Source organism: Pseudomonas sp. MM213, assembly GCF_020423045.1.
Classification (GTDB): Bacteria; Pseudomonadota; Gammaproteobacteria; order Pseudomonadales; family Pseudomonadaceae; genus Aquipseudomonas; species Aquipseudomonas migulae.
In genome coordinates this window covers 6,357,081-6,471,464 of the sequence record NZ_CP081943.1, presented here as the reverse complement: position 1 = coordinate 6,471,464, position 114,384 = coordinate 6,357,081, and the positions used below count along the sequence as shown (strand labels likewise).

The following is a 114,384-nucleotide window of genomic DNA, read 5'->3' as shown; positions in this document are numbered from 1 at the left end:
TCGACGCGCCGGTGTCCGGCGGTGAAGTCGGTGCCAAGGCTGCGACCCTGAGTATCATGGTCGGCGGCGATGCCGATGCCTTCGAACGCGCCTTGCCGCTGTTCCAGGCGATGGGCAAGAACATCACCCTGGTGGGCGGTAACGGCGACGGTCAAACCGCGAAAGTGGCGAACCAGATCATCGTCGCGCTGAACATTCAGGCCGTGGCCGAAGCCCTGCTGTTCGCTTCGAAAAACGGTGCCGATCCAGCCAAGGTACGTGAAGCGCTGATGGGCGGTTTCGCTTCGTCGAAAATCCTCGAAGTGCATGGCGAACGCATGATCAAGGGCACCTTCGACCCAGGCTTCCGCATCAGCCTGCACCAGAAGGACCTGAACCTGGCCCTGCAAGGCGCCAAAGAGCTGAACATCAACCTGCCAAACACCGCCAACACCCAGCAAGTGTTCAGCACCTGCGCGGCCATCGGTGGCAGCAACTGGGACCACTCGGCGCTGATCAAAGGCCTGGAGCACATGGCGAATTTCTCGATTCGCGATAAGAACTAAGTCTCTGTCTGACCCTGTGGGAGCTAGCCTGCTAGCGATGAAATCGACGCGGTGTGTCTGGTAGACCTCAGCGCCTGAATCGCTAGCAGGCTAGCTCCCACAAGGGGCCGAGTTGCCCTTCAAATAACAAGAAAATCCGGGAGCCCGCCATGTCGGTCGATCCGCAACAATTCCTGCGTGAGCTGTTTGCCACAGCCATTGACGCGGCCCATCCGCAGCAAGTCCTCGAAGCTCATTTGCCCACTGACCGCAGCGGTCGCGTGATCGTCATCGGCGCCGGCAAAGCCGCCGCCGCCATGGCCCAAGTGGTCGAGCGCTGCTGGCAGGGTGAAGTGTCCGGCCTGGTGGTGACGCGTTACGGTCACGGCGCCCCGTGCGAAAAAATCGAAGTCGTCGAAGCCGCTCACCCGGTGCCGGACGCCGCTGGCCTGGCCGTCGCCAAGCGTGTGCTGGATCTGGTCAGCAACCTGAGCGAAGTCGACCGCGTCATCTTTCTGCTCTCCGGTGGCGGTTCTGCGTTGCTCGCCCTTCCGGCACAAGGGATTACGCTCGCCGACAAGCAATCGATCAACAAAGCCCTGCTCAAATCCGGCGCGACCATCGGCGAGATGAACTGCGTGCGCAAGCACCTCTCGGCGATCAAGGGCGGCCGTCTCGGCAAAGCCTGCTGGCCCGCCACTGTTTATACCTATGCGATTTCCGATGTACCGGGCGACCTCGCCACGGTCATCGCTTCCGGCCCCACCGTGGCCGACCCGAGCACCTCCGCCGAAGCGCTGGCAATCCTCAAGCGCTACGACATTGAAGTCCCGGCGTCGGTGCGCAACTGGCTGCAGAGCCCGGAATCGGAGACGGTCAAACCCGGCGACCCGAGCCTGGCGCGCAGTCATTTCCAATTGATCGCCCGCCCGCAACAGTCGCTTGAAGCCGCTGCTGTGAAAGCCCGTCAGGCCGGTTTCAGTCCGCTGATCCTCGGCGACCTGGAAGGCGAATCCCGCGAAGTGGCCAAGGTTCACGCCGGCATCGCGCGGCAAGTGGTCCTGCATGGCCAGCCATTGGCGGCGCCGTGCGTGATCCTTTCGGGCGGTGAAACCACGGTCACCGTGCGCGGCAATGGTCGCGGCGGACGCAACGCCGAATTCCTCCTGAGCCTGACCGACAGCCTCAAAGGCTTGCCCGGCGTCTACGCGCTGGCCGGCGACACCGATGGCATCGACGGCTCCGAAGACAATGCCGGGGCGATCATGACCCCGGACAGCTACGCCCGCGCGGCCGCCCTCGGTTTGAGCGCCAGTGATGAACTCGACAACAACAATGGCTACGGCTATTTCGCGGCGCTCGACGCGTTGATCGTCACCGAGCCGACCCGCACCAACGTCAACGACTTCCGCGCCATCCTGATTCTCGAGAGCACAAAAAATGACGCCTGATAAAAAGGTCAAAATCCTCGCCACCCTCGGCCCGGCCACCGACGGGATCGAATCCATCCGCGAGTTGGTGCAGGCCGGGGTCAACATCTTCCGCCTGAACTTCAGCCACGGCGATCACGCCGACCACGCTCAACGCTATCAATGGATTCGTGAAGTCGAGCGCCAACTGAATTATCCGCTCGGGATCCTGATGGACCTGCAAGGCCCGAAACTGCGGGTCGGCAAGTTCGCCGAAGGCAAGGTGCAGTTGCATCGCGGCCAGGCCCTGCGCCTGGACCTGGACCCGACGCCGGGCGATCAACGCCGGGTCAACCTGCCGCACCCGGAAATCATCGCCGCGCTGGAGCCGGGCATGGACTTGCTGCTCGACGACGGCAAACTGCGACTGCGCGTGGTCACCAAATACGCTGATGCGATCGACACCACGGTGCTCAATGGCGGCGAACTCTCGGACCGCAAAGGCGTGAACGTGCCGCAAGCGGTGCTGGAGTTGAGCCCGCTGACGGCCAAGGATCGTCGCGATTTGAGTTTCGGTCTGGAGTTGGGCGTGGATTGGGTCGCGCTGTCGTTCGTGCAGCGCCCGGAAGACATTCGCGAGGCGCGTGAACTGATCGGCGACAAAGCGTTTTTGATGGCCAAGATCGAGAAGCCATCGGCGGTCACGCAACTGCGGGAAATCGCCGAATTGAGCGACGCGATCATGGTTGCCCGTGGCGACCTCGGCGTCGAAGTGCCCGCCGAAAGCGTGCCGCAGATTCAGAAGAACATCATCAGCATCTGCCGCCAACTCGGTAAACCAGTGGTGGTGGCGACGCAGATGCTGGAATCGATGCGCTTCTCCCCGGCCCCGACCCGCGCCGAAGTCACCGATGTGGCCAACGCCGTGGCCGAAGGTGCCGATGCGGTGATGCTGTCGGCAGAAACCGCGTCCGGCGAATACCCGATAGAAGCTGTGCAGATGATGAGCAAGATCATCCGCCAGGTGGAAAACGGTCCGGACTATCAGACGCAACTGGACGTCAGCCGGCCGAAAGCCGAGGCGACCGTTTCCGATGCGATCAGCTGTGCGATTCGTCGCATCAGTAACGTGTTGCCGGTGGCGGTGCTGGTGAACTACAGCGAGTCCGGCACGTCGAGTCTGCGAGCGGCGCGGGAACGGCCGACGGTGCCGATTCTGAACCTGACGCCGAACCTGCAGACCGCTCGCCGCTTGACGGTGGCGTGGGGGGTGCACTCGGTGGTCAATGATCGTCTGCGCCAGGTGGATGAGGTGTGTTCGACAGCGCTGGAGATTGCGCAGGCGCAGGGCATGGCGCAGCGCGGGGACACGTTATTGATCACGGCGGGTGTGCCGTTTGGGCAGCCTGGGTCGACTAACTCTTTGCGTATCGAGACGTTGATCTAGAGCGCCCATACCGGCCTCATCGCCAGCAGGCTGGCTCCCACATTGGTTTTGTGTCGATAACGAAATCAAGACTGAACGCAGATTCAGTGTGGGAGCCAGCCTGCTGGCGATGCTGGCGACTCGGTTTCACTGAAACACCCACAGACTTCATCATGCCTGCCAACCACTTCAACACCCACTGCCCCGATTGGGCGACTGCCCTGCTCAACGGCTTCAGCCAGATTTTCCTCCAGCGCCATCCGCTGTTTGGTCTGTTGTGCCTGCTCGCCATTCTATTCACCGCACCGGCCCTGCTCGGCGGTGCGTTGCTGGGCGGTGTCGCCGGTTTGCTCACCGCGCAACGTCGCCACTACGCCAAGGCCGATCGTCAGGCCGGGCTGTTCAGTTACAACGGTGTCCTGCTCGGTTTGCTGCTGAGCCTGTATTTCCCCTGGTCCGCGCTGTTGCCGCCGCTGATCATTGCTGCGGGTGGATTGAGCGCGATGCTCACTCAGCAGTGGCTCAAACGCATCCGGGTCAGCCAATACCTGCCGGCCTATACGGCGCCCTTCGTGGGATTGGGCTGGTTGCTGCTGTGCTTCGCCACCCCCTCGACCGAAGCCCATTTGATCGAAGTCAGTGCGTTGAACATGCTCCTCGCCCCCCTGAAAGGCCTCGGCCAGGTGATGTTCCTCGGTCATCCGCTGGCCGGTGCGATGATTGCCGTGGGTTTGCTGATCGCTGATCGCCGCGCATTCTGCTGGGCGATGCTGGCGTCTGCCGCGGGCATGGGCTGGAGCCTGCTGCATCAAGACTTCTATAGCGCATTGATCGGCCTCGGTGGCTATAACGCCGTACTCGCCGCCCTCGCCCTCAGCTCGCTGCGCCAGCAACCGTGGCTGCCGCTCATCGGCATCGCAGCGGCGCTGTTGCTGACGCCGGTGTTTGCCGCCATCGGCCTGCCAACGCTGACCGCGCCGTTTATCCTCGCCTGCTGGCTGATCCGCACGGTTATGCAAATGTTCGGCAAAACCACCGTCGCCGGTACGCCTTGCACTCTGGAGGAGAATCACCCTAGGCTGCGCTGATTCTCGATTCAGGCGTTATCCATGGACAGCAGCAAAAACTGGCGTGAAGACCTTTACGTCATGGTTTTCCAGAGCGACACCAAGGCCGGGCGGCGCTTCGACGGCATTCTGCTGTTGATCATCCTCGCCAGCATCGTCATCGTGATGCTCGACAGCATCGACACGATTCATCAGAACTACGCCAACGTGTTGGCGTACATCGAGTGGGGCTTCACGGTCATTTTCGCCATCGAATATGGCCTGCGCCTGTACTGTTCGCCCAAGCCGCTGCGTTATGCGTTCAGCTTCTACGGGCTGGTGGATTTGCTGGCGATCGTGCCCGGCATCCTCGCGCTGTATTACGCCGATGCGCAGTACCTGCTGATTATCCGGATCATCCGGATGCTGCGGATTTTCCGTGTGCTCAAGCTCAGTCCGTACCTCAAGCAAGCCAATTACCTGATGTTGGCGCTGCGTGGCAGCAAGCAGAAGATCGTGGTGTTTCTGGTCAGCGTCTGCACGCTCGTCACGGTGTTCGGCACGCTGATGTACGTGATCGAAGGCCCGGAGCATGGCTTCACCAGCATTCCAAAAGGCATCTACTGGGCTATCGTGACGCTGACCACCGTCGGTTTCGGCGACATCGTGCCGAAGACGCCCTTGGGCCAGGTGATTTCGTCGCTGGTGATGATCACCGGTTACTCGATCATCGCCGTGCCAACCGGGATTTTCACCGCCGAACTGGCCAACGCCATGCGTGGCGAACAGTTGCAACACGACTGCCCGGTGTGTAAGAAAAACAGCCACGAGCACGGCGCTGCATTTTGCTCGCGGTGCGGCAATGTGTTGTTCAAAAAACTGGAATAAGCAAAGTGCTTTTTAATCTTTAAAGGACTATACGAGCCCGGTTATAGTCGCTGGCAAATTGCCTCACATTTAAATTAGAACAAGGAATGCGCAGTGAAAAAACTCTTTGGCGCCTCACTTCTGGCCGCTGGCCTGGCATTGACCAGCGTTGCTCAAGCTGCACCAACCCTGCTCAACGTTTCCTACGACGTGATGCGCGATTTCTACAAGGACTACAACGCTGCCTTCCAGAAACACTGGCAAGCCGAGCACAACGAAAACATCACCCTGCAGATGTCTTTCGGCGGTTCGAGCAAACAGGCGCGTTCCGTGATCGACGGCCTGCCGGCTGACGTCATCACCATGAACATGGCCACCGACATCAACGCCCTGGCGGACAACGGCAAACTGGTGCCGGACAACTGGGTCACCCTGCTGCCGAACCACAGCGCGCCGTTCACCTCGGCCACGGTGTTCATCGTCCGCAAAGGCAACCCGAAAGCCCTGAAAGACTGGCCGGATCTGCTCAAGGACGGTGTGCAAGTGATCGTGCCGAACCCGAAAACCTCGGGCAACGGCCGCTACACCTACCTTTCGGCCTGGGGTTATGTGCTGAAGAACGGCGGTGACGAGAACAAGGCCAAGGCCTTCGTCGGCAAGCTGTTCAAGCAAGCACCGGTGCTGGATACCGGTGGTCGTGCAGCTACCACTACCTTCATGACCAACCAGCTCGGCGACGTGCTGGTGACCTTCGAAAACGAAGCGGAAATGATTGCCCGCGAGTTTGGCCGTGATCAGTTCGAAGTGATCTACCCAAGCGTCTCCGCTGAAGCCGAGCCGCCAGTGGCCGTGGTCGACAAAGTGGTCGAGAAGAAAGGCACCCGCGCGGCGGCCGAGGAATACCTGAAGTACCTGTGGTCGCCAGAAGGCCAGGAAATTGCTGCGGCAAACTACCTGCGTCCGCGTGATCCGGCGGTACTGGCCAAGTACACCGACCGCTTCCCGAAAGTGGATTTCCTGTCGGTAGAGAAGACCTTCGGTGACTGGCGCACCGTGCAGAAGACGCACTTCAATGATGGTGGGATCTTTGATCAGATTTACGCTCAGTAACCGCTGATAGCCCAATGAAAAAGGCGACCTTAGACGGTCGCCTTTTTTGTTTTTGTGTTCACTGAAGTTCCCTGTCATCACATCGGCGGTGTGACGCCGTCCTTGCCAGCCGAGATGGATTGAGCGGTCAGCGTTCCATCCGCACTCTGAGTTACAAACGTCACGACCTTCACTCCCACCTTCAGCAAGCTGCGATCCCCCGGCACCAGGTTCACGATCGGCACATCTTCCGGCACCAGGATCTTCTGCTGTCCGCCCTTGTAGTTGACGGTCAACACCCGACCATTACTGACCACCAGATCACCGACGCTGCCGTTGGTCATGCTGCTGCCCTTGACCAGGTCGAAGGGTCGATGGCCATCGCCACTGCCGGCCAACTCCGGCGGAAAGACGTGGACTTCCAGCGCTTTGAGGGAGCCATCTTCCTGCGCTATGGCCGCCGAGCCGATGTAACTGCCCGGTTTGATGTCTTCGATATTGGCCAGGGTGACGGCGCGAATCCTGGTGTCCTTGGTCAGGTTGATGACCACGTTTTCGCCGCTGTTGACGTGGACCTTCAACACGTCAGGGCTGACCTCGGTGATCTCGCCGCGTACGCCGATGCGCATGCCCGGTGCGTCCGCAGCCTGGGCGAGGTTTGCCATGAACAATCCGATCAAAGTGCCGCGAATCAGGTAACGGAACATCGCGTTCATGAAAGTGCCTTCCGGTGATGAGTCGTAAGAGAGAACATAAGCACGCTATCGAACAAGATGTAAGTGAATGTATCATCGGATCTTGAAATTCAGGCGCAGGTTCCAGCGCCACTCATTCCGCAAAGGAATGATTGCTATCACTCCAATCCCTCTTCCGCCGACTCGGCCTGCCACTTAGCCTTCACGCATTCCTTTCAGTTCAGCGAGACACGTTATGAACTCAGCGACTCAGGCGCCCCACGGCGCCGCGACAATGACCAAAGGCATGGTGCTGCTGTTTGCCTTCTGCTGCGGCGCCATCGTTGCCAACATTTACTACGCGCAACCGATCATCGGCCTGATCGCACCCGACATCGGCCTGACCAGCACCATGGCCAGCCTGATTGTTTCGCTGACCCAGATTGGCTACGCGCTGGGCCTGTTCTTCCTGGTACCGCTGGGCGACCTGCTGGAAAACCGCCGACTGATGATCATCACCACCGTGGTGGCAATTGCCAGTCTGTTGGGCGCCGCGTTCACCGATCAGCCGAATGTGTTTCTGCTGATCTCGTTGCTGGTGGGTTTCAGCTCTGTGTCGGTACAGATCCTGATTCCACTGGCCGCGCACCTGGCGCCGGAGGAATCTCGCGGTCGAGTGGTCGGCGGGATCATGGGCGGTTTGCTGCTGGGGATCCTGCTGGCGCGACCGGTGTCCAGCGTCGTGGCTGACCACTTCGGCTGGCGGGCGATGTTTGTGATTGCGGCGGTGTTGATGGCGGCCATCAGCATCGTGCTGGCCATGACCATTCCCAAGCGCCAGCCTGATCACAGCGCTTCCTACGGTCAGTTACTCGGTTCGCTGTGGACGCTGCTGCGCCAGCAACCGGTATTGCGCCAGCGCGCGTTTTATCAGGGCTGCATGTTCGCCACGTTCAGCCTGTTCTGGACCGCCGTGCCGCTGGAGTTGGCGCGTAATCATGGCTTGTCGCAAACCCAGATCGCGATTTTCGCCCTGGTCGGCGCCATCGGAGCCATCGCCGCGCCCATCGCCGGTCGACTCGCCGATGCTGGCCACACCCGCATCGCTTCGCTGCTGGCGCTGCTGTTCGCCAGCCTGAGCTTCCTGCCAGCATTCATCCATCCGGCCTACAGCGTCATCGGCCTCGCCGTCACCGGCGTGGTGCTCGACTTCTGTGTACAGATGAACATGGTCCTCGGCCAACGGGCGGTCTACGCCCTCGACGCCAAAAGCCGCAGTCGCCTGAATGCGTTGTACATGACCAGCATCTTCATCGGCGGCGCGTTTGGCTCCTCGGTAGCCAGTGCGGTGTACGAACACGGCGGCTGGTTGTGGATCGTGATTGTGGGTAGCGCGTTTCCACTGTTGGCGTTGTTGCGGTTTTTGAGTGTTTCAGAGAAGCGTTCGCTGGCTACCGCTTAAGATGCCAAAAGCTTCGCGGGCAAGCCTCGCTCCTACAGGGTTTGCGCTGGACAAGTAGGAGCGAGGCTTGCCCGCGAAAGCGGTATACCTGGTATCACTCAGTGCCGAACCAGCTTCTCCATCGCCGCATCGGCAAGGAAAGAAGAGCGGCTTTTGACATTGTGCTCGCGCACATACCGGTCAATACGCTGAATCACATAGCCGGGCAACGTCACATTGACCTTCTCGGTCTTGCCCATATACGGCGAGATGTCCAGCTCCAGCATTCCCCATCCCATGTCGGCGAAGTCCGGGTTGCCACGATGGGCGGCAGCCGAAGTCGGCATCGGGATCGACTCCCCGTCAGCCGCCAGCTCCTGAAGCATGATGTGGGCAATCTCGATGGCGGCGTTATAGGCGTCTTCAAACGTATCCCCGGCTGTTACGGCACCCGGAATATCGGGGATCTGAATACCGATGGCGGTGTTCTCGTCGCCCCACTCGATACAGATTGGATATTGCATTATGGATCTCCTGCGTGACTGGCTGGCGGGCAGTACAGCCCGGCTCGCCTCCTGATGCTTTTAACCGTCCCGGTCGGTAAATCCTTTTTCGGGTGAGGGACGGGAATCGTGTACGGGTTGTATCGGTGGGTGAAGAGATGATGGCTGCCGGTAATCCGGTCCAGCGTCCAGCCCGCCTCCTGCAGTTCCTTGATCAATAACCTGCTTTGCACCAACAGCCTCCTTGCTCCGGCCCAGACAAAAATAACTCTAGAGTTATCTTTACTCAAGCACAAAAACCCTGATCACGACGTTCGGTTGTTTTACGATTTGTGATTGCGGCCCCGCGCTTCCTTCCCGAGAATGAATGCTTTCGCTCTGCGTCAGCAGTCCCCCCGAGGTATTCCCGGTTTACACTCAGCGTCCGGAGCCTGAAGCGATGCGGGATGTGGTTCGCGGTTGACCGGTTCAAATGCCGCCTGACCTGCGGCATGTTTTGTTCAAGGAGTGTGCAATGACCCGACGTACTTTTCTCATCACCGGCGCCAGCAAAGGCATTGGCCGCGCGGTGGCCGAACACCTGGACCGCGCCGGACACCGGGTGGTCGGCATTGCCCGCACGCCTGACCTGAGTTTTCCCGGCATCCTGTTTCCGCTGGATTTGAGCGACAGGGCACTCACTCAGGAAGTGCTGGCGGACCTGGCCGGGACTTACGAGTTCGATGGGCTGGTCAACAACGTCGGCCTGGTACGCCCGCAAGTGTTGGGAGAAATCGACCTCGATACGTTCGATGACGTGATGCGGGTCAACCTGCACTCGGCGTTACAGGCCACCCAGGCGCTGCTGCCGAACATGCGCGCCAAGGGTTGGGGTCGGGTGGTGAACATTTCCAGCCTGACGGTGCTCGGGATTACCCAGCGCACGGCGTATGCCGCGGCAAAAGCGGCGTTGATCAGCTTCACGCGCTCCTGGGCGCTGGAACTGGCGCAAACCGGCGTGACGGTGAACGCCGTGGCACCGGGACCGACGGAAACGGAACTGTTTCGCGCCAACAACCCGCCGGGAAGCGAGGGCGAGGCGCGTTATCTGGCCGGTGTGCCGATGGGGCGTCTGGGACAACCGCAAGAAATTGCCGCCGCGATTGCATTTTTGCTGTCAGAACAGAGCGGGTTCATCACCGGCCAGACGCTGTTTGTAGACGGTGGTTCTTCAATAGGCAAAGCGGCGTTCTGACCCACAACACAGATCCCTGTAGGAGCGGTCCGGCTGCTTGAAGAACAAACCGTCACCGTCAGCGGCAGGATTCGTGTCAGCGCCGCGCAAGGTCTGCGTGAAGCGGCGCTGGCCCATCAAGGGCTGACCATGGCGTCGGCATGGATGTTTGCGCCGGAGCTGGCCAGCGGAGTGGTCAGGGAGGTGATGACGAAGTGGACGCTGCCGATTCAGGAACTCTGGGCGGTGTTTCCAACCGGGCGGATGGCCAGCGCCAAGGCTCGGGCGTTTGTAGAGTATGTGCAGGGGTTGTTGGTAAAAAGGGTCTGACAGCACCCGTTTCGTTTATTGCGATTTTCGATTATTTCGAATAGCCTGCCAGCTTCGCTTACTCAGAAGGCTGGAACCATCATGTCACCCACCCTCCATCCGACGATAAACCTCCCGCTGGAGCGCGAAGTGCAGGCTGCTATTGAGGGTCAGCGCGCATTGGCGGCCTACCTTGCCACTCAATTCGAAACACAGCGCATCCAGATTTTCGACGACCGGAATGAGGCTCACAGCGTCGAATTACCCACTTCGGCTCTTCGTTTGCTAGTCGATATCCTGGAAGCGCTCGCTGCGGGCAATGCTGTCAAAGTAGTCCCGGTTCACGCTGAACTGACGACGCAGGAAGCGGCTGATCTGCTTAACGTCTCACGCCCGCACCTGATCAAACTGCTCGAATCCGGCGACTTGTCCTACCACAAAACCGGCAAGCACCGACGTGTGCGCTTTGCCGATTTGATGGACTATAAAAACCGGCGCGATACCGCCAGCGAGCAAGCAATGATGCTGCTCGCCGAGCAGGCACAAGCGTTAAGGACAGGATACGAGTGAGGCACTCCTCTTTTACCGCTGTATATGACGCATGTGTGCTGTACCCCGCGCCCCTGAGAGATTTTTTGATGTGGCTTGCACTCTCCGGACGTTTTAGAGCGAAATGGACAATGGAGATACACAACGAATGGAAACGCAATTTGCTCAAAAACCGTCCGGATCTGACCACAGGACAACTGAACCGCACGTCCGAACTGATGGATCAGGCATTACCCGACGCTTGCGTGTCCGGTTACGAAGAGCTTATTGAAGGACTGACGCTACCCGACGTCGATGATCGACATGTCCTGGCTGTTGCCATTCACTGTAATGCCAGCGTCATCGTCACCTTCAACCAGAAAGATTTCCCCTGCACCGCCCTGAGCCCCTTCGGTATTGAGGCTCAACACCCTGACGAGTTCGTCGATAACCTTTTTGATCTCGATCCAGCGGCAGTGATCGAGGCGGCACAACGGCAGCGCAAGCAACTGAAGCTGCCGCCGATGGATGTCGATAGTTACCTTGAACTTCTGCTGCGTCAGGGCCTGGTTCAATCGAGCAAGGCATTGACCGAGTACCGCGCCATTCTCTGAACGTCCTTCACAGACTCCAGACAGCAAAACGGCGATCCGTAGATCGCCGTTTCCATTTACTGCCCGAATTGCCGTCCCAACCCACCGGGTACGCCATGGATGTCCGTGTCTTCCCATGGCCCGTTCGGGCTGATCGAGCGGCTCCAGCCGTTGTTCCAGCGGTAGTACGTGCGCTGGCGGTAGAAGGTGTTGGTCTGGTCATCGAGCACATATACGCCGAGCTTCTGATCCCAATGGCTGTTACCGCCCGGTGGCGGTGCGAAGCTGGCCGAGGTGCGTGGCATCGGTTTGGCGGGCTTGGCCGGAATACTTGGCTTGCCTGGCGTCGGTGTCGTTGACGGCGTCGGGCGGGGCTGCGACGGCGGGATCGGTGGCAGCGACGTCGGCTCTGGGCGCTGGACCGCACACGCGCTTAACCCCAAAACCAGACTGAGCAGGGTAATACGAGCAATGGCGGTCATGGCGGTGGTTCCTGTTATTTGTCTGGGCTGTCGATGGTCAGTTTTTGCGCCGCGGTGGTGCTGCTGGCCAGAGGCTGGCTGCGACCGATCCATTCGCCGGCAGTCGGTTGGCCGGCCCGTGAGATACGCGCAACCAGTTGGACTTCAGGAAAGTTCGACAGTTTCAACTGCGGCATCATTGCGTCGGCATCGCCCAGTTCGACGGTCGCCGGCAAGTCAGCCACGGTCAGGCGTTTGGCGGCCAATGGTGCGGGAGGCCCCGAGGTGGCGCGGGCGAAAATGAACACGCTGTCACCCGGCTGAACCTTGGCCTTGAGCTCTGGCGCCAGATCGACGCTGACCTTGAGCAGCGCTGCAACCTTGGGCGCAGGCGCCTGGGCAACCTTGCCGCCGCTGGCTTCGAGTTTCTCGGTAGCCCGGGCAATACCGCCTTGCAGCGCGGCGCGGGAGCCGTCTTCCGGTGGCAGTTGCACCAACAGGCGATTCCAGTAATCGATGGCGTCCTGATAATGCGCGCTTTCAAACGCGGCGATACCGAGCAGGCCAAGGCTGGTGACTTCCTTCGGATCGGCTTTCAGCGCTTCGTCGGTGAGGGCCTGAACCTTGTCCGACCACTTCTTGCCATCGGCGAAGTACTGGGCTTGCGCCCATTGGCCGAGCAGTTCCGGCTGACGACCGGCCAGGTTCACCGTGCGCTCGAAGATCTTCGCCGCGTCGGCGGGACGATCCTGCGCCATGTAAGTGCGACCCAGGAAGTACAGGCCTTCGGCCGAATCCGGTTGAGCGGCGACGGCGCGTTCCAGACGGCGGGTCATCTCTTCCATCGACTGCGGTGCCTGGGAGAATTCGCGGGTCAGTTCGACCTTGTCGCTGGCGCCGAAATGCAGGTAGAGCCCAAGCCCCAACACCGGCACCAGAATCGCCGCCAGCAATGGCAACGGTTTGCCCAGACGTGCCGCGCGCGGTGCATCGGCGCCTTCGGTGTCGGCGAGCAACTCACGAGCAGCTTCGGCGCGACCGGTTTCCAGTTGCGCAGCGTTGAGCACGCCCTCTTCCTGCTCGGTTTGCAACTCAGCCACGCGCTCTTGATACAGCGCGACGTTCAGGGCAGTACGATCCTCTTCCAGCTGGGCGCGGCGGCCACGCAGAACGGGAATCAGCAGAAAACTCAGGGCAACCAGAAGCAGCAGACCTGCAGCGAGCCAGAAATCAATCATTCTTGGTTTTATCCAACAGTTGATCGAGGCGCTCGCGCTCCTCGGCAGAAAGCTCATCCTTGGCATCAGCGCGTTGGACGCGACGACGGCGGACGATCACGGCGATGATCACAAAACCGCCCAACAGCAGGCCGGCGGGGCCGAACCAGAGCAAGGCAGTCTTGGCGTTGAGTGCGGGTTTGTAGCGGACGAAATCACCGTAGCGATCGACCATGAAATCGATGATCTGCTGATTGTCCTTGCCCTCGCCCAGCATGCGGAAAATCTCTTTGCGCAGGTCGGCGGCGATCGGTGCGTTGGAATCGGCGATGTCCTGATTCTGGCACTTGGGGCAACGAAGCTCTTTGGTCAGCTCGCGAAAACGCTCGCGATCAGCTTCTTTGGCGAACTCATAGGTGTCGATGGCCGCGTGCGCCACGCCGGCCATGCTCAGGCCCAATACAACGGCAGCTATCCAGCGCTTCATGGCTTGGCCTCATCCACCAGCGCCTGATACTTGGCCGCCAGTTTTTCGCGCCAGACCTGCTCGTCGATCACGCCGACGAATTTGTCGCGGATGATGCCCTTGGCGTCGATGAAGAAGGTTTCCGGAGCGCCGTATACGCCGAGGTTCAGGCCCAGCGTGCCTTCGTCGTCACGGATGTCCAGTTGATACGGGTTGTGGAACTCCACCAGCCACTTCAAGGCATCCGCATTGATGTCCTTGTAGTTGATGCCGTAGATCACCACGCCCTTCTCGGCCAGTTTGTTCAACACCGGGTGCTCGACCCGGCAGGAAATGCACCAGGTGCCCCACACGTTGACCAGCGCCGGTTTACCGAGAATATCTGCCTTGGTCAGGGTCTTGTCGCCCTGCACCGCGGGCAGGGAAAACTCCGGGAACGGCTTGCCGATCATTGCCGAAGGCAGCTCGGCCGGGTCCAGAAAGAGCCCGCGATAAAGGAAAACAGCCACCACCAGAAAAATCGCCAGCGGCAACAGCATCAACCAACGTCTCATGCAGTCGCTCCCGTCATGCCCAGTGCTTCACGCACGCGGCTTTTCACCTTGACCCGATAACGACGATCCAGCGCCGCCAGCAGCCCGCCCAAACCGGTCAGCAGACCGCCGAACCAGATCCAGCGCACGAACGGTTTGACGTGCACGCGCACGGCCCAGGCGCCATCACCCAGCGGTTCGCCGAGTGCGACATAGAGGTCGCGGGTGAACCCGGCGTCGATCCCGGCTTCAGTCATCACCGAGTTCTGCACGGTGTACAGGCGTTTTTCCGGGTGCAACACACTGATTTCCTTGCCGTCGCGGATCACCCGTACGGTGCCTTTGTCGGAGGTGAAGTTCGGGCCTTCGAAGTGCTTGGCGCCTTCGAACACGAACTGGTAACCGCCCAGGTCCATGGACTCGCCCGGTGCCAGGCGCAGGTCACGTTCGGCGCTGTTCTGGCTCGACAGCACGACACCGAGCGCGCACACGGCGATACCCAAATGCGCAAGCTGCATGCCCCAATAGCTGCGAGTCAGGGTCGGCAGGCCTTTGATCAGGCCTTTGTGGCGGGTCTTGTCGAAGATGTCGCGGATACCGGCCAGCAACACCCAGGCGGCCAGCATGAACGTCGCGATCACGGCCCAGTTGAAATCGCCATAAGCGACGCCAGCCACCACGGCCAGCGCGGCGCTGCCGAGCAATACCGGGGTCAGCATGCTCATCAGCCATTTGACCGGCGTGTCTTTCCAGCGCACCAGCATGCCAACCGCCATCACCACCATCAGCAACGCCATCAACGGAATGAACAGCGCGTTGAAATACGGCGGGCCGACCGACAGCTTGGCGCCGGTCATTGCATCGAGAATCAGCGGGTACAAGGTGCCCAGCAGGATCATCGACGCCGCTACCACCAGCACCAGGTTGTTGCCCAGCAGCAAGGTTTCGCGAGACCAGAGGTTGAAGCCGACATGGCTCTTCACCACCGGCGCGCGCAGGGCAAACAGCGTCAGCGAACCGCCCACCACGAACAGCAGGAAAATCAGGATGAACACGCCGCGCTCGGGATCGGAGGCAAAGGCGTGAACCGAGGTCAGCACGCCGGAACGCACCAGGAACGTACCCAGCAAGCTCAACGAGAACGCAGCGATGGCCAGCAACACGGTCCAGCTCTTGAACACGCCACGTTTTTCCGTGACCGCCAACGAGTGGATCAACGCAGTGCCCACCAGCCAAGGCATGAAGGAGGCGTTTTCCACCGGGTCCCAGAACCACCAGCCGCCCCAGCCGAGTTCGTAGTAAGCCCACCACGAACCGAGGGTGATGCCGATGCCGAGGAAGGCCCAGGCGACGATGGTCCATGGACGCGACCAACGTGCCCACGCCGCATCGAGTCGACCGCCGAGCAATGCCGCGATGGCGAACGCGAAGGCCACGGAGAAACCGACGTAGCCCATGTACAGCATCGGCGGGTGAACGATCAGGCCGATGTCTTGCAGCAGCGGGTTGAGGTCACGACCGTCCGCCGGAATCTGCGGCAGGATCCGTGCGAACGGGTTGGAGGTAAGGATCAGGAACATCAGGAAACCGGTGCTGATCATGCCCATCACCGCCAGCACCCGCGCCAGCATCACTTGCGGTAACTGCCGGGAGAACACCGACACGGCGAAGGTCCAACCACCGAGGATCAACGCCCACAACAGCAACGAACCTTCGTGCGCGCCCCACACTGCACTGAACTTGTAGTACCACGGCAAGGCGCTGTTGGAGTTGCTGGCGACGTAGGCGACGGAGAAGTCGTCGGCCATGAATGCGTAGGTCAGGCAACCGAAAGCGAACAGCAAAAACGCGAACTGCCCCCAGGCGGCCGGCTGGGCCAGGCTCATCCACAAACGATCACCGCGCCAGGCACCGAGCAACGGCACCACGGCCTGAACCAGCGCGAAACACAGCGCCAGAATCATGGCCAGATGGCCGAGTTCAGGAATAAAGATTCCAGATGTCATCGATCAACCCTCCTTCGCGGGCGTTGGAGCAGATTGACCACTGTCTTTCAAAGCCTTGGTCACTTCCGGCGGCATGTATTTCTCATCGTGCTTGGCCAGCACTTCGTCAGCCACCACCACGCCATCGGCGTTCAATTTGCCCAGCGCAACGATGCCCTGCCCTTCGCGGAACAGGTCCGGGAGGATGCCGCGGTAACTGATGGTCACGGACTTGTTGAAGTCGGTGACGATGAATTTCACGTCCAGCGAATCGCCGGAACGTTGCAGCGACCCCTTCTCGACCATGCCGCCCGCACGGATACGCGTGTCTTGCGGCGCTTCGCCGTTGGCGATTTGCGTCGGGGTGTAAAACAGATTGATGTTCTGCTGCAGGGCGCTCAGGGCCAGACCGACGGCAGCGCCGACACCGACCAGGATCGCGAGAATGATGATAAGACGCTTTTTGCGCAGCGGATTCACTTGCCGTTCTCCCGGCGCAGACGACGCGCCTCTTGTTGCAGATACCGCTTGCGGGCCAGGATCGGCGCCGCCACGTTGAGGGCCAGCACTGCCAGGCTGATGCCGTAGGCTGACCAGACATACAGGCCGTGATGGCCCATGGCGAGGAAGTCGCCGAATGAAGCAAAAGTCATCGAGCGGCCTCCAGGCTGTTCTGCACTTCGGCTTTCACCCAACTGGCGCGGGCCTCGCGCTTGAGCACTTCAAGGCGCATGCGCAGCAGCAAAACCGCGCCGAAGAAACAGTAGAAACCCAGCACCGTCAGCAGCAATGGCAGCCACATTTCGACCGGCATCGCCGGTTTTTCGGTGAGGGTGAAGGTCGCGCCCTGGTGCAGGGTGTTCCACCACTCCACCGAGTATTTGATGATCGGGATGTTGATCACGCCGACAATCGCCAGCACCGCGCAGGCCTTGGCCGCGCTGTCACGATTGCTGATAGCGTTGCCCAGCGCAATGAGACCGAAGTACAGAAACAGCAGAATCAACATGGACGTAAGTCGTGCATCCCAGACCCACCACGAACCCCAGGTCGGTTTGCCCCAGATCGCGCCGGTGACCAGCGCCACGGCGGTCATCCAGGCACCGATGGGCGCCGCGCATTGCAGGGCGACGTCGGCCAGTTTCATTTTCCACACCAGCCCGACGATGCCGCACACCGCCAGCATCACGTAGACCGACTGCGCCAGCATGGCGGCGGGAACGTGAATATAGATGATGCGAAAGCTGTTGCCTTGCTGGTAGTCCGGCGGCGCGAAGGCCAGGCCCCAAACGACACCAATGCTGATCAGCAGCAACGCTCCGATGCTCAGCCACGGCAGCAGTTTGCCGCTGATGCCATAAAACCATTTGGGTGAGCCGAGCTTATGAAACCAGGTCCAGTTCATTACTGTTTCCATCACGGTTGCTGCTCGCCATCACGAGCAGCCTAGGGTCTTTACTGGTTAAAATTTAACCAGACCTCATTATTCGCCGACGCTGATCTTCAGGCCAGCAGCTATTGCAAAAGGTGTCAGGGTTATCGCCAGGGCGGTCAGGCTACCAAGCCACAGGAGATAACCGATCGCCGGCATGCCCTGCAATGCCGCCTGCAAGGCGCCACTGCCGAGAATCAATACCGGGATGTACAACGGCAGAATCAGCAGGGCCAGCAACAAGCCGCCCCGCTTCAAGCCTACCGTCAGGGCCGCGCCCACCGCACCGAGCAGGCTCAGCACCGGTGTACCCAGCAACAGGGAAAGCAGCAACACGGGCAGACAGGCGGTGGGTAAACCGAGCATCAACGCCAGCAGTGGAGCGAGCAAAACCAGTGCCAGACCAGAGAAGGCCCAGTGTGCCAGTACCTTGGCCAAAACCAGAAGAGGCAGGGGGTGCGGCGAAAGGACCCACTGCTCAAGGGAACCGTCTTCGAAATCACTGCGGAAAAGCCCGTCCAGCGAGAGCAAAACCGATAAAAGGGCTGCCACCCAGACCAGTCCCGGAGACAAGGTTTGCAACAATTGAGACTCGGGACCGACCGCCAACGGGAACAGCGAAACCACGATCGCGAAGAACACCAACGGATTGGCCAACTCCGCCGGACGACGGAACAACAAGCGAGCCTCACGGGCGACCAACAGGCCGAAAACACTCATACGGCCCAATTCCCCAGATCAATGTCGCGATAGCCGGTCGGCATTCGACTCAGCGTGTGGTGCGTGGTCAGTACCACCATGCCGCCGCGCTCACAGTGCGCGGCCAGGTGTTCTTCGAGTTGCGCCACGCCTTGCTTGTCGAGCGCAGTGAACGGCTCGTCGAGGATCCACAGCGGCGGGCTGTCCAGATACAACCGCGCCAGGGCCACGCGGCGTTGCTGACCGGCGGACAGGGTGTGGCACGGAACATCTTCGAAACCGCGCAGTCCGACAGCAGCAAGCGCTGCCCAAATGGCTTCATGGGAGGCTGGTTGATGCAGCGCGCAGAGCCAGCTGAGGTTTTCTTCGGGGGTCAGCAGATCCTTGATGCCCGCGGCATGGCCGATCCACAGCAGATTGCGCGCCAGTTCGCTGCGTTGTTCGTTCAGCGGCTGGCCATTGAGCAGCACTTGACCGGCGGTCGGTTGCATCAGGCCCGAAAGCAAACGCAAAAGGCTGGTTTTGCCACTGCCGTTGGGGCCGCTGATTTGCAACATTTCGCCACTGGCCAGTCTCAATTCGAGATTTTCGAAGAGCAGTCGAAGGTCTCGCTCACAAGCAAGGGCAACGGTTTGCAGGACAGGACTGGTCAAGAGATCACGGGCCTTTACGGTTCAAGTCGGCGGCGGAACGGCCGCTAAAGAGATGCAGCATAGATGCATTGGCGGCCTGTTCTAGAGAGCTGCGTCAAACAAATGCAATGTTTTCGCCACTCTGTGAAAGACGGGCGGCATTATACATGCCATGCCCCACTCTAAAGAGGGCAATTTCCTCAGGTTGTGACCGCGTATGACAGGCGAAATGAACATCCTCCCGCTACCACCGACCACGCCCGCGACATCGCGACCGCAGGTGGTGAGTGGCGAACTGCTCAAGCTGCTGACGCCGATGGAGGGCCTGATTACCGTCGGGCAGACCGCCAAAGCCGAAGTGCTGTCGCTGAAGCAGGCGGATCAGTCCTTTCAACTGCTGCTCAAGGTCACCCTTGAAAGCGGCCGTCAGACCACGGTTCAGGCCACCAGCAGCCAACCGTTGCCACAGGGCACGAATCTGGCAATTACCCAGCCATCGGCCGGCAACCTCGCCGTGACGGTGCAACAAGCCATTGCCTCCAGCGTCGCCACCCTCACCCGCATCGACACCACACAACTGCCGGTGGGCACCCTGCTGCAAGGCAAAGTGCTGACCTCCCAGGTACTGCCGCAAGTGCCGGGCCAACCGACGGTGTTTCGTTCGATGGTGAGCCTGCTCAACACGGCACTGAGCGGCAGCACCCTGAACATCGACAGCCCGACGCCGCTGCGCATCGGCACTTTGCTGAGCGCGCTGGTGCAAGACACCCAGACCCTGAAATTCGTCCCGTTGAGCAGCCGCCAGGAACAACTGGCAGTCACTCAACAACTGGTCAGCCAACAGAGCCGCCAGGGCTCGCTGGACGGATTACTGAAACTGCTGCAAAACCTGCCAGCCTCGAATCAGACGTCCAACGACCTGCGGGCCGCCGTGGACAAGTTGCTCGCCGGCCTGCCGGACGTGCAACAACTCAGCACGCCAAAAGGCCTCGCCCAGGCGCTGGCCAATAGCGGGCTGTTCCTTGAAGCAAAACTGCTCGCCGGGACGAATCCGACGCTGGCACCGGATATGAAAGGTGATTTGCTGAAGTTGATCGCGCAACTGACACCGGGGTTGCCGGCCAACACCAATCTCAATGCGATCATCGCTGCCAACACGCTGGCCCAGACCATGCCTAACTTTGTGCGTAGCGCCCTGGGCATGCTCGGCCAGGTCAGCGCCAAACCACAGCCGACCAGCTTTCCTTTGCCGGAACGCTTCCTGCAGAGCGCGGACGGCGAAGGTGATCTGGAGCACTTGCTGCGTCTGGCGGCAGCGGCAGTTTCACGCCTGCAAAGCCATCAACTGTCGAGCCTGGAGCAAACCGGCGTCACGAACGACGGCCGGCTGATGAGCACCTGGCAGCTGGAAATCCCGATGCGCAACATGCAGGACATCGTGCCGTTGCAGGTCAAGTTCCAGCGCGAGGAAGCACCGGAGAAAGAACAAGCCAATGAACGCCGTGACGAACGCGAGCCCAAGCAACAACTGTGGCGCGTCGAGTTGGCGTTCGACATGGAGCCGTTGGGGCCGTTGCAGATTCAGGCGCAGTTGATCAACGGCAGTCTGTCCAGCCAGCTGTGGGCCGAGCGGCCGTACACCGCGAGTCTGATCGAGAGCAACCTTGTCGGGCTGCGCGAACGCTTGCTGGCATCTGGCCTGAATGTCGGCGATCTCGATTGCCACCTTGGCACACCGCCGCAAGGCCCTCAAACCCGTCTGGAACAACGCTGGGTCGACGAAACCGCATGAGAAATCCCGATACTCCACGCCAGGCCATCGCCCTCAAATACGACGGCACCCACGCCCCTACCCTCACGGCCAAGGGCGACGAAGAACTGGCGGAAGAAATCCTCAAGATTGCCCGCGATTATGAAGTACCGATCTACGAAAACGCCGAGCTGGTGAAATTGCTCGCGAGGATGGAGCTTGGGGACAGTATTCCGGAGGAGTTGTATCGCACGATCGCCGAGATCATTGCGTTTGCCTGGAATCTGAAAGGCAAGTTTCCGGCGGGGCATGACCCGAATGCGCCGATGATCGAGAAGGACATCACCGATCGCGGGGATGATTACTGAGGTTTCGAAGACGCCATCGCCAGCAAGCCGGCTCCTACAATTTTTTGTGGTGTAGCACGAACCTGTGAACACCACTGACCTGTAGGAGCCGGCTTGCTGGCGAGGCGGCCCTGAGGCTTGCACCGCCCTTTCGGACGCCATCGCTGGCAAGCCGGCTCCTACAGTTTTTTGTGGTGTAGCACGAACCTGTGAACACCACTGACCTGTAGGAGCCGGCTTGCCGGCGAGGCGGCCCTGAGGCTTGCAGCGCCCTTTCGGACGCCATCGCTGGCAAGCCAGCTCCTACAAGTGCGCCGTCGTGTGAAAAATCCGGGAACACACCAAACTCTGTAGGAGCCGGCTTGCCGGCGAAGCGGCCTTGAGTCTTGCAGCGCCCTTTCGGACGCTATCGCCAGCAAGCCGGCTCCTACAAAAGCTATGTCAGTTCTTGTGCAGCTTGCTCATCAACTCCGCCTCAGCCTGGGTCAAGCCGCAGGACTGAGTCAGTTCATCGACGCTCGCGCCCATTCCGACCAGGCGCGCTGCCTGGGCAAACGACAGGCTCGACGGGTCGCGCTGTTCAAGCTGAGCCAGCTTGTCCGGCAACGGCCCGACCACCGCGCGCAGCTCGTGCAGGTCTTCACCCATGCGCACGCTGCCGTTCTGGTAGTTGTCAACGCGTTTGCCCAGGTCCTTGATGCGCTGATCGCGCAGCGCATCGCCCTCGGCCTGTTGCGCAGCGATCCGCCGCTGAGCGCGAATGTACGCCAGAAACATTGCCAGCGTGCCTGCCCAGAAGAGGAACAGGACAATGACCGCAACCTCAAGAATCAATCAGATACTCTCCAGTTCCGACCATTCTTCTTCGCTCATCATCTTGTCCAGCTCGACCAGGATCAGCAATTCGTTGTTCTTGTTGCACACGCCTTGAATGAACTTGGCGGACTCTTCGTTACCCACGTTCGGCGCGGTTTCGATTTCCGACTGACGCAGGTAAACCACTTCAGCCACGCTGTCGACCATGATCCCGACCACTTGCTTGTCGGCTTCGATGATGACGATCCGGGTGTTGTCGCTGATCTCGGCATTCATCAGGCCGAAGCGCTGACGGGTGTCGATCACGGTCACCACATTGCCGCGCAGGTTGATGATGCCCAGCACGTAGCTCGGGGCACCCGGGACCGGGGCGATTTCGGTGTAGCGCAGGACTTCCTGAACGCGCATCACGTTGATGCCGTAGGTTTCATTGTCCAGCTTGAAGGTTACCCATTGCAGGATCGGATCTTCGGAACCTTTTGCAGACGACGCCTTATCATTCATACCCTGACCCCTCGAAAAACCGCCCTAGCGGTGTGTGTTCAGTGCGATGGCAAGTCACTTGCCCCGCGTGTTTTTTATGTCGGTTTGTGGGACGGCTTGCCGCCGCCCATGTGCTTCGCCCCACCGCTGGCGATCAGCTCGGCCAGTTCGGAAACGTCGAGCAACGCACACATGTGTTCAATCACCGTGCCCGCCAGCCATGGCCGTTGACCCCGGTGGGTGCGCCATTTGATTTCGTTCGGGTCCAGGCGCAACGAGCGGCTGACCTGATGCACGGCCAGCCCCCACTCGTAGCCCTGAACCGAAATAACGTATTGCAGGCCCTGACGGAAGTCATCGCGATAGCGGTCGGGCATGACCCAACGGGCGGTATCGAGCACTTTCAGGTTGCCGGCCTGGCTCGGCAGGATTCCGAGGAACCATTCCGGCTGACCGAACAGCGGTGTCAGTTCCTGACCGGCCAGGGAATAAATCGAGCCCAGGCACACCAGCGGCACCGCCAGGGTCAACCCGGCGACATCGAACAACAGGCATTCGAACGGCTCGGCGGCCCACGCAGGACGGCCGTTGGTTTCCACTGGCGGCGGCGTGTTGCTCGGCGGCAGATGGACTTCGACGATCGGCGGCACGAGCGCTTGCAGCTGCGGTGCGGTCGGCGGTACCAGCTCTTGCAGCAGCGGAGCGGTCGGCGGTACCAGCGCTTGCAGCAGCGGAGCGATGGTCGATACCGGCGCCAGAGCCGGCGCTTCCATCAGCGCCACCGGGGTTTTCACCACAGGTGCGGTGACCGGCGCGGCAACGGCTGGCGGTTTCTCGGCCGGCTTCTGCGCATCGCGCGCCTGCTCTTCAAGCACCGCGGCCTGGAATTCGTCCAGCGCCGCTTCAACCTCGACCACCTCGGGAATCGCTTCGATTTCCGGCGGCAACTCTTCGGTCGCGTCCATCAACAAGCTGTCCAGATAGGACTGGAGCGCAAGTTGCGGACGGGAAGTGATTTTTACCGGGCGATTCATCTCACGCCACCTGCGCAACGGATTGCTGCGTCAGCAAGTGCTTGAGCAGTGCGCGATAGGCCAGCACGCCGCGGCTCTTGCCGTCGAATTGCGAAGGCGTCACGCCGGCACGGCTGGCGTCGCGCAAACGCGTATCGACCGGGATGTAGCCTTGCCAGATTTCTTCCGGGTACTTGTCGCGCAACACCCGCAAGGTCCCGAGCGACGCCTGCGTGCGCCGGTCGAACAGGGTCGGCACGATGTTGAATGCCAATGGCTGCTTGCGCGAACGGTTGATCATCGCCAGCGTATTGACCATGCGCTCCAGGCCTTTGACTGCCAGGTGCTCGGTCTGCACCGGAATCACCAATTGCTGACTGGCCGCCAAGGCATTGACCATCAGCACGCCGAGCAACGGCGGGCTGTCGATCACCGCGTAATCGAAGTCCTGCCACAATTGCGCCAGGCTCTTGGCAATCACCAGGCCCAAACCACTCTGCCCCGGCGACTGGCGCTCAAGCGTCGCCAGCGCAGTGCTCGACGGCAACAGGGAAATACTCGCGTGACTGGTGGGCAACAGCAACTGACCGGGCAAGCCTTGCGGCACGCTGCCCCGGTGCAGGAACAGGTCGTAGCTGCTGTGTTCCAGGCTGTCGGGGTCGTAACCGAAGTAGCTGGTCATCGAGCCGTGGGGATCGAGATCGACCACGACCACGCGCTTGCCCGCCTCAGCCAGCAACCCGGCTAAAGCGATAGAGGAAGTGGTTTTACCAACACCACCCTTTTGATTGGCAACGGCCCAGACTCTCATTCGGATTGTTCCTCCCGGTCGATTCGACCGGGAAATAGCTCAACGTGTTAATGCGGGTGACGGAGAATTGACGGCGCTCTCTCGTCCCGGCGACTTGACTGGTGCAGGTGCAGTTTGTGTGCCAGCACGCTTCAACGCGGCATCCGGTTGCGCATGAGCGGTTCCGGTGCCTGTGAGGCTGCGACGGACATCAAGATTTCGCGACACCACCAACACCACACGACGGTTGCGCGCACGGCCTTCGGCGGTCGCGTTGTTGGCCACCGGCTGGAATTCGCCGTAACCCACCGATGCCAACCGACCAGGATTTACCCCCTGCATCGCCAGCATCCGCACGATGCTCGCCGAACGGGCCGAGGACAGCTCCCAGTTGGTCGGGTATTGCGCGGTGCGGATCGGTTGATCGTCGGTGAAACCTTCGACGTGAATCGGGTTGTCGAACGGCCTCAGGATCACTGCGACCTTATCGATGATGTTGAACGCCATGTCGCTGGGCATGGCATCGCCGCTGCCGAACAACAGGCTGGAATTGAGTTCGATCTCGACCCACAGCTCGTTGCCGCGAACGGTCATCTGGTTGGAGCTGATCAAGTCGCCGAACGCGGCGCTGATGTCATCGGCAATGCTTTTCAGCGGATCGCTGGCACCGGCGATGCCGGCGTCGACCTGTTCGCTGTCCTTGACCAGCGGCTTGGCCGGGGTCACGGTTTTCGGACGCTCTTCACCGATAGGGATCGGCTGGAGCGAACGATCCGAATCGGTGAACACGCCGATCAACGCTTGCGAGATGATCTTGTACTTGCCTTCGTTGATCGAAGAGATCGAGTACATCACCACGAAAAAGGCGAACAGCAACGTAATGAAGTCGGCATAGGAAACGAGCCAGCGTTCATGGTTTACATGTTCTTCAGGTTGTCGACGGCGTGCCATGGTCCATGTCTCCCATCAATCCATGAAGCCCTGAAGCTTCAACTCAATAGAGCGAGGGTTTTCACCTTCGGCGATCGACAGGATGCCTTCCAGCAACATTTCGCGATAACGCGACTGACGCATTGCAACGGATTTGAGTTTGGCGGCAATCGGCAACAGCACCAGGTTGGCACTGGCGACGCCGTAGATGGTGGCGACGAAGGCCACGGCGATGCCGCTGCCCAGTTGCGACGGATCGGCCAGGTTGCCCATGACGTGGATCAGGCCCATCACCGCACCGATGATGCCGATGGTCGGCGCGTAGCCGCCCATGCTTTCGAAGACTTTGGCCGCTTCGATGTCGCGGCTTTCCTGGGTGTAGAAATCCACTTCCAGAATGCTGCGAATCGCTTCCGGCTCAGCGCCGTCCACCAACAGTTGCAGGCCTTTGCGCGAGTAGGCGTCGGGTTCGGCGTCGGCGATACCTTCCAGACCGAGCAGACCTTCCTTGCGGGCGGTCAGGCTCCAGTTCACCACGCGGTCAACACCGCCGGCCAGGTCCACGCGCGGCGGGAACAGGATCCAGCCAACAATCTGCATGGCGCGCTTGAACGCGCTCATCGGCGATTGTAGCAGCGCCGCGCCGACGGTCCCGCCGAGCACGATCAACGCTGCCGGACCGTTGGCCAGCGCGCCGAGATGGCCGCCTTCAAGGAAGTTGCCACCGATGATGGCGACGAACGCCATGATGATCCCGATAAGGCTGAGTACGTCCATCAGATGCACGCCTCGACCAGGTGCTTGCCAATGTCGTCGAGACCGTACACCGCATCGGCGAGTTCGGCTTTGACGATGGCCATCGGCATGCCGTAGATCACGCAGCTGGCTTCATCCTGAGCCCAGATCGAGCTGCCGCCCTGCTTGAGCAGGCGCGCACCTTCACGACCGTCGGCGCCCATGCCGGTCAGTACCACCGCCAGAACTTTGTCACCGTAGGACTTGGCAGCCGAACCGAACGTGATGTCCACACACGGCTTGTAGTTCAGACGTTCGTCGCCCGGCAGGATTTTCACCGCGCCACGGCCGTCGATCATCATTTGCTTGCCACCCGGCGCCAGCAGCGCCAGGCCCGGACGCAGGATGTCGCCATCCTCGGCTTCCTTGACGCTGATGCGGCAGAGCTTGTCCAGACGCTCGGCGAACGCCTTGGTGAAGGCGGCCGGCATGTGCTGGATCAACACGATCGGGGCCGGGAAATTGGCCGGCAGCTGGGTCAGAACCCGTTGCAGGGCAACCGGGCCGCCCGTGGACGTACCGATGGCAACCAGTTTGTAGGCTTTGCGTTTCGGCGCTGGTGACGATGGGCTGGCCGCGAATGTGCGAGCCGGGATCGGTGCCGGTGCCGGACGAGCAGGTGCGCTGCTGCCATAACTGCCGACGCTGGAAGGCGCAGGTGTCGGCGCGGGTGCAGCGACCGGTGCCGGCGCGCTGTAGGCGCTGACACGACGGTTACTGCGCGAGATGCTGAGAATCTTCTCGCACAGCAGTTGCTTGACCTTCTCGGGATTGCGCGAGATGTCTTCGAAATTCTTCGGCAGGAAATCCACCGCGCCGGCATCCAGCGCGTCCAGGGTGACCCGGGCGCCTTCGTGCGTCAGCGAGGAGAACATCAACACCGGGGTCGGGCAGCGCTGCATGATGTGCCGCACTGCCGTGATGCCATCCATCATCGGCATCTCGTAGTCCATGGTGATCACGTCCGGCTTGAGGGCCAGGGCCTGATCGATCGCCTCTTTTCCGTTGGTCGCCGTACCGACGACCTGGATATTCGAATCCGCTGAAAGAATTTCCGAGACGCGGCGGCGGAAAAACCCCGAATCGTCCACCACCAGGACTTTGACTACCATAAACACTCCGTTAGGCGGGGGCGAGGCTTCGTCGCCCCGCTCCCCCAGAATCAAATACGCCGTGCGGCGCAACGCTTGAGCATGCTCGGAACATCGAGAATCAGCGCAATGCGACCGTCACCGGTGATGGTGGCGCCCGACATGCCCGGGGTTCCCTGGAGCATTTTGCCCAATGGCTTGATGACCACTTCTTCCTGGCCGACCAGTTGATCGACAACGAAGCCGATCCGCTGGGTGCCCACCGAAAGGATCACCACATGGCCTTCGCGCTGCTCTTCGTGAGCGGCGGAGCTGACCAGCCAGCGCTTGAGGTAGAACAGTGGCAGCGCCTTGTCCCGCACGATCACCACTTCCTGGCCGTCCACCACGTTGGTGGTCGACAGGTCGAGGTGGAAGATCTCGTTGACGTTCACCAGCGGGAACGCAAACGCCTGGTTGCCGAGCATGACCATCAGCGTCGGCATGATCGCCAGGGTCAACGGGACCTTGATGACGATCTTCGAGCCCTTGCCCTTGGTCGAGTAGATATTGATGGTGCCGTTGAGCTGGGCGATCTTGGTTTTCACCACGTCCATGCCCACGCCACGACCCGACACGTCGGAGATCTCGGTCTTGGTCGAGAAACCCGGTGCGAAGATCAGGTTGAAGCAGTCGGACTCGCTGAGGCGGTCCGCCGCATCCTTGTCCATCAAACCTTTCTTCACCGCGATGCCGCGCAACACGTCGGCGTCCATGCCCTTGCCGTCATCGGAGATGGACAGCAGGATGTGGTCGCCTTCCTGTTCAGCGGACAAAATCACTTTGCCGCTGCGCGGTTTGCCCATCGCTTCGCGATCGGCCGGCTCTTCGATACCGTGGTCGACCGAGTTGCGCACCAAGTGGACCAGCGGGTCGGCCAGGGCCTCGACAAGGTTTTTGTCGAGGTCGGTTTCTTCGCCGACCAGCTCCAGATTGATCTCTTTCTTGAGCTGGCGAGCCAGGTCGCGAACCAGACGCGGGAAGCGCCCGAAGACTTTCTTGATCGGTTGCATCCGGGTCTTCATGACCGCGGTCTGCAAGTCGGCCGTGACCACGTCGAGGTTCGACACGGCTTTGGACATGGCTTCATCGGCGCTGTTGGCACCCAGGCGAACCAGGCGGTTACGCACCAGTACCAACTCGCCGACCATGTTCATGATTTCGTCGAGACGCGCGGTGTCGACCCGCACGGTGGTCTCGGCTTCGCTGGCCGGTTTTTCCGCAGGCGGCGCGGCCGCTGCACGGGCAGGCGCCGGTGCAGCAGCGGCGGCAGGTTTTGGTGCAGCGGCGGCAGCAGGCTTCGCTGCTTCGGCTTTTGGCTCGGGCGCCTTGGCGACAGGTGCCGGGGCCTTGGCTACAGGCGTAGCTACCGAAGAGGCGGCCGAACCGGTGCCGACTTCAGTGAACTTGCCTTTGCCATGCAATTCGTCGAGCAGCGATTCGAACTCGTGATCCGAGATCAGATCGCCGCCAGCCGCTGCTGCGGTTGGCGCAGCCGGGGTCGGTACCGAGGCAATGGCCGATTCCAGCGCGTCGACGGCAAAGTTGCCCTTGCCGTGCAGCTGATCGAGCAGTGCTTCGAACTCATCGTCAGTAATGTCGGAACTGTCACCTGGCGCTTTCGGCGCAGCCGGTGCGGCAGGCGCAGCGGGTGTTGCCACCGCGTCGACGGCGAACTGGCCTTTGCCGTGCAACTGATCGAGCAACGACTCGAACTCGGCATCGGTGATTTCATCGCTGGTCGCGGCATCGCCGGCCGGCAGCGGAGCAGCGGCCGGGGCCTCAGCCTGAGCCTTGACGGCGTTCAGCGAGTCCAGCAGTTGTTCGAATTCGTTATCGGTGATGTCGCCTGATTCGGCTTCGGCAGCCGGCTCTTCCACCACTTCAGCCACAGGTGCGGCTTGATCGGCGGTTTGCGGCTCGGCCAGACGGGCCAGGGCTGCAAGCAATTCAGGCGTGGCAGCCGTTATCGGGCCACGCTCGCGGACTTCGCTGAACATGCCGTTCACCGCGTCCAGCGCTTCGAGAACCACGTCCATCAATTCCGAATCGACGCGACGTTCACCCTTGCGCAGGATGTCAAACACGTTCTCGGCGATGTGACAGCACTCCACCAGCTCGTTGAGCTGGAGGAAGCCGGCGCCCCCTTTTACAGTGTGAAAACCGCGAAAAATTGCATTGAGCAAGTCCGCATCATCCGGTCGGCTTTCAAGCTCGACCAGCTGTTCGGACAGTTGCTCTAGAATCTCGCCGGCCTCAACCAGGAAATCCTGAAGGATCTCTTCATCGGCGCCGAAGCTCATTAAGGGGGTGCTCCTAAAGGTCTAAAAACCTAAAAAACCTAAAATGCTAAAAAATCTAAAATCCTAGGCTGGATAACAAATCGTCCACATCGTCCTGACCGGACACAACGTCTTCTCTTTTATCGGCATGAATCTGCGGACCTTCACCCTGAGAGAGATGTTTTTGCGGATCTTTTTCTGCAAGCATCGCTTCACGGTCATGTTCGATGCCCGCAAAGCGGTCCACCTGACTGGCCATAAGCACGAGCTTGAGCAGGTTGCTTTCAACTTCGGTGACCAATTGGGTCACACGCTTGATCACCTGACCGGTGAGGTCCTGGTAATCCTGAGCGAGCAGAATGTCGTTGAGGTTGCTCGACACCGCGCGGTTGTCCGCGCTGCTGCGTGCCAGGAAACCATCGACACGCCGTGCCAGTTCACGAAATTCCTCAGCCCCGACTTCGCGACGCATGAACCGCCCCCAGTCCGTGCTCAGCGCCTGAGCTTCATCGCTCAGGCTGTTGACCAGCGGCGTGGAGTTTTCGACCAGATCCATGGTGCGGTTGGCTGCGGCCTCTGTCAGCTTGACAACGTAACCCAGACGCTCGGTGGCATCTGTGATCTGGGACACTTCCTCGGCTTGCGGCATGTGCGGGTCAATCTGAAAATTGACGATCGCACTGTGCAGCTCGCGGGTGAGCTTGCCCACTTCCTGATACAGGCCGCGGTCACGGGTCTGGTTGAGCTCATGGATCAGTTGCACAGCGTCGCCGAACTTGCCTTTTTCAAGGCTTTCGACCAGTTCGACCGCGTGTTTTTTCAGGGTCGATTCAAAATCGCCCTGTGAAGATTCGTTTTGGTCCATAGCTTCCCCGTGGCGCAGTTTCTCAACCGATGCGTTCGAAAATCTTCTCGATTTTTTCTTTCAACGCCTGGGCCGTGAAGGGTTTGACCACATAGCCGTTTACGCCGGCCTGGGCCGCTTCGATGATCTGCTCGCGCTTGGCTTCAGCGGTCACCATCAGCACTGGCAGGTGCTTGAGCTTTTCATCGGCGCGCACGTGGCGCAGCAGATCGATACCGGTCATGCCAGGCATGTTCCAGTCCGTTACCAGAAAGTCGATGCTTCCGCTGTTGAGAACCGGAATGGCAGTAATGCCATCGTCGGCCTCGACCGTGTTGGTGAACCCAAGGTCACGCAACAGGTTTTTTATGATCCGCCGCATCGTTGAGAAGTCATCAACGATGAGGATTTTCATGTTCTTGTCCAATTCGACCTCCAAGCAGTCTTAAACGCGCCCAGCACCTGGACGCGCCATTTCAATCAATCCGGCAAAGCACTCAATGACTGTCTGGAGCACAACAGATCGAGACCGGCGCAGTTCAACACCACACCAGCCAAGTTCGCAGTGTCCCCACACTGCCTTCAGCGCGCTCGCCACTCCCCCAAACGCCCCCGCAAACGGGCCGCGCACTGGCTGTGTAACTGGCTGACCCGAGATTCGCTGACCCCCAGGACCTCACCGATTTCCTTGAGATTCAACTCTTCGTCGTAGTACAGCGCCAACACCAGTCGCTCACGCTCCGGCAAATTGGCAATCGCGTCCGCCAGCGCTGCCTGGAAGCGTTCATCTTCCAGATCGCGCGACGGCTCGAGATGAGCACTCGCGCCATCCTCATGCAGCCCTTCGTGTTCGCCGTCCTGCAACAGGTCGTCGAAACTGAACAAGCGGCTGCCCAGGGTGTCGTTCAAAATCCCGTAGTAATCGTCGAGACTCAATTGGAGTTCGGCCGCAACTTCGTGATCTTTAGCGTCACGGCCGGTTTTAGCTTCAATCGAGCGAATTGCGTCGCTGACCATGCGGGTATTGCGGTGGACCGAACGTGGTGCCCAGTCCCCTTTGCGCACTTCATCAAGCATGGCGCCGCGGATCCGGATGCCCGCGTACGTCTCGAAACTCGCGCCTTTGCTGGCGTCATATTTGGTGGATACTTCAAGCAGGCCGATCATCCCGGCCTGGATCAGGTCTTCGACCTGGACACTGGCTGGCAGTCGCGCCAGCAGGTGGTAAGCAATGCGTTTGACCAGTGGCGCGTAACGCTCGATCAGCTCGTACTGCGCGTCACGCGCCGACTTCTTGTAGAGGTTGTAACCGCTGGCTGTCATAGCACGGGTCCTGCCGTTTGTTGCACGAGGCGCTCGACGAAAAACTCCAGGTGCCCGCGCGGGTTGGCAGGCAGCGGCCAGGTATCGACCTTTTGTGCGATGGCCTTGAAAGCCAGGGAGCACTTGGAACGAGGGAAGGCTTCATAGACCGCGCGCTGCTTCTGCACAGCCTTGCGCACGCTTTCGTCGTACGGCACCGCACCGACGTATTGTAAGGCGACGTCGAGGAAGCGGTCCGTGACCTTGGTCAACTTGGCGAACAGGTTGCGGCCTTCCTGCGGGCTCTGGGCCATGTTGGCCAGGACGCGGAAGCGGTTCATGCCGTAGTCGCGGTTGAGCAGTTTGATCAGGGCGTAGGCATCCGTGATCGAAGTCGGCTCGTCGCAGACCACCAGCAAGACTTCTTGCGCGGCGCGAACAAAACTGACTACCGAGTCACCAATACCCGCAGCGGTGTCGATCACGAGCACGTCGAGGTTGTCGCCGATATCGCTGAACGCCTGGATCAGGCCGGCATGCTGGGCCGGACTCAGATGAACCATGCTTTGAGTGCCGGACGCGGCCGGGACGATGCGGATGCCGCCTGGCCCCTGCAACAATACGTCGCGCAGCTCACAGCGGCCTTCGATGACGTCGGCCAGGGTACGTTTGGGTGTCAGTCCCAACAGGACGTCGACATTCGCCAGCCCCAGATCGGCGTCCAGCAGCATGACGCGCCGGCCGAGCTCAGCTAGAGCCAGGGACAAGTTCACTGACACATTAGTCTTCCCGACGCCACCTTTGCCGCCGGTCACCGCGATCACCTGTACGGGATGCATGCTGCCCATGTTATTTCTTTACCTTGTCTTGCATAGACGGAGGCCACATTACTGGCTGCGCGCTCATCAACTGAACAATGCATGGCAGACCATCGATGTAGGTACAAAAACTGTTCATTAATACCTCAGCCAACCTGCTTGGTCGGGCTGTGATAAATATCAGCGAACATGTCAGCCATGGCTTCTTCGCTGGGTTCTTCCTGCATTTGCACGCTAACGGCGCGACTGACCAACTGATGACGACGCGGCAGATGCAGATCATCCGGAATACGCGGCCCATCAGTCAGGTAAGCCACCGGCAATTCATGACTGATCGCCAGGCTCAACACCTCGCCCAAGCTTGCCGTCTCATCCAGTTTAGTCAGGATGCAGCCAGCCAGCCCGCAGCGCTTGTAACTGTGATAAGCGGCGGTTAGAACCTGTTTTTGGCTGGTGGTTGCCAGAACCAGATAATTTTTTGATTTGATGCCACGACCGGCCAGGCTTTCGAGCTGCATGCGCAATGCCGGATCGCTGGCCTGAAGGCCCGCGGTATCGATCAGCACCACGCGCTTGCGCAGCAAAGGATCCAGCGCCTGCACCAGGGACTGGCCCGGATCGACGTGCGTCACCGACACATTGAGGATCCGGCCGAGGGTCTTGAGTTGTTCCTGGGCACCGATGCGGTAGCTGTCCATGCTCACCAGCGCGATGTTCTGCGCACCGTACTTGAGCACGTAACGGGCCGCGAGCTTGGCCAGGGTGGTGGTCTTGCCCATGCCGGCGGGGCCGACCATGGCAATCACGCCGCCCTCTTCCAGTGGCTCGACTTCCGGTGTGGCGATCATCCGCGCCAGGTGCGCCAGCAACATGCGCCAGGCCTGACGAGGCTCATCAATGTCGGTAATCAGTTCCAGCAGATCGCGGGACAACGGACCGGACAAGCCGATGCGTTGCAGGCGGCGCCAAAGGTTGGCCTGGGCCGGGCGGCTGCCTTGCAACTGATTCCAGGCCAGCGAACCGAGTTGTACTTCCATCAGTTCGCGCAGGCTGTTGAGTTCGAAACGCATCGAGTCGAAGGCACGCGGATCAACACCGGTCGCGGCAGGCGCAGGGGCCGGTGCCGGGCGACGAGGTTCAGCGTAGGTCGGCTCGATCAGCGGCTCGGCGGCAGTCAGCGGCAGGCCGGCGAACAACTGGCGATTGGTGGACTTGTCGCTCTCGCCATCGCTGCGCAGGCTCAGTTCGGCCTGGGCGGTGACGATCCGCGACTGGGTCTTGCGCAGCTCATCCTCGAGTTCCATGTTCGGAACACGCGGGGCCAGCGCCGACAGTTTGTAATCCAGAGCGGCCGTCAGCTCGACACCACCGGCGATCCGGCGGTTGCCAATGATGGCGGCATCAGCGCCCAGCTCATCACGAACCAGCTTCATGGCCTGACGCATATCGGCGGCGAAAAAACGCTTAACTTGCATAAACCACTACCTCAGCCGTTGGGCCCTACTGTCGCAACGATGGTCACTTGCTTGTTGTCAGGGATTTCCTGGTAAGCCAACACATGCAAACCCGGGACTGCCAGTCGGCCGAATCGCGACAGCATCGCGCGAACCGGGCCGGCCACCAGCAGAATCACCGGCTGACCTTGCATTTCCTGACGCTGCGCCGCATCGATCAACGAGCGTTGCAGTTTTTCAGCCATGCTTGGCTCCAGCAGAACGCCCTCTTCCGAGCCTTGTCCTGCCTTCTGAAGACTATTGAGCAATATTTGTTCCAACCTTGGCTCCAAGGTGATAACTGGCAGCTCCGACTCAGTCCCCACAATGCTTTGGACGATTGCACGAGATACGCCGACGCGGACGGCGGCCACCAGCGCGGCAGTATCTTGACTCTTGGCGGCATTGTTCGCGATCGCCTCGGCGATGCTGCGAATGTCCCGCACGGGCACCTGTTCGGCCAGCAACGCCTGGAGCACCTTGAGCAACTGTGACAACGAAACCACGCCCGGCACCAGCTCTTCCGCCAGTTTTGGCGAGCTTTTGGCCAGCAATTGCATGAGTTGCTGCACTTCTTCGTGGCCAATCAGCTCACTGGAGTGCTTGTACAGAATCTGGTTCAAATGGGTTGCCACTACCGTACTGGCATCGACCACGGTGTAACCGAGGGATTGTGCCTGCGCGCGCTGACTGACTTCGATCCAGACCGCCTCCAGCCCGAAAGCCGGATCTTTGGCGGTAATACCGTTGAGCGAACCGTAGACCTGACCAGGGTTGATCGCCAGCTCGCGGTCCGGATAAATCTCCGCTTCGGCCAGGATCACCCCCATCAGAGTGAGGCGATAGGCGCTCGGTGCGAGGTCGAGGTTGTCACGGATATGCACAGTCGGCATCAGGAAGCCCAGATCCTGGGACAGCTTTTTACGCACACCCTTGATCCGCGCCAGCAGCTGACCACCCTGATTGCGGTCCACCAGCGGAATCAGACGATAGCCGACTTCCAGGCCAATCATGTCGATCGGCGTCACATCGTCCCAGCCAAGCTCCTTGGTTTCCTGAGCGCGAGCCGGCGATGGCAGCAATTCCTGCTGACGCTTGACCTCTTGCAGGGCCTGAACCTTGACGATGTTCTGCTTCTTCCAGAACAGGTACGCGCCACCGGCCGCCAGGGCCGCCATGGTCAGAAAGGAAAAGTGCGGCATGCCGGGCACCAGGCCCATCACTGCCATCAGGCCCGCCGCCACGGCCAGCGCCTTGGGCGAGGCGAACATCTGGCGATTGATCTGCTTGCCCATGTCTTCCGAACCGGAAGCACGGGTCACCATGATCGCTGCAGCTGTAGATAACAACAGTGATGGCAATTGCGCCACCAAACCGTCACCGATGGTCAGCAACGCGTAAACCCTGCCCGCATCACCGAAGGTCATGCCGTGCTGGAAGATACCGACCGCCATGCCGCCGATCAGGTTGATGAACAGAATCAGCAAACCGGCGATGGCGTCGCCGCGCACGAACTTGCTGGCACCGTCCATGGAACCGTAGAACTCGGCTTCCTGGGCCACTTCCATCCGGCGCATCTTGGCCTGGTTCTGATCGATCAGGCCGGCGTTCAAATCGGCGTCGATCGCCATTTGTTTGCCGGGCATCGCATCGAGGGTGAAACGTGCGCTCACCTCGGAAATCCGCCCGGCACCCTTGGTTACCACGACGAAGTTGATGATCATCAAAATCGCGAAGACCACGATACCGACCACGTAGTTGCCGCCGATCACCACCTCACCGAACGCCTGGATCACCTTACCGGCGGCGGCGTGGCCGTCCTGCCCGTGAAGCATCACCACCCGTGTGGAGGCCACGTTCAGCGCCAGTCGCAACAACGTTGCCACCAGCAGAATGGTCGGGAACACCGCGAAATCCAGCGGCCGCAACGCGTAGACGCAGACCAGCAGCACGACAATCGACAGCGCGATGTTGAACGTGAAGAACACGTCCAGCAGGAACGGCGGCACCGGCAGCATCATCATGGCCAGCATGACCAGCAGCAACAACGGCACGCCCAGATTGCCCCGACTTAAGTCGGCAACGTTTGTGCGGGCACTGTTGAGTAACTGAGAGCGATCCACCGGTTTTCCCCGTTCCTTTAAAGCAAACTTTTGACGCCTGAAGCAGACGCAGGGCGGCTACTGCAAGAAGCCTTCCAACTTTTGCCGAGAGCTTGGAACAGAGGGGTTTCTGGGGGGAGTTGTGTCGTCCGGGCTGACGCTTTCGCGGGCAAGCCACGCTCCTACAGGACGGATGGCACAGATGTTTTTGTGGTCGACGCAAACCCTGTAGGAGCGAGGCTTGCCCGCGAAGGCGTCGGCACGACTAGCGCAAACCTCAGGAATCGCGGCGCAGATCCGGTGGAATCGGCAAATCATCCTTGAGCGGATCCGGCCGCTTGCCCTTGCCCGCGCGGTGCTGTCGGATCTGGTAGACGTAGGCCAATACCTGAGCGACGGCCAGATAAAGCCCGCCAGGAATTTCCTGCTCCAGCTCCGTGGAGTAATAGATCGAACGCGCCAGGGCCGGAGACTCCAGCAGCAGCACTTCGTTGGCCACGGCGATTTCACGGATTTTCAGGGCCAGGAAATCACTGCCCTTGGCAATCAGCATCGGTGCCGAGCCCTTGTCCGGGTCGTATTTGAGCGCCACGGCATAGTGAGTCGGGTTGGTAATGACCACATCGGCCTCAGGGATGGCCGCCATCATCCGGCGCTGGGACATCTCGCGCTGCAACTGGCGAATGCGCTGCTTGACCTCCGGCCTACCCTCCTGATCCTTGTGCTCGTCGCGCACTTCCTGCTTGGTCATCAGCAGCTTCTTGTGGCTTTCCCAGAGCTGCACCGGCACGTCGACGGCAGCGATGATGATCAAGCCGCACGCCATCCACAGGGTGCTCCAGCCGACCACTTGCAGGCTGTGAATGATCGCCATTTCCAACGGCTCGTGCGCAATGCGCATCAGGTCGTCGATGTCGGAATTCAACACCGCCAGCGCGACGAACAGCACAATGAAGAACTTCGCCAGGGCCTTGAGCAGCTCCACCAGCGCCTTGGCCGAGAACATCCGCTTCAGCCCCGCGCCGGGGTTCATGCGACTGAATTTCGGCGCCATCGAGCCTGCCGCGAACAACCAGCCACCGAGGGAAATCGGGCCGAGAAATGCCGCCAGCAGCAAGGTGATCATCACCGGCTGAATCGCCAACAGGGCAATCTGCCCCGAGTGCAGGAGGAAGGTGCCCATGCTGCGCTGATCCAGAATCACTTCCCGCGACAGCGTGAAGTTCATGCGCATCAGCTCCATCATGTCCTGCGCCAAAGCCCCGCCGAAAATCAGCAGCGCACCGGCACCGGCAAGCATGATCGCCAGGGTATTGAGCTCTTTGGAGCGCGCAATTTCGCCCTTGTCCCTGGAGTCCTTTTTACGTTTCTCCGTGGGGTCTTCTGTTTTGTCCTGACCGCTTTCGCTCTCAGCCATGACTCAGCGCGCCCGTGCCAGTTCGCGCAACCACTGCAAGGCCTCGGTAGCCAGCGGTTGGTACTGATTGATGATGTCCGCCAGCCCGACCCAGACAATGAACAGCCCGAGCACCAGGGTCAGCGGGAAGCCGATGGAAAAGATGTTCAGTTGCGGCGCGGCGCGGGTCATCACGCCAAACGCGATGTTGACCACCAGTAGCGCGGTGATCGCCGGCAACACCAGCAACAATGCCGCACCCAGCACCCAACCGAGCTTGCCGGCCAGGTCCCAGAACTGTGAAACCATAAAGCCGCTACCGACCGGGAGCGTGGTGAAACTTTCAGTGAGAATTTCGAAGACCACCAAGTGGCCATTCATGGCCAGGAACAACAGCGTCACCAGCATGGTGAAGAACTGCCCGATCACCGCCACCGACACGCCGTTGGTGGGGTCGACCATCGACGCGAAGCCCATGCCCATCTGAATCGATACGATCTGCCCGGCGACCACAAAGGCCTGGAAGAACAGTTGCAAGGCGAACCCCATCACCGCGCCAATGAGGATCTGCTCGGCAATCAGCAGCAGCCCGCTCAAGTCCAGCGCATTGACCGGCGGCATTGGTGGCAACCCGGGCGCAATCACGACCGTGATCGCGAGGGCGAAATACAGACGCACCCGCTGGGGCACCAGGGTCGTACCAAAAACCGGCATGACCATCAGCAAGCCACCGATGCGAAACAGGGGCAACATGAACGTCGCCACCCAGGTGCTGATCTGGGTATCGGTCAGTTGCAGCAGTGACTGCATGGCTTAGCCGATGACCCGAGGAATATTGCCGTACAACTGCAGGATGTATTCCATGAACGTCTGCACCAGCCACGGACCGGCAACGATCAGCGTCACCAGCATGACCAGCAGGCGCGGCAAGAAGCTCAGGGTTTGTTCGTTGATCTGCGTAGCCGCCTGGAACATCGCGACCAGCAGACCCACCAGCAGACTCGGAATCACCAGCACGGCGACCATCATGGTGGTCAGCCAGAGCGCTTCACGAAAGATGTCTACCGCGACTTCCGGCGTCATGGCGAAACACCGCCGAAGCTACTCGCCAATGTCCCGATGATCAGCGCCCAGCCATCCACCAGCACGAACAGCATGATCTTGAACGGCAGGGAAATGATCAGCGGCGAGAGCATCATCATACCCATGGCCATCAGCACACTGGCGACGACCAGGTCGATGATCAGGAACGGAATGAAGATCATGAAGCCGATCTGGAACGCGGTTTTCAGCTCGGACGTGACGAAGGCCGGCACCAGAATGGTCAGCGGCTCCTGATCCGGCGTGGCGATGTCCGTGCGCTTGGACAGGCGCATGAACAATTCCAGATCACTGCTGCGTGTCTGCGCCAGCATGAAGTCCTTGATCGGCACCTGAGCCTTGGCCACGGCATCCTGCGCGGTGAGTTTTTCCGCCAGATACGGCTGCAAGGCATCCTGGTTCACCCGGTCAAACACCGGCGCCATGATGAACAGGGTCAGAAACAGCGCCATGCCCGTGAGGATCTGGTTCGACGGCGTCTGCTGCAGGCCCAGGGCCTGACGCAGGATCGAGAAGACGATGATGATCCGCGTGAAGCTGGTCATCAGCATGACGAACGCCGGAATGAAACTCAGCGCGGTCATGATCAGCAGGATTTGCAGGCTGACCGAATATTCCTGAGCGCCCTGTGCGTTGGTGCCCAGGGTGATCGCCGGGATCGACAACGGATCGGCGGCGAAGGCCAGCGGCGCGGCCAGCATCAGGGCCAGCGTCAAGATGATGCGTAGCGCACCCATTACTTCTTATCCTTCTGATCCTTGCCCATCAGTTCCATCAGGCGCTGGGCAAATTCCGGGGTCGCTTTCTCGGTGACCGGTACGTGCACCGGCTCCTTGAGCACATGCAGCGCGGTGATGGTGCCGGGGCTCAAACCGAGCAGAATCTGCTCGTTGCCGACCTGCACCAGCATCAATCGGTCACGCGGACCCAGCGCTCGGGAACCGATCAATTCGATCACCTGCGCCTTGCCCGCAGGCCCGGCCTGCTGGACCCGGCGCAACAGCCAGGCGAGGAAGAAGATCAACCCCAGCACCAGCAGCAGACCGAGCACCAATTGCGTCAACTGGCCCGCCACACCACTGCTGACAGCAGGTGCGACAGCCACGGCAGCATTAGCCGCCGGTTCGGCCGCCAACGCACTGAACGGCAAGGCCAGAAACAACCCCAAAAGCTTTTTCACTCAGCGCAGCTTCTTGATGCGTTCGCTTGGGCTGATCACGTCGGTCAGGCGGATGCCGAACTTCTCGTTGACCACCACCACTTCACCGTGAGCGATCAACGTACCGTTGACCAGCACGTCCAGCGGCTCACCGGCCAGGCGATCGAGCTCGATCACCGAACCCTGGTTGAGCTGCAGCAGGTTACGGATGTTGATGTCGGTGCTGCCGACTTCCATGGAAATCGACACCGGGATGTCGAGGATCACGTCCAGGTTCGGACCGTCCAGGGTTACCGGATCGTTGTTTTTCGGCACGCTGCCGAATTCTTCCATCGGCAGACGGTTCGACGACGAACCAGCAGCGTCAGCCGCCAGCAAGGCGTCAATGTCGTCCTGCCCGGCATCGCCGGTTTCTTCCAGGGCCGCAGCCCATTCGTCAGCCAGCGCCTGGTCGTCCTGAGTATTCATATCGTCAGCCATCATGTGTCCTCGGCGGGCAACCCATCAGAGGGCAGCCGTCAGTTAAAAGCGAATATGTAGAGGCGCCGGTCAACGGCGCTCGATCGGCTCGATCACTTGCAACGCGAGGTTGCCTTTGTGCGAGCCCATCTTGACCTTGAACGCAGGCACGCCATTGGCGCGCATGATCATTTCTTCCGGCATTTCGACCGGGATAATGTCCCCCGGCTGCATGTGCAGAATGTCGCGCAGGCGCAACTGGCGACGGGCAACCGTAGCGCCGATCGGCACGTCGACGTCGAGCACGTCCTGGCGCAGGGCATTGACCCAACGCTCGTCCTGATCGTCGAGGTCCGACTGGAAGCCGGCGTCGAGCATTTCGCGCACCGGCTCGATCATCGAGTACGGCATGGTCACGTGCAGGTCGCCGCCACCGCCATCGAGTTCGATGTGGAAGGTCGACACCACAATAGCTTCGCTCGGGCCGACGATGTTGGCCATGGCCGGGTTCACTTCCGAGTTGATGTACTCGAAGTTCACTTCCATGATCGCCTGCCAGGCTTCCTTCAGATCGACGAAGGCCTGCTCCAGCACCATGCGCACCACACGCAGTTCGGTCGGGGTGAATTCACGCCCTTCGATCTTCGCGTGACGGCCATCGCCGCCGAAGAAGTTGTCCACCAGTTTGAACACCAGTTTGGCGTCGAGGATGAACAGCGCCGTGCCGCGCAACGGTTTGATCTTGACCAGGTTGAGGCTGGTCGGCACGTACAGCGAGTGCACGTATTCGCCGAACTTCATCACCTGCACACCACCGACGGCAACGTCCGCCGAGCGGCGCAGCATGTTGAACATGCTGATGCGGGTGTAGCGGGCGAAACGCTCGTTGATCATTTCCAGGGTCGGCATGCGTCCACGGACGATGCGATCCTGGCTGGTCAGGTCGTAGCTTTTGACACTGCCGGGTTCGGCAGCGGTATCGGTCTGTACCAGACCATCGTCGACACCATGCAACAGCGCATCGATCTCATCCTGGGACAGCAGGTCCTGCACGGCCATGTCGTGTTCCTACTGCAGTACGAAATTAGTGAAAAGCAACTGTTCGATGACCACTTTGCCGAGCTCTTTCTGCGCCACTTCCTGGACGCTGGCCGTGGCTTTCTGGCGCAGCATTTCCTGACCGACCGGCGACGCCAGGGTCGCGAAATCCTGCCCGGAGAACAGCATGACAAGGTTGTTGCGGATGACCGGCATGTGGACTTTCAGGGCTTCCAGGTCGGCCTGATTGCGACCCTGCATGGTGATGCTCACCTGCATGAAGCGCTGGCGGCCGTTCTGGTTGTAGTTGGCCACGAAGGCCGGCGCCATTTGCTCGAAAACCGCTGGTTGCTTGCCGACCGGGGCAGCTTCAACCGCGGCGGCAGGCTTGCTCTGAGCGCTGTGCATGAAGAACCAGGTCGCTCCCACGGACAAGCCGATCGCCAGCAGCAGGGCCACCACGATCACAATGATCAGCTTGATTTTGCCTTTGGTTGCGGGGTCTTTTACTACTGCTTCGCTCTTCGCCATGCCAATAATCCGTCACTATTCGGGTTTTCACAGTCGCACGGCAAGGCAAGAGCAAGTGTTATGCCAGAAGTGTCGGGAGGTATTGGAGACAGCGAATGATCGGCGAATACCGCACTTGTAGGAGCGAGGCTTGCCCGCGAAGAACGATGACGCGGTTTGTCAGTTAAACCGCAACATCGTTCTTCGCGGGCAAGTCGGAACGCCGAACCGCTCGCTCCTACAAGGGATTGCGTTTGATCAGGCGTAGTAGTCGACGGCGCTGGAGCCGATGACACTGGTGGTGCTGGCCGCGACTTCGGCAACGGTCGGCGCGAGCTCTTCATCCACGCCATCGAGGCGACCACCGCTGGCGTTGCTGCGCCCGCCCTGCCCCTGCTGAGCCTGTTGTTCCTGACTCTGCCCCTGCCAGCCACGCGACTGGTCAGACACGTTGACATCGACCTGCCCCATGCCCTGCTGCGCGAACATGTCACGCAAGCGGTGCATCTGACCATCGAGCGCTTCGCGAACGCTTGGATGCGCGCTCATGAAGGTCACTTGGGTCTGCTGGTCCGGCACCATGTTCACCCGAATATCGAGACGCCCCAGTTCGGCCGGTTGCAACTGGATATCGGCCGCCTTGAGATTGGCGCTGGACAGGTACATGACCCGGTTCACGATCTCTTCGGTCCAGCCGCTTTGATTCATCGTGATCGGCTGATTCACCGGTACCGCGTTGGCGGTTTTCGGTGTAGCTGCCTGAGTCAGCGCCGCCAGACGGTTGGCGAAGTCGTCGACGCGGGTATCGCTGCTCGCCGACTTCAAATCCTTGAGGCCGTCATCGATCAACCCACTGAAGGTTTTCTCACCGCCCTGGCTGGTACTGTCCTTGTCCGCCTGCACATCGAGCATGCCCGCCATGCCGGCGGCAAAGTTCTGTGCCGAGGTGGGTTCGCCATCAGCCTGGGCCTGAGCAGCCGTCGGTGCTGCCTTGGGTTGCGCCTGACTGGCAGCGGAAATATGACCACCCTGCTCCATGGCCATACGCACGGCCGGCAGCGCATCCAGCGGATCGGCTTCAGGATCGAACGCGTCATCCGTCGGTGCGGCAACCTGTGCCGCCGCCACTGGCGCAGCAACAGGAGGCGCCTGCACTTGCGGCTGCTCAGTGACCACCACTGGCGGTGCTTGCGGAACCGGAGCTGCCACCACGGCTTGCAACGCCGGCAGCAATGACGGATCGAGAGCCGGATCAACCGGCGCCGTGTCGACGACTACCGGGGTTTCTGCGGTATCCGCGGCAGCTGCGGCATCATCGCTGGCAGCCTTGTCGTCGGCCGGCGCCGGTTTATCGGCGGGCAAGGTTTTGCCGCTATCGGCAACCGTCGGTTCCGGGGCGGCAGCATTGTCGTTGCCGACGCTCTTTTTATCGGGGCTGTCCGGGGCTTTATCGCGCACCGGCTTCGGCGTTCCATCGGTGGCCGCCGAGGGCTTGTTCTGGGCTTGATTGGCGTAGACCTGAGCGAAGCTGGAGGCTTTGTCCCCGGGCTCAGCGGACAGCGCCGGTGGATTGGCGGAGGCGGCTTGAGTCTTGGCCTGAGCGGCGGCCTGAAGAAGAATATTGGGGGTAACGGGCATGAAACGGTCTCCGCTGCACTGGGATCGTAGGTACAGTTGCGGAGATTGCTGCAAGGGTTGCGCCAGTTTTGTTCGAACGGCGCTAAAAACGCCGGACGGTCGCACTGTCAGCGAGAGAGCGCTGGCGCTCTGCTTCGTAGAGGGTGCGGATAATCGCGAATTCACTATCGATTTCGCTGATCAGTTTCTCGATGCCTTCCAGCGACTCCTGCTTGCTTCGCTGCTCGAGCTCATTGCACAACTGCGCGAGGCGAATGGCGCCCATGTTGCTGCAACTGCCCTTGAAACTGTGCGCGGTGGCACCGAGCGTCTCGGCATCGTCAGCCTTGTGCAGCTGACTCAAGCGCTCTGTGGAATCGGCAAGAAAAGTATCCAGCAACGTCGAATACTCATCCTCCATGACTTCTTGCAACGCGCTCAGCACGTCGCGATCCAGATGTGTGTCAGCCACTTGCTCACTCCTTGATCAAGAATGCGCGGATTATGCCAGAGCCTCCCAGAAAAATTCCACGCGGGCACTACGACCATCGTCGGACCAGTTGGCGTTACGGCTCAACTGGCGGATCAGACTGACCCCGCGTCCCGACAGACGGGCACCATCGAGGGGGCGCGCCATCACCCTGTCGACATCAAAACCCTTGCCACTGTCTTCGACACGAATCGTCAGGCAACCACCCTCGCCTTTGGGCGCAACCTGCAAATGCACCCGCACATAGCCGTCCTGCAGCTCGTCCAGACGTGCATTGCGCTGTTGATAATAGCGGGCAAAACCCGAGGCATCGCGTTTCAGGCTTGAGTCCAGCCCCAGCACGCCGTGCTCCAGTGCATTGGAGTACAACTCCGCGAGCACACTGTAAAGCGCACCGCTCTGGGCGCGCAAACCATGCACTTCCAGCAGCAACTGCAAAAGATACGGCAATGGATTGAAGCGCTTGAGGGTGGCCGCACGAAACTCGAAACTCACCGACCAGTCCAGCGGGCAGGACTGACCGCTGTCGGAATACACCAGGGCCGGCGGGCTCAGCTGCGCAGCCTCCAACAGGCTGACTTCGACCATGCTGACATCGTCGCGGGCCTCACCGCGAAAATCCCGCAGCGCCTGCTCGATCTCCTCGAACAGCTGATCGGGCCGACGATTGGCCGCAAACACCCGCTGCAATCGCTCGACGCCGAACAACTGCTCATTGGCATCGCACGTATCGATCACCCCGTCAGACAACAGGAACACCCGATCCCCGACCGCCATCGGAAACACTTCGGTGCGGTCATCGAACGTCTGCGGGCTCAGCACGCCAAGCGGCAAATGCCGAGCGGTCAGCTGTGTGCGCTCGCCGCTGGCAATACTGTGCAGGTAACCGTCCGGCATCCCGCCGTTCCAGACCTCCACCGAGCGCCGCTGAAAACTCAGGCACAGCAGCGTCGCACAGCAGAACATGTCCACCGGCAGGATGCGCTTGAGCTTGGCGTTCATCTCGCGCAGGGTTTCCGACAGGCCATAACCCTTGGCGGTCATGCCGTAGAAGACCTCGGCCAGCGGCATCGCCCCGACGGCGGCCGGCAAGCCATGGCCGGTAAAATCGCCGAGCAGCACGTGCATGTCGCCGGCCGGCGTGAACGCCGCGAGCAGCAAATCACCATTGAACAGCGCATAAGGCGATTGCAGGTAGCGGATGTTGGGGGCGCTCAGGCAGCCGGAATGGGCGACCTTGTCGAACACGGCCTTGGCCACACGCTGCTCGTTGAGCAGATAATCGTGGTGCCTGGCAATTTGGTCGCGCTGCTCCAGCACGGTGGCCTGCAACCGGCGCAAGCGGTCCATTGCCTTGATTTTGGCGGCGAGGATCACCTGGTTGTAGGGTTTTGCCAGAAAGTCGTCACCGCCAGCCTCCAGACAGCGCGCCAAGGCTTCGCTTTCGCTCAGCGACGTCAGGAAGATGATCGGCACCAGGGTTTCCCCGGCCAGCGCCTTGATCTGCCGTGCCGCCTCGAAACCGTCCATCACCGGCATCATGGCGTCCATCAAGACCAGTTGCGGTCGTTGTAAACGAAACGCTTCAACCGCTTCGGCACCGTTGGCCGCCGTCAGGACTTCATGGCCCTGGCGACGGACGATACTCGACAGCAGCATGCGGTCGGCCGCGCTGTCTTCGGCAATCAGGATCGTCAGCGGCTCGAGCGGCTGCACGTTGGTCAACTGATGTCGAACAGTTTGTCGAAGTTGGAGATGGCGAGAATCTTCTTCACGTCAGAACTGCTGTTGACGACGCGAATGTCGGAATCGTCGCCACCGGCGTGATCACGCAGCAGAAGCAGCATGCCCAGTGCAGAACTGTCGAGGTAGGTCGCTTCTTTCAAATCGACGACCACTGCAGAGAGCTCCTTGTTCTCGTAGGACTCGCGAAATTCCTGATGTTTGGCGAAGTCGAATCGTCCTCTGATCGATATCGTCAGTTTTTGCCCATCCGGAGAGACTTCTGTAACGACTGACATTGAACGGCATCCTTGTCATTGGTGAACATACTTGTACAAGGTTTAGCACTTGACGGAGATGGGGGCAAGGCTGGAAAGGGGCGGAGTTTTTGAGGACGCCTTCGCGGGCAAGCCTCGCTCCTGCGGGATTTGTGCCGTTCGCGAAATCATGGACGATGCGAAACCTGTAGGAGCGAGGCTTGCCCGCGAAAAACGATAACGCGGCCTGACTGATTCAGTACGGACTCTCACGCGGCAACCGCTGGGACAACTCGTCCATCAGCTTCTGTTCGCGCCTGTCTTCCAGCTGTCGCGCCTCGTCTGCGTAACGCTGAACCAGTTTGCGCAAGCCTTCGACCCGGGCAAATGCCTGCTGCCAGGTTTCCCGTGCCTTGTTCAGATTGTTCTGGTGCCACGCCAGGCTTTGCCGCTGCTGATCGATGGCGGTGCCCAGTTGCGCGAGGAAGCCCTGATAACCCAGCAGCCACTGGCCCGAGACGCCGCTGCTGCCGCGCACGATCCATTGCTCCTGATAGTCGAGTCGAAAGGCTTCAAGGTCGGCGAGCTTGCTTTCTGCCACGCGAACCTGGCCCTGAAAATGGCCTAACCGCTGAGCGGCGGTTTTCTCGGCCTTTTCGGCCATCTCGACCACCGGCGCCAGACGCCCTGCCCGACTCTGGGCCATGATCGATTAACCGCCAGCCGCAGGCGCGAAGATCGAGCCCAGATAGGATTCGCTTTCGCCCAGGCTGATGCTGTCGTTCAACCCTTGGCGCAGGTATTTGGCCAGCTGCGGCTGCAGGGAAATTGCCAGGTCGGTCTCGCGATCACCGCCAGCGACGTAGGCGCCGACACTGATAAGGTCGCGACTCTGCTGATAGCGCGACCACAACTGCTTGAAATACTGGGCGCGGGCCATGTGTTCCGGCGACACCACCGACGGCATGACCCGGCTGATCGACGCTTCGATGTCGATGGCCGGGTAATGCCCTTCCTCGGCCAGACGCCGGGACAGGACGATGTGCCCGTCAAGCACACCCCGCGCCGAGTCGGCGATCGGATCCTGCTGGTCATCGCCTTCGGACAACACGGTATAAAACGCGGTGATCGAACCGCCGCCCTTTTCAGCGTTACCGGCCCGTTCCACCAGTTTCGGCAACTTGGCGAACACCGATGGCGGATAACCCTTGGTCGCCGGCGGCTCGCCAATGGCCAGGGCGATTTCCCGCTGGGCCTGGGCGAAACGAGTCAGCGAGTCCATCAGCAACAGGACATTCTTGCCCTTGTCGCGGAAATACTCGGCGATCCGCGTGCAATACATCGCAGCGCGCAGACGCATCAGCGGTGCATCGTCCGCCGGGGACGCCACGACCACCGAGCGCTTGAGCCCTTCTTCACCGAGGATGTGCTCGATGAATTCCTTAACTTCTCGACCCCGTTCACCGATCAGCCCGACGACGATAATGTCGGCCTCGGTGAAGCGGGTCATCATGCCCAGCAGCACACTCTTGCCGACGCCGGTACCGGCGAACAGCCCGAGCCGCTGACCGCGACCGACCGTCAACAAACCGTTGATGGAGCGAATGCCCACGTCCAGCGGCTCGCTGATCGGGTGACGCTTGAGCGGGTTGATCGTCGGGCCGTCCATCGGCACCCAGTCTTCCGCCTTCATGCCGCCCTTGCCGTCCAGCGCACGACCGGCGCCATCGAGCACCCGTCCGAGCATGCTCATGCCCATCGGCAGACGGCCGGTATCGGCCAACGGCACCACTCGGGCGCCGGGCGCGATGCCGGCGACACTGCCAACCGGCATCAGAAAGACTTTGCTGCCGGAGAAGCCCATGACTTCGGCTTCGACCTGCACCGGATGGTAACTGTCGTCGTTGATGACCATGCAGCGGCTGCCCATGGCGGCGCGCAAGCCTTCAGCTTCGAGGGTCAGGCCGACCATGCGCAGCAAGCGGCCTTCGAGGATCGGTGCGCCGGCCAGCTCCGTGGCCTCGGCGTAACTGCCCAGGCGCTTGGCGAAGCTGGTGCGATCAAGGCGCATCGGGAACGTCCGGCTCGGCTTCGACGGCAGGTTTGGCGTCGATCGGCAGCTCCAGGCTCAGGTCCGGCGCGGCCGGGTGCAGGGCCTGCTCGTGCAATTGATCGAACAGCTTGTCCATGACTCGGGCGATGCGCGTTTCAACGGTGGCATCGATGCGACTGTGCTCCGTCTCGACCCGGCAACCACCAGGCAACAAGGCTTCGTCCTCGACGATGCGCCAGGTTTCTTCATGGCGTTCGCGCAGGGCTTTGACCTGTTCGAAATCCTGCGGATTGATGTACAGCCGCACATTGCCCACGCCCAGCGGCAACAGCTTGAGGGCGTCGCGCATGACGTGTTCGATCTGCGTCGAGTCGATGGCCAGTTCGCGCTGAATCACCTGTTTGGTGATGTGCTGCACGAGGTCGACCAGCGACTTTTCGATTTGGGTGTCTTGCTCGGCGATAGGCTCGAACAGGTTGGCCATCAATTGCTCAAGCGCGGCGACTTTCGGCGCCAGGACCGCCTCTGCTTCCTGACGGACCTTGAGCGTGGTGCTGTGAAAACCTTCTTTCTCGCCCGTGGCGAAGCCTTCGTTGTAGGCCTCCTGGCGAATGCTTTCGAGTTCTTCGAGGGTCAGTGGCTGGACTTCTTCCAGCGGCACTTCCTCCATTTCCGGCGGCTCGGGCTCTGGTTCCGGCTCGGGCTCCGGTGCAGGCGGGTCGAAACTGGGCAGCGACCAGGTGTCGAAACCCGCGACGTCCTTGGCGCGGATCAGGTCGGTCTGGGACTCATCATGTTTGGACGACATAGTGACCTTAGATCATCTCTTCGCCGCCCTTCCCGCCGAGAACGATTTCTCCGGCTTCGGCCATACGGCGAGCAATGGTGAGGATTTCTTTCTGTGCGGTTTCCACGTCGCTGACGCGCACCGGGCCTTTGGCCTCGAGGTCGTCGCGCAACAGTTCGGCCGCCCGTTTGGACATGTTCTTGAAGATCTTTTCCTTGACGCCTTCGTCCGAGCCTTTGAGGGCCAGTACCAGTACATCGGAGGAGACTTCACGCAGCAACGCCTGAATCCCGCGGTCGTCGACATCGGACAGGTTGTTGAACACGAACATGAGGTCTTCGATCTGACCGGACAGGTCTTCGTCGACTTCGCGGATCGAGTCCATCAGCTGACCTTCGATCGAGCTGTCGAGGAAGTTCATGATGTCGGCCGCACGCTTGATGCCACCCAGGGTGGTGCGCGAGGCATTCGAGTTGCCGGAGAACTGCTTCTCGAGAATCTGGTTGAGTTCTTTCAGGGCGGCTGGCTGCACGGTGTTCAGCGAGGAAACCCGCAGAATGATGTCCAGTCGCACCTTGTGGTCGAAGTTGCCCAGCACTTCGCCGGCCTGGTCCGGGTCGAGATACGCCACGACGATCGCCTGGATCTGCGGGTGCTCGTAACGGATCACGTCGGCGACGGCGCGCGGCTCCATCCACTTCAGGCTGTCGAGGCCACTGGTGTTGCCGCCCAGCAGGATCCGGTCGATCAGGCCGTTGGCCTTGTCCTCGCCCAGCGCCTGAGTCAGCATTTTGCGCACGTAGTCGTCGGAGCCGACGCCCAGGCTGGTCTGATCGCCGACGATGTCGACGAACTCGCTCATCACCTGCTCGACCTGCTCGCGGTGCACGTTACCCATCTGCGCCATGGCCACACCCACACGCTGGACCTCTTTGGGCCCCATGTGGCGCAGCACCTGGGCGGCATCGGTAGAACCGAGAGACAGCAGCAGGATTGCGGCTTTATCGACCCGGGACAGTTTGGCGACGGCGGCTCGGTTATCACTCATCTGCGTTAATCCACTCTTTCACGACCTGGGCCACGCGACCCGGATCTTCTGCCACCAGACTCTTGATTGCGTTCAATTGAGCGTCATAGCCTTCGCTCGGGCTCGGCAGCAGGATGCTGGTCGGGCCGCCGAGGCTGACGCGGTCGTTGGCCAGTTCGCCGTCCAGGCCGCCCATGCCACCGAGTTCCACGTCGCCGCCAAAGCCGGCCAGCTGCTTGCCTTTGCCGCCATTGGTGATGTTGTTGAGTACCGGACGCAGCACACCGAACACCAGTATCAGGATGAACAAGACACCCAGCACTTGCTTGACGATGTCCCAGAACCACGGCTGGGAGTAGAACGGAATATCGGCAATCACTTCACCGCGCTCGGCGGAGAACGGCATGTTGATCACGCTGACGCTGTCACCACGACTGGCGTCGAAACCGACGGCGTCCTGAACCAGACGAGTGAAGCGCGCCAATTCGTCGGCGCTCCACGGTGCACGGGTGGTTTCGCCGTTGGCTGCGTTGATCTTGACCTGATCGTCCACCACTACCGACACCGACAGGCGGTTCAAACGCCCTTGCTGTTGTTTGGTGTGGCTAATGGAACGGTCGAGTTCGAAGTTCTTGGTGGATTGTTGACGCTTGTCCGCCGGGTACGGTGCCAGCATCGGCTGACCGGTGGCCGGGTCCATGATTTGCTGACCGTTGGCATCCAGCAGTGGCTGGCCCGGCTGCACCATGCCGGCCGACGCGGTAGCACCACCGGTGGTTTGCGGCGCCGAGGCTGGCGATGGCGGCTGGTTGCTCAGGGCACCCGGTACGCCTTGCGGGCCATTGCTGGCGGTGCGTTGTTCGTTGACCGACTGCTCGCTGCGCAACGCCGGTTGATCCGGGTTGAACTGCTCGGAGGTCGACTCGACAGCACTGAAATCCACGTCCGCCGAGACTTCGGCTTTATAGCGGTCGTTGCCCAGCACCGGTTGCAGGATGTTGTGCACACGCTGAGTGAGCATGCTTTCCATGCGACGGCTGTAATCGAATTGCTTGCCGGCCATGGTCAGTTCGGAGTTCTCCGCCTGATCCGAGAGCAGGTTGCCCTTCTGGTCGACGACGGTGATCTGCGACTTGCTGAGTTCTGGAACGCTGGTCGCGACCAGGTTGATGATCGCCACCACCTGACCCGGCTCCAGCGAGCGACCGGAATACAGTTCTACCAGCACCGAAGCGCTCGGCTTGCGCTCGTCACGTACGAACACCGAGCTTTTCGGAATCGCCAGGTGCACGCGGGCACCCTTGACGTTGTTCAGGCTGGAGATGGTCCGGGCCAGTTCGCCTTCAAGGCCGCGACGATAACGGGTCGCTTCCATGAACTGGCTGGTGCCGAGTCCCTGGTCCTTGTCGAGGATCTCGAAACCGATGTTGCCGTCGCTGGGAGTGACACCAGCGCCCGCGAGTTTCAGTCGCGCACGGGACAGGTCATCGGCCTTGACCAGCAAGGCACCGGAGTTCGGTTCAACGGTATAGGGAATGTCTGCGGCAGCCAGGGTATCCATGACTTGCTTGGCGTCCATACCGGCAAGGCTGCCGTACAGAGGCCGGTAGTCCGGCTGTTGGGACCACAACACCACGGCGAAGCCAATCGCCACGCTCGCAGCCAGGCCGACCAACAGGCCCACCTGACGCAACATGGTCATCTCGGAGAGGTTTTCCAGGAAGGACAAGCCGAACAGCGGCGGTTTGCCGTCTATCGGTGTGGCCTTGGCCGGAACATTATCGGCGACTGCTTCTGCCATGACTCAATCTCGTCCTTAAACCGGCATCTGCATGATGTCTTGGTATGCCTGAACCAGCTTGTTACGCACTTGGGTCAACGCCTGGAAAGACACGCTGGCCTTCTGCGAAGAAATCATCACGTCCGTCAGGTCGACACCACTCTTGCCGATCTCGAAGGCACTGGCCAACTGACTGGAAGCCTGCTGGGTGTCGCTCACTTTATTGACGGCCTGACCGAGCATGTCGGAAAAGCTGCTGCCGCTCAATTCAGGGACGGCGGCAGTCGATTTCGGCGCAGACATGGCATCCATTTGCATGGAACGCATGTCCAGCATCAACCGATTGAATTCAATACCTTGGCTCATGGTCTACTCTCATTGACGACCCGCAATTTTTTGACACTCACTCGGCGGGTAGTGAGGTGTTAGCAACAAGGGTGCCATCTCCGTGGCCGCCCAGAACAAAAGCCCTTTATCAGCTCACAAACTTCTGCAGGAGCGAGCCTGCTCGCGATGGTCGTGAACGATAACGCGTCGCTCCTGACTCCATCGCGAGCAGGCTCGCTCCCACAAAGTAAAATCAGGTGGCGAACAGGTACGCTTCCACATCCATTCCGGCATCACGCATTTGCGCCAGTTTGTAGCGCAGGGTGCGAGGGCTGATGCCCAGACGCTCTGCCGCTTCCTTGCGACGACCCCGCTCAGAGCGCAAGGTATCGATGATCATCTGGAATTCGCGGCGACGCAGGTCGTCACCCAATGCACCGGCAGACTCGGACTCGACTTCCACGCCCCGCACCGGCACGGCGGCCAATGCCGGCAACGGCGCACAGGCAACCGGCCCGGCCAGGCAGAAATCCTGCGGCTGGATCACACCGCCCTGCTGCAGAATCAATGCACGCTGAATCGCGTTATCCAGCTCCCGCACATTGCCCGGCCACGGATAGCCGATCAGGCACGCCTGCGCCTCGGGCGACAGTCGCGCCGCCGCATGCTTCATTTTATTGACGTGCTTGGTCAGCAGCCGCTCGGCCAGCGGCAGGATGTCGGCGGTGCGTTCGCGCAACGGACGCCAGGCCAACGGAAATACGGACAGGCGATAGTAAAGGTCTTCACGGAAACGCCCTGCCGCCACTTCACCGGCAAGGTCACGGTTGGTGGTGGCGACGACCCGAATATCCAGCGTGATCGGTTTGCGCGCGCCGACCCGCTCAACTTCGCGCTCCTGCAACACGCGCAGCAACTTGGCTTGAAGACCCAGGGGCATTTCGGAAATTTCGTCGAGCAGAATGGTTCCGCCGTCGGCCTGTTCGAACTTGCCGGCCTGCGCCGCGATGGCACCAGTGAACGAACCCTTTTCGTGACCGAACAGCGTTGCCTCGAGCATGTTGTCGGGAATCGCCGCGCAATTGATCGCAATGAACGGCTGGCTGGCGCGATGAGAATGCTGATGGATGTAACGCGCCAGCACTTCTTTACCGGTCCCGGACTCACCGGAGATCAACACCGTCGAATCACTGCGCGCCACCCGTGCGGCCAATTCCAGCAACTGCGCACTGGCCGGCTCGAACGCTACAGGCCCCTCGCTGTCGGCAGCGCCGAGGCTGCCCAGCGCATGCCGCGCAACCAGATCCAGCAAAGCCTTGGGCTCGAACGGCTTGACCAGATAATCCGCCGCGCCCTGACGCATCGCATCGACCGCGCGCTCTACGGCGCCGTGCGCCGTCATCAGCAGCACCGGCAACTGCGGCTGGCGAGAGCGCAGCAATCCGAGCAGTTGATGGCCGTCCATGCCCGGCATGTTGACGTCACTGAGCACCAGGCTGAACGCCTCGGCTCCGACGGCGTCCAGCGCTTCTTCGGCCGACCCCACGGCTGTGTAGTCATGCCCTGCGAGCAACAACGTATCGGTCAGTGCTTCGCGTAATGCGCGGTCATCCTCGACCAGCAAAACCTTGATCCCCATGTCGTTCACTCCACTCCCTGAGCACTGCGCTTTTCATCAGAAAACAGCGGCAGAATCACCTGCGCGCAGGTGCCGCGACCCAACCGCGAGTGCAGCTGCAATTCTCCCTGATGGGCACGAGCCACGGCCTTGACCACGGTCAGGCCAAGGCCGGTCCCGGTGGTTTTAGTGGTAAAAAATGGCTCACCCAAACGCGCCAGCACTTTCGTATCGATGCCGCTGCCGCTGTCACTGACGCAGACACGCAGGTTGTTGTCGCGGGTGTAGAGATGGACTTTCAAGCGAACGTCGCCGGCACTGGCCTGGATCGCGTTCTCGATCAGATTGAGAATCGCCCCGACCAGCGTGTCACGATTGCACAGCAGCTCACCCGCATGACTGTCGCACTGCCAGCGAACCGGCAAATCCTGCACATGGGTCAGCGCCGCTGCCTGCAAGGATTGCATCAGCATTTTCGGCGTGACGCGATCGGTCAGTGGCAGCTCGCCACGAGCGAACACCAGCATGTCGCGCACTTGATGCTCCAGCTCATGCAAACGCTCTTTAAGGCGCCCGGCAAAACGCTGCTGCGTGGCAACCGGCAGTTCTTGCTCGGTCAAATGACTGGCGTAAAGCAATGCGGCGGACAGCGGCGTACGAATCTGGTGAGCCAGCGACGCGACCATTCGACCAAGGGAAGACAGGCGTTCGTGGCGAGCCAGTTGATCTTGCAGATGACGGGTTTCGGTCAGGTCGTTGAGCAATACCAACTGGCCAGGCTCGGCATCCAGCGAGCGGGTGGCGATCGACAGACGCCGACCGTCCTTGAGCGAGATTTCGTGACCGTCGTCTTCGCGCGGCGCGAAGCATCGGGCAATGACATGACGCCACAGCTCGCCTTCGAGAGGCAGGCCGAGCAATTCACAAGCAGCGGGGTTGGCTTCACGCACGATGCCCTGGGCGTCGATGACGATAACGCCGCCGGGCAATAGATCGAGGAGGTTTTGCAGGCGGTTGGCCAGGCGTTCTTTTTCCGCCAGCTCCTGCATGCGCTGAGCGCTGACCACCGCCAGCTCGCCCTTGAGCTCGGTGACCCGGGCTTCGAGCATGCTGTAGGAGTCGGTCAACTGGCTGGACATCTGGTTGAACAACGCGAAAGCCTGCTCAAGGCCAAGCCGGCTTGCCTGCTCTACGGACGACGTTTGTCCCGAAGCATCAGGGACAGGAGACATCTGGGCGGCTTGGGGCATCGGGCTCTCTCGCTTGGCTGACCGTCAGTTAAACGGAACGTTGCGAGGGATGTAGCAATACCCGTGCCTAAAAAAAACCGCCTACAAATGAACGACTTGAAAAACAGGCGTCAATCATCCGCCTGTTCATCACCATCGCGACGGCTCATGCCGTACTTGCGCATCTTCTCTACCAGCGTGGTACGACGGATCCGCAACCGCTCGGCAGCGCGCGCCACGATGCCATTGGCATCATCCAGCGCCTGCTGGATCAGGCCCTGTTCCAGACCACCGAGGTAGTCTTTCAGGTCCAGGCCTTCCGGCGGCAGCATGGCGTTGGCGGTGAAGTCCGGAGTGTGACCGTTGATGGCCACGCGCTCTTCAAGATCGCTGCGCAGGCTATCGACCAGTTGCTCGTCTTCGTCATCGACGTAACGGAATTTCTTCGGCAACTCGACCACACCGATCACCCCGTACGGGTGCATGATCGCCATGCGCTCCACCAGGTTGGCCAGTTCGCGAACGTTGCCCGGCCAGCCGTGACGGCACAGCGACATGATCGCTGCGGAGTTGAAACGGATCGAACCGCGCTTCTCGTGCTCCATGCGCGAGATCAACTCGTTCATCAGCAGCGGAATGTCTTCGACACGTTCGCGCAATGGTGCCATCTCGATCGGGAACACGTTCAGGCGGTAGTACAAGTCTTCGCGGAAAGTGCCGATCTCGATCATGCTTTCGAGATTCTTGTGAGTCGCCGCGATGATGCGCACATCGACGCTTTGGGTCTTGTTACTGCCCACGCGTTCGAAAGTGCGCTCCTGCAGCACGCGCAGCAGCTTGACCTGCATCGGCAGCGGCATGTCGCCGATTTCGTCGAGGAACAGCGTGCCGCCGTTGGCCAGCTCAAAACGCCCGGCGCGACTGGTGATCGCCCCGGTGAACGCGCCTTTCTCATGACCGAACAATTCGCTTTCCAGCAACTCGGCCGGGATCGCCCCGCAGTTGACCGGGACGAACGGCGCGTCACGACGCTTGGAATGGTAGTGCAGGTTGCGCGCGACCACTTCCTTGCCAGTCCCCGACTCGCCGAGGATCAGCACGCTGGCGTCGGTGTCGGCTACTTGCTGCATCATCTGACGGACGTGTTGAATCGCCCGGCTGGTGCCGACAAGACTGCGGAAAAGGTTGGGCTCGCGATGACGACCGCGCTCGCGGGCCTGGTCGTACATCTCGCGATAGACCTGGGCACGGTGCAGCGAATCGAGCAGTTTGCTGTAGCTGGGTGGCATTTCGAGGGTCGAAAGCACTCGGCGACGCTGGTCTTCTGGCAAGTCAACGGAAGAATTATCGCCCATTAACAAAACCGGAAGGAACTCATCCCAGGTAGAGAGTGTCTTTAACAAGCCCGGAAGTGCACCAGGAGCATTGACCGTCCCGATGAGGACACAGATCACTTCACGACTTGATGACAAAGAGCCGACAGCCTGCTGCCAGTCATGGCTACCGCAGGGTAAATTTTCTTCGCCAAGAAAATTTAAAATCACCGCCAGGTCGCGGCGGCGGACGCTATCGTCATCAATCAGCAGAATTTTGGTTTCACGCCACATGCAATAGCAACTTCCCTAGTCAACTCAATGCCCGAAATGATGGGGCAAGCTAGACGCTTGCAGACACGTTATGCCTGTAGACGCCTGAAATCTGGAACCAGCCACTAGTTAAGTCAAAAAACCGTGCACAGTCAAATTTATGGCGCACTATGTTTGGATTAACTGAGGATTAATTAACCAAACAGATGGTAAACCTTTGCAGCGTTCTGTGCTTGATGGATCTGCGACATCTCATCAACTATTGCTTGTCGCTCCCCTGTCGCCGCCTCCAGAAGCTGCTTATACACCCCCAGCAACTCTTCAAGATTGTCACGCAAGGCGGCCTCGTCTACCGAAGCTTCACTCAAGACGTCTTCCATGCAGGAACGACAAGCCAGATCCAACTCACCGATGGCTTCCCAATTGCGCTCGGCCAAGGCACCGACGAGGGCATCACGGGTGTGTTCGATACGCTGCAATACAAGACTCATGGTGATCTCCTTAAAACTGCGGACCCGGCGCGGCGATAGCATCCCAGCCTTCTTTGACTGTGCGAAGCAAATCGGCGACTTCGTCGAGAATCTTTGGATCGGTTTTGACGTTGGCTTCTGCCAGGCGCTTCATCATGTAGGTGTACAGCTTGTCCAGCTCACCCACAGACTCAATCGAATTTTCCAGGTCCAGGCCTTCACGCAAGCCACCGACGATCGCGATCGCCTTGCCGATGAAAATGCCTTTGTTGGGAATATCCTTGCGCTCCATGGCACCCTTGGCCTGAGCGATGCGATCCAGCCCACCTTCCATGAGCATTTGCACCAGGCGATGGGGGCTGGCTTCGGAAGTCTGGGCCTGAGCACCAATCTTCTGGTACTGCCGAAGGGCTAACATCGGGTTCATGCTGTACCTCATCAAAACTTTGTGATTCGTATAGCCAGTGTATCGACACCGCGTCAAAAATCTTTAGATCGAAACAAAAAAAGCCCGACAAGCGGAATTCGCTGCCGGGCTTTTGGCGCCTACGCGCTATCAGCCTTTTTTCTGTGCGTTCATCGCCTCAAACATCGAGGTAATGTTGCTCGCCGTTGCCTTGAGCTTGCCGACAAGAGTGTCCATGTCGTTGTACTTCTTGGTCAGCACGGTTGTCAGAGTCGCGACTCGACGATCCAGTGCCTCCTGCTGGCTGGCCAGGTTGGTTTTAACCTTCGCCAGGCTGGCCGAACGCGCATCGAGGATGCCTTCGTTGCCAGTAACGGTATAAGGCGTAATCGCCGAATTCATTCGCTCCAGCAGCCCCTTGGCCGCATCGCCAGTCGCCGCTGGATCACCCAGGAACAGCTTCTGAATTTCACCACCCAGTTTCTGCGTATCCATCGCCGCAGAGAACTTGGTGCTGTCAAAATCGAGCGCACCGGTTTTCTGGTTAGTGGTAATACCCAACTGCGAAAGCACGGTCAGTTTGTCGCCAGCACCGGTACTTGCCAACGGCTCACGGATCGACGCCAGAACACTGCGACCCAGCGAGTCACCGGTCAATGCCGCGGGAATGGTTGGCTTGCCATCTTTATCCAGGGAAGGCTTGCTCAGCGTACTGACAGTGCTGACCACCTGGTTGAAAGCGTCGACAAAAGCCTGGATCGATTTTTTCAAACCGTCACTGTTCGGCCCGACCGTCACAGTGGAAGTACCCGTCGTCACCAGATTCAGTGTCAGGCCGGAAATGGCGCCATCCACGGTGTTGGATTTGCTGGAGATAGCCAGCCCGTCAACCGTGAAGCTGGCATTCGCAGCGAGTTCGCCGATGGCACCCGCCGAATTCTCATCAGGCGTGGCACCCATTTTCTGGCCCGCGGTAATTTCCAGGCCAGGAATACCACTGAGCGTGATATCGGAACCCAAACCGGTCGCGGTAGACCCCAGGACCAGACGCGACCCGAAGGAGTCAGTGACAATGTTGGCACTGAAGCCATTGGCGCCTTGCTGGGTGTTGATCGCATCCCGCACCGTCTGCAACGTAGCACCAGGAGGAATGGTGACCGGTCGGGCAATGCCATTTTGAGTGATATTGAGCGTACCGTCCTGAATGGCACTGGTAGGGCCAAGGGGAAACGCAGCGGTCGCCACCTTGGATGAAGTCGCAAGGGAGTTGACCTTGATGACATACGTGCCGTTGACCGCCGAGTTGCTGGCGACAGAGGTCAGCACTTTGGGATCGGAACTCGTGGCGTTGTAACCCAGGAACTGAGGGGTCTTGGTATCACCAAGGTTTTTGATCGCGGCCTGGAAATTCGCCAACACACTCTTGAGGGTCCCGACACCGGAAATCTGCGATGTATTGGTGTTCGTCTGCCGGTTGATCTGGGTTTGCTTGGCCGATTTATCAGCATCAACCAAAGCTTTGACGATAGCCGTGGTGTCAAGGCCGGAGCCTAACCCCAGACCCGGTAGAATTGGACTTGCCATGTGGGACTCCCTTCAGTGTGTCGCCGGCCTTTTGACCATTACAACGCCCAAAAGAACATAGCAACAAAATTCGTGCCAGCTGTCAGACTTTAGCGCTGAACAACAGGCTGCTTGCATCATTCAAACTATTGGCCAGTTTGAGCACTTCTTCGTTGGGGATCTGGCGAACCACTTCACCCGACTCACTGGCGATCACTTTAACGATAACCTTGCCTGAAGGTTCATCGATCGAGAACTCCAGATTGCGCTTGATCGATTGAACGAACTTTTCGATTTCCTGAACGGCCATCTTCAGTTTGTCCTGCTCGCTTTGCGCGTCTTTTGATTCATCCTTGACCGTTGCCACGGTGGCAGCATCGGCTCGAGGCTTTTCCACCGATTGTTCAGCAACAGTCGTCGCCGGCTTCGCGGCAGGATAAGACAAGTTCAGCTTCACGCTCATATCCATGTCCATCACCTCTTAAATTGAAAAAGCGAGAGAGCGCGCGTGCGCACTCCCCCGCCAAAACTTACCCAGCTATTACTGAAGCAGTTTCAGTACAGCGGATGGCAGTTGGTTGGCCTGGGCCAGAACCGAAGTGGAAGCTTGTTGCAGGGTGTTTTGCTTGGTCAGCTGTGCAGTTTCAGCAGCGAAGTCGGTATCTTGTACGCGGCTCAGTGCAGCACTGGCGTTTTCGTTGATGTTCTGCAGGTTGGAGATCGTGGTGGAGAAACGGTTCTGAGCAGCACCGAGGTCAGCACGAGTGGAGTTGATTTTGTCCAGGGCAATGTTGATGGCCGAGATCGCGGACAATACAGAGTTGTGGTTACCCGAGTTGGAAGTACCGGAGATGGTAGTACCGGTCATGCCCAGGGCGCTGGCGTCGAAGCTGGTCGACAGGGTCAGAGTGATCTGGTTGTCGGAAGTAGTGTTCGAACCTACCTGGAATTCCATCGCGCCAGCAGTACCGTCGATCAGCGCTTTGCCGTTCAGGTTGGTGGACTGAGCAATACGGGTCAGTTCTGCAACCGACTGTTGGTATTCTTTGTCCAGAGCGGTACGGTCAGCAGTGCCGTTGGAGTCGTTTCGCGATTGCAGTGCAATTTCACGCATACGTTGCAGAATGTTGGTCGACTCTTGCAGAGCGCCTTCAGCGGTCTGAGCGATCGAAACACCGTCGTTGGCGTTTTTGATAGCCATGGTCTGACCACGGATCTGCGAGGTCATACGGTTAGCGATTTGCAGGCCGGCGGCGTCGTCTTTGGCGCTGTTGATTTTCAGGCCGGAAGACAGGCGAGTCATCGAAGTCGAAAGCGCGTCGGAAGCACGGTTCAGGTTCTTCTGAACGTTCAGCGACGTAGTGTTGGTGTTTACTGTCAAAGCCATGACGAATTCCTCGTTGGTTGGGTACTGCGGCTTCCGGCCCTGGCAACCGCCGGGTATGGCCTAGAGAACCTTCGTAATAGTTATCGTCGCGAATGCAGGTTGCTTTAGGCCATTTTGAAAAAAATTTGCCATCACACTGCCACCCCCCATAAAACAAGGGCTTGGCGGCAAGCCAATCCAAAAAAGTGACGTCAGGGAAATGCCGGTAACGGGACAGCGAGGACTCGCCTGTACCGGCACATTGTCAAAAGCCTTGACCGGCCGCGGCCGCTTCCAGCATTTGGGGCAACTCATAATCAAGATAATCGGCCAGCGCCAACCAATCCTGCGCCTCCTGACAGGCCTGCATGTGGGTGAGCAACGCCGTCCAGCGGGATTGGACCTCGACAGTCTCGTGCCCCATTGCGGATTGCACATCACTGCATATCTGGACCATGTGCAGCGCCGCTTCGACATCTCGCCCCAGACGGAACAAAACAGAACACTGACGCGCCTCGGCAATCAGGGAGGATTCAGTCATCGCGTGAGCTCCTGGTGAAACGTCGTGCCGACGATCATCGCCCCTGCCCGACTGCTGTTATAGAAAGCCATCTGAGGATGCCCGGCGATGTACCGTTCCAGCTCGCACAAGTAACTGCGGAAATTGAGCTGCGTCTTGACTCGCTGACCGTGGCCATCGAGCACCCAGTGCCGGGCAGCGCCCACCTGCGGCCCAAGATCACCGTCATTCCAGCCGGCGTGGGTCTTGTTGTTCGGAAAAGCAAAATCGGCGCCGAACAGCGTAATCTGGCTGGCCCCCATGTGTACCGCCAGATCCACCGCCGGGTGAATCACACTGCCACCGACAAACAGTTGGGCCTTGGGCAACTGCTCGCGCATGTCCCTATAGACAGGGCTGGCGGAATAGGCCACGTAACGCTTGCCCTGCCAGCCCCCCAAGACCTCCGGATCAACCATGGGCATGTAGACCAGCGTGATTTCGCTCGTGGCATCGGGCGGCAAATGTCGCGTCGAGATGCGCTGATCAATCGTGACCACCACATCCGGTTTGATCCCATGCTCGATAAGCGGTCGGTAGGCGGTATCGACGCAAATGAACAACGGCCGCTGCGCCTGTTCGCGTACCGCGCGCAGCGTGTCGAAGTGCTGTTCCAGGCTGGGTCCGGTGGCAATGACAAACACTTCCCTGCCGGAACAGGTGGCAAACAGCTCCGCAGCATCGGCATCGGCGCGAACACGCTCGACACTCGCCTGCAAACGCTCGGCAATCTCCGGATTGTCGGCATTGAATTCGCGATTGTTGAAGGTCAAATGGGTTTCGCTGATCAGCCGGTCGCGGATCTTGGCGTTGTAGTCGTCCGCCAGCACCAGCTCCGAAGGCAGCGCGAAGTACGGCAACTGGATTTCCGCCAGATCGCCGGCGTACAGCAGCACCACTCGTGAATCGGCGAGCCACGACTGTTGATCGAGCAGTTGCAGCACCAGGGAAAACACCGCGCCGTTCAGAATGTGCACGTACAACCGTTCAAGCCCGGTTCGCTCCAGCAATTGCAGCTGCAAATCCCCCAGCCCGGTGCCATAGACATGCACCACCGGACTGTCGACGGGCAGGCTGCCGGCCTGAAGCAACGCTTCGCGAGTGCGGTCATGGCGACTGGTCAACTGAATGCCATTGATGCTCAATGTCGAGCCCTGGCCATCCACCAGATCAGCGCGCAACTCGGCGCTGTTCTCCACCGACAGTCGATGCCAGACCTTGGGCCAACGCCGCTGAATCAACTCGCCGTTGCGCTCAAACAACTCGCTCATGGAGCCTCGCTTTTCATTCGGGCAAAAAAAAATAGCGCTCAAGGTTACACCTTGAACGCTATTTTTATGCCTGGCTTTTGAAGGATCAAGGGCGATAGATAATCGCCGAGCCCCATGACAAACCAACGCCGAAACCGCTCAACGCCACACGTTTCCAGGTGGAGTCCAGTACGTGTTTCTCCAGCAGCAACGGGATACTCGACGAAACGGTGTTGCCGGTCTCGACCATGTCCTTGATGAACTTCTCCGGCTCGCCTTCGAAGCGTCGCGCTACGGCGTCGACAATCGCGGCACTGCCCTGGTGAATGCAGAACGCATCGATATCGTCAGCGGTGAGCTGCGAATCGGTCAGCAGTTCGTGCAAGTGCGCCGGGACTTTCAGCAGCGCGAAGTTGAACACCTGACGGCCGTTCATGAAGAACACCCCGTCGGTCACCTTCAGGTGCGGCGCACCGGAACCGTCGGTGCCGAACTTGGCCTTGCCCAGTTGCCATGGCGCGTTTTCGCCCATCCAGGTTGCAGTGGCGGCATCGCCAAACAGCATGGTGGTGTTGCGGTCTTCCGGGTCGACGATCTTCGAGTACGGATCTGCGGTGATCAGCAGGCCATTCTTCAAGCCTGCGGCTTCCATGAAGCCCTTGATGGCGTAGATGCCGTAGACGTAGCCCGAGCAGCCCAGGGAAATATCGAACGCGGCGACGGTGGTCGGCAGGCCCAGTTTGTCCTGAACGATGGCGGCGGTGTGCGGCAGGCCTTCTTCGTCGCCGTTCTGCGTGACGACGATCAGTACGTCGATGTCTTCACGTTTCAAGTCCGGATTGTTGGCGAACAGCGCATTGGCTGCTTCGACACACAGGTCCGAGGTTTCCTGACCAGCGTCTTTGCGCGGCAGGAAGGCCGAACCGATCTTGCCCAGGATGAATTCTTCATCCTTTTCGAATTTTGCACCTTGTGCGTAATTGTCCACGCCGGCTACAGGAACGTAGCTCGCAATGCTTTTTATGCCAATCATTACGGCTTCCCAATAATAAACAGCCCAATACCACCGCTCGTAATGATTCGAGGGGCGCCGACAAACGGAGAAAAACGCCGCCTCATTGAGGCGACAGCGGGAAGAATAAAAGGCTACCACTGGGCCAAAAACAGGCCAGGCGCCACCTTCCCGATTAATACAATACAGTGAAGATGCGCGTTATGACTCGCAGGTCACGCTATTTTGCCGAATCAGCACCATAAGGGGTTATTCGACCAACGACCAGTCCAGCGGCGTTCCGCGCGGGATGGCCTGACGGGCACGGCGGCCCAGAAGGGTTTCTGCGTGTTTTGGAGCCAACCCCAGCCCCGGACGAATGGCTCGCAGATTAGCGACAGTAAAGGGCTCGCCGGCAGCCATGTCCTGAGTCACGTAGAGCGAGCGGCGGTACATCAGAGACTTGCGCTCGGCGTCCGTCACACCGTAATGCACATGCCCCATGGCCTGCCACGCGCGCTCGGTTTCTATCACCAGGCTGGCGAGCTCCGCCGGCTCCAGCGAAAAACTGGCGTCCACGCCACCGGCGCTACGGTCGAGGGTGAAGTGCTTTTCCACCACCGTCGCCCCGAGGGCCACCGCGGCCACAGACACACCGACGCCCATCGAGTGGTCAGACAGCCCGACTTCACAGCCAAACAATTCGCGCAAATGAGGAATCGTCCGCACGTTGCTGTTGGCGGGCGTCGCCGGGTAGGTGCTGGTGCACTTGAGCAACACCAGATCCTTGCAACCGGCTTCGCGGGCGGCACGTACGGTTTCGTCGAGTTCAGCGATGCTGGCCATGCCGGTGGAAATAATCAATGGCTTGCCGGTCGCAGCGACCCGACGAATCAACGGCAGGTCCGTATTCTCGAAACTGGCGATCTTGTAGGCCGGCACGTCGAGACTTTCGAGGAAGTCCACTGCGGTGTCATCAAACGGCGTGGAAAACGCGAGCATCCCCAGCGCCTTGGCGCGGGCGAAAATCGGCGCGTGCCATTCCCACGGCGTATGCGCTTTTTCGTAGAGCGCGTACAGGGAAGATCCGACCCACAGACTGTTCGGGTCCTTGATGAAGAACTCGCCCTCGGACAGGTCCAGGGTCATGGTGTCGGCTGTGTAGGTTTGCAGCTTCAAGGCGTGCGCACCCGCCTTGGCTGCGGCATCGACGATTTGCAGGGCCATGTCCAATGACTGGTTATGGTTGCCACTCATCTCGGCGATGATGAACGGCGGCGCATCGGCCCCGATCAAGCGGTCGCCAATTTTGAAGCTAGTCATTGCAGTGATCCTTTAATTCGCGCGTGAACACGCAAGCACTCTGAGTGAAACCGGCTTCGCGAAAAACCTTCAGCGACGGCTGGTTATCTGGCACGACTTGAGCGGTGATAGTCCGCAGTTGCGGCCAATGGGTGGTCACGAAGGCATCGCCCCGAGCCAGCAGCGCCCTGCCCCAGCCCAGGCCGATGCGATCTTCAAACAGATAAATCGAGACTTCGGCTTCAAATTCGCACAAGTCATAACGCAACACGCCCACCGGGCCGTCATCCGCCTCGGCGATCAACAGCAGACGCTGTGCATTGTTCAAACTGGCGGCCAGCCAGTTTTGATGCGACGACCATTCGATCACCCCGGTCTCCCGCGACCAGCGCCGTACCGCTTCGGCATTACGCCCGTCGAACAGAAGCTGTGCATCGTCGGTGGTCGCGGGGCGGATCAGCAACACCGCGCCGGCCAGGGCGGCCGCCACCCGCTGTGCGCCCCGACCATCCACCAACTGGCGCGAATGCTCGGCCAGACTCTGGCGTATCCCAGGATTGCCCGCGACAAAACCGATGGCCTGACGCAATTGTTCGACGCTCACCTGCTCACGGGCGCCCAGGTACACATGGGCGCCCGAGGCCGCCATGACCTCGCCGTTGGCCTGCTGATTATTCGAGACCGCAATGCAAATCGTCGGCAACCCCAGAGCCGCCCGCTCCCAACTGGTTCCCCCACCGGCGCCGACGAACAGGTCAGCCTCGATCATCAGATGGTAGAAGTCGCTGACAAAACTGTGCAAGCGCCAGTTGGGATGACTCGCCGCCATGGCCATCATCTTGTCCCATGCCGGGTTATCGGCACCGGCCACGAAATCAACTTCCAGCGCATGGAAATCGGCCATCGCCAACATCGCGTGATAAGTCTGCATCGCCGCATCGAAACCGCCGAAATTGACCAGCACCCGTTTTACCTGGGGCTTGATCGCAATTGCCGGGCAGCAGAACTCATCGCGCAGCATCGCGAATCGCGGGCCGAACAACGTCTGGCAACCAGGCTCAAGCAGCGAACCATAAGCCTCTGGTGTACCCGACAGGTTCTGGTTGAGCAGCAGGTCGACGGCGTACTGGCGAGTGGCGAGGTCGTCCACCGCGGCGATCCGTGGCGCCCAGCGCCGGGCCGCCGTCTGCCAGTAATGGTCGAGCCCATAGTGGTCGACGATGATCCAGTCGAATGCAGGATGGCTTTCCAACGCGTGCGCCAGCGCGTCGATGTCCGCCTGCCACGGCAGCATGGATTCGATGGCTTGTTGCGGGTCTTCGTCGGGATAACGATCGGGCAGCGCAAAGGTTTCAAAGCCTTCGGCTGCCAGCATGTCCAGCCGATGCCCCGGCAGTTGGCGGCATGCAAAAGCAACATGCGAGCCCTGCTTGCGCAAAACCCTGGCCAACGGCAACAAACGGGCGATGTGCCCGCTGCCAATGGTGCGCGACGCGTCGGAGCGAATCAGCACTCTCATTGCAACTCACCACCAGCCTTCAGCGCAGCGTACAAGTATTCGGCGCGCGTCCAGTCTTCGAGGGTGTCGATGTCCTGCACCAGATGCCGCGGCAGGATCACCGGCAGGCTCACCGGGGAAAACAACACGTCGCCGCGCAACCAGGCCTCGCGGCGTCCCCAGTAGAACTGGCCGGCGTCCTGAAAGGCTGCGGCCAGATCCTGCGACCGCGTATTGCGGAATTCCGGGTACAACGATGTCAGCGCGCCCTGCTCGTCGAGGGTCAAGGCGCGCTGCACGGGAAAGCCGAAATCGGTCACGGAAAACGCGAAGGATTTTTCCGGATGCTGCTCCAGCAGTTCAAGTCCCTGATGCAGAAACCGTACCTGCAACAGCGGTGCGGTTGCGTAGATGCAGCAGGCATAGTCGAACGCTGGTAATTGATTCAAGGCATGAACGATCACCGCGGCGGTGCCGGTGAAGTCGTCGGCCAACGACGCCGGACGCAAGAACGGCACCTGAGCCCCGTGAGCCCGCGCGACCTCGGCGATTTCTTCATCGTCGGTGCTGACGATCACCTGGTCGAACAGTTGCGACTCCAGCGCCGTGCGAATCGAACGAACGATCATCGGTACGCCGTCGAACGGCTTGAGGTTCTTGCGCGGGATTCGCTTGCTGCCGCCGCGGGCCGGAATGATCGCAACGCTGCTCACAACACTACTCCTCAAGAACCAGGCGCCGCAGTTGCGCCACCACATAGTCCTGCTGTTCATCGCTCAGCAAAGGAAACATCGGCAGGCTGATGGCTTCGGCGTAATAACGTTCGGCCTGCGGGAAGTCACCTTCGGCAAACCCCAGGTCGCGATAGTACGGCTGCAAATGCACCGGTATGTAGTGCAGGTTCACACCGACCCCGGCCGCTCGCAAGCCTTCGTACACCTGGCGATGACTGAGGTTGATCCGGTCGGTGTGCAGCCGCACCACGTACAGATGCCACGCCGATTCGGCCTCCGGCTGCGCGCCGGGCAAGGTCAGCGGCAAGTACGCCAGCGACCGCTCATAACGCGCCGCCAGTTCACGGCGACGCGCGATAAAGCCATCGAGCTTGTCCAGCTGCGACAGACCGAGTGCCGCCTGCAGATCGGTGATCCGGTAATTGAAGCCCAGTTCCACCTGCTGGTAGTACCAGGGGCCGTGACTGGCTTCGGTCATCTGTTGCGGATCGCGGGTCATGCCGTGGCTGCGCAGACGCCGCAAGCGCTCGGCCAGTTCAGGGCGGTTGGTCAACACCATGCCCCCTTCGGCGCTGGTGATGATTTTCACCGGGTGAAAACTGAACACCGTCATCGCCGCAAATTCGCCGCAGCCCACCGGGCGTCCGGCATAGGAAGCACCGACCGCGTGGGACGCATCCTCAATCACCGTAAAACCGTAACGTTCGGCCAGCCCGGCGATCATGCGCATGTCGCAGCTCTGCCCGGAAAACGCTACGGCCACCAGCACCTTCGGCAGCGTGCCATCGCGCTCGGCGGCCTCAAGCTTCGACGCCAGTGCGTAAGCGTCGAGATTCCACGTCAGTGGATCGATGTCGACAAAATCCACCTCGGCGCCGCAATAGCGACCACAGTTGGCCGAAGCCAGAAACGTATTCGGCGTAGTCCATAGCCGATCGCCCGGGCCGAGTCCGGCCGCAAGGCAGGCAATGTGCAACGCCGCCGTGGCATTGCACACCGCCACGGCGAAATCAGCCTGGCAACGTTGCGCCAATGCCTGTTCGAAGCGTTCGATGGTCGGCCCTTGAGTGAGCCAGTCCGACTGCAACACGGCGACCACCGCATCGATATCTGCCTGATCGAGGCTCTGCCGACCGTAGGGAATCATGCCGGCAGTTTCGCGTGCAGATCAGCAATCTGACCAACCGACAGGTAGTGCGGATTGGTGTCGGAACGGTACTCGAAGTCTTCACTGACAGGCCGGCCCTGCTCGCCCAGTTTGTCGACAGCAAAATCCACATCGACGCTGGTGAACCGAATCGAAGGTTGAATGGTGTAGTGATCGGCAAACTCCAGGGTCATCCGCGCGTCGTCCAGCGGCACCATCAACTCATGGAGTTTTTCTCCCGGACGAATGCCGACGTTCTTGTGCGGCAAATGTTCAGCCATGCCCAGTGCCAGATCGACGATACGAATCGACGGGATCTTCGGCACAAACACTTCACCACCGTGCATGCGGGCGAAGCTGTCGAGCACAAACTGCACACCGTGATCGAGGGTGATCCAGAAACGCGTCATGCGCTCATCGGTGATCGGCAGCTCCGTGGCGCCCTCGGCGATCAGCTTGCTGAAAAACGGCACCACCGAGCCACGCGAACCGGCAACGTTGCCGTAACGGACCACCGAAAAACGGGTGTTCTGGTCGCCGGCGATATTGTTCGCGGCGACGAACAACTTGTCCGACAGCAGCTTGGTCGCGCCGTACAGGTTGATCGGGCTGGCAGCCTTGTCGGTGGACAGCGCGACGACTTTTTTCACGCCGTTGTCGATGGCCGCGGCAATGATATTTTCCGCGCCGTTGACGTTGGTGCGGATGCATTCGGTCGGGTTGTACTCCGCCGCCGGCACTTGTTTCAGTGCCGCGGCATGCACCACGTAATCGATGCCGCGCATGGCCTGGCGCAGACGATCAGCATCGCGCACATCACCGAGGAAGTAACGCATGCACGGCGCGTTGAACGTCTGCTGCATCTCGTACTGTTTGAGCTCATCGCGCGAGAACACCACCACCCGCTTCGGCTGATATTGCTCCAGCAGCCGGCGGATGAAATTGCGCCCGAACGAGCCGGTACCGCCAGAGATGAAAATCGATTTACCGTTGAACATGCCTTGAGTCCTTGTACCTGTCAGTCAGGCTTATGCGAGCAACTGCGCCCAGTTCACCGGGGCCGGTTCACTCAGGGCAAAGCCCTTGCCGGTCAAGGCCAGGTTGTTGTTGTAAGCCTCGTCGTGCGCGAAACGCGCCTGCCACTTGTCGCGCAGGGCCGCCACTGCCTGGGGAGCGTCCGGCAAGGTGCCCGGGTGGGTAACTTGCACTTGCGGCGTCCACACCGTGAGCAACCCGGCGTCGGCGACTTTCAGGCACAGATCGACATCGGCGTACACGTCATCGAAATGCTCCCGATCCAGACCGCCGAGCGCGTCGAATACTTCCTTGCGGATCATCAGGCATGCACCGCTGACAGCCGCGTAATTCTGCTCGACGAGCAGTCTGCGCATGTAGCCCGACGCATCCTTCTTCTCACCGATGAAGGGCGAAACAATCCCGCCGTTGAGCCCCAGAATCAACCCGGCACCGGTCACGCTGCCTTCGCGGTCCACCAGCTTGGCACCGACCACGCCGACTTCGGGACGCTGGGCCTGATTGAGTAGCGCCTCGATCCAGTTGGCGTTGACCACTTCGGCGTCCGCCGCCAGCAGCACCAGGTATTCGCCTTGAGCCTCGCCGGCTGCGAGGTTGATCAGGGCTGACGTGCTGAGACGCTGTTCAGCCTTGACCAGACGAATCCGGCCCCGTCCGTTTCGTTCCAGGCTGTCCAGCCAGGTGTGAAGCTCGGCGGACTGGCTGTGGTTATCGGCAATGATAACTTCGTTGTTTTGATAGCGCGTGCGCTGCAAGACACTGACCAGGCAGCGCTGCAAGTGCTCCAGGTTGTCCTGGCTATGGATGATGACCGATACCTTCGGACGCCCCGCATGGCGGTATTCGATACGCAAACCAGCCGATGCTTCGGCACTGACCTGGGCTTGATAACCGCGGGTCACCAGATGACGGACCAGCGTCTGACGCTCGTGCTCGTTGGCTGTCGGCTCAGGAGCGGCGGTGATCAGCAACGGCTCGGCCAAATGGGCAAGGCCGGCCAGGCCACCGGTTTCGATCAGGCGCAGCAGCAGGTCGAACTCGAGCGCCGAGGCGAACTCGCGGGCAAAACCGCCGACTTCCACCAGCGCTTCGCGGCGAATCAGCCAGTGCCGCGCGAGGAGTGACGGCAGGCTCTGCAACAGGTCGAGGTTGAAGGCTGGCCGGAACACATCGACCAGCGTGCCATTCTCCTGGCGATGAATTTCGTCCATCGCCACCGCACGGCAGCCGTCGGCGTCTTGCAACTCGAGGCTGGCACGCAAGAAGCCGGCAGCGGTGAACTCGTCCCCCGCCTCGGCCAGCAGCAACCAGTCCGACGTCGACTGACGAGCGATCTGGTTCAGCTTGTCGACGTAATTGGCCGCCGTGACCTTGACGAAATGCAGGGTGTTTTGTGCCGTGGTGACTGCCGGCAAGTCGCCCGTGGTGAAGATCACCACCTTGAACGCCCGGAACGCACTTTCCATGAGGCTGTCCAGAGTGACCTGAAGCTTGTCCATGTCTGCGTCCAGATCGAGCAGCAGAATGCCGAACTGAGGGCCACCTTCGTTGGCCGCCAGGTGCTGGTTGATTTTGCGCACCGCGGTGTCGTTCGGTTGCCGGGCCTGCAGCCAGTTTTGCAAACGTCCCGACGGCATTGTGTCGAGCAACTGACGGCTGTCGAAGGTTGGCACGCTGTCCAGACGCTCAACCCAGTCGGTCAGTATCCGGGCATCAGCGGCTTCATCCATATCCAACAGCTGCTGCGCCAGTTTCTGCATCACCCGACGGTTGAACGCTCCCAGGCCAACGGCTTCAATCAGACGGGTCTGGATGGTCGCCGGAGTGTCATTGGAATAGGTGCGCTGCAACGCTTCCTGCTTGAGCAACGCGCCTTCCATTTCTTCGAGTTGCAAGCGTCCCGCCGGCATCGAATGAAGCAGGAATTCGCACTGCGTCAGTTGGTCGAAGAAGGCACTGTTATAAAACGGCATTTCAACGTATTGCTGAGGGCCGAAGACCCGCTTCGGCCCTATCGTCGGATCCGTCCAGTAAGACTCGAAAATCGGCTCGATGGTCAGCGCGTTGCGTTTCGTCAGGCTCTCGGCGAGGGCGGCAAAACTTTGCAGCGCGACCTGCGCGGTCTGGTGTTCATCCAGACCTTTGATGCCGGTCGGCAGCGATGCCAGGAAGCCGGCAAAACGCTCACGGTCGGCGACAGACCGGGCGTCCTTGAGGGCCAGGGTCGTCATGATCTCGGTGTTGTGATCCGAGCGGCCATAGTTGACCTCACGCACCACGTAAGGAATTGGAAGAATCCGCGCCTTGGCCCGGGCGAGCATGTAGTAGACATGCCCGATCTCCTGCCACTGGAAGATCGTTCCTTCAGGCATCGCGGCATACCAGTCACGCAGCAGCGAAGTCCGATGGACCGCATAGAACGGCGGAATGTACTGGCTCACGTAATCGAGTACACGATCCTGACCGAGCTCGGCGTTGTAGTCCTCGTTTACTTTCTTGTCACGAAGGTAGTACTGCACATAGTTGGAGTGGGTCAGGTACATCAGGCAATAGCCATGGCACAGACCGTAGTCGGGGTTGGCTTCGAGGAAGTTCACCGACTCGGTGAGGCCACCGTGCATCAGGAAATCATCGTCGGAGGCGAAGACCATGTAAGGCGTGGTGACCTGCTCGACGCCGTACACCAGTTTGGCCTGGATTCCCCAGTAGCCGAATTGCGGCAAATGCCGATAGTCGATGGTGTCCGCAACCGTCGCCGCGCCCTCCAGTGCGATGGCCGACGAATCGAGAACCAGGATCTTGCAAGGCAACGTGCTGTAGTACTGCAATGCCCTGCGCAGGAACGTCGGGCGATTGTGTGTAATCAGCACCAGAGTGAACAGTTCACTCAAGGGCCGCATGTTTTCAGAACCGTAAATGCCTTGCATATCCTTCCCCACCACAGACCGATTGCCTGATTAACGCTTGAATAGAGGTGTCGCTTAACGTACTCGGCGCAGGTAGCCATCCGGCGCGACAGTGATCAGCAGCTTGCTGTGAATGGCCTGGTCGATCTCGAAATCACGGTTCTCTTCCAGGTAGGCCCAGACCGCGGTTTTCGGGTTGTCACCCTTGCCCCATGGACGGTCCGGGAACGCATCTTCCGGCATGTCTTCGACCACGGTGTCCATGACCACGCAATAGCTGCCCACCGAGACCATCGGTGCATACAGGCGCAGCTCTTCGAGCACGTGTTCGTGGGTGTGATTGGAGTCCAGGACCACCAGCACTTTCTTGCCCTGGATGCGCTCGCGCACCTGGTCGACGATGGCGGTGTCGATGCTCGAACCCTGGATCATCTGGATGCGTTTGCTCATCGGGTGAGCTTCGATCGCTTCGCGGTTGTGCTGGCGGATATCGATGTCGACACCCAGCACTTCACCATGGCCCATCAGTTCCAGGATCGAGGCGTAAAACACCAGCGAACCGCCGTGGGCGATGCCGGTTTCAACGATCACATCCGGACGCAGGTTCCAGATGATTTCCTGCATGGCGACCATGTCCTGCGGGAACTGAATGATCGGCCGGCCCATCCAGCTGAAGTTGTAGGTGTACTTGTGTTTGGCCGTGGTGCCGACCCAGCCCAGCGACTCGGCTTGCAGCGCCTTGTCCTTCTTCAGGCCTTCGATGTTGTCTTTTACTTCTTCGCGAAACTGCTCATGGGGATTCATTGAAACGCTCCAAAAAAAATAGGCAAACGGGTTAGTTGAAGACCTTACCGTCGGGGTAAGGCACCACGTTGGTCTTGATGATCCTGGCGGGATTGCCCGCCACGACTGAATAATCCGGGACATCTTTGGTGACGACGGCGCCGGCGCCGATGGTCACCCAGCGTCCGATACGCAAGCGTGGAAGAATGGTGGCGTTGGTGCCGATGAACGTGCCGTCGCCGATCTCCACGCAACCGGCGATGCACACGCCGGGCGCCATGAACACCGAGTGGCCGATTTGCCCTTCATGCCCCACCACGCTGCCGGCGCTGATGCTGGTGTTGTCGCCCAGCGTCACCTCGGCCTGCATGATTACGCCTTCCTGCAGATAACTGCCCTGCCCCATGCGAATCATGGTCAGGTCAATGCCGGGGTGGATGAACTGGCCCAGCGTTGCACCGGCCTCGACCAGTTGGCGAGTGGTCTCGTAGCGCAGTCGGGTGCTGCCGGTGATCAGGTTGACGAAACGTACGTCCGGCCCCTTGAGCTCACTGACCAACGCCGAACCGCCAATGACCGGAACACCAAAAAACGGTGTCCCGTGTTTGTTCGGGTCATTGTCCAGAAACGCAAACTCGACGTTCGGTGTGCTGCGCTTCACCGCGTGCAGCATGCGCACCGCTTCCGGGTTGGCCGCGCCCAGCAAGTACATCTTCACAGTGATTGCCTTTTTGCCAGCAGTGTACGCACCACATCCACCACCCGTGCCTGATCGGCGTCAGTCATGTCGTGATAACTCGGCAGGTTGAACGCACGCTCCGGCAAGGCAAACGAAACCGGTGTATCGACCACGTGTTCGCTGAACATGGGCAACGAAGACAGTGGCCAGAAGAACACCCGGGCGTCGATATCGGCGGCCTGAAACGCGGCGATCATCTCGTCGCGATGGATCCCTGTCTCGGCATCGAATACCACCGTGGGCATCCAGTAACCGTTGCGGGCATGGGCAGGTTCTGGGTTCAGCGAAACCCCCGGCAGCGATGACAGCGCGCGGGCGTAATTGGCGAATATCGTCCGCTTGCGTTCGATCAGCTCTTCGATCCGCTCAACCTGGGCGCAGCCGACGGCCGCCTGCAAGTTGCTCATCTTGTATTTGAAGCCAATGAACTCTGGCCAGAATTGTTTGGTACTGCCCGCGACACGACCATGGTTGGACAACGTCAGGACGCGCTCATACAGGGCTTTATCCGAGGTGACGAAAATGCCGCCCTCCCCGGTGGTCATGGTTTTGGTGCCATGGAATGAAAACGCACCGAACGCCCCCATCGAGCCGGCAGCCTTGCCGCGCCACTGCGAGCCGATGGCTTCGGCGGCGTCTTCGATGACCGGGATACCGTATTCGCGACCGATCGCCAGCAATGCGTCCATGTCACACAGGTTGCCGTAAAGATGGACCGCGAGAATGGCTTTGGTCTTCGGGGTAATTGCCTGCCTGACGAGCTCCGGATCCAGGCACCAGCTATCCGGCAGAACATCGACAAACACCGGCGTAGCGCCCAGGTAGGTGATCGGTGCTGCCGAAGCGATCCAGTTGGTGTTGCCCAGGATCACTTCATCACCCGCGCCGATGTCCAGTGCAGCCATCCCCATGTGCAGCGCGCCGGTGCAGCTCGACGTCGCGATGGCATAGGTCGCACCAAGGTGCTCGGCAAACCCGTGCTCAAAACGCGTCAGGTATTCGTAGCAACGCGCGCCCCAACCGTTCTGCACGGCATCCAGGGCATACCGGGCTTCCAGTTCGCCGACACTCGGTTTGGTGTAGTGAATTCTGCTCATTGAATACTCAACTCCGGAACGGCAACGACAAACTGTGCGCCCCACTCTTTGACCGAGGCGAATTGCTGGGTGATTTCAGGCAACAGGTTCCATGGCAGAACCAGGATGTAGTCGGGTTGTTCGAGGGCGATACGCTCGGGCGACACCACCGGAATCCGGCTGCCAGGCAAGAACTTGCCCTGTTTGTGCGGATTGGCGTCGGCGACCCAGGCCAACAGATCAGGCTTGACCCCGGCGTAGTTAAGCAACGTGTTGCCCTTGGCGGCGGCGCCGTAACCGACCACTCGTTTGCCATCGGCTTTCGCCTGCAACAAGAAGCGCAGCAATTGGTGCTTGATGCCCTCGGCGGCTGGCGCGAGGGTCGCGTAGTACTCGGGGGTTTTCACACCAGCGGCGATTTCGGCTTGCAGTTGCTGAGCAACCGCAGGCTGCACGTCACGACGAACGCCATCGGCACGCTGGACGAAAACCCGCAGCGAACCGCCGTGGGTCGACAGCTGACTGACGTCGAACACTTCCAGGCCGTTGCGTTCGCACAATGTCTGCACGGCGGTCAGGGACAGGTAGGAATAGTGCTCGTGATACAGCGTGTCGAACTGTTGCCCGGCCATCAGCGTCAACAGTTGCGGAAACTCGAACGTCGCCACGCCGGTCGGCTTGAGCAAGGTCGCAAAGCCGCCGAGGAAGTCATTGATGTCCGGCACGTGGGCCAACACGTTGTTGGCAGCCATCAGGTCCGCGGACCAGCCTTCGCTGACCAATTGCGCAGCGGTGTGACGGCCGAAGAACAACTCGCGGATCTCCAGGCCTTTTTCCCGCGCCGCTTGCGCGGTGCTGCGGGTTGGCTCAACGCCCAGGCAAGGGATGCCGCGACCGGCGACGTACTGCAACAGGTAACCGTCGTTGGCAGCGATTTCCACCACACGACTGTCGGCGGTCAGGCCGAAGCGCTCAACCATCTCGGCGACGTAGCGATCGGCATGCGCCAGCCAGGTGCTGGAGAACGAACTGAAATACGCATACTCAGCGTCGAACAGGCTGTCGGCGCTGGTGTAATCCTCGGTTTGCACCAACCAGCACTGCTGACATACCGCAACCTTGAGTGGCACCCACTGTTCAGCCTGTTCCAGCTGATCGGCACGAACGTAGGCGTTCGACGGCGGCGAAGTGCCGAGGTCGATCAGCGGCAAGGCCAAAGGAGTACCGCAACCACGGCAGTTCATAGACGCACTCCAGCGAAACGTTCATCGAGCAAGGGATGGCTGGCGTCCCTGGCTGACAGATTATTGACAGGCAACGGCCAGGCAATTGCCAGCCGTGGATCGTTCACCGACAAGCCGCCTTCATGCTCCGGCGCGTAGTCGGCGCTGTGCAGGTAAAGCAATTCGGCGTCGTCGGTCAGGGTCTGGAAGCCGTGGGCAAACCCGGCAGGTATGAGCAGGCTGCGACCGTCACCGGCGCGCAGGTGTTCGGCGTGCCAGTGCAGGAACGTTGCGGAGTCGGGCCGCAAGTCCACCGCCACATCCCAGACTTCACCGCGCAGGCAGGTGATCAGCTTGGCTTCCGGCGCGTTGGCATTCTGGTAATGCAAGCCACGCACACTCGCGCGTGCGCGGGTGCAGGAATGGTTGATCTGGCGAATGGAAAACGCTTGGCCGAAGGCGCTCAGGCTGCCCTCGCAGAACAACCGGGCGAAGTGCCCGCGATCGTCTTCGAAGCGTTTGTGCTGCACGCTGAACAAGCCCGTCAGCGGCAGCGCCTTCAACGAAAACTCGCTCACAGCGCGCCTCGGTACAGGTTCAACTGACCCAACGTGATGCCACGCATGTCGTCGCCGTTTTGCCAGGCCAGATGCCAGTCGAGGGTCTGGGTCAGGCATTGTTGCAGCGACCAGCGCGGCTGCCAGGCCAACAGTTGGCGAGCGCGGCTGCTGTCCAGGCGCAACAGGCCTGCTTCATGCAGTTCACTCGGTTCGATGCGTAATCCGCGCGCTTGTGGCCAACGGTTGGCGAGCAGCTCGACCACTTCGCCGACGCTGCACATGTCCGCTTCGCTCGGGCCGAAGTTCCACGCACCGGCGAACTCGGGACCTCGCTCGTAAAGAGCGGCGGCCAGCTGCAAATAACCGGCCAGCGGCTCCAGCGCGTGTTGCCACGGGCGGACGGCTTGCGGGTAGCGCAGGGTTACCGGCTCGTCGGCGGACCAGGCTTTCAGGACATCAGGAATCAAACGTTCAGGGGCAAAATCACCGCCGCCCAACACGTTGCCGGCTCGGGCCGTGGCCAGGGCCAGACCGTGTTCGGCATACTTCTCGGCCGGGAAAAACGATGCCGCATACGACTGCGCCAGCAACTCGCAGCAAGCTTTGCTGCTGCTGTAAGGATCGTGGCCGCCGAGGGCTTCGTTTTCACGGTATGGCCACAACCATTCCTGATTGGCGTAGACCTTGTCGGTGGTCACCAGCACGCAGGCGCGCACGCCGCCGACCTGACGGATCGCTTCAAGCAGGTTCAGGGTGCCCATGACGTTGCTGGAGTAAGTCCCCAGCGGATCGCGATAACCCTCGCGCACCAGCGGCTGGGCCGCCAGGTGCAGGACGATTTCCGGCTGGGTGTCGGCGATCAGTTCAAGCAGGGCCCCCAGGTCACGCAGGTCACCGCGCTGATCGTTGATGCCTTCGTGGACACGTGCCAGTTCGAACAGGCTCGGCTCGGTGGACGGATCGAGGGAAAACCCGCTGACTTTCGCGCCGAGGCTTTGCAGCCACAACGTCAGCCAACTGCCTTTGAAACCGGTGTGGCCGGTCAGCAGAACCCGCTTGCCGCGCCAGAATTCCGGGCTCAGTCCCATTGCTTCCATGGGGCCTCCCCGCTCTGCCACAAATGCTCCAGATGGTTTTTATCGCGCAGGGTGTCCATCGGGTGCCAGAAACCATCGTGCTGGTAGGCAGCCAGTTGACCGCTGCTGGCCAGGCCGACCAAAGGCTCGGATTCCCAAACCGTCTCGTCGGCGGTAATCAGCGGCAGGACCTTGGGCGACAGCACAAAGAAGCCACCATTGATCCAGCCTCCGTCACCGCGCGGCTTTTCAGTAAAACCGCGGACCAGGTGACCGTCGCGTTCCAGCGCGCCGTAACGGCCAGGCGGCTGAACCGCCGTTACCGTGGCGAGCTTGCCGTGGGACAGGTGGAAGTCCACCAGGGCACCGATGTTCAAATCGGACACGCCGTCGCCGTAGGTGAAGCAGAACGCGTCTTCGTTTTCCAGGTAGCGGCTGGCCCGACGCAAGCGCCCGCCGGTCATGGTGTCTTCACCGGTATCGATAAGCGTGACGCGCCATGGCTCGCTGTAGTTCTGGTGAACGTCCATGCGGTTGTTGCACATGTCGAACGTGACGTCAGAGGTGTGCAGGAAGTAGTTGGCGAAGAAGTCCTTGATCGCGTAGCCCTTGTAGCCCAGGCAAATCACGAAGTCATGGATCCCGTGAGCGGAGTACTGCTTCATGATGTGCCAGAGAATTGGCTTGCCGCCGATTTCAATCATCGGCTTGGGTTTGAGGTGCGACTCCTCACTGATGCGCGTGCCCAGGCCGCCCGCCAAAATAACTGCCTTCATCGTCTCCCCTCTTGTTCGTCACAGGGCTCAGCCAAGCTGTATCAAGCTTTTGCAGGCCTTCTGGATAAAACCTTCAATGCCGCTCAGGGCGCTTCTGGATTCACCGGAAGTGCTCGTTTTATGGCGATATCGGGGGGGCTTGCAGGAAACGCGCCAGCTCTTTCGCTGGGGTGGGTGGGCTCTGGCCTTGGGTGTATATCCGTTTTTGTGGTCATGGCGGCTATTGGTTTCGCCCTTACGGCGAGTCACTTTCGAAAAGCCCCAAAGTAACCAAAGGGCTCTTGCCCCTTTCGTTCGGTGCCTCGCCTAGGCTCGGCATTCCCTCGCTCCGGTCCTGCTCCGTGGGCCCGCCGCCATCGGCCATCCATGGCCGGGGGCGGCTAACCCGGCATCCATGCCGGGTTGCCCACTGCGCAGAACCTGCGCTCGGCCTCTCGAGGGGGCGCTCAGATCAAAAGCGGAAGGCGAGCTAACGCTCGGCCTGATGAGTGGTGGGAATCAAAAGCGTATGGGATTCCCTGTAGGAGCCGGCTTACCGGCGAAAATCGTCTGGGCACCGCGTTCATTCAGACAGCCCGCGTTATCGTTGGCGTCCATCGCCAGCAAGCTGGCTCCTACAATTTTGAAACGTGTGAACCCAATCACCGTGTAGGAGCCGGCTTGCTGCGGGCGGCGTTCCGACGATGGCGGTGGGTCAGTCAACGCATTTATTGACTGGATGGACGCCATCGCCAGCAAGCCGGCTCCTACAGGGGAGCGGTGTACATATCCGGAATAACTGAACGCAGCAAGGCGAGCTAACGCTCGGCCTGATGAGTGGTGAAAATCAAAAGCGTATGGGATTCCCTGTAGGAGCCGGCTTGCCGGCGAAAAGCGTGTAGGCACCGCGCTCATTCAGACAGCCCGCGTTATCGTTGACGTCCATCGCCAGCAAGCTGGCTCCTACAATTTTGAATTGTGTGAACCCAATCACCGTGTAGGAGCCGGCTTGCTGCGGGCGGCGTTCCGACGATGGCGGTGGGTCAGTCGACGTTTGCATTGGCTGGACGGACGCTATCGCCAGCAAGCCGGCTCCTACAGGGGATCGGTGTACATGTCCGGAATGAGTGGGCACAGCAGGGAAGCAGAACACGTACGCTTGAAGAGCCAGGTCGGCTTTCAGGCCGCCTCGGCGGCTGTGGCGGTAGTCGCCCCCTCGAGAGGCCGAGCGCAGGTTCTGCGCAGTGGGCAACCCGGCATGGATGCCGGGTTAGCCGCCCCCGGCCAGGGATGGCCGATGGCGGCGGGCCCACGGAGCAGGACCGGAGCGAGGGCATGCCGAGCCTAGGCGAGGCACCGAACGAAAGGGGCAAGAGCCCTTTGGTTACTTTGGGGCTTTTCCAAAGTGACTCGCTGTAAAAGCGAAACCATAAGCCGCCGTTACCGCAGCAACGGATATGCCCCCCCAATCGCAATAGACCCCAGGGATCAACCCGGCAACCAAGCCTCAGCCCAATAATTCAGATTACTACCCTGCAACATATAGTCACGCAGCACTTCCTCGCGCAGCGCATCACCCATGCGGTAACTCGCATCCGGGTCAGCCAGGTGCATACGAATTGCCTCAAGCCATTCCTCGGTACTGTTACTCACCACCTTGGTACACGGCAGATAACCGCGATAAGCCTCAGTGTCCGTACAGATCACCGGATAACCGCACGCGCCATATTCCAGCAGTCGCAAGTTGCTCTTGCAGTCGTTGAAGATATGAAACTCCAGCGGCGCCAAAGCCAGATCAAGGTTCAGGCTCGCCAGTTTGGCAGGGTAAGCCTGCAAGCCAACGGCGGGATGGAACTCATGCACGAAAGGCTTGAGCGCCGGCGGGCACATGCCGAAGAACACCCATTCCACTTCATCCGCCAGCAGGCGAACGACATCGGCAATGATCGCCAGATCCCCATCGTGACTGGTGCCTCCGCCCCAACCGACCCTCGGCTTGCGCGACGTACGTCGCTGGCTGCTCAGACCGGTCCACAGATACGGAGCGAGCATGTTCGGCACCACGCGAATATCGTCATGCATGCCTTTGAGGGTATCGGCCAGCGGTTGGGTCGACACCACCACCCGGTCGCACAACCCAACTGCACGCCGCACGATTTGTTCAACGCCAACCATGGCCTTGCGCACGTGAGCGTTTTTCTTCGGAACGTCGATGACATAATCGTCGAGCTCGAAGATCCGGAAAGCCCTGGAGCTGTTTTTGACCCGCTCCACTTCATTCACCGCGCCCTCACTGTAGCGCCCTTGCAGGATGATGACGTCCGGCGACTGGCGCTCCAGCTCAATGTCCGAAGGCGTATGGTAAGAAAGATTACCAAGCACTTGACCCGCGGCTTCCAGCTCCAGAAACGGCTGGGTGACACGGTAATGGCCTACGGCGGTCTCGTTGATCGGGATCGCCAGCACCCGTGGCAGCATGTGACGGGCGAACGGATTCCAGTCGCTCTTGTAACCCGGTTCAAGGCTGAAATTATTGGTGCTCAGGCTCAGGTTGACGTTGTACGCCGGATCTCTTGCGATGATCGGCAGCCAGCGCTGATAAAACCGCTTCTGCTCAGCCAGCAGATCTGACACCACCGGCCCGCTCTCCGCCTCGGCAGCCACGTGGACCGACTCGGCATACGGCGTCCAGACCACCAGATAGCCCTTCTGCTTCACACGCAGACAGAAATCAGGGCCGCCGAGCCTCTGGGAAAAGGCCTGCTCGTCAAACCCCTGAAGCTCATCGAACACCTGCTTGCGGACCAGCAGGCACTCGGTTCTCACAGCACTTAAATTCTGCACCGCCTGCTGGCGCTGCATATACCCCGGAGCGGTCATCACCTCCCCGCGCCAAGGTACGCCGACAGGGCCGCGCATCCCCAGCACCAGGGCCGAACCTTCGATACGCCCCTGAGGGCTGACCATTCGGCCACCGACGACGCCCACCTCCGGACGCAAGCCGTGATTCAGCAGCTCCCCAAGCCAGTCACGATTGACGATCAGGCTGTCCGGGCTGAGCAACAGCACATACTCGCCACGTGCCTGAGCAACGGCGAAGTTCTGCGCCGCTGCCGGGTTATCGGGGTAATCGCAATGCAGCACGCGCAGTTTTTCACCGCCCATTTGCGACATGGCGGCCAGCCAGTCACGCGCCTCGATCGAGGTGCTTGCGTTGTCGACGATCAACAATTCGTAGTGAGCATAGGCCGTGTGCTCCAGCACACTTTCGATGCAACGCTCAAGCCGACCGAGCTGATCCTGGGCCACCACCACAATGGACACCAGCGGCTGAACGCCATGCTGGTAGTCAATTCGATTGATGAGCGGCACGTTGCCCGGCCGCACCTCGTGTGCCGCACCGATACGATCAAGGTGCGCAGTCAGTACACGGGAGTTCTGCTCGATAACCTGCGGCAGAGCGAGCCATTGCGCCAGGCCGAACGAGGATTCGACCAGCACTTGGGCGACATGCTCCACGACATGCGGGCCGTGGTTTTCAACGAGGCGCCAGACCAGATCATGAGGGCTGAGCTCAGAGAAATCCGGGGTAAAACCACCCGCGGCTACAAAGCCTTGACGCTGGATGGCCAGTGTCCGCCCGACATAGGGATAACTGCGCAGCAGGTCCAGATTGAAATCGGGCTTGAGGATCGGCTCGACCGACACGTCATTGCGCAAGCCGCCTTCATCGGTATAGATACACAGCGCGTCGGTACTCTCGACCATCCGCTCGGCCAAAAGCAGCAAGGCCAGTTCATTCAGGCGATCACCGGCCCGCAGCAGATAGAACCAGTCCGCACTGTCGGCCTGCATCAGGCCATTGAGTTGCTCAAGCCCGTCGCCTTGCAAGGCCACACGAATAACGTTGCCCGCAAGGGCACTGGTGCGATTTTCACCCGAGAGCACCAACACCCTTTCGGCGCCATAGACCTGCCGTTCGATGCTCTCCAATGTGACGCCCAGTGCCGCATCGTCAGCGTCGGCATCCATCACCACCGGCACAATTCGCGGCTGCCATGCCCACGAGGCAAGGCGCGCAGGCAACAGGCGCTGCTGGGCCGGGTTCAGTGTGCGACACGCCAGCCATTGCTGGTACACATCAGCAAAGCAGTCACAGTTTTCACCCACCCGCGAACGGAGCAACGTCGAGGTAAAGCCCAGGGAACGACCCAGCGCCATTTCTTCCCAGTCATACGGCTCACCGAGGGCGGCGCTGGCCAGATCGATAAAGCGAACATGCCCCGGCGCAGGTGCCGGCTCGCCGCTGCGCACCGACAGCATTTGGGTCAGCCAACCGAGCTCGACCACCACGGCCTGCTCGACCTCCAGTTGATTGCTCAGGCGCGCCGGGTGCAAGCGTTCGAAGCTGAGCACCTGTGCGATAACCGCCAGATTGCCACGACGCAACAGGCAGACAAACAAGGCGAAATCGAGACGGGCGACAAACCCTTCGCCGACCTGGGTCAACGCGGGCAGATACTCCAGCACCTGATGAGTGCGCATCAGCGCGCCACTCAAATTGCTGAGAAAGTTCAGGGCCGAGCTTTCCAGCACATCCAGCAGGTCTTCACCCTTGAACAGCGTATCCCCCGAGACAAAGCTGGAGTTCTCCAGGCGCTCAGGAAGCAGAAGGTAATCGCCGTCGCAATACTGACGCAGGGCAATCACCAGATTCACATCGTCATGATCAATGAAACCCTGCACCTGGCGGGCAATGCTCTCAGGCAGCAGTTGATCGTCATCACAGAGAAGCTTGAGGTACTCCCCGGTTGCCTGCTCGGCGCAGGCCATCAGATTCCCCTTGAACCCCAGGCGTTGTTCATTGCGCACATAACGCAATGTCACGGTTGGCGGCACTGTGCAGGCCTGGACCAGCTCATGGATTTCGTCGCTGTCGCTGTCGTCACACACGATCACTTCAAGCGACGCGTAGGTCTGGTTCAGCGCACTTTGCAGCGCTGCCTTAAAGTACAGCGGGTTGTAGGCGGGAATGGCGATGCTGACAAGAGGAGCTGGTTTCACGGCAGGGGAACTCGCGAGCGGTGGGCGCTCACTCTGGAACGAGTGGAGCAGCCCTGAACCGCTGAAAAATGACGGTTTGCACTCGGGTGTATTGAACCTTCGCGCCTATGGCGCGAAGGCCTTGACTCAGACTTTGTTGAACAACCCCAACTGAGCGATTTTGCTGAACGCCAGTTGCGAGGCTTGCAGCATGGTTTGCTGCAAGGTCAGGCGGGTCATCACTGTGGCCGGGTCCGAATCACGGATCGCGCCCTGGGTCTGCGTGTTGGCCAGCACCAGGCTCTGGTTGATATCGGTCTGAGTCGTCAGCGACGCACCGCGACCACCCACGGAGCTGAGGCCCGAGGTCAACTGGTCAATGCCACTGGTCAGGTTACCGATACCGGAACCAATGGCCGCGTTGAGTGCTTGAATGGCCTGCGGATTGTTGTTGGTCGGCGTCGACAGCGCGGTTTTCAGCTGGGCGACCGTGTCCAGAACGTTCTGCGTCTGGTGAGTGTTGACCGTGACGGAGAACTGGTCACCAGCCTGCATCGACGGTGCGCCGCTCAGCGTAAAATCGACACCCGATGCGGTGGCGACGTTGCCCGCCAGAACACCGCTGGAAACCGGCTTGCTGCTCGCGGTCAGAGGCGCTGCATACAAGTCGAAAGCCGTGGCGCTGGTGAACTTGAGAACGGCCCCGCCTTCCGGAAAGCTGGCGTGGTAGGCGGCACTGTTGGAGATGCTCGTATTGGTGACGACATCGCTGGACAGGTTGCCAGGGGCACGGGTCGCATTGAAGCTGTCTGGCTTGGCCGCCAGGGTGAAGCTGTAGGCATTGGGGGCCGGAGGCGCCGGGAACACGGTCGCCGGAACGTCGCCAGTCTTCATGTTGATGTTCAACTTCAGGTCAACGCCACGGAAGTTGATTGTCTGTGTGGCGGCACCACCGGAGGAGCTGAACACGCCATTGCCAGAAGCTTCGGCCGTGACGTCATTACCCAGCGAATCGCGGATTTCCAGCTGCGTAGGGCTGAGGAAATTCACGGTGTAGGGTTCGCCGCCACGGAATTTGGCGTTGTAGGTCACGTCCGAATTCACCTGACCATTGGACAGCACCACACGACCGCCATCGACGGCCGGCGTCGGCGTGGTCATGGTGGACTGTGTGCGACTGGTGTTGATGGCTTGCTGGAACACAGCCCAACCGGTGCTGTTGGTGGCCATCGACTGAGTGTCGCCAATCGGCAGGTCCAGCGTGACCTGATCACCGTTATAGCTGTAGGTGCCGTCGGTATTACGCGAGAACGGAACGGTATCGCCCTTGGAGCCGGAGAAAATGTATTTGCCGTTTTCGTCCTTGGTGTTCATCAGGCTCAACAGCTGTTCTTCGATCTGGCTGAGTTCCGAAGCGTTGGCCTGGCGGTCGGAATCGGTATAACCGGCGTTGCCGGCACCCAGGGCCAGTTCCTTGGCGCGTTGCAGCACGTTGCCGATACTGGTCATGACGGCTTCAGTCTGGCCAAGCGTGGCTTTGATCGTCGTCATGTTGTTGTTGAACTGATCGAGCATCGAAGCCTGCTGGCCTAGTTGCAGCAGGCGCGAGGCGCCGACCGGATCATCGGCGGCGGTGTTGACGCGAACCAGGCTGCTCGCCTCTTCGCTGCTCTTGACCACGTTGGCGAAGTTCTTCGAATAGTTGGCAGCCGAGGACTCGTAAAACTGGGCGGTAGAAATGCGCATGGGCTACGACTCCTTAAAGACTGTTGATCAGTGTGCTGAAGATTTCCTGCGCAGCCTTGATGATCTGCGAAGACGCGGTGTAGTACTGCTGATATTTGACCAGGTTGCCGGTTTCCTCATCGAGGTCGACACCCGAGAGCGAGTCGCGCGCGCCCTTGGCATTCGCCAGAATGGCCTCGGTCGCCGCGCTGTCGAGCTTGCCCTGTGCAGCCTTGGAACCCACGCCCTCGACCAGTTTGCCGTAAGCGTCGTTCAGGGAAATGCCTTTGCTGGCCGAACCGGTGTCCACGGTCTTCGCGGTCTGCAAGCCAGCCAGTGCGGTGCCGTTTCGGTTGTCCAGGCTGCCCGGCTGAGTGAGCGAGACGTTGATCGCCGCGCCGCTGCTTGGGGCACCGGCGATGGTCATGCTGAAGGCCGCGGCGTACTGAGTCGCGGGCGGAGCCGGGATCGGTGCACCCGCGGCATCCGTGAGCGGAATGCTCAGGTTCAGGGTATTGGTCTCACCTGGCTTGATGGTACCGCCGCTGATCAGCGCGCCCTTGGCATCCAGGAACTGGTAGGTCTGGCTGGTGCCATCGGCGGACACCGCACCAAATACCACCTTGGTCGGCGTGGAGTTTTTCAGGCCGTTCTGCATCGCGGTGGTGGTCGCCGCGTCGTAGATGTCGAACTTGGTGGTCAGGGTCGGTTGACCGCTGGCCGGGATCGTCAGGGTGCCGCTGCCACTGCCGCTCGCTGCAATCGCCGCGCCCAGCGGTGCCGCGATGGCCAGACGCTTGGAGTCGGTCATCTCGGTCTTGATGTTCGCCGCAGCATCGCGGGTCGGGGTGATCCTGAAGGTGTCGCCCGCCGTGGCAGAAGCCGCGTTGAACTTCATCTCGACGCCGTCGATGACCGGTGCCGTTGCCGGCGCTACCGTGCTGAAGGAGCCCATCGGCGTGTTGTCCGGCAGGCGCTGCACGGTGTAATCGGTCGCGGTGGTGAACGTGACCTTGTAATCGTTGATGGTCAGCTTGCCAGTGTCCTTGATGCTCACATCAAAGTTACCGGTGCCCACGTTGTTCAGGCTGGCGACGCTGCGTTCAGAGACCAGCTTGGCCGAGTTGATGTTATTGAACAGGTTCGAACCGAAGGCGCCGTTCTTGTCGATGCCCTGGGCCTGAAGGCTGTTCATCTGGTCGGCGACGACCAGGGCCACACGACCCAATTCGTTCATGGCCGGGTCCAGCACGGTGCTGCGATAACGCAGCAACCCGCCGATTTCGCCGCCGGTCATGATCGCGGTGATATCAATGGTGCTCGAACCGCGATTGAGTTGCAGCGACAAGCGGCCCGGATCGTCTTTGCCCGGTACCACTTCAAGTTTGTTGACCGTATTACCCATGACCAGCGGCTGACCGCTGCCCAGGTAAATGTCGAGATTGCCTTCACGCTCCACCACCTGCGCACCGGTGAAGGTCGCCAGCTGGCGCACGGTTTCGTTACGGGCGTCGAGCAGCTCGTTCGGCATGCCGCCGGAACTGGAAACCTCGGAGATCTTCTGGTTCAACTGCGCCACGGTAGCGGCCAGCTTGTTGACCTGATCCGCCATGTTCGTCAGGTTGCCGTTGATATTGGCATTCTGCTGGGTCAACTGCGCGGAGACCGAGTTGAAACGGTTGCTCAAGGCCTGGGCATCGCTGAGCAGCAACTGGCGGGACGCGTCGTCACCGGGTTTGGCGTTGACGTTCTGCACCGAGGCAAAAAACTTGGTCAGTGCGCCGTTCAGGCCGGTGCTGGTGTCGGAGAGCAATTTGTCCAGCGGCGTGACCTGATTCAGGTAGGCGGCCGAATCGCTGTTGAGCGAGGTGGTGGTCTGCAACTGCGCATCGAGGTAGCTGTTGTACACGCGACGCACATCGGCCAGGGTCGTGCCGGTGCCGATGTAGACATTGCCGAACTGCTGCGAGGCCTTGGTGCCCTGCACTGTTTGCTGGCGCGAGTACCCGGCGGTGTCGACGTTGGCAATGTTGTTGCCGGTGGTCATCAACGAGGATTGGCCAGCGGCCAGACCCGACATCCCGATATTGAGCAAACTCATGGTTCGACCTTAATCCTTGTGCCTATAAAGGCGTGGTGGAAACGCCCGCCGCAGCGTAGTTCTGGTAACTCGTCATCTGCTTGGCTATCTGCGAAATCTTGCTCGCGTAGTCCGGGTCGGTTGCGTAACCGGCCTTTTGCAACTCGCGTACAAACTGTTCTGGGTTATCGGCCGACTTCACGACATCTTGATAGCGATTGTTGGTTTGCAACAAAGTCACAAGGTCATGGAAGCTGTCCTTGTAAGAGCCATAGGAACGGAACTCGGCCGTCTCCTTGACCATCGCGCCATTTCTGAATTCGCTGGTGATCGCCCGCGCCGAATCGCCCTTCCAGCTGCTGCTGGCCTTGATGCCGAACAGGTTGTGGCTGCTGCTGCCATCCTGTGCGCGCATGACCGATTTGCCCCAGCCGGTTTCCAGCGCCGCTTGAGCCACCAGGTAACGCGGATCGACGCCGATGCGCTCGGCGGCTTCCTTGGCCATCGGCAACATGGTGTTGACGAACTGGTCGGCAGAACTGAAGGCTTTTTTCGCCGGTGCCAACGGTATCTGAGCGATGGCACGACCATGAATCTGCAAGCCGGCGTTCGCTGATGCTTGCGCAGTCGCCAGCCAGTCACCATTGAACAAAGGCCCCGAACCGGTCGGCGTGTTGCGCTCTGCCAATCGAGTGTTATTGAGCGGCGCGGCGGCCGTCGTCGCCGAAGGCACCAGGCCCGCCAGCAAGCGGTCAGCCAGCTTCGGTGGCAACGCCAGGCGCCGCTGATTGATCAGCGCCATGTCGTTGCGATGTGCGCCCTCGCCTGCCGCCTGTGGAGCGCTGATCGAGCGCGAAGCCCACAACGGACGCTGGCCATTGACTCGCGACAGCGGCCCGTTGGTCCCGACCGTGCCCGCCGCCACCGGCGTCTGCACCGCCGCTTTTGCCGCTTCCTGCTTGGCCGCCGACAGCGTTGCCGCTTCGCCCGGCGCCAATGGTTTGTTCTTCGACATCTGGCGCATCAGCACGTCCGCCAGACCAATACCACCGCCCTCGCGGGACATGGAGACGGCCAACTGCTGGTCGTACATTTCCTGGTACTGCTTGGCCGCCGGCGTGTTGAGCGGGTTGCCCTCGGCCAGCGTGTCGGTCGCCTTGCGCATGGACTTGAGCATTTCACCGAGGAACAGCGACTCGAATTCCTGCGCCACCTTGCGCAGGTTTTCGTCACTGTTCTTGTCGCCGACCTTGAGCTGATTCAGACGATTGAGGTCCGAATAGGACCCCGAATCGGCGCTGCTGACCAGACCACTCTTGTGCATATCCATGGTCGCCGGCCTCAGATCACGATCAGGTCGGCTTGCAACGCGCCGGCCTGTTTCAGTGCTTCAAGGATTGCCATCAAGTCGCCTGGCGCCGCGCCGACCTGGTTCACCGCACGCACGATCTCGTCGAGGGTGGTGCCCGGGCCGAACTTGAACATCGGCTTGGCTTCCTGCTGGGCGTTGACCCGCGAGCGCGGCACAACAGCGGTCTGACCATTGGACAGAGGGCCGGGCTGGCTGACGATCGGGTCTTCGGTGATGGTCACGGTCAGGCTGCCGTGAGTCACGGCGGCCGGGGACACCTTGACGTTCTGACCGATCACGATGGTGCCGGTGCGGGAGTTGATGATGACTTTCGCCACCGCCTGACCCGGATCGACTTCAAGGTTCTCGATGATCGACAGATAGTCGACGCGCTGGCTCGGATCCAGCGGCGCACTGACGCGAATCGAACCGCCGTCGATGGCCTGGGCAACGCCAGGGCCGAGCATGTCGTTGATCTTGTCGACGATGCGCTTGGCGGTGGTGAAGTCGGAGCGGTTGAGGTTCAACGTCAGGCTGTTACCCTGGTTGAAACCGCTCGGCACCGAACGCTCGACCGACGCACCACCAGGGATGCGACCGGCCGACGGAACGTTGACGGTGATCTTCGAACCGTCGCGACCTTCAGCATCAAAACCGCCGACGACCAGGTTGCCCTGGGCGACCGCGTAAACGTTGCCGTCGATACCCTTGAGCGGCGTCAGCAGCAAGGTGCCGCCACGCAGGCTCTTGGAGTTACCGATGGAAGACACGGTAATGTCCACCTGCTGACCCGGTTTGGCGAAGGCCGGCAAGTCGGCACTGATCGATACCGCCGCGACGTTCTTCAACTGCACGTTGCCCGAGCCGGGCGGCACCTTGATGCCGAACTGCGAGAGCATGTTGTTGAAGGTTTGCAGGGTGAACGGCGTCTGCGTCGTCTGGTCGCCGGTACCGTTGAGCCCGACCACCAGGCCGTAGCCGATCAATTGGTTGGAACGTACGCCGGAAATACTGGCGATATCCTTCAGCCGCTCAGCCTGAGCACCAAAGGCTGCGGACATCAGGAACGCAGCCACCATCAGGTGTTTGAAATTCAACGTGACCACCTAGAAAGGGAACAGCGGGCTGAGGAAGAAACGGTCGAACCAGCCTGGCTGACTCGCATCGGCAAACGAACCGGTGCCCGAATAGGTGATGCGTGCATCGGCGATGCGCGTTGACGAAACCGTGTTGTCGGTCGCGATGTCATCGGCCCGGACCAGGCCGGCGATCCGTACCAGCTCATCACCGGTATTGAGGGTCATCCACTTCTCGCCGCGCACGGCAATGATGCCGTTGGGCAAGACGTCGGCGACGGTCACGGTGATCGAACCGGTCAGGCTGTTGCCCTGCCCGGCCTTGCTGTCGCCCTTGGTCGCGCGGTCGCCGCTGTAACTCGCATTCAGTGTCAGATCAGTGTCACTGAATGGGTTGTTAGTGTTGGGCACCACACCGAACAACGACGTCAGGCCAATGCCGGCCTTGCTGTTCTTGGCCACTTGCGAGTTGGCGTTTTTACTGGCCTGGGTTTTTTCGTTCAGGGTGATGGTGATGATGTCACCGACCCGGAACGCCTTGCGGTCGCTGTACAGGTTCTGTTCGAAACCGGCCTGGTAGATCGAGCCGTTGTTCGCGGCAGCCGGCAATGGCGTACGCGGCAACACCGGGGCGTAGTAAGGGTCATTGGGCTTGGGCGTCGGACCGACGCAACCCGCCAGCGCGACGACGCCACTCAGTGCCAGGACAGATACAAAGCGATTCATGACCCTACCTCACGGTGTTGCAGGCGGCCTCATGACCGCCTCATAGACTTGATTACAGATTCTGCGTTACGAACGAGAGCATCTGGTCGGCGGTGGAGATCACCTTGGAGTTCATCTCGTAGGCGCGCTGAGTGGTGATCATGTTGACCATCTCTTCAACGGTGCTGACGTTGGAAGTTTCCAGGGTGTTCTGCAGCGTGGTACCGAAACCGGCCAGGCCTGGCGTGCCGACTTGCGGCGCGCCGCTGGCGGCGGTTTCCAGGAACAGGTTGTTACCCACCGCTTGCAGGCCGGCCGGGTTGATGAAGTCGGCGGTTTGCAGGTTGCCGATCACCTGGGATGCCGGGTTGCCGGCAATGGTGATGGACACGGTGCCGTCGCGACCGACCGTGAAGGTCTGGGCGTCGTTCGGAATGACAATGGCCGGCTCGAGGGCGAAGCCGCTGGCGTTCACGATCTGACCGTTGGAGTCGAGGTGGAAGGTACCGTCACGGGTGTAGGACGTGGTGCCGTCCGGTTGCAGGATCTGGAAGAAACCGCGACCGTCGATGGCCATGTCCAACGGCTGCTCGGTGGTTTGCAGGCTACCGGCGTTGAAGTTTTTCTGGGTGCCGACAATGCGCACACCGGTACCCAATTGCAGACCCGACGGCAGTTCGCTGTCCTGGGTCGACTGGGCGCCTGGCTGGCGTTTGATCTGGTACAGCAGGTCCTGGAACTCGGCGCGGTCACGTTTGAAACCCGTGGTCGACACGTTCGCCAGGTTGTTGGAAATGGTGGTCAGGTTGGTGTCCTGGGCGGACAGACCTGTTTTGGCAACCCATAGAGCCGGAAGCATTCGATTCTCCTCGTGCGCCTGTTTTACGGCGCGACGTTCTGATAATTAGCTGATCTGCAAGACCCGAGCCATGGCCTGGTCATCGTCTTTGGCGGTGTTCATCATCTTGATGTGCAGCTCGAACTGCTTGGCCAGCGCCAGCACCGAAGTCATCTCTTCCACGGCATTGACGTTGCTCGACTCCAGGAACCCGGACACCAGTTTGACGTTGGCATCGGCTTGCGCCGGCTTGCCATCCTTGGTGTGGATCGAACCGTCCAGGCCTTTGGTCATGTTCTTGAAATCCGGGTTGACCAGCTTGATGCGGTCGACTTCAGCCATCACGCGAGGGCCTTCGCCCATCGCACGAATGCTGACGGTGCCGTCTTCGCCCACTTCGATTTGCTGCTCGGGCGGCACGGAAATCGGCCCGCCATTGCCCATCACCGGCATGCCGTTGCCGGCCCGCAACACGCCCAGAGCGTCAACGTTCAGGCTGCCGGTGCGCACGTAGCTTTCACCGCCGTCGGGGTTCTGCACCGCGAGCCAGCCGTTGCCCTGCACCGCGACGTCGAGGTCGCGACCGGTTTGTACCAGAGAGCCCGCGGAGAAGTCGGTGGCCGGACGTTCGGACATCGCAAACGCACGCGCCGGAAAGCTGTCACCGAACACCGGCATCGAACGCGCCTGCTCCAGGTCTTTCTGGAAGCCGTTGGTGGAGATGTTCGCCAGGTTGTTCGCATGAGCCTTCTGCGCCAGTGCATTCTGGCTGGCGCCGGTCATTGCCACATAAAGGTACTTGTCCACACTCTTTCCTCTGCATGCCGGACGTTTGCCGCCCACCGCTGTACTGCTGAGCGATAAGCAATTTGCAGACCAACTTTTTTCTGGCGGCGCGGAGCCCGGCAAACAAAGGACTTGGGGCGTTCAGGGGGGAAATGGGGGAATGTGTCAAAGACGAAAAACCGGCGGTGTTATGCCGGTAAGTGGCAAGGCTTGACCTTGAGGCTGAACAGGATACCGCTATCGCGAGCAGGGCTCGCTCCTACATTTGGAATGCAATCCCCTGTAGGAGCGAGCCCTGCTCGCGATGGGGCCAAAACAAACACAGCAAACGCCAGCTAGGACTCAGTCTTGCCGACTTCATACTCACGCAACTTATTGGCAATGGTGGTATGCGAAACCCCCAACCGCTTGCCCAGTTGCCGACTGCTCGGATGCTCCGAATACAAACGCTCCAGCACCGCTTTTTCAAAACGCCCGACAATCTCATCCAACCCACCCTCAAGCGAAAAATCGCCAAGCGGCTGACGCACGCCATAATCCGGCAGGCGAATATGCTCTGCCTTGACCGTCCCGCCCTCGCATAACGAAACCGCCTGAAACAGCACGTTCTCCAACTGCCGAACGTTGCCCGGCCAATGATAGTGACTGAGCCGCTCCATGGCCGCCGGCGCCAGCTTCGGCAGCGCACAACCGATCTGCCGACTGGCCTGATCAAGGAAGTGCTCCACCAGCGGCGTCAAACCATCCAGGCATTCGCGCAGTGGCGGGATATGCAGCGAAAGCACGTTCAAGCGGTGATACAAATCCTGGCGAAACTCGCCACGAGCGCACAGTTCCGACAGGTCGACCTGCGTTGCACAGATCACTCGCACATCGAGGTAAACCTCTTCATCACTGCCTACACGACGGAAGCAACCGTCCTGCAGGAATCTGAGTAATTTCACCTGCAAGCGCGGGCTCATTTCCCCCACGCCATCGAGAAACAGCGTACCGCCCGCCGTCAGCTCCAACAGCCCGAGCTTGCCTTCGGCACGGGCGCCTTCGAACGCGCCGGGGCCGTAGCCGAACAGTTCAGTCTCGGCCATGGACTCCGGCAGGCCGGCGCAATTGAGCGCCATCAGCGGCGACTGCCCCCGAGGGCTCGCCAGGTGGCAGGCGCGTGCCAGCAGTTCCTTGCCGGTGCCGGTTTCGCCTTCTATCAATAGCGGCGCATCCAGCGGTGCCATGCGCCGGGCCTCACGCACCACTGCCGCCATCACTTTCGAGCTTTGGAAGATGCTGTCGAACCCGCGCAACTCCTGTTTGCGCACGTTGTAAATGCGCTCCCCTACCCGGTCGGCACGGTGCAGCGTCAGCACCGCGCCGGCCATGGCCTCGCTGTCGTCATGCTCCGATTGCAGCGGCGCGATGTCGGCCAGAAACACGTCACCCTTGACCTTGACTCGCAGCCCGTTGATCCGCGACTTGTTGGCGCGCACCAGTTCCGGCAAATCGAAATCCTCGGCGTAACGCGACAAGGGAATCCCCGGCACCTCATCGACACGCACGCCGAGCAACTGCGCCGCCGCGCGGTTAGCCGCGACAATCGAGCCGCCCATGTCGATCGACAACACCGGAAATTCCAGGGCACCGAGCAAAGCATTGAGTTCCATGTGCCGACGCTCGCTCGGCATGAGGCCTACACGCTTGACGCCAAAGACCCCGGCAATCGACTCGAATTTCGGACGCAATGCCTGGAACTGAATATTGATCAGGTTCGGGCAATGCAGGTAGATCGCGTTGCCATGCTCGCCACCCACTTCACCGCGAGCAACGTTGATCCCGTACTCGACCAGCAAATTGAGAATGTCGCGCAGGATGCCGATGCGGTTCTGGCAGTGGACTTTGATACGCATATAAGGCCCGAAGGTAAATTAAGGCAATGAGATCGCTCCCTGTAGGAGCTGGCTTGCCGGCGATGGCGTCCTTGAGAACGCTATCGCCGGCAAGCCGGCTCCTACCTACAGCGGCTTACCAATCAATCGAGGCCCACAAGGGAAATATTTCTCTGGGTGCGCTCAGATAGTCGTCAAGATTATGTGACACCTGTGAGCCATTTCAAACCCGAAAAACTCATGCGCAGCGCCACAGTCGCCAATCCGTAACGAAAAGTTTACGAAAACCAACGAATTTTCCTACATGCGACGGCTTACACGTGCTGCAACATCGCAATTCCTGAGGTATTTCTAAGTCCATAGCAGGACATAACAAGAACGAAATCCCCTAGCAGGAGAGCAGCATGAAGCAGACGCAGTACGTGGCTCGCGAGCCCGATGCGCAAGGTTTTATCGACTACCCCGCCGAAGAACACGCGGTGTGGAACACGCTGATCACTCGCCAACTGAAAGTGATCGAAGGGCGTGCGTGCCAGGAATACCTGGACGGTATCGAAAAACTCGGTCTGCCCCACGACCGCATTCCGCAACTCGGCGAAATCAACAAAGTCCTCGGTGAAACCACCGGCTGGCAGGTTGCCCGAGTACCCGCACTGATTCCTTTCCAGACCTTCTTTGAATTACTGGCCAACAAACAGTTTCCGGTGGCGACGTTTATTCGTACCCGCGAAGAGCTGGATTACCTGCAAGAGCCGGACATTTTCCACGAGATCTTTGGTCACTGCCCGCTGCTGACCAACCCTTGGTTCGCCGAATTCACCCACACCTACGGCAAACTCGGCCTGAAGGCTTCCAAGGAAGAACGCGTGTACCTGGCGCGCTTGTACTGGATGACCATCGAGTTCGGCCTGGTCGATACCCCTCAAGGCCAGCGCATTTACGGCGGCGGCATTCTTTCCTCACCGAAAGAAACCGTTTACAGCCTGTCGAACGAACCTGAGCATCAGGCCTTCGACCCGTTGGAATGCATGCGCACGCCTTACCGCATCGACATCCTGCAACCGCTGTATTTCGTCCTGCCGAACCTCAAGCGTCTGTTCGACCTCGCCCACGAAGACATCATGGGCATGGTCAAGCAAGGCATGCAGCTGGGCTTGCACGCACCGAAATTTCCGCCAAAAGCCGCGTGATCCGCAGCTTTTAGAATCAAGTGAGCCTGTCAGGAATCGACGCTTTGGTTTAGCGTGGTTGCACTGACGGCCGATTTCCAATCATTCGAATTCAGGAACACATCATGTCCACATTGAACCAAGCCCATTGCGAAGCCTGCCGCGCCGACGCCCCTCAGGTCAGCGACGAAGAGCTGCCGGTACTGATCAAGCAAATCCCGGACTGGAACATCGAAGTCCGCGACAGCGTCATGCAGCTGGAAAAGGTTTTCCTGTTCAAGAACTTCAAGCACGCGCTGGCGTTCACCAACGCCGTCGGTGAAATCTCCGAGGCTGAAGGTCACCACCCGGGCCTGCTGACCGAATGGGGCAAAGTCACCGTGACCTGGTGGAGCCACTCCATCAAAGGCCTGCACCGCAACGATTTCATCATGGCCGCGCGCACTGACGAAGTGGCCAAGGACGCCGAGGGCCGCAAATAATGCATTTCGACGCCATAGGTCGAGTACCCGGCGACCCGATTCTCGGCCTGATGGAGGCCTATGCGCAGGACCCCAACCCGCGCAAATTCGACCTTGGCGTGGGCGTCTATAAAGACGCCTTTGGCCTGACGCCGATTCCACAGGCCGTGAAGCTTGCGGAGCAGCGCCTGGTGGATCGCCAGACCACCAAGACCTACATCGGCGGTCACGGCGAACCGGCGTTCGGCAAAGCCATCAACGAGTTGGTGCTCGGCGCCGATTCTGCGCTGATCGCCGAACAACGCGCCGGAGCCACCCAGACGCCGGGCGGTACCGGTGCGTTGCGCTTGAGCGCGGACTTCATCGCCCAGTGCCTGCCGGGCCGTGGCGTGTGGTTGAGCAACCCGACCTGGCCGATTCACGAAACCATTTTCGCCACGGCCGGGGTCAAGGTTAATCACTACCCTTATGTCGGCAGCGACAACCGCCTCGATGTTGAAGCGATGCTGGCAGCACTCAACGAAGCCCCTGAGGGCGATGTGGTTTTGCTGCACGCTTGCTGCCACAACCCGACCGGTTTCGATCTGTCCCATGACGACTGGCGCCGGGTACTGGAAGTGGTGCGCAGTCGCAATCTGGTGCCGCTGATCGACTTCGCCTATCAGGGTTTCGGCGACGGACTGGAGCAGGATGCGTGGTCGACCCGGTTGTTCGCTGCCGAACTGCCGGAAGTGTTGATCACCAGCTCCTGCTCGAAGAACTTCGGCCTGTACCGCGACCGCACGGGTGCGCTGATTGTCTGCGCGAAGACGGCTGACAAACTGGTGGATATCCGCAGCCAACTGGCCAATATCGCCCGTAACTTGTGGTCGACGCCACCGGATCACGGTGCTGCCGTCGTGGCAACGATCCTCGGCGATCCAGAGCTGAAAAGCCTCTGGGCCGACGAAGTGGAAGCCATGCGTTTGCGTATCGCCCAACTGCGCAGCGGTCTGGTCGAGGCACTGGAGCCTCATGGTTTGCGCGAGCGCTTTGCGCACATTGGTGTGCAACGCGGGATGTTTTCCTACACCGGATTGACGCCTGACCAGGTTAAACAGTTGCGTGATCATCACAGCGTTTACATGGTCGGTACCGGCCGGGCGAACGTGGCGGGGATTGATGCGACGCGTCTTGATCTGCTGGCCGAAGCCATCGCCAAAGTCTGCAAGTAATCTCAAGAACTCTGTAGTTCCCTTGTGGGAGCGAGCCTGCTCGCGATGGTGTATCAGACGAAGCTGTTTTGACTGACACACCATCGCGAGCAGGCTCGCTCCCACACTTGCTTTTCACCACCCATACAAACCTGTCTAGACAAGCCCATCCGTCGTAACAATTGGATATAAAAGTCTGATTGTCATTTCTCCTGCTGTATCCTGCCCAGGCTTTGTAAAAGCGCGGATCTACCAGATCTATCAACAGACTTTGCGAGGAGCGCGAAACATGCACGAGATCCCTAATCTCCCCTTCCCAAGCCTGCACGAAACTGAGCAGACACCCACGCAGCAAGCCGGCGCCCAACAGCCCGAGCCGAAAGAAGCCACTGAACGCCGCCAGGCCGACAGCGAAGACTGAAACACCCGCAATGCCAGACCGTGTGGAAAGCGCTAACATGCGCTTTCCACACCGCCTGAACCCTTGAGTTGCACACCATGACCGATGACTTTAGCGAGACCCAGGCCAGCGTTCTGATCGGCACCGCCGAGAAGATGATCGAGATCTGGAATCGCCTCTCCCCCGAGAAACAAGCCGCATTGCTCGCCCGTTTCGGCAGCGAAGAAAATGCTCTGGCCGCCCTGGTCACGACGCAACTGGTCGCCCCCGCCAAACCCTGATTCGCCCCCACCCGGCAAATAGTTTTACTTTTCCACGCCCTGCGGCCTCTCTCGCCGCTATCATAAGCAGCCTATCTATCCTGCTTTCCCGTGGACCTTTACCCATGTCTGAAAACCAGCGCCCCCTGGCGGTCACGCTGCAAGTCGTTTCCATCGTCCTGTTTACTTTTATCGGCTACCTCAACATCGGCATTCCCCTGGCCGTATTGCCCGGCTACGTCCACAGCGATCTGGGTTTCGGTGCCGTAGTCGCCGGCCTGGTGATCAGCGTGCAATACCTGGCCACCCTGCTCAGCCGTCCATACGCCGGGAAAATCATTGATAACAAGGGCAGCAAACTGGCGGTCATGTATGGCCTCGCCGGTTGCGGTCTGAGCGGCGTATTCATGCTGATTTCGGCCTGGACCCAAAGCCTGCCGATGCTGAGCCTGATCAGCCTGTTGATCGGCCGTCTGGTGCTCGGCAGCGCGGAAAGCCTGGTGGGCTCGGGTTCGATCGGCTGGGGCATCGGCCGGGTCGGCGCGGCGAACACCGCCAAAGTGATCTCGTGGAACGGCATCGCCAGTTATGGCGCACTGGCCGTCGGCGCACCGCTTGGCGTGTTGCTGGTCAGTCAGTTGGGCTTGTGGAGCATGGGCGTGAGCATCGTGTTGCTGGCCGTGCTGGGCCTGGCGCTGGCCTGGCCGAAAACCGCCGCGCCCATCGTGGCCGGGGAACGATTGCCGTTCATGCATGTGCTCGGTCGAGTGCTGCCGCACGGTTGCGGCCTGGCGCTGGGCTCGATCGGCTTCGGCACCATCGCCACCTTCATCACCTTGTATTACGCCACGCAACACTGGGACAACGCGGTGTTGTGCCTGAGCCTGTTTGGCGCGAGCTTCATCGGCGCACGGCTGTTGTTCGGCAACCTGATCAACCGTCTCGGTGGTTTTCGCGTGGCGATTGCCTGTCTGTCGGTGGAAACCCTGGGGCTGTTGCTGCTGTGGCTGGCACCGGATGCTCATTGGGCCTTGGCCGGCGCGGCGCTGAGCGGTTTCGGTTTTTCCCTGGTGTTCCCGGCGCTGGGCGTGGAAGCGGTCAATCTGGTGCCAGCGTCCAGCCGTGGCGCTGCGGTTGGCGCGTATTCGCTGTTCATCGATTTGTCGCTGGGGATTACCGGACCGTTGGCGGGCGCAATTGCCGCCGGATTCGGTTTTGCTTCGATCTTCCTGTTCGCCGCAATCGCCGCTTTGAGCGGTTTGGCACTGAGCGTTTACCTGTACAGGCAAGCGCCCAAGTATCGTGAAGAACGAGACGCCCGCTAGAAATCGACCTTGCCGCGCCCGGCCTTGATGCTGCCGCGCTTGGTCTTGGATTCGAGCCGACGCTTCTTCGAGCCGGGGGTCGGCTTGGTCGGACGGCGTTTCTTTTCGACCTTGGTGGCGCTGAGGATCAACTCGGTCAGCCGCTCCAGCGCATCGGCGCGATTGGCCTCCTGCGTGCGGTATTGCTGGGCCTTGATGATCAACACGCCGTCGCTGGTGATGCGGCTGTCACGCAGCGCCAGCAGCCGCTCCTTGTAGAACTCGGGCAAGGACGAGGCCGGAATGTCGAAGCGCAGGTGCACGGCACTGGAGACCTTGTTGACGTTCTGCCCACCGGCGCCCTGGGCGCGGATGGCCGTCAATTCGATCTCGGCATCCGGCAGATGCACGTTGTTGGAAATCACCAGCATGGAAAAGCGTCCGTATTCAGAGTGCGCAGGATACCTTGATTAGCACCGTCCCTGTGGGAGCCAGCCTGCTGGCGATGAGGCCGTGTTAGTCGACATCATCATTGCCTGACCTGCCGCTATCGCGAGCAGGCTCGCTCCCACAGGTGTTTTGTGTGTACCCCAGAAACAACAAACCCGGCACATGGCCGGGTTTGTTGTGTCTGCGCGCTGCGTTATTTCATTGCAGCCTGCAACGTTTGTTGAGCACTGCGCTTGTTCTTGATGCCGTAGCAAATCCACATGAACACGACCCACACCGGAATCGCGTACACCGAAACCTGAATGCCCGGGATCAACAGCATCACGCCAAGGATGAACACCACGAACGCCAGGCAGATGTAGTTTCCGTACGGATACCACAGGGCCTTGAACAGCGGCGTCTGCTTGGTCTTGTTCATGTGCTGGCGGAACTTGAAGTGCGAATAGCTGATCATCGCCCAGTTGATCACCAACGTGGCCACCACCAGCGACATCAACAGTTCCAGCGCGTTTTGCGGGATCAGGTAGTTCAACAGCACCGCAATCAGCGTCACCGCCGCCGAAGCGAGGATCGAACGCACCGGCACGCCGCGCTTGTCGATCTTCGCCAGGGCTTTCGGCGCATCGCCCTGCTCGGCCATGCCCAGCAGCATGCGGCTGTTGCAGTAGGTGCCGCTGTTGTACACCGACAACGCCGCGGTCAGCACCACGAAGTTGAGGATGTGCGCGGCGGTGTTGCTGCCGAGCATCGAGAACACTTGCACGAACGGGCTGCCGCTATAGGAATCGCCGGAGGCGTTCAGGGTCGCCAGCAGGCTGTCCCATGGCGTCAACGACAGCAGGATGACCAGTGCGCCGATGTAGAAAATCAGGATCCGGTAGATCACCTGGTTGATCGCTTTCGGGATCACGGTTTTCGGTTTGTCCGCTTCTGCTGCGGTGAAGCCGAGCATTTCCAGGCCACCGAAGCTGAACATGATGATCGCCATGGCCATCACCAGACCACTGACGCCATTCGGGAAGAAACCACCGTGGGACCACAGGTTGGTCACCGACGCTTCCGGTCCGCCGTGCCCGCTGACCAGCAAGTAGCTGCCCAGGGCAATCATGCCGACGATCGCTACAACCTTGATGATCGCGAACCAGAACTCCGCCTCGCCGAAGACTTTGACGTTGGCCAGGTTAATGAGGTTGATCAGCACGAAGAACCCGGCTGCCGAGACCCAGGTCGGGATCTCCGGTGCCCAGTAGTGGATGTATTTGCCGACGGCGGTCAGCTCCGACATGCCCACCAGAATGTACAGGATCCAGCAGTTCCAGCCCGACAGAAAACCGGCGAAACCGCCCCAGTATTTGTGCGCGAAGTGGCTGAAGGAACCGGCCACCGGCTCTTCGACGATCATTTCGCCGAGCTGGCGCATGATCATGAAGGCAATGAAGCCGCAGATGGCGTAGCCGAGGATCATCGACGGGCCAGCGGATTTCAGTACACCGGCCGAGCCGAGGAACAGGCCGGTACCAATCGCGCCACCGAGGGCGATCAGTTGAATATGACGATTCTTCAGGCCGCGTTTCAGCTCGCCTGAATGCGAGTTTTGTCCACTCATGAAAAGGGTCTCACGCAAGGTTTGATGATGTTCAATAGACGTTGCTGCTCGGTTGCGACTTTAAGCAGCGCCGATCAAACCCCAGCGCAGGCACCAGGAGTTCAGCGTATTTACAACGGTCATGCGTCACCTGTTTGTTTTTATCTGTGACGAAATCGAACCCGACACGCTCGTGACGCGGCGGAGTGAACAAGGCGGATAGCCTTGAGGTTTGCGCAGGTGCGCAGGAGGTCACAGGTAAAACGCGGCGCATTGTACACCGCTAACCCCCTGCTGCCAGACACCGCTGGATCAGCGCGTCGGTTGCCGGGATTGCCTGTGTCCGCCCCGAGGGTTTCGGGCGGCTGCAAAAAGAGAGTCAGACCTTTGCGGGTCGTCGGCGTGAGCGATAGGAAAACCGCCCCACGGGGAGAGATAGAGATGAGTCACGGCGTACATTGCGCCTCCTTTTTGTTATGCACCTGCACGACAGGCATGGGGCGCATGACACCCTTCTGGAGCCGCTGAAACAAGCGGGCCAGAGAGCTGAAAAAGGTCTAAAGGCTCATAGAGCGGAAGAAATTTCTTACGGTTATCGCCGGAGGGTGGTTTCGCGAGGCCAATCGGCAGAAATCGTCAGGTTTTCTTTACGAGGCGTAACACCTATTTTCCACGCTGACTTTGGCAGTGCTCCCACTGACGCCTTCGCGGGCAAGCCTCGCTCCTACAGGTTCGGTGCCGTTTCCGCGAGCCGCGATACCTGTAGGAGCGAGGCTTGCCCGCGAAGAGGCCCTCAAAAACAACACCGGGCAAAAACCGGGCAAAAAAAACGCCAACCCGAAGGTTGGCGTTTTTCATCTGCCGCTCAGCCCTTACTCAGGCTTGCGACGACCGAAGCCCGGACGCTGGCCCGAACCGGCTGGAGCGCCGCGGCGCTTGCCCGATGGTTTGTCACCCTCGACCAGCTTGATCCCCGGACGTTTTGGCGCTGGCTTGGCCGGGCGCTTGGTGTCCGAAGGACGATCCGCCACTGGCGTACCGCGACCAGACTCACCACGACCCGCAGGGGCACCGCGGCCTTCGCCACGTTCAGTGCGACCGTTGGCCGGACGCGGCGTGCGTGGACCACGCTCGCCGTCGGCGCGTGGCGCTGCTGGCTTGCGGGCTGGACGCTCGCCTTCGATATGCGGTTCACGGGTATCGCGCGGTGTAGCAGCGGACTGGTTACCGATGGCAGGACGCAACGAACGCACGCGCTCGGTCTTGCCCATCGGACGCGACGATTTACGCTGCATACGGTCGAGCTTGTCTTTGCTCTTGGCATTCATCTGCGGCATGGCCACAGGCGTCAGACCCACTTCCGCACTCAGAATGTCGACTTCGTACTGGCTCATTTCGCGCCAGCGACCCATCGGCAGGTCGGAGTTGAGGAACACCGGGCCGAAACGCACGCGCTTCAGACGGCTGACCACCAGGCCCTGGGATTCCCACAGACGACGAACTTCGCGGTTGCGACCTTCCATCACCACGCAGTGGTACCAGTGGTTGAAACCTTCGCCACCTGGCGCTTGCTTGATGTCGGTGAACTTGGCCGGGCCGTCTTCAAGGACGACGCCTGCCTTCAGACGCTCGATCATCTCGTCATCGACTTCGCCACGCACACGTACCGCGTATTCACGGTCCATTTCGTAGGAAGGGTGCATCAGGCGGTTGGCCAGTTCACCGTCGGTGGTGAACATCAGCAGGCCGGTGGTGTTGATGTCCAGACGACCGATGTTGATCCAGCGACCTTCTTTGGGCCGTGGCATCTTGTCGAAAACGGTTGGGCGGCCTTCCGGGTCAAGGCGGGTGCAGATTTCACCGTCGGGCTTGTTGTACATGATCACGCGGCGTACCGACTCGGCGGCTTCTTCGCGCTTGATCACCTTGCCATCGATGGTGATGGCGTCGTGCATGTCGACGCGCTGCCCGAGGGTGGCGTCTTTGCCGTTGACCTTGATGCGGCCGTGGCTGATCCAGGCTTCTACGTCACGGCGCGAGCCGACGCCGATACGGGCGAGGACTTTCTGCAGTTTCTCGCCTGCTGGGCCGATTTCCTGGTCGTCTTTCTGGTCGTTGATACTCATCTGGGCACCTCCCGGTGTGGTCTGTTCAGGCTTTGCCTGAAGAGTTGAAAGCTTGTACTTGGGCGAAGGGATCGCCGAAGGGTCGCGAATCATACGCTCATGTCGGCGTTTGCGCATCAGAGACTAGCTGATGAATGGCCAGTTACCTGGATTTCCGCCGACCGGTGGTACCGAGTTTGATCAGACGCAGCGCTGTTTCGGTGAGGACTGGGCAGACGCTGATGCAGGGGGCTTTCCAACGCAACCTTGTAGGAGCCGGCTTGCTGGCGATGGCCGTGGGTCAGCCAATACATTTATTGACTGAACCACCGCCATCGCCAGCAAGCCGGCTCCTACAAGGGGCTCATCGTCTACGAGATTTGGGTCAGTCTTCGAACTCGCGGCGTTCGGCTTCGATGGCTTCGGCGAGGGCCCGGGCTTCGGCTTCTTCGTCGGACAACTCGGGTTCGGGCTCGGGTTTCGGCTGTTCGAGCGCGGCGACGGCGGCCAGGAGCTTTTCGCGCGCCTCAGCCACACCGAGCACATCATCTTCCCGTTCTTCTTCGACGGTGGCTTCTGGTTCGACTTGAAGTTCAGCCTCAATGACCGCTTCCGGCTGCGCCAAAACCTCTTCGGTCACGCTCATCTCGCCATCACGCAAAATGTCATCGAAGTCGGTCTTGAGCCCCTCCTCCATGGTGTCCAGCTCCAGCAACAACGTATGGAAGCTGGTTTCTTCCTTCGGCTCTTCCGGCTCGGCGCTGGCGTCCGCCAGTTCCTGCAAACCGGCTGGCACGGGCGCATCGTCGAAGTCGAGCACCGGGTCAGGCTCCAGCTCGCGCAGTTCCGCGAGCGGCGGCAGATCGTCAAGATTCTTCAGGTTGAAATGATCGAGAAACGCCTTCGTCGTCGCAAACATCGCCGGTTTACCGGGCACGTCGCGATAACCGACGATGCGAATCCACTCCCGTTCCAGCAACGTCTTGACGATGTGACTGTTGACCGCCACGCCCCGCACGTCTTCGATCTCGCCCCGGGTGATCGGCTGGCGATAGGCAATCAGGGCCATGGTTTCGAGCATGGCACGGGAATACCGCTGCGGGCGCTCTTCCCACAAACGCCCGACCCATGGCGAGAATTTTTCGCGGATCTGCAGGCGATAGCCGGAGGCGACTTCCTTCAGCTCGAACGCTCGGCCATCGCAGGACTTGGCCAGAATCGCCAAGGCTTTCTTGAAGACCGGCGGTTCCGGCCGCTCGCCCTCCTCAAAGAGTTCGAACAGGCGTTCAAGCGATTGCGGTTTTCCCGAGGCCAACAGAAAGGCTTCAAGCAATGGCGCCAGCTCGCGGGGTTCAGTCAGGTTCATGATTCAACTCGTTATTCGGCTCGGGCTCGCACGTGGATCGCCGCGAACGGCTCATTCTGCACCAGCTCGACCAAGGATTCCTTGACCAGTTCGAGGATCGCCATAAAGGTCACCACCACCCCCAGGCGTCCTTCTTCAGCGGTGAACAGCTCGACAAAGGGCACGAAACCGCCCCCCTTGAGCCGCTCCAGCACGTCGCTCATGCGCTCGCGCGTGGACAGCGCCTCGCGGCTGACCTGGTGGCTTTCGAACATGTCGCCACGACGCAGCACCTCGGCCATGGACATCAACAACTCGGACAGACTCACATCCGGCAACAACTTGCGCGCCCGTGCTTCCGGGGCATCCAGCTTGGGCACCACCACGTCACGACCGACGCGGCTCAGGCCGTCGATGCCTTCGGCGGCTGCCTTGAAGCGCTCGTATTCCTGCAAGCGACGGATCAGTTCGGCGCGCGGGTCGTCTTCTTCGTCTTCGATGGTTTCGGCGCGCGGCAACAGCATCCGCGATTTGATTTCGGCCAGCATCGCGGCCATCACCAGGTACTCGGCGGCCAGTTCCAGGCGCACCGACTGCATCAATTCGACATAGCCCATGTACTGGCGGGTGATTTCCGCCACCGGGATGTCGAGGATGTTGATGTTCTGTTTGCGGATCAGGTACAGCAGCAGGTCGAGGGGGCCTTCGAAGGCTTCGAGAAAAACCTCGAGCGCATCCGGCGGAATGTACAGGTCCAGCGGCATTTCCAGCACCGCCTGGCCATAGACCATGGCGAACGGCAGTTCTTGCTGGGCGCCGGCCTGACTGTCGATAACGGGTTCTACTGCAGACATTTACGCCTCGGCCATGAACGGCGTCGGGTCGCCGCAACCGACGCGGATCACTTCCGGCTCGCCATCGGCGAGGTTGATCACCGTGGATGCCTTGATGCCGCCGAAACCGCCGTCGATGATCAGGTCCACTTGATGCTCGAGCAATTGGCGCATTTCGTAAGGATCGCTCAGCGGGTCGGTGTCGCCCGGCATGATCAGCGTCACGCTCATCAGCGGTTCGCCGAGTTCTTCCAGCAGCGCCAGGGCAATCGGATGGCTTGGCACACGCAGGCCGATGGTGCGCTTTTTCGGGTGCAACAACAGCCGCGGGACTTCACGGGTGGCGTTGAGAATGAAGGTGTAAGGCCCCGGCAGGTGCGCCTTGAGCACGCGGAAGGTGCCGGTGTCGATCTTGGCGAACAGCCCGAGTTGCGACAGGTCGCAGCAAATCAGCGCGAAGTTGTGCTTCTCGTCCAGTTGACGCAACCGGCGCACGCGCTCCACGGCATTCTTGTCGCCGATCTGGCAACCAATGGCGTAGGAAGAGTCTGTGGGATAAATCACCACCCCGCCGTTGCGGATGATCTCGACAGCCTGTTTGATCAGGCGCGCTTGCGGGTTTTCCGGATGTATCTGGAAAAATTGACTCACATTCTCTACCTGTTCAGACGGCGGCAATAATTGGGTCATGTTTGAATCGACACCACAGTGGTGGCAGATCCTCCGGGAGCGGGCGGTATTCACCGATCTCGGACCAGCCTCCAGGGCCATGAAAATCACTGCCAGCGCTGACCAGCAGACCGAACTCACGGGCGAGAATCGCCAGGCTGCCCACTTGCTCGGCGGGCTGATGGCCATTGACCACTTCGATAGCGTGGCCCCCAGCTTGAATATAGTCAGAAATCAGGCGGCGACGCTTGCTGCGAGTGAAATCGTAGTGCCAGGGATGCGCCAGGCTCACCCAGGCTTTTGCGGCGCGCAGGGTTTCGACGGTTTCTTCCAGGGTCGGCCAGTGTTGCTTGACGTCCCCCAGCTTGCCGGCGCCCAGCCATTTGCGGAACGCTTCGGCGCGATCCTTGACGAAACCTTCACGCACCATCCAGTCAGCGAAGTGCGGGCGGGCCGGCGCGTTGCCGCTGTCGCCCAGTTCCTGTTGAATCGCCCGGGCGCCCTCCAGCGCACCCGGCATGCCCTTCAACGCCAGTTTGCGGCTTATTTCTTCGGAACGTAGCCAACGGCCATCGTGCAACTTGGCGATGGCATCGACCAACGGCGCGGCATTGACATCAAATCCGTAGCCCAGCACATGAATGGTTGCGCCGCCCCAGGTGCAGGACAACTCGACGCCGTTGACCAGTTGCATCCCCAGCGCCGTTGCGGCGCTACGGGCCTCGTCGAGGCCCTCAAGGGTGTCGTGATCGGTCAAGGCCAGGACTCGCACGCCTTTCTCGAACGCACGCGCAACCAGAACCGCAGGCGCCAGGGCGCCATCGGAGGCCGTGCTATGGCAGTGCAAATCAACATTCACAGGGATGTGTAACCTCAAATCAGCCGGCGCTATCGCGCGCCCATATGTTTGTTATTATGCCGCCACATCCTGCTTCTGGCTGCCACTGTGAAACAATTCATCGATTTCATCCCGCTCCTGCTGTTTTTCATCGTATTCAAAATCGATCCACGGGTCGTCGACATCGCCGGTCATCCAGTGACTGTAGGCGGTATTTACAGCGCCACGGCAATGCTGATCATCAGTTCCCTGGTGGTGTATGGCACGCTCTTCATCAAGCAGCGCAAGCTGGAAAAAAGCCAATGGCTGACGCTCATCGCGTGCCTGGTCTTCGGTAGCCTGACACTGGCGTTCCACAGCGAGACCTTCCTGAAATGGAAAGCCCCGGTGGTCAACTGGCTGTTTGCCCTGGCGTTCATCGGCAGCCACTTCATCGGTGACCAGCTGCTGATCAAGCGCATCATGGGCCACGCACTGACCCTGCCGGACCAGGTCTGGACTCGCCTGAACATCGCCTGGATCGCATTTTTCCTGTTCTGCGGTGCCGCCAACCTGTTTGTCGCGTTCACGTTTCAGGAATACTGGGTCGACTTCAAAGTCTTCGGCAGCCTGGGCATGACGCTGTTGTTCCTGGTCGCTCAGGGTATTTACCTGTCCCGCCACCTGCACGACGCCGATACCACCACGCCAAAAACCGAGGACTGACATGCTTTACGCAATCATTGCCACAGACGTCGCCAATTCCCTGGAAGCCCGCCTGGCCGCACGGCCTGCACACCTTGAGCGCCTGCAAGTGCTCAAAGGTGAAGGTCGTATCGTATTGGCCGGCCCGCACCCGGCGGTCGACAGCAATGACCCGGGCGCTGCGGGTTTCACCGGCAGCCTGATCGTCGCCGAATTCGATTCCCTGAGCGCCGCCCAGGCCTGGGCCGACGCCGACCCGTACATCGCTGCAGGCGTCTACGCCAACGTTTTGGTCAAGCCGTTCAAGCAAGTCCTGCCGTAAATCTCTCCCTCGCGATGAACCTTGTCGGTTCATCGCGCTCTCAATCGCTCATTATTCTCGTTTGCCTGCCGACAACCTGCCCAATAATCGATTGGATTCAGGAGCTCCGATGCGCAAAGGTCCGTTGTGTCTGATGTTGGTCACGTTGTCGATCGTGGCGCCCGCCCACGGTGAAGAAAGTGCCGCCGGTGGTAGTTCGACGCCTCTGTCCTTGAGCGCCGGGAGCCAGATCAGCGAGTTGCAGCAACGCTTGAAGGTGAGCGAACAGCAACGAGAAGAATTGAGCAAACAACTGCAAAGTGCAGATGCCGAACGCGAAAGCCCTCAGCTGAGCCGGTTGCGCCAGGAGAATCAGCGTCTGAAGCTGCAACTCAAGGAAGCCCAGGCCAGCAGTCCGCTGCCGCGCTTTTTGACAGACCAGCAGCAATGGTTCGTGATCGGTGCAGGAGTTGCGCTATTGGCCCTGCTCTGCGGTATCTTCGCCAGTGGTGCAAGTCGAAAACGTCGACAATGGCTAAATTGAGTGAGTCATGAGCGAGCTGTTATTAATTGATGACGATCAGGAGCTGTGTGAGCTTCTGGTCAGTTGGCTGAGCCAGGAAGGCTTTCATGTCCGGGCTTGCCACGACGGCCAGAGTGCTCGTCGCGCGCTGGCTGAAACGTCCCCGGCGGCAGTGGTGCTGGATGTGATGCTGCCGGACGGCAGCGGCCTGGAACTGCTCAAGCAATTGCGCAGCGACCATCCGGAATTGCCGGTGCTGATGCTCTCGGCCCGCGGCGAACCTCTGGACCGCATCCTGGGCCTGGAACTCGGCGCCGACGATTACCTGGCCAAACCGTGCGATCCACGGGAACTGACCGCCCGCCTGCGCGCCGTCTTGCGCCGCAGCCATCCGGCGGCGGTGTCCAGCCAGCTTGAACTGGGCGATCTGTGTTTCAGCCCGGTGCGCGGCGTGGTCAGCATCGATGAACAGGAATTCACCCTCACTGTCTCCGAAAGCCGCTTGCTCGAAGCCTTGCTCAAGCAGCCGGGCGAGCCGCTGGACAAACAGGAACTGGCGCAGATCGCCCTCGGTCGCAAGCTCACCCTGTACGACCGCAGCCTGGACATGCACGTCAGCAACCTGCGCAAAAAGATCGGTCCCCACCCCGACGGCCGCCCGCGCATCGTCGCCCTGCGCAGCCGTGGCTATTACTACAGCCTCTGAAACCTCGCACTCCCCTGTAGGAGCCGGCTTGCTGGCGATAGCGGTGGATCAGGCGGAGACTCTGCTGACTGACACTCCGCCATCGCCAGCAAGCCGGCTCCTACAGGGTCGGTGTGGTGTCAGGTCAATACGGCGCCGGGGTTTGTCAGGTGGATGCCAAACCGTCTTTACCCAAGCTTTACGCTCCCCTGACCGCCGCTGACCTTGATCTGCGTAATCTGTACTCATCCGGAACGTACCGGGAACGAGACAAGGAGATTCACCATGCGCAAGACTCTTATCGCTCTGATGTTCGCTGCCGCCCTGCCAACCGTTGCCATGGCCATGCCTGAAGGCGCCGGCCCGATGGGGGGTTCGATGGACGGCTCGCGCCACGGCGGTCAGATGCACGGCATGCACGGCAAAGGCCCGTACAGCCAACTGGACCTGAGCCGCGAACAGCGCGAGCAGATCCGCAAGATCATGGGCGAGCAGATGCACGAGCGTAAGCAAGTGGTCGACAAGTACCTGGAAAAACTCTCGCCGGCGGACCAGAAAGCCATGAAAGATGAAATGGCCGCCAACCACAAGAAAGCCGAGGCCGATGTGCGCGCCCTGCTGAAACCGGATCAACAGAAGCAATTCGACGAGATCCAGAAAAAACAGGCTGAGCGCCGCGCCGAATGGGCCGAGTTCAAGGCCTGGAAAGCGCAACAACCGCAAAAAGCGCAATAATGCGCTGACCCCGGACCCAACGGCTGTACACCGTTGGGTCTGATGCCACCCTGTTCAATGTGGGAGCGAGACCGGCTTGCCGGCGATAGCGATGTGTCAGTCAACACAACTGTTGAATGTGACGCCGCCATCGCCGGCAAGCCGGTCTCGCTCCCACATGGAATTCAGTCAGCTTGAGGATTTTCTGTGCGCTCATTGTTCTGGCGTATCCTGGCCAGCTTCTGGCTGGCCATCGCTCTGGTGGCAGGGCTGTCCATTCTGCTCGGGCACATGCTCAACCAGGACGCGTGGATTCTCAGTCGCCACCCGGGCCTCAATACCCTGCCCGAAGAATGGACGCAAACCTACGAAGCCCAGGGCGAAGAAGCCGCCCAGGACATTCTCGAACAGCGCAAACGCCAGTATCACATCGACGTTCAGGTGCTCAACGAAAGCGGTGACCCGCTCGTTCGCGGCACCTTTCCGCGCCGCGCGGCTGCCTTCGAAGCACGGCAGAACAACGATGACCGACGCCTGCCGTGGCGGCGTCTGACCGCCGAGTACACCAGTGAAAAAACCGGCGACACCTACCTGCTGATTTATCGTATTCCGCACCCGGAGCTGGACTCATGGCACCGCGAAAGCCTGCTCTGGCCACTGAGTGCGCTGGGCATCGCGCTCGTGGTGCTGACCCTGTTCAGCCTGTTCGTGACCCTGTCCATCACCCGACCGCTAAGCCGCTTGCGCGGCGCGGTGCATGATCTGGGGCAAACCACCTATCAACAGAACAGCCTGGTGAAACTGGCCAACCGTCGCGATGAGTTCGGCGTGCTCGCCAACGATTTCAACCGCATGGGCTCACGGCTGCAAAGCCTGATCGGCAGTCAGCGCCAATTGCTGCGCGATGTGTCCCACGAGTTGCGCTCACCGCTTGCCCGGTTGCGCATAGCGCTGGCACTGGCCGAACGGGCCAACCCCGAAGAACGGGAAAAACTCTGGCCGCGCCTGACCCGCGAGTGCGACCGCCTCGAAGCGCTGATCAGCGAGATCCTGGTACTGGCACGGGTCGATGCCGACAACGCCAGCGCAGAAGACGTTGATCTGAATGCGCTGCTCAACTCGCTGCAAAAGGATGCGCAACTGGGTTCGCCGGAGCAGAACGTTCGTCTCGACGCAGAACCGCAACTGAATCTCAAAGGCTGGCCGACAATGATCGAGCGCGCCGTGGACAACCTGCTGCGCAACGCCCAGCGCTTCAACCCGGTGGGGCAATCGATTGAAATGCAGGCAGTGCGTCAGGGTGAGCGGATTGTGGTGAGCGTGCGTGACCATGGGCCGGGGGTCGACGCCGAGCATTTGAGCCAGTTGGGTGAGCCGTTTTATCGGGCGCCGGGGCAGACGGCAGCGGGGCATGGTTTGGGATTGGCCATTGCACGCCGGGCGGCGGAGCGGCATGGCGGGAGTCTGGTGTTGGCCAATCATCCGGATGGCGGGTTCATTGCCAGTCTGGAATTACCTTTAGTACCCGGGGCTGTCGTCCAACCCTAAAAGCTTCGCGGGCAAGCCTCGCTCCTACAGGTTTATGTCAGTCACAATGCTGTGGCACGACACCTAACCCTGTAGGAGCGAGGCTTGCCCGCGAAGCATTTGATCTTAGGGTTTTGAAGGCCAGACGCTGACGAATTCAGCCAGATCGACTTTCTCTGCAACGCGCGGTTCTTTCAGCGGCGTGCCCAGGTACAGGAAAGCAATCACCTCTTCCCCTTCAGCCAACCCCAACCCTTTGGCCACATGCGCCGAATACGCCAGCTCACCGGTGCGCCAGACCGCGCCAATACCTTGCGCATAGGCTGCCAGCAGAACCCCGTGCGCCGCACAGCCGGCCGCGAGCAACTGCTCGGACTTCGGATACTTGACGTGATCCTGCAACCGCGCGATCACCACGACCACCAACGGTGCGCGCAGCGGACCATTGCGGGCCTTGTCCAGCACCGCTTCGGACGCTTCGCTGTCCTGCAGTTTCGCGGCTTCGGCCAGCAACTCGCCCATCTGCTCGCGCGCTGCACCTTCGACTGTCAGGAAGCGCCAAGGCTGCAAATGGCCGTGGTCCGGCGCACGCATCGCGGCGTTAAACAGCACTTCGCGCTGCTCGGCGGTAGGGGCCGGGTCGATCAGTCGTGGAACGGAAACACGGTTGAGCAAAGCGTCGAGAGCCTGCATCGGCCACCTCCTGAAAAAAATGTCCGGCTATTCTAGCTGCAAGTGCCACGGGATGCCGGTTTACATGCCCTGCCCCACGGGTAGAATGGCGCCCTTCCTACTTTCAGCCCGAGCGGACTTCATGGCGTTGCCGACCTTACGTCTCATTGGTTTCATCATCGGCCTCTTCCTGATCACGCTGGCGATCGCCATGGTCGTGCCCATGGCCACCCTGTTGATTTTCGATCGCACCGGCGATCTGCCGTCGTTCCTCTGGGCCAGCATGATCACCTTTGTCGCCGGCCTGGCGCTGGTGATCCCCGGCCGCCCCGAGCACGTGCACTTGCGCCCGCGGGACATGTACCTGCTGACCGTCAGCAGTTGGCTGGTGGTGTGCATCTTCGCGGCGCTGCCATTCCTGTTGACCCAGCACATCAGCTACACCGACTCATTCTTCGAAAGCATGTCCGGGATTACGGCCACCGGTTCAACGGTGCTCAATCACCTGGATGACATGTCCCCCGGCATCCTGATGTGGCGCTCGTTGCTGCACTGGATCGGTGGCATCGGCTTTATCGGCATGGCCGTCGCGATTCTGCCGTTGCTGCGTATCGGTGGCATGCGGCTGTTTCAGACCGAGTCGTCGGACCGTTCCGAAAAAGTCATGCCCCGTTCGCACATGGTGGCGCGTTTGATCGTAGCAGCCTACGTCGGCATCACCATTTTCGGCAGCCTGGCGTTCTGGTGGGCCGGGATGAGCCCGTTCGATGCGATCAACCACGCGATGTCGGCCATTTCCACCGGCGGTTTCTCCACCTCCGACCAGTCACTGGCCAAATGGACGCAACCGGCGGTGCACTGGGTGGCGATTGTCATCATGATTCTCGGCAGCTTGCCGTTCACCCTGTATGTGGCAACGTTGCGTGGCAACCGCAAGGCGCTGATCAAGGATGAACAGGTTCAAGGTTTGCTCGGCATGTTGTTGGTGACGTGGCTGGTGCTCACCACCTGGTACTGGTGGACCACTCAGTTGCATTGGCTGGACGCGCTACGGCATGTGGCGCTGAACGTGACGTCGGTAGTGACCACCACCGGTTTCGCACTCGGGGACTACAGCCTGTGGGGCAATTTCTCGCTGATGCTGTTCTTTTATCTGGGCTTTGTCGGCGGTTGCTCGGGATCGACTGCAGGCGGGATCAAGATTTTCCGTTTCCAGGTCGCCTACATTCTGCTCAAGGCCAACCTTAACCAGTTGATTCACCCGCGCGCGGTGATCAAGCAGAAGTACAACGGCCATCGCCTCGACGAAGAGATCGTGCGTTCGATCCTGACCTTTTCGTTCTTCTTCACCATTACCATCTGTGTGATCGCCCTGCTGTTGTCGCTGCTCGGCGTCGACTGGATGACCGCGCTGACCGGCGCCGCCAGTACCGTTTCCGGGGTCGGCCCGGGGCTGGGCGAAACCATTGGCCCGGCGGGCAACTTCGCCACCCTTCCGGATGCCGCCAAGTGGATTCTGTCGTTCGGCATGCTGCTCGGCCGACTGGAGATCATTACGGTGTTTGTTCTGTGTATTCCGGCGTTCTGGCGTCACTGACCTGGTTCGGCGCATCCATCAGCCGCACCCGGTACTCGCCGGGGGTGGCATCGAACCAGCGTCGGAAGGCGCGGAAGAAATTGCTCGGATCGGCGAACCCCAACAGGTAGGCAATTTCCAGCAGGGTCATGCTCGGTTGCGCCAGATACTGCTCGGCCAGTTCGCGCCGGGTGTCATCGAGCAGCGTCTGAAAACTCGTGCCCTCTTCCTGCAAGCGTCGCTGCAACGTCCGTTGCGACAAGTGCAGCGTCTGCGCCACGGTATCGCGCTTGGGTTCGCCCTGGGGCAGTAAACGGCACAACACCTGACGGGCCTTGTGGGTCACGCGGCTTTCGGAAAAGCGCGCCAGGTATTCCCCGGCAAAGCGGTCATGCAGCAGCGCCATGGCCTCATTGGCGGTTGGCAGCGGAGCTTCCATGTCGGCGCGCTCGAAAATCAGCGCGTCATAAGGCGCGTTGAACACCAGCGGCGCATGGAAGGCTTGTTTATACGGTTCGAGATCGACGGGCTGTTCGCCCTGCACCAACACCTTGCGCGGTTGCAGGGTGCGCCCGGTCAGCCAGCCGCACAGCGCCAGCGCGCAGGCCAGCGAGGCTTCGGCACTTTGTCGGGTCGGCGGCAGATGGTCGCCGTGGACCGTCAGAATCAGGGCATACCCTTCATCCAGCAGACGGAAACTCAGGTCGGCACTTTCGGCGATGATCCGCTGATAACGCACCAAACGCTGGAAGCCTTCGGCCAGGGTCTGACTGGACATCAAGGCGTACCCAGCCACGTGGAATGACGCCGGTCGCACGACCTTGCCCATGTTCAGGCCAATCGCCGGGTTACCGGACAGCTCGACCGCGCGCTGCCACAGGCGTGTCATGGAATCTTGCGGGAAGCGCGCATCCGGATCGTCCAGTGACGCATAGTCGAGCCCCAGCTGCTTGAACAGAACCCGGCAATCCAGGCCGTCCATCTCCAGTGCTTTGACAATCCCCATCGCCCAGCTTGCAGAAGTCGTTCGTTCGCTCATGGCGTCTACTTACATGATGAGCCGCATGCTACGGCCAATTTCCGAAGGATACTAAAGTGGCGCCCATTGTCACTGGCTGATGCCAATGATCACTCTAGACTCAAATAAGCTACCCGCAGAACAACTTGCAGTCAGAACAATAACCACAGAGATCGCAGTCGTGGAAAACATCAGACGTTTCAACAGCTTCGCTGAGTTTTACCCGTATTACCTCAGCGAACACAGCAACAGTACCTGCCGACGATTGCACTTCATTGGCACGACGCTGGTTATTTGCATTCTGGCGCTGACCATCGGCAAAGGTGCCTGGTCGATGCTGCTGGCCGTTCCACTGGCGGGATACAGCTTCGCCTGGGTCGGGCATTTCTTCTTTGAAAAGAATCGTCCTGCAACCTTTCAACATCCGTTTTACAGCCTGCTCGGCGATTTTGTGATGTTTCGCGACATGATTCTGGGCCGCGTACCGTTCTAGGCGCAGCCGCTATAGAAAAGCAAAGAGAGACTAGCCGATGAATGCCAATGCCCGCTTCACCCACATGCAGGACGGCACGCAGGAAGACTGGGCGATCATCGCCGCCGACTTCAGTGCCTACGCGAGGCAATTACCACAACGGATCATGGCGCACCTGAAACTGCTGGAGGGTGATTTTGGCGGGTTCCCGGTGGATCGCCTGACCCACTCCCTGCAAACCGCCAGCCGCGCCTGGCGCGATGGCCGCGACGAAGAGTACGTGGTGTGCGCCCTGCTTCACGACATCGGTGACACGTTGGGCTCCTACAACCACCCGGACATCGCGGCGGCGATCCTCAAGCCATTTGTCAGCGCCGAGAATGTGTGGATGGTGGAGAAACACGGGATTTTCCAGGGTTACTACTTTTTCCATCACTTGGGGATGGACCGGCATTTACGCGAGCAATTCAGCGGGCATCCGCAGTATCAGGCGACCATCGAGTTTTGCGCGAAGTATGATGCGGCGGCGTTTGATCCCGAGTATGAAACGTTACCGCTGAGCTTCTTCGAGCCGATGATGGAGCG

At 60.2% G+C, this 114,384-nt stretch carries 114 protein-coding genes and 1 pseudogene (2 of these 115 running past the window's edge); 28 read left to right on the top strand and 87 right to left on the bottom strand.

Features of this window, described 5'->3' with window-relative positions:
- From K5R88_RS29490 to K5R88_RS29465, 6 genes are all read left to right on the top strand, one after another.
- Positions 1–545, top strand: partial view of a 2-hydroxy-3-oxopropionate reductase gene (locus K5R88_RS29490; protein ID WP_008039871.1) — the 3' portion only. The gene continues 349 nt to the left of window position 1, outside the view; 545 of the gene's 894 nt are visible here — the last part of the coding sequence; its start codon lies off the left edge, out of view; its stop codon occupies positions 543–545.
- Positions 546–694: 149 nt separating this feature from the next.
- Complete coding sequence (locus K5R88_RS29485; protein WP_226298833.1) at positions 695–1,975, top strand: glycerate kinase type-2 family protein; 1,281 nt, start codon at positions 695–697, stop codon at positions 1,973–1,975.
- Positions 1,965–3,380 (top strand): pyruvate kinase, encoded by a 1,416-nt coding sequence (pyk, locus tag K5R88_RS29480; protein WP_226298832.1) that lies wholly within the window; start codon positions 1,965–1,967, stop codon positions 3,378–3,380. The genes K5R88_RS29485 and pyk overlap by 11 nt, the downstream gene beginning before the upstream one ends.
- A 152-nt stretch (positions 3,381–3,532) precedes the next feature.
- Positions 3,533–4,447: an urea transporter gene (locus K5R88_RS29475; protein WP_207285357.1), complete on the top strand. Its 915-nt coding sequence runs from the start codon at positions 3,533–3,535 to the stop codon at positions 4,445–4,447.
- A 21-nt stretch (positions 4,448–4,468) separates the two neighbouring features.
- Positions 4,469–5,293: an ion transporter gene (locus K5R88_RS29470; RefSeq protein WP_008039865.1), complete on the top strand. Its 825-nt coding sequence runs from the start codon at positions 4,469–4,471 to the stop codon at positions 5,291–5,293.
- 93 nt (positions 5,294–5,386) lie between these two features.
- A complete protein-coding gene (locus K5R88_RS29465) occupies positions 5,387–6,382 on the top strand; it encodes a sulfate ABC transporter substrate-binding protein (protein ID WP_008039863.1) in 996 nt (331 codons plus the stop codon).
- Between the two features lie 77 nt (positions 6,383–6,459).
- Here K5R88_RS29465 and K5R88_RS29460 read toward each other — a convergent pair whose 3' ends face one another.
- Entirely contained in the window at positions 6,460–7,077 is a 618-nt protein-coding gene (locus tag K5R88_RS29460) for a hypothetical protein (RefSeq protein ID WP_226298831.1), read from the bottom strand.
- 214 nt (positions 7,078–7,291) lie between these two features.
- Here K5R88_RS29460 and K5R88_RS29455 point away from each other — a divergent pair, with 214 nt between their 5' ends.
- The gene (locus K5R88_RS29455; RefSeq protein WP_226298830.1) at positions 7,292–8,497 is read left to right on the top strand and encodes an MFS transporter; all 1,206 of its coding nucleotides are present in this window, start codon (positions 7,292–7,294) and stop codon (positions 8,495–8,497) included.
- Positions 8,498–8,595: 98 nt separating this feature from the next.
- Here K5R88_RS29455 and K5R88_RS29450 read toward each other — a convergent pair whose 3' ends face one another.
- A complete protein-coding gene (locus K5R88_RS29450; RefSeq protein WP_192226071.1) occupies positions 8,596–9,000 on the bottom strand; it encodes a type II toxin-antitoxin system HicB family antitoxin in 405 nt (134 codons plus the stop codon).
- Positions 9,000–9,212: a type II toxin-antitoxin system HicA family toxin gene (locus K5R88_RS29445; RefSeq protein WP_081501757.1), complete on the bottom strand. Its 213-nt coding sequence runs from the start codon at positions 9,210–9,212 to the stop codon at positions 9,000–9,002. Before K5R88_RS29445 ends, K5R88_RS29450 begins: the two co-directional genes overlap by 1 nt.
- Positions 9,213–9,493: 281 nt before the next feature.
- On the opposite strand from K5R88_RS29445, the gene K5R88_RS29440 reads away from it, so the two are divergent.
- The 4 genes and pseudogenes from K5R88_RS29440 to K5R88_RS29425 all read left to right on the top strand — a co-directional run bounded on the left by K5R88_RS29440 (position 9,494) and on the right by K5R88_RS29425 (position 11,643).
- Complete coding sequence (locus K5R88_RS29440; protein ID WP_008026798.1) at positions 9,494–10,213, top strand: SDR family oxidoreductase; 720 nt, start codon at positions 9,494–9,496, stop codon at positions 10,211–10,213.
- A 39-nt stretch (positions 10,214–10,252) separates the two neighbouring features.
- Positions 10,253–10,522, top strand: a pseudogene (locus tag K5R88_RS29435) (LysR substrate-binding domain-containing protein); the annotation flags it as partial.
- A gap of 81 nt (positions 10,523–10,603) precedes the next feature.
- Entirely contained in the window at positions 10,604–11,071 is a 468-nt protein-coding gene (locus K5R88_RS29430) for a helix-turn-helix domain-containing protein (RefSeq protein ID WP_223449629.1), read from the top strand.
- Complete coding sequence (locus K5R88_RS29425; RefSeq protein ID WP_226298829.1) at positions 11,068–11,643, top strand: PIN domain-containing protein; 576 nt, start codon at positions 11,068–11,070, stop codon at positions 11,641–11,643. Before K5R88_RS29430 ends, K5R88_RS29425 begins: the two co-directional genes overlap by 4 nt.
- A 56-nt stretch (positions 11,644–11,699) precedes the next feature.
- Here K5R88_RS29425 and K5R88_RS29420 read toward each other — a convergent pair whose 3' ends face one another.
- The 10 genes from K5R88_RS29420 to ccmA all read right to left on the bottom strand — a co-directional run bounded on the left by K5R88_RS29420 (position 11,700) and on the right by ccmA (position 19,068).
- Positions 11,700–12,104, bottom strand: coding sequence for a hypothetical protein (locus K5R88_RS29420; RefSeq protein ID WP_008039842.1), 405 nt, complete (start codon positions 12,102–12,104; stop codon positions 11,700–11,702).
- 14 nt (positions 12,105–12,118) lie between these two features.
- Positions 12,119–13,321, bottom strand: coding sequence for a c-type cytochrome biogenesis protein CcmI (gene ccmI / locus K5R88_RS29415; RefSeq protein ID WP_008039841.1), 1,203 nt, complete (start codon positions 13,319–13,321; stop codon positions 12,119–12,121).
- Positions 13,314–13,787: a cytochrome c-type biogenesis protein gene (locus K5R88_RS29410; protein WP_192226062.1), complete on the bottom strand. Its 474-nt coding sequence runs from the start codon at positions 13,785–13,787 to the stop codon at positions 13,314–13,316. The genes ccmI and K5R88_RS29410 overlap by 8 nt, the downstream gene beginning before the upstream one ends.
- Positions 13,784–14,320 (bottom strand): DsbE family thiol:disulfide interchange protein, encoded by a 537-nt coding sequence (locus K5R88_RS29405; protein ID WP_226298828.1) that lies wholly within the window; start codon positions 14,318–14,320, stop codon positions 13,784–13,786. The genes K5R88_RS29410 and K5R88_RS29405 overlap by 4 nt, the downstream gene beginning before the upstream one ends.
- On the bottom strand, positions 14,317–16,305 hold the full coding sequence (locus K5R88_RS29400) for a heme lyase CcmF/NrfE family subunit (RefSeq protein ID WP_207285363.1): 1,989 nt from the start codon (positions 16,303–16,305) through the stop codon (positions 14,317–14,319). Before K5R88_RS29400 ends, K5R88_RS29405 begins: the two co-directional genes overlap by 4 nt.
- A 3-nt stretch (positions 16,306–16,308) precedes the next feature.
- Positions 16,309–16,764 carry a cytochrome c maturation protein CcmE gene (gene ccmE, locus K5R88_RS29395; protein WP_008026817.1) on the bottom strand — a complete coding sequence of 152 codons (456 nt, stop codon included), beginning with the start codon at positions 16,762–16,764 and terminating at the stop codon, positions 16,309–16,311.
- A complete protein-coding gene (gene ccmD / locus K5R88_RS29390) occupies positions 16,761–16,937 on the bottom strand; it encodes a heme exporter protein CcmD (protein ID WP_008026820.1) in 177 nt (58 codons plus the stop codon). Before ccmD ends, ccmE begins: the two co-directional genes overlap by 4 nt.
- A complete protein-coding gene (locus K5R88_RS29385) occupies positions 16,934–17,689 on the bottom strand; it encodes a heme ABC transporter permease (RefSeq protein WP_008026821.1) in 756 nt (251 codons plus the stop codon). Before K5R88_RS29385 ends, ccmD begins: the two co-directional genes overlap by 4 nt.
- 78 nt (positions 17,690–17,767) lie before the next feature.
- Positions 17,768–18,436, bottom strand: a complete 669-nt coding sequence (ccmB, locus tag K5R88_RS29380; protein WP_008026823.1) for a heme exporter protein CcmB — start codon at positions 18,434–18,436, stop codon at positions 17,768–17,770.
- Positions 18,433–19,068: a cytochrome c biogenesis heme-transporting ATPase CcmA gene (ccmA, locus tag K5R88_RS29375; RefSeq protein WP_008026825.1), complete on the bottom strand. Its 636-nt coding sequence runs from the start codon at positions 19,066–19,068 to the stop codon at positions 18,433–18,435. The genes ccmB and ccmA overlap by 4 nt, the downstream gene beginning before the upstream one ends.
- Before the next feature lie 196 nt (positions 19,069–19,264).
- Between ccmA and fliK the strand changes: the two genes are divergently transcribed.
- Together fliK and K5R88_RS29365 are read left to right on the top strand one after the other, a co-directional pair.
- Entirely contained in the window at positions 19,265–20,839 is a 1,575-nt protein-coding gene (gene fliK / locus K5R88_RS29370; protein ID WP_226298827.1) for a flagellar hook-length control protein FliK, read from the top strand.
- Positions 20,836–21,165, top strand: a complete 330-nt coding sequence (locus K5R88_RS29365; RefSeq protein WP_223554582.1) for an EscU/YscU/HrcU family type III secretion system export apparatus switch protein — start codon at positions 20,836–20,838, stop codon at positions 21,163–21,165. The genes fliK and K5R88_RS29365 overlap by 4 nt, the downstream gene beginning before the upstream one ends.
- Positions 21,166–21,585: 420 nt before the next feature.
- Here K5R88_RS29365 and K5R88_RS29360 read toward each other — a convergent pair whose 3' ends face one another.
- The 65 genes from K5R88_RS29360 to K5R88_RS29040 form a co-directional block, all read right to left on the bottom strand.
- Positions 21,586–21,978 (bottom strand): DUF2802 domain-containing protein, encoded by a 393-nt coding sequence (locus tag K5R88_RS29360; protein ID WP_207285365.1) that lies wholly within the window; start codon positions 21,976–21,978, stop codon positions 21,586–21,588.
- Positions 21,979–22,464 carry a chemotaxis protein CheW gene (locus tag K5R88_RS29355; RefSeq protein WP_008024622.1) on the bottom strand — a complete coding sequence of 162 codons (486 nt, stop codon included), beginning with the start codon at positions 22,462–22,464 and terminating at the stop codon, positions 21,979–21,981.
- 74 nt (positions 22,465–22,538) lie between these two features.
- Positions 22,539–23,477 carry a CheW domain-containing protein gene (locus K5R88_RS29350; protein WP_223554580.1) on the bottom strand — a complete coding sequence of 313 codons (939 nt, stop codon included), beginning with the start codon at positions 23,475–23,477 and terminating at the stop codon, positions 22,539–22,541.
- Position 23,478: 1 nt separating this feature from the next.
- On the bottom strand, positions 23,479–24,267 hold the full coding sequence (locus K5R88_RS29345; protein ID WP_008039835.1) for a ParA family protein: 789 nt from the start codon (positions 24,265–24,267) through the stop codon (positions 23,479–23,481).
- 39 nt (positions 24,268–24,306) lie between these two features.
- Positions 24,307–25,197 carry a flagellar motor protein MotD gene (motD, locus tag K5R88_RS29340; RefSeq protein WP_008024618.1) on the bottom strand — a complete coding sequence of 297 codons (891 nt, stop codon included), beginning with the start codon at positions 25,195–25,197 and terminating at the stop codon, positions 24,307–24,309.
- Between the two features lie 15 nt (positions 25,198–25,212).
- A complete protein-coding gene (locus K5R88_RS29335; RefSeq protein ID WP_008039834.1) occupies positions 25,213–25,953 on the bottom strand; it encodes a flagellar motor protein in 741 nt (246 codons plus the stop codon).
- Complete coding sequence (locus tag K5R88_RS29330; protein ID WP_226298826.1) at positions 25,953–27,083, bottom strand: protein-glutamate methylesterase/protein-glutamine glutaminase; 1,131 nt, start codon at positions 27,081–27,083, stop codon at positions 25,953–25,955. Before K5R88_RS29330 ends, K5R88_RS29335 begins: the two co-directional genes overlap by 1 nt.
- 50 nt (positions 27,084–27,133) lie before the next feature.
- Complete coding sequence (locus K5R88_RS29325; protein WP_226298825.1) at positions 27,134–29,404, bottom strand: chemotaxis protein CheA; 2,271 nt, start codon at positions 29,402–29,404, stop codon at positions 27,134–27,136.
- A gap of 55 nt (positions 29,405–29,459) precedes the next feature.
- On the bottom strand, positions 29,460–30,248 hold the full coding sequence (locus K5R88_RS29320; protein WP_008039817.1) for a protein phosphatase CheZ: 789 nt from the start codon (positions 30,246–30,248) through the stop codon (positions 29,460–29,462).
- A 22-nt stretch (positions 30,249–30,270) separates the two neighbouring features.
- Positions 30,271–30,642, bottom strand: coding sequence for a chemotaxis response regulator CheY (locus K5R88_RS29315; RefSeq protein ID WP_008006721.1), 372 nt, complete (start codon positions 30,640–30,642; stop codon positions 30,271–30,273).
- A gap of 167 nt (positions 30,643–30,809) precedes the next feature.
- Positions 30,810–31,550 carry an RNA polymerase sigma factor FliA gene (gene fliA / locus K5R88_RS29310; protein WP_007894214.1) on the bottom strand — a complete coding sequence of 247 codons (741 nt, stop codon included), beginning with the start codon at positions 31,548–31,550 and terminating at the stop codon, positions 30,810–30,812.
- Complete coding sequence (gene fleN, locus K5R88_RS29305) at positions 31,547–32,377, bottom strand: flagellar synthesis regulator FleN (protein WP_008001746.1); 831 nt, start codon at positions 32,375–32,377, stop codon at positions 31,547–31,549. The genes fliA and fleN overlap by 4 nt, the downstream gene beginning before the upstream one ends.
- 116 nt (positions 32,378–32,493) lie before the next feature.
- Positions 32,494–33,822: a flagellar biosynthesis protein FlhF gene (gene flhF, locus K5R88_RS29300; protein ID WP_008024604.1), complete on the bottom strand. Its 1,329-nt coding sequence runs from the start codon at positions 33,820–33,822 to the stop codon at positions 32,494–32,496.
- An 11-nt stretch (positions 33,823–33,833) separates the two neighbouring features.
- Positions 33,834–35,963: a flagellar biosynthesis protein FlhA gene (gene flhA / locus K5R88_RS29295; RefSeq protein ID WP_008039816.1), complete on the bottom strand. Its 2,130-nt coding sequence runs from the start codon at positions 35,961–35,963 to the stop codon at positions 33,834–33,836.
- A gap of 256 nt (positions 35,964–36,219) precedes the next feature.
- Complete coding sequence (gene flhB / locus K5R88_RS29290) at positions 36,220–37,359, bottom strand: flagellar biosynthesis protein FlhB (RefSeq protein ID WP_008039815.1); 1,140 nt, start codon at positions 37,357–37,359, stop codon at positions 36,220–36,222.
- A gap of 3 nt (positions 37,360–37,362) precedes the next feature.
- On the bottom strand, positions 37,363–38,148 hold the full coding sequence (gene fliR, locus K5R88_RS29285; RefSeq protein WP_207285368.1) for a flagellar biosynthetic protein FliR: 786 nt from the start codon (positions 38,146–38,148) through the stop codon (positions 37,363–37,365).
- A gap of 3 nt (positions 38,149–38,151) precedes the next feature.
- A complete protein-coding gene (fliQ, locus tag K5R88_RS29280; protein WP_008024593.1) occupies positions 38,152–38,421 on the bottom strand; it encodes a flagellar biosynthesis protein FliQ in 270 nt (89 codons plus the stop codon).
- Positions 38,418–39,176: a flagellar type III secretion system pore protein FliP gene (gene fliP / locus K5R88_RS29275; protein WP_226298824.1), complete on the bottom strand. Its 759-nt coding sequence runs from the start codon at positions 39,174–39,176 to the stop codon at positions 38,418–38,420. The genes fliQ and fliP overlap by 4 nt, the downstream gene beginning before the upstream one ends.
- Positions 39,176–39,619 carry a flagellar biosynthetic protein FliO gene (gene fliO / locus K5R88_RS29270; protein WP_226298823.1) on the bottom strand — a complete coding sequence of 148 codons (444 nt, stop codon included), beginning with the start codon at positions 39,617–39,619 and terminating at the stop codon, positions 39,176–39,178. Before fliO ends, fliP begins: the two co-directional genes overlap by 1 nt.
- The gene (gene fliN / locus K5R88_RS29265) at positions 39,620–40,078 is read right to left on the bottom strand and encodes a flagellar motor switch protein FliN (protein ID WP_008039811.1); all 459 of its coding nucleotides are present in this window, start codon (positions 40,076–40,078) and stop codon (positions 39,620–39,622) included.
- 69 nt (positions 40,079–40,147) lie between these two features.
- Positions 40,148–41,116, bottom strand: coding sequence for a flagellar motor switch protein FliM (fliM, locus tag K5R88_RS29260; protein WP_008024584.1), 969 nt, complete (start codon positions 41,114–41,116; stop codon positions 40,148–40,150).
- A gap of 9 nt (positions 41,117–41,125) precedes the next feature.
- Complete coding sequence (gene fliL / locus K5R88_RS29255; protein ID WP_192419617.1) at positions 41,126–41,626, bottom strand: flagellar basal body-associated protein FliL; 501 nt, start codon at positions 41,624–41,626, stop codon at positions 41,126–41,128.
- Positions 41,627–41,863: 237 nt separating this feature from the next.
- The gene (locus K5R88_RS29250; RefSeq protein ID WP_226298822.1) at positions 41,864–43,243 is read right to left on the bottom strand and encodes a flagellar hook-length control protein FliK; all 1,380 of its coding nucleotides are present in this window, start codon (positions 43,241–43,243) and stop codon (positions 41,864–41,866) included.
- 82 nt (positions 43,244–43,325) lie between these two features.
- Entirely contained in the window at positions 43,326–43,694 is a 369-nt protein-coding gene (locus tag K5R88_RS29245) for an Hpt domain-containing protein (protein ID WP_226298821.1), read from the bottom strand.
- A 30-nt stretch (positions 43,695–43,724) separates the two neighbouring features.
- Positions 43,725–45,428 carry an ATP-binding SpoIIE family protein phosphatase gene (locus K5R88_RS29240; RefSeq protein ID WP_226298820.1) on the bottom strand — a complete coding sequence of 568 codons (1,704 nt, stop codon included), beginning with the start codon at positions 45,426–45,428 and terminating at the stop codon, positions 43,725–43,727.
- A 5-nt stretch (positions 45,429–45,433) separates the two neighbouring features.
- Entirely contained in the window at positions 45,434–45,733 is a 300-nt protein-coding gene (locus K5R88_RS29235; RefSeq protein ID WP_008024574.1) for an STAS domain-containing protein, read from the bottom strand.
- Positions 45,734–45,947: 214 nt separating this feature from the next.
- The gene (gene fliJ, locus K5R88_RS29230) at positions 45,948–46,397 is read right to left on the bottom strand and encodes a flagellar export protein FliJ (protein ID WP_008024572.1); all 450 of its coding nucleotides are present in this window, start codon (positions 46,395–46,397) and stop codon (positions 45,948–45,950) included.
- A 6-nt stretch (positions 46,398–46,403) separates the two neighbouring features.
- Entirely contained in the window at positions 46,404–47,762 is a 1,359-nt protein-coding gene (fliI, locus tag K5R88_RS29225) for a flagellar protein export ATPase FliI (RefSeq protein ID WP_192226042.1), read from the bottom strand.
- Complete coding sequence (gene fliH / locus K5R88_RS29220; protein WP_008035210.1) at positions 47,752–48,552, bottom strand: flagellar assembly protein FliH; 801 nt, start codon at positions 48,550–48,552, stop codon at positions 47,752–47,754. The genes fliI and fliH overlap by 11 nt, the downstream gene beginning before the upstream one ends.
- Before the next feature lie 7 nt (positions 48,553–48,559).
- On the bottom strand, positions 48,560–49,579 hold the full coding sequence (fliG, locus tag K5R88_RS29215) for a flagellar motor switch protein FliG (protein ID WP_003184041.1): 1,020 nt from the start codon (positions 49,577–49,579) through the stop codon (positions 48,560–48,562).
- Positions 49,572–51,359 (bottom strand): flagellar basal-body MS-ring/collar protein FliF, encoded by a 1,788-nt coding sequence (gene fliF, locus K5R88_RS29210; protein ID WP_008044586.1) that lies wholly within the window; start codon positions 51,357–51,359, stop codon positions 49,572–49,574. Before fliF ends, fliG begins: the two co-directional genes overlap by 8 nt.
- Before the next feature lie 15 nt (positions 51,360–51,374).
- Positions 51,375–51,704: a flagellar hook-basal body complex protein FliE gene (fliE, locus tag K5R88_RS29205; RefSeq protein WP_008044594.1), complete on the bottom strand. Its 330-nt coding sequence runs from the start codon at positions 51,702–51,704 to the stop codon at positions 51,375–51,377.
- Between the two features lie 214 nt (positions 51,705–51,918).
- A complete protein-coding gene (locus tag K5R88_RS29200; RefSeq protein WP_226298819.1) occupies positions 51,919–53,304 on the bottom strand; it encodes a sigma-54-dependent transcriptional regulator in 1,386 nt (461 codons plus the stop codon).
- Between the two features lie 5 nt (positions 53,305–53,309).
- Positions 53,310–54,533, bottom strand: a complete 1,224-nt coding sequence (locus K5R88_RS29195) for a sensor histidine kinase (protein WP_404943246.1) — start codon at positions 54,531–54,533, stop codon at positions 53,310–53,312.
- A gap of 110 nt (positions 54,534–54,643) precedes the next feature.
- Complete coding sequence (locus K5R88_RS29190) at positions 54,644–56,119, bottom strand: sigma-54 dependent transcriptional regulator (RefSeq protein ID WP_008044600.1); 1,476 nt, start codon at positions 56,117–56,119, stop codon at positions 54,644–54,646.
- Between the two features lie 173 nt (positions 56,120–56,292).
- On the bottom strand, positions 56,293–56,589 hold the full coding sequence (locus tag K5R88_RS29185) for a hypothetical protein (protein ID WP_008044601.1): 297 nt from the start codon (positions 56,587–56,589) through the stop codon (positions 56,293–56,295).
- Positions 56,590–56,599: 10 nt separating this feature from the next.
- Positions 56,600–56,995: a flagellar export chaperone FliS gene (gene fliS, locus K5R88_RS29180; protein ID WP_008044602.1), complete on the bottom strand. Its 396-nt coding sequence runs from the start codon at positions 56,993–56,995 to the stop codon at positions 56,600–56,602.
- 129 nt (positions 56,996–57,124) lie between these two features.
- Entirely contained in the window at positions 57,125–58,558 is a 1,434-nt protein-coding gene (gene fliD / locus K5R88_RS29175) for a flagellar filament capping protein FliD (protein ID WP_226298818.1), read from the bottom strand.
- Between the two features lie 82 nt (positions 58,559–58,640).
- Positions 58,641–59,006 carry a flagellar protein FlaG gene (locus K5R88_RS29170; RefSeq protein ID WP_008044605.1) on the bottom strand — a complete coding sequence of 122 codons (366 nt, stop codon included), beginning with the start codon at positions 59,004–59,006 and terminating at the stop codon, positions 58,641–58,643.
- Positions 59,007–59,078: 72 nt separating this feature from the next.
- Entirely contained in the window at positions 59,079–59,924 is an 846-nt protein-coding gene (locus tag K5R88_RS29165) for a flagellin domain-containing protein (RefSeq protein WP_008044606.1), read from the bottom strand.
- Positions 59,925–60,168: 244 nt separating this feature from the next.
- The gene (locus K5R88_RS29160; protein WP_223449643.1) at positions 60,169–60,444 is read right to left on the bottom strand and encodes a hypothetical protein; all 276 of its coding nucleotides are present in this window, start codon (positions 60,442–60,444) and stop codon (positions 60,169–60,171) included.
- Positions 60,441–61,733: a motility associated factor glycosyltransferase family protein gene (locus tag K5R88_RS29155; protein ID WP_226298817.1), complete on the bottom strand. Its 1,293-nt coding sequence runs from the start codon at positions 61,731–61,733 to the stop codon at positions 60,441–60,443. Before K5R88_RS29155 ends, K5R88_RS29160 begins: the two co-directional genes overlap by 4 nt.
- A gap of 85 nt (positions 61,734–61,818) precedes the next feature.
- Entirely contained in the window at positions 61,819–62,745 is a 927-nt protein-coding gene (locus K5R88_RS29150; RefSeq protein ID WP_008035244.1) for a ketoacyl-ACP synthase III, read from the bottom strand.
- Positions 62,746–62,973: 228 nt separating this feature from the next.
- On the bottom strand, positions 62,974–64,026 hold the full coding sequence (pseI, locus tag K5R88_RS29145) for a pseudaminic acid synthase (protein WP_226298816.1): 1,053 nt from the start codon (positions 64,024–64,026) through the stop codon (positions 62,974–62,976).
- Positions 64,019–65,524 (bottom strand): UDP-2,4-diacetamido-2,4,6-trideoxy-beta-L-altropyranose hydrolase, encoded by a 1,506-nt coding sequence (pseG, locus tag K5R88_RS29140; protein WP_226298815.1) that lies wholly within the window; start codon positions 65,522–65,524, stop codon positions 64,019–64,021. Before pseG ends, pseI begins: the two co-directional genes overlap by 8 nt.
- Positions 65,521–66,216, bottom strand: coding sequence for a pseudaminic acid cytidylyltransferase (gene pseF / locus K5R88_RS29135; protein ID WP_226298814.1), 696 nt, complete (start codon positions 66,214–66,216; stop codon positions 65,521–65,523). The genes pseG and pseF overlap by 4 nt, the downstream gene beginning before the upstream one ends.
- 4 nt (positions 66,217–66,220) lie before the next feature.
- Complete coding sequence (gene pseC / locus K5R88_RS29130; RefSeq protein WP_226298813.1) at positions 66,221–67,384, bottom strand: UDP-4-amino-4,6-dideoxy-N-acetyl-beta-L-altrosamine transaminase; 1,164 nt, start codon at positions 67,382–67,384, stop codon at positions 66,221–66,223.
- On the bottom strand, positions 67,381–68,382 hold the full coding sequence (pseB, locus tag K5R88_RS29125) for a UDP-N-acetylglucosamine 4,6-dehydratase (inverting) (RefSeq protein ID WP_008044619.1): 1,002 nt from the start codon (positions 68,380–68,382) through the stop codon (positions 67,381–67,383). The genes pseC and pseB overlap by 4 nt, the downstream gene beginning before the upstream one ends.
- Positions 68,383–68,412: 30 nt before the next feature.
- Positions 68,413–71,346, bottom strand: coding sequence for a glycosyltransferase family 2 protein (locus K5R88_RS29120; protein ID WP_226298812.1), 2,934 nt, complete (start codon positions 71,344–71,346; stop codon positions 68,413–68,415).
- Between the two features lie 54 nt (positions 71,347–71,400).
- Positions 71,401–72,129, bottom strand: a complete 729-nt coding sequence (locus tag K5R88_RS29115) for a cephalosporin hydroxylase family protein (RefSeq protein WP_192226020.1) — start codon at positions 72,127–72,129, stop codon at positions 71,401–71,403.
- A gap of 31 nt (positions 72,130–72,160) precedes the next feature.
- The gene (locus K5R88_RS29110; protein ID WP_192226018.1) at positions 72,161–72,826 is read right to left on the bottom strand and encodes an acetyltransferase; all 666 of its coding nucleotides are present in this window, start codon (positions 72,824–72,826) and stop codon (positions 72,161–72,163) included.
- On the bottom strand, positions 72,823–73,944 hold the full coding sequence (locus K5R88_RS29105; protein ID WP_226298811.1) for a DegT/DnrJ/EryC1/StrS family aminotransferase: 1,122 nt from the start codon (positions 73,942–73,944) through the stop codon (positions 72,823–72,825). Before K5R88_RS29105 ends, K5R88_RS29110 begins: the two co-directional genes overlap by 4 nt.
- Entirely contained in the window at positions 73,941–75,167 is a 1,227-nt protein-coding gene (locus K5R88_RS29100; protein WP_223449651.1) for a class I SAM-dependent methyltransferase, read from the bottom strand. Before K5R88_RS29100 ends, K5R88_RS29105 begins: the two co-directional genes overlap by 4 nt.
- Positions 75,164–75,724 carry a dTDP-4-dehydrorhamnose 3,5-epimerase family protein gene (locus tag K5R88_RS29095; protein ID WP_192226012.1) on the bottom strand — a complete coding sequence of 187 codons (561 nt, stop codon included), beginning with the start codon at positions 75,722–75,724 and terminating at the stop codon, positions 75,164–75,166. The genes K5R88_RS29100 and K5R88_RS29095 overlap by 4 nt, the downstream gene beginning before the upstream one ends.
- The gene (gene rfbG / locus K5R88_RS29090) at positions 75,721–76,803 is read right to left on the bottom strand and encodes a CDP-glucose 4,6-dehydratase (protein ID WP_008044634.1); all 1,083 of its coding nucleotides are present in this window, start codon (positions 76,801–76,803) and stop codon (positions 75,721–75,723) included. Before rfbG ends, K5R88_RS29095 begins: the two co-directional genes overlap by 4 nt.
- A complete protein-coding gene (gene rfbF / locus K5R88_RS29085) occupies positions 76,785–77,558 on the bottom strand; it encodes a glucose-1-phosphate cytidylyltransferase (protein WP_008044636.1) in 774 nt (257 codons plus the stop codon). The genes rfbG and rfbF overlap by 19 nt, the downstream gene beginning before the upstream one ends.
- A 1,467-nt stretch (positions 77,559–79,025) precedes the next feature.
- Complete coding sequence (locus tag K5R88_RS29080; protein WP_226298810.1) at positions 79,026–82,601, bottom strand: glycosyltransferase; 3,576 nt, start codon at positions 82,599–82,601, stop codon at positions 79,026–79,028.
- A gap of 126 nt (positions 82,602–82,727) precedes the next feature.
- Entirely contained in the window at positions 82,728–84,326 is a 1,599-nt protein-coding gene (locus tag K5R88_RS29075) for a flagellar hook-associated protein 3 (RefSeq protein WP_008042676.1), read from the bottom strand.
- A gap of 13 nt (positions 84,327–84,339) precedes the next feature.
- Positions 84,340–86,406: a flagellar hook-associated protein FlgK gene (gene flgK / locus K5R88_RS29070; RefSeq protein WP_008042677.1), complete on the bottom strand. Its 2,067-nt coding sequence runs from the start codon at positions 86,404–86,406 to the stop codon at positions 84,340–84,342.
- 22 nt (positions 86,407–86,428) lie between these two features.
- Positions 86,429–87,715, bottom strand: a complete 1,287-nt coding sequence (flgJ, locus tag K5R88_RS29065) for a flagellar assembly peptidoglycan hydrolase FlgJ (RefSeq protein ID WP_226298809.1) — start codon at positions 87,713–87,715, stop codon at positions 86,429–86,431.
- Positions 87,716–87,726: 11 nt separating this feature from the next.
- A complete protein-coding gene (locus K5R88_RS29060; protein ID WP_223449658.1) occupies positions 87,727–88,815 on the bottom strand; it encodes a flagellar basal body P-ring protein FlgI in 1,089 nt (362 codons plus the stop codon).
- Positions 88,816–88,842: 27 nt separating this feature from the next.
- Positions 88,843–89,538 carry a flagellar basal body L-ring protein FlgH gene (gene flgH, locus K5R88_RS29055; RefSeq protein ID WP_223449654.1) on the bottom strand — a complete coding sequence of 232 codons (696 nt, stop codon included), beginning with the start codon at positions 89,536–89,538 and terminating at the stop codon, positions 88,843–88,845.
- Positions 89,539–89,590: 52 nt separating this feature from the next.
- Positions 89,591–90,376 carry a flagellar basal-body rod protein FlgG gene (flgG, locus tag K5R88_RS29050; protein ID WP_017337155.1) on the bottom strand — a complete coding sequence of 262 codons (786 nt, stop codon included), beginning with the start codon at positions 90,374–90,376 and terminating at the stop codon, positions 89,591–89,593.
- Positions 90,377–90,421: 45 nt separating this feature from the next.
- On the bottom strand, positions 90,422–91,162 hold the full coding sequence (locus K5R88_RS29045; protein WP_223416456.1) for a flagellar basal body rod protein FlgF: 741 nt from the start codon (positions 91,160–91,162) through the stop codon (positions 90,422–90,424).
- 314 nt (positions 91,163–91,476) lie between these two features.
- Positions 91,477–93,036 (bottom strand): sigma-54-dependent phenylalanine hydroxylase transcriptional regulator PhhR, encoded by a 1,560-nt coding sequence (locus K5R88_RS29040; protein ID WP_008030481.1) that lies wholly within the window; start codon positions 93,034–93,036, stop codon positions 91,477–91,479.
- A gap of 383 nt (positions 93,037–93,419) precedes the next feature.
- Here K5R88_RS29040 and phhA point away from each other — a divergent pair, with 383 nt between their 5' ends.
- The 6 genes from phhA to K5R88_RS29015 all read left to right on the top strand — a co-directional run bounded on the left by phhA (position 93,420) and on the right by K5R88_RS29015 (position 97,823).
- Positions 93,420–94,205: a phenylalanine 4-monooxygenase gene (phhA, locus tag K5R88_RS29035; RefSeq protein WP_207285382.1), complete on the top strand. Its 786-nt coding sequence runs from the start codon at positions 93,420–93,422 to the stop codon at positions 94,203–94,205.
- Between the two features lie 104 nt (positions 94,206–94,309).
- A complete protein-coding gene (locus K5R88_RS29030) occupies positions 94,310–94,666 on the top strand; it encodes a 4a-hydroxytetrahydrobiopterin dehydratase (protein ID WP_008030478.1) in 357 nt (118 codons plus the stop codon).
- Positions 94,666–95,859 (top strand): amino acid aminotransferase, encoded by a 1,194-nt coding sequence (locus K5R88_RS29025; protein WP_008042685.1) that lies wholly within the window; start codon positions 94,666–94,668, stop codon positions 95,857–95,859. Before K5R88_RS29030 ends, K5R88_RS29025 begins: the two co-directional genes overlap by 1 nt.
- Positions 95,860–96,127: 268 nt before the next feature.
- A complete protein-coding gene (locus tag K5R88_RS30760; protein ID WP_008030474.1) occupies positions 96,128–96,259 on the top strand; it encodes a hypothetical protein in 132 nt (43 codons plus the stop codon).
- A gap of 77 nt (positions 96,260–96,336) precedes the next feature.
- Positions 96,337–96,519, top strand: coding sequence for a hypothetical protein (locus K5R88_RS29020; protein ID WP_008030471.1), 183 nt, complete (start codon positions 96,337–96,339; stop codon positions 96,517–96,519).
- A 104-nt stretch (positions 96,520–96,623) separates the two neighbouring features.
- A complete protein-coding gene (locus K5R88_RS29015) occupies positions 96,624–97,823 on the top strand; it encodes an MFS transporter (RefSeq protein WP_192226000.1) in 1,200 nt (399 codons plus the stop codon).
- Here K5R88_RS29015 and arfB read toward each other — a convergent pair.
- The 7 genes from arfB to K5R88_RS28980 all read right to left on the bottom strand — a co-directional run bounded on the left by arfB (position 97,820) and on the right by K5R88_RS28980 (position 105,648).
- A complete protein-coding gene (gene arfB, locus K5R88_RS29010) occupies positions 97,820–98,233 on the bottom strand; it encodes an alternative ribosome rescue aminoacyl-tRNA hydrolase ArfB (protein ID WP_149418675.1) in 414 nt (137 codons plus the stop codon). The genes K5R88_RS29015 and arfB overlap by 4 nt on opposite strands.
- A 212-nt stretch (positions 98,234–98,445) precedes the next feature.
- Positions 98,446–99,858 (bottom strand): amino acid permease, encoded by a 1,413-nt coding sequence (locus K5R88_RS29005; RefSeq protein ID WP_223449656.1) that lies wholly within the window; start codon positions 99,856–99,858, stop codon positions 98,446–98,448.
- Between the two features lie 851 nt (positions 99,859–100,709).
- Positions 100,710–101,963 (bottom strand): 23S rRNA pseudouridine(2605) synthase RluB, encoded by a 1,254-nt coding sequence (gene rluB, locus K5R88_RS29000; RefSeq protein WP_008030465.1) that lies wholly within the window; start codon positions 101,961–101,963, stop codon positions 100,710–100,712.
- 364 nt (positions 101,964–102,327) lie between these two features.
- Positions 102,328–103,308, bottom strand: coding sequence for an SMC-Scp complex subunit ScpB (gene scpB / locus K5R88_RS28995; RefSeq protein ID WP_008030463.1), 981 nt, complete (start codon positions 103,306–103,308; stop codon positions 102,328–102,330).
- Positions 103,309–103,319: 11 nt separating this feature from the next.
- Positions 103,320–104,078, bottom strand: coding sequence for a segregation and condensation protein A (locus K5R88_RS28990; protein WP_404943248.1), 759 nt, complete (start codon positions 104,076–104,078; stop codon positions 103,320–103,322).
- A gap of 63 nt (positions 104,079–104,141) precedes the next feature.
- Positions 104,142–104,771, bottom strand: coding sequence for an L-threonylcarbamoyladenylate synthase (locus K5R88_RS28985; RefSeq protein WP_032832737.1), 630 nt, complete (start codon positions 104,769–104,771; stop codon positions 104,142–104,144).
- 13 nt (positions 104,772–104,784) lie between these two features.
- On the bottom strand, positions 104,785–105,648 hold the full coding sequence (locus tag K5R88_RS28980) for a PHP domain-containing protein (protein WP_008030458.1): 864 nt from the start codon (positions 105,646–105,648) through the stop codon (positions 104,785–104,787).
- Positions 105,649–105,735: 87 nt separating this feature from the next.
- Here K5R88_RS28980 and K5R88_RS28975 point away from each other — a divergent pair, with 87 nt between their 5' ends.
- The 6 genes from K5R88_RS28975 to K5R88_RS28950 all read left to right on the top strand — a co-directional run bounded on the left by K5R88_RS28975 (position 105,736) and on the right by K5R88_RS28950 (position 110,082).
- Positions 105,736–106,332, top strand: a complete 597-nt coding sequence (locus K5R88_RS28975; protein WP_008042693.1) for a septation protein A — start codon at positions 105,736–105,738, stop codon at positions 106,330–106,332.
- A 1-nt stretch (position 106,333) separates the two neighbouring features.
- Positions 106,334–106,633, top strand: a complete 300-nt coding sequence (locus K5R88_RS28970; RefSeq protein WP_007984134.1) for a YciI family protein — start codon at positions 106,334–106,336, stop codon at positions 106,631–106,633.
- Between the two features lie 109 nt (positions 106,634–106,742).
- Positions 106,743–107,156: a hypothetical protein gene (locus tag K5R88_RS28965; RefSeq protein ID WP_008042694.1), complete on the top strand. Its 414-nt coding sequence runs from the start codon at positions 106,743–106,745 to the stop codon at positions 107,154–107,156.
- 7 nt (positions 107,157–107,163) lie between these two features.
- On the top strand, positions 107,164–107,841 hold the full coding sequence (locus tag K5R88_RS28960; RefSeq protein ID WP_008030451.1) for a response regulator transcription factor: 678 nt from the start codon (positions 107,164–107,166) through the stop codon (positions 107,839–107,841).
- A gap of 264 nt (positions 107,842–108,105) precedes the next feature.
- Positions 108,106–108,555 carry a hypothetical protein gene (locus K5R88_RS28955; protein ID WP_008030449.1) on the top strand — a complete coding sequence of 150 codons (450 nt, stop codon included), beginning with the start codon at positions 108,106–108,108 and terminating at the stop codon, positions 108,553–108,555.
- A gap of 186 nt (positions 108,556–108,741) precedes the next feature.
- Positions 108,742–110,082, top strand: a complete 1,341-nt coding sequence (locus K5R88_RS28950) for a sensor histidine kinase (protein WP_008030447.1) — start codon at positions 108,742–108,744, stop codon at positions 110,080–110,082.
- Positions 110,083–110,187: 105 nt separating this feature from the next.
- Here K5R88_RS28950 and K5R88_RS28945 read toward each other — a convergent pair whose 3' ends face one another.
- Positions 110,188–110,754: an NAD(P)H nitroreductase gene (locus tag K5R88_RS28945; RefSeq protein WP_226298808.1), complete on the bottom strand. Its 567-nt coding sequence runs from the start codon at positions 110,752–110,754 to the stop codon at positions 110,188–110,190.
- A gap of 121 nt (positions 110,755–110,875) precedes the next feature.
- On the opposite strand from K5R88_RS28945, the gene K5R88_RS28940 reads away from it, so the two are divergent.
- Positions 110,876–112,330, top strand: coding sequence for a TrkH family potassium uptake protein (locus K5R88_RS28940; protein ID WP_008030441.1), 1,455 nt, complete (start codon positions 110,876–110,878; stop codon positions 112,328–112,330).
- Here the strand turns inward: K5R88_RS28940 and K5R88_RS28935 are convergent.
- Positions 112,287–113,348, bottom strand: coding sequence for an AraC family transcriptional regulator (locus K5R88_RS28935; protein WP_202949139.1), 1,062 nt, complete (start codon positions 113,346–113,348; stop codon positions 112,287–112,289). The two genes, K5R88_RS28940 and K5R88_RS28935, sit on opposite strands and share 44 nt — an antisense overlap.
- Before the next feature lie 160 nt (positions 113,349–113,508).
- Between K5R88_RS28935 and K5R88_RS28930 the strand changes: the two genes are divergently transcribed.
- Positions 113,509–113,820, top strand: a complete 312-nt coding sequence (locus tag K5R88_RS28930) for a DUF962 domain-containing protein (RefSeq protein ID WP_207285395.1) — start codon at positions 113,509–113,511, stop codon at positions 113,818–113,820.
- A gap of 37 nt (positions 113,821–113,857) precedes the next feature.
- Positions 113,858–114,384: the 5' portion of an HD domain-containing protein gene (locus tag K5R88_RS28925; RefSeq protein WP_192419563.1), read on the top strand. The gene runs 64 nt beyond the window's last position; only the first 527 of its 591 coding nucleotides appear in the window; the start codon lies at positions 113,858–113,860; its stop codon lies beyond the right edge, outside the window.

Excerpts from the sequence above, each read along its gene's own strand:
- K5R88_RS29485 (WP_226298833.1), top strand. The coding sequence starts at position 695 with ATGTCGGTCGATCCGCAACAATTCCTGCGTGAGCTGTTTGCCACAGCC.
- pyk (WP_226298832.1), top strand. The coding sequence starts at position 1,965 with ATGACGCCTGATAAAAAGGTCAAAATCCTCGCCACCCTCGGCCCGGCC.
- K5R88_RS29475 (WP_207285357.1), top strand. The coding sequence starts at position 3,533 with ATGCCTGCCAACCACTTCAACACCCACTGCCCCGATTGGGCGACTGCC.
- K5R88_RS29470 (WP_008039865.1), top strand. The coding sequence starts at position 4,469 with ATGGACAGCAGCAAAAACTGGCGTGAAGACCTTTACGTCATGGTTTTC.
- K5R88_RS29460 (WP_226298831.1), bottom strand. The coding sequence starts at position 7,077 with ATGAACGCGATGTTCCGTTACCTGATTCGCGGCACTTTGATCGGATTG.
- K5R88_RS29455 (WP_226298830.1), top strand. The coding sequence starts at position 7,292 with ATGAACTCAGCGACTCAGGCGCCCCACGGCGCCGCGACAATGACCAAA.
- K5R88_RS29450 (WP_192226071.1), bottom strand. The coding sequence starts at position 9,000 with ATGCAATATCCAATCTGTATCGAGTGGGGCGACGAGAACACCGCCATC.
- K5R88_RS29440 (WP_008026798.1), top strand. The coding sequence starts at position 9,494 with ATGACCCGACGTACTTTTCTCATCACCGGCGCCAGCAAAGGCATTGGC.
- K5R88_RS29430 (WP_223449629.1), top strand. The coding sequence starts at position 10,604 with ATGTCACCCACCCTCCATCCGACGATAAACCTCCCGCTGGAGCGCGAA.
- K5R88_RS29420 (WP_008039842.1), bottom strand. The coding sequence starts at position 12,104 with ATGACCGCCATTGCTCGTATTACCCTGCTCAGTCTGGTTTTGGGGTTA.
- ccmI (WP_008039841.1), bottom strand. The coding sequence starts at position 13,321 with ATGATTGATTTCTGGCTCGCTGCAGGTCTGCTGCTTCTGGTTGCCCTG.
- K5R88_RS29410 (WP_192226062.1), bottom strand. The coding sequence starts at position 13,787 with ATGAAGCGCTGGATAGCTGCCGTTGTATTGGGCCTGAGCATGGCCGGC.
- K5R88_RS29405 (WP_226298828.1), bottom strand. The coding sequence starts at position 14,320 with ATGAGACGTTGGTTGATGCTGTTGCCGCTGGCGATTTTTCTGGTGGTG.
- K5R88_RS29400 (WP_207285363.1), bottom strand. The coding sequence starts at position 16,305 with ATGACATCTGGAATCTTTATTCCTGAACTCGGCCATCTGGCCATGATT.
- ccmD (WP_008026820.1), bottom strand. The coding sequence starts at position 16,937 with ATGACTTTTGCTTCATTCGGCGACTTCCTCGCCATGGGCCATCACGGC.
- K5R88_RS29385 (WP_008026821.1), bottom strand. The coding sequence starts at position 17,689 with ATGAACTGGACCTGGTTTCATAAGCTCGGCTCACCCAAATGGTTTTAT.
- ccmB (WP_008026823.1), bottom strand. The coding sequence starts at position 18,436 with ATGAGTGTTTTCGGCCTGTTGGTCGCCCGTGAGGCTCGCTTGTTGTTC.
- fliK (WP_226298827.1), top strand. The coding sequence starts at position 19,265 with ATGACAGGCGAAATGAACATCCTCCCGCTACCACCGACCACGCCCGCG.
- K5R88_RS29365 (WP_223554582.1), top strand. The coding sequence starts at position 20,836 with ATGAGAAATCCCGATACTCCACGCCAGGCCATCGCCCTCAAATACGAC.
- K5R88_RS29355 (WP_008024622.1), bottom strand. The coding sequence starts at position 22,464 with ATGAATGATAAGGCGTCGTCTGCAAAAGGTTCCGAAGATCCGATCCTG.
- K5R88_RS29350 (WP_223554580.1), bottom strand. The coding sequence starts at position 23,477 with ATGAATCGCCCGGTAAAAATCACTTCCCGTCCGCAACTTGCGCTCCAG.
- K5R88_RS29345 (WP_008039835.1), bottom strand. The coding sequence starts at position 24,267 with ATGAGAGTCTGGGCCGTTGCCAATCAAAAGGGTGGTGTTGGTAAAACC.
- motD (WP_008024618.1), bottom strand. The coding sequence starts at position 25,197 with ATGGCACGCCGTCGACAACCTGAAGAACATGTAAACCATGAACGCTGG.
- K5R88_RS29335 (WP_008039834.1), bottom strand. The coding sequence starts at position 25,953 with ATGGACGTACTCAGCCTTATCGGGATCATCATGGCGTTCGTCGCCATC.
- K5R88_RS29330 (WP_226298826.1), bottom strand. The coding sequence starts at position 27,083 with ATGGTAGTCAAAGTCCTGGTGGTGGACGATTCGGGGTTTTTCCGCCGC.
- K5R88_RS29325 (WP_226298825.1), bottom strand. The coding sequence starts at position 29,404 with ATGAGCTTCGGCGCCGATGAAGAGATCCTTCAGGATTTCCTGGTTGAG.
- K5R88_RS29320 (WP_008039817.1), bottom strand. The coding sequence starts at position 30,248 with ATGGACCAAAACGAATCTTCACAGGGCGATTTTGAATCGACCCTGAAA.
- K5R88_RS29315 (WP_008006721.1), bottom strand. The coding sequence starts at position 30,642 with ATGAAAATCCTCATCGTTGATGACTTCTCAACGATGCGGCGGATCATA.
- fliA (WP_007894214.1), bottom strand. The coding sequence starts at position 31,550 with ATGACAGCCAGCGGTTACAACCTCTACAAGAAGTCGGCGCGTGACGCG.
- fleN (WP_008001746.1), bottom strand. The coding sequence starts at position 32,377 with ATGGGCAGCATGCATCCCGTACAGGTGATCGCGGTGACCGGCGGCAAA.
- flhF (WP_008024604.1), bottom strand. The coding sequence starts at position 33,822 with ATGCAAGTTAAGCGTTTTTTCGCCGCCGATATGCGTCAGGCCATGAAG.
- flhB (WP_008039815.1), bottom strand. The coding sequence starts at position 37,359 with ATGGCTGAGAGCGAAAGCGGTCAGGACAAAACAGAAGACCCCACGGAG.
- fliR (WP_207285368.1), bottom strand. The coding sequence starts at position 38,148 with ATGCAGTCACTGCTGCAACTGACCGATACCCAGATCAGCACCTGGGTG.
- fliQ (WP_008024593.1), bottom strand. The coding sequence starts at position 38,421 with ATGACGCCGGAAGTCGCGGTAGACATCTTTCGTGAAGCGCTCTGGCTG.
- fliP (WP_226298824.1), bottom strand. The coding sequence starts at position 39,176 with ATGGGTGCGCTACGCATCATCTTGACGCTGGCCCTGATGCTGGCCGCG.
- fliN (WP_008039811.1), bottom strand. The coding sequence starts at position 40,078 with ATGGCTGACGATATGAATACTCAGGACGACCAGGCGCTGGCTGACGAA.
- fliM (WP_008024584.1), bottom strand. The coding sequence starts at position 41,116 with ATGGCCGTGCAGGACCTGCTGTCCCAGGATGAGATCGATGCGCTGTTG.
- fliL (WP_192419617.1), bottom strand. The coding sequence starts at position 41,626 with ATGGCGAAGAGCGAAGCAGTAGTAAAAGACCCCGCAACCAAAGGCAAA.
- K5R88_RS29250 (WP_226298822.1), bottom strand. The coding sequence starts at position 43,243 with ATGCCCGTTACCCCCAATATTCTTCTTCAGGCCGCCGCTCAGGCCAAG.
- K5R88_RS29235 (WP_008024574.1), bottom strand. The coding sequence starts at position 45,733 with ATGTCAGTCGTTACAGAAGTCTCTCCGGATGGGCAAAAACTGACGATA.
- fliJ (WP_008024572.1), bottom strand. The coding sequence starts at position 46,397 with ATGGCCCAGAGTCGGGCAGGGCGTCTGGCGCCGGTGGTCGAGATGGCC.
- fliI (WP_192226042.1), bottom strand. The coding sequence starts at position 47,762 with ATGCGCCTTGATCGCACCAGCTTCGCCAAGCGCCTGGGCAGTTACGCC.
- fliH (WP_008035210.1), bottom strand. The coding sequence starts at position 48,552 with ATGTCGTCCAAACATGATGAGTCCCAGACCGACCTGATCCGCGCCAAG.
- fliG (WP_003184041.1), bottom strand. The coding sequence starts at position 49,579 with ATGAGTGATAACCGAGCCGCCGTCGCCAAACTGTCCCGGGTCGATAAA.
- fliF (WP_008044586.1), bottom strand. The coding sequence starts at position 51,359 with ATGGCAGAAGCAGTCGCCGATAATGTTCCGGCCAAGGCCACACCGATA.
- fliE (WP_008044594.1), bottom strand. The coding sequence starts at position 51,704 with ATGAGCCAAGGTATTGAATTCAATCGGTTGATGCTGGACATGCGTTCC.
- K5R88_RS29200 (WP_226298819.1), bottom strand. The coding sequence starts at position 53,304 with ATGGGGATCAAGGTTTTGCTGGTCGAGGATGACCGCGCATTACGCGAA.
- K5R88_RS29195 (WP_404943246.1), bottom strand. The coding sequence starts at position 54,533 with ATGCCCCAAGCCGCCCAGATGTCTCCTGTCCCTGATGCTTCGGGACAA.
- K5R88_RS29190 (WP_008044600.1), bottom strand. The coding sequence starts at position 56,119 with ATGTGGCGTGAAACCAAAATTCTGCTGATTGATGACGATAGCGTCCGC.
- K5R88_RS29185 (WP_008044601.1), bottom strand. The coding sequence starts at position 56,589 with ATGAGTCTTGTATTGCAGCGTATCGAACACACCCGTGATGCCCTCGTC.
- fliS (WP_008044602.1), bottom strand. The coding sequence starts at position 56,995 with ATGAACCCGATGTTAGCCCTTCGGCAGTACCAGAAGATTGGTGCTCAG.
- fliD (WP_226298818.1), bottom strand. The coding sequence starts at position 58,558 with ATGGCAAGTCCAATTCTACCGGGTCTGGGGTTAGGCTCCGGCCTTGAC.
- K5R88_RS29170 (WP_008044605.1), bottom strand. The coding sequence starts at position 59,006 with ATGGATATGAGCGTGAAGCTGAACTTGTCTTATCCTGCCGCGAAGCCG.
- K5R88_RS29165 (WP_008044606.1), bottom strand. The coding sequence starts at position 59,924 with ATGGCTTTGACAGTAAACACCAACACTACGTCGCTGAACGTTCAGAAG.
- K5R88_RS29160 (WP_223449643.1), bottom strand. The coding sequence starts at position 60,444 with ATGACTGAATCCTCCCTGATTGCCGAGGCGCGTCAGTGTTCTGTTTTG.
- K5R88_RS29155 (WP_226298817.1), bottom strand. The coding sequence starts at position 61,733 with ATGAGCGAGTTGTTTGAGCGCAACGGCGAGTTGATTCAGCGGCGTTGG.
- K5R88_RS29150 (WP_008035244.1), bottom strand. The coding sequence starts at position 62,745 with ATGATTGGCATAAAAAGCATTGCGAGCTACGTTCCTGTAGCCGGCGTG.
- pseI (WP_226298816.1), bottom strand. The coding sequence starts at position 64,026 with ATGACTAGCTTCAAAATTGGCGACCGCTTGATCGGGGCCGATGCGCCG.
- pseG (WP_226298815.1), bottom strand. The coding sequence starts at position 65,524 with ATGAGAGTGCTGATTCGCTCCGACGCGTCGCGCACCATTGGCAGCGGG.
- pseC (WP_226298813.1), bottom strand. The coding sequence starts at position 67,384 with ATGATTCCCTACGGTCGGCAGAGCCTCGATCAGGCAGATATCGATGCG.
- pseB (WP_008044619.1), bottom strand. The coding sequence starts at position 68,382 with ATGTTCAACGGTAAATCGATTTTCATCTCTGGCGGTACCGGCTCGTTC.
- K5R88_RS29120 (WP_226298812.1), bottom strand. The coding sequence starts at position 71,346 with ATGCAAGGCATTTACGGTTCTGAAAACATGCGGCCCTTGAGTGAACTG.
- K5R88_RS29115 (WP_192226020.1), bottom strand. The coding sequence starts at position 72,129 with ATGAATCCCCATGAGCAGTTTCGCGAAGAAGTAAAAGACAACATCGAA.
- K5R88_RS29105 (WP_226298811.1), bottom strand. The coding sequence starts at position 73,944 with ATGAGCAGAATTCACTACACCAAACCGAGTGTCGGCGAACTGGAAGCC.
- K5R88_RS29100 (WP_223449651.1), bottom strand. The coding sequence starts at position 75,167 with ATGAACTGCCGTGGTTGCGGTACTCCTTTGGCCTTGCCGCTGATCGAC.
- rfbG (WP_008044634.1), bottom strand. The coding sequence starts at position 76,803 with ATGGAAGCAATGGGACTGAGCCCGGAATTCTGGCGCGGCAAGCGGGTT.
- rfbF (WP_008044636.1), bottom strand. The coding sequence starts at position 77,558 with ATGAAGGCAGTTATTTTGGCGGGCGGCCTGGGCACGCGCATCAGTGAG.
- K5R88_RS29075 (WP_008042676.1), bottom strand. The coding sequence starts at position 84,326 with ATGCGCATTTCTACCGCCCAGTTTTACGAGTCCTCGGCTGCCAACTAT.
- flgK (WP_008042677.1), bottom strand. The coding sequence starts at position 86,406 with ATGAGTTTGCTCAATATCGGGATGTCGGGTCTGGCCGCTGGCCAATCC.
- flgJ (WP_226298809.1), bottom strand. The coding sequence starts at position 87,715 with ATGGATATGCACAAGAGTGGTCTGGTCAGCAGCGCCGATTCGGGGTCC.
- K5R88_RS29060 (WP_223449658.1), bottom strand. The coding sequence starts at position 88,815 with ATGGTGGCTGCGTTCCTGATGTCCGCAGCCTTTGGTGCTCAGGCTGAG.
- flgH (WP_223449654.1), bottom strand. The coding sequence starts at position 89,538 with ATGAATCGCTTTGTATCTGTCCTGGCACTGAGTGGCGTCGTCGCGCTG.
- flgG (WP_017337155.1), bottom strand. The coding sequence starts at position 90,376 with ATGCTTCCGGCTCTATGGGTTGCCAAAACAGGTCTGTCCGCCCAGGAC.
- K5R88_RS29040 (WP_008030481.1), bottom strand. The coding sequence starts at position 93,036 with ATGCGTATCAAAGTCCACTGCCAGAACCGCATCGGCATCCTGCGCGAC.
- phhA (WP_207285382.1), top strand. The coding sequence starts at position 93,420 with ATGAAGCAGACGCAGTACGTGGCTCGCGAGCCCGATGCGCAAGGTTTT.
- K5R88_RS29030 (WP_008030478.1), top strand. The coding sequence starts at position 94,310 with ATGTCCACATTGAACCAAGCCCATTGCGAAGCCTGCCGCGCCGACGCC.
- K5R88_RS29025 (WP_008042685.1), top strand. The coding sequence starts at position 94,666 with ATGCATTTCGACGCCATAGGTCGAGTACCCGGCGACCCGATTCTCGGC.
- K5R88_RS30760 (WP_008030474.1), top strand. The coding sequence starts at position 96,128 with ATGCACGAGATCCCTAATCTCCCCTTCCCAAGCCTGCACGAAACTGAG.
- K5R88_RS29020 (WP_008030471.1), top strand. The coding sequence starts at position 96,337 with ATGACCGATGACTTTAGCGAGACCCAGGCCAGCGTTCTGATCGGCACC.
- K5R88_RS29015 (WP_192226000.1), top strand. The coding sequence starts at position 96,624 with ATGTCTGAAAACCAGCGCCCCCTGGCGGTCACGCTGCAAGTCGTTTCC.
- arfB (WP_149418675.1), bottom strand. The coding sequence starts at position 98,233 with ATGCTGGTGATTTCCAACAACGTGCATCTGCCGGATGCCGAGATCGAA.
- K5R88_RS29005 (WP_223449656.1), bottom strand. The coding sequence starts at position 99,858 with ATGAGTGGACAAAACTCGCATTCAGGCGAGCTGAAACGCGGCCTGAAG.
- rluB (WP_008030465.1), bottom strand. The coding sequence starts at position 101,963 with ATGAGTATCAACGACCAGAAAGACGACCAGGAAATCGGCCCAGCAGGC.
- scpB (WP_008030463.1), bottom strand. The coding sequence starts at position 103,308 with ATGAACCTGACTGAACCCCGCGAGCTGGCGCCATTGCTTGAAGCCTTT.
- K5R88_RS28990 (WP_404943248.1), bottom strand. The coding sequence starts at position 104,078 with ATGGTCTATGGCCAGGCGGTGCTGGAAATGCCGCTGGACCTGTACATT.
- K5R88_RS28970 (WP_007984134.1), top strand. The coding sequence starts at position 106,334 with ATGCTTTACGCAATCATTGCCACAGACGTCGCCAATTCCCTGGAAGCC.
- K5R88_RS28965 (WP_008042694.1), top strand. The coding sequence starts at position 106,743 with ATGCGCAAAGGTCCGTTGTGTCTGATGTTGGTCACGTTGTCGATCGTG.
- K5R88_RS28960 (WP_008030451.1), top strand. The coding sequence starts at position 107,164 with ATGAGCGAGCTGTTATTAATTGATGACGATCAGGAGCTGTGTGAGCTT.
- K5R88_RS28955 (WP_008030449.1), top strand. The coding sequence starts at position 108,106 with ATGCGCAAGACTCTTATCGCTCTGATGTTCGCTGCCGCCCTGCCAACC.
- K5R88_RS28945 (WP_226298808.1), bottom strand. The coding sequence starts at position 110,754 with ATGCAGGCTCTCGACGCTTTGCTCAACCGTGTTTCCGTTCCACGACTG.
- K5R88_RS28940 (WP_008030441.1), top strand. The coding sequence starts at position 110,876 with ATGGCGTTGCCGACCTTACGTCTCATTGGTTTCATCATCGGCCTCTTC.
- K5R88_RS28935 (WP_202949139.1), bottom strand. The coding sequence starts at position 113,348 with ATGAGCGAACGAACGACTTCTGCAAGCTGGGCGATGGGGATTGTCAAA.